At 47.9% G+C, this 115,343-nt stretch carries 107 protein-coding genes (2 of these 107 running past the window's edge); 68 read left to right on the forward strand and 39 right to left on the reverse strand.

Annotated features, from left to right (window positions below; genetic code table 11):
• From QL234_RS09015 to QL234_RS09030, 4 genes are all read left to right on the forward strand, one after another.
• A protein-coding gene (locus QL234_RS09015) for an outer membrane protein OmpK (RefSeq protein ID WP_281557482.1) crosses the window boundary here: on the forward strand, window positions 1-152 show its 3' end. 664 nt of this gene lie to the left of the window's left edge; only the last 152 of its 816 coding nucleotides appear in the window; its start codon lies off the left edge, out of view; its stop codon occupies window positions 150-152.
• A gap of 302 nt (window positions 153-454) precedes the next feature.
• Window positions 455-3,529: an ABC transporter substrate-binding protein gene (locus QL234_RS09020; RefSeq protein ID WP_281557483.1), complete on the forward strand. Its 3,075-nt coding sequence runs from the start codon at window positions 455-457 to the stop codon at window positions 3,527-3,529.
• Between the two features lie 280 nt (window positions 3,530-3,809).
• A complete protein-coding gene (locus tag QL234_RS09025; protein WP_281557484.1) occupies window positions 3,810-5,000 on the forward strand; it encodes a hypothetical protein in 1,191 nt (396 codons plus the stop codon).
• 71 nt (window positions 5,001-5,071) lie between these two features.
• Window positions 5,072-5,683, forward strand: coding sequence for a glutathione binding-like protein (locus QL234_RS09030; protein WP_281557485.1), 612 nt, complete (start codon window positions 5,072-5,074; stop codon window positions 5,681-5,683).
• A gap of 99 nt (window positions 5,684-5,782) precedes the next feature.
• Here QL234_RS09030 and QL234_RS09035 read toward each other — a convergent pair whose 3' ends face one another.
• Window positions 5,783-7,174: a DUF1501 domain-containing protein gene (locus tag QL234_RS09035; protein WP_281557486.1), complete on the reverse strand. Its 1,392-nt coding sequence runs from the start codon at window positions 7,172-7,174 to the stop codon at window positions 5,783-5,785.
• 29 nt (window positions 7,175-7,203) lie between these two features.
• The gene (locus QL234_RS09040; protein WP_281557487.1) at window positions 7,204-9,039 is read right to left on the reverse strand and encodes a DUF1800 domain-containing protein; all 1,836 of its coding nucleotides are present in this window, start codon (window positions 9,037-9,039) and stop codon (window positions 7,204-7,206) included.
• 316 nt (window positions 9,040-9,355) lie between these two features.
• On the opposite strand from QL234_RS09040, the gene QL234_RS09045 reads away from it, so the two are divergent.
• From QL234_RS09045 to QL234_RS09055, 3 genes are all read left to right on the forward strand, one after another.
• The gene (locus tag QL234_RS09045; protein ID WP_281557488.1) at window positions 9,356-9,916 is read left to right on the forward strand and encodes a hypothetical protein; all 561 of its coding nucleotides are present in this window, start codon (window positions 9,356-9,358) and stop codon (window positions 9,914-9,916) included.
• A 147-nt stretch (window positions 9,917-10,063) separates the two neighbouring features.
• On the forward strand, window positions 10,064-11,392 hold the full coding sequence (locus QL234_RS09050) for a hypothetical protein (protein ID WP_281557489.1): 1,329 nt from the start codon (window positions 10,064-10,066) through the stop codon (window positions 11,390-11,392).
• Window positions 11,393-11,508: 116 nt separating this feature from the next.
• Complete coding sequence (locus tag QL234_RS09055) at window positions 11,509-12,501, forward strand: 2-hydroxyacid dehydrogenase (protein WP_281557490.1); 993 nt, start codon at window positions 11,509-11,511, stop codon at window positions 12,499-12,501.
• A gap of 27 nt (window positions 12,502-12,528) precedes the next feature.
• Here QL234_RS09055 and QL234_RS09060 read toward each other — a convergent pair whose 3' ends face one another.
• Window positions 12,529-13,371, reverse strand: coding sequence for a LamG-like jellyroll fold domain-containing protein (locus QL234_RS09060; protein WP_281557491.1), 843 nt, complete (start codon window positions 13,369-13,371; stop codon window positions 12,529-12,531).
• Window positions 13,372-14,150: 779 nt separating this feature from the next.
• Here QL234_RS09060 and QL234_RS09065 point away from each other — a divergent pair.
• The 30 genes from QL234_RS09065 (at window position 14,151) to QL234_RS09210 (ending at window position 44,938) form a co-directional block, all read left to right on the forward strand.
• Entirely contained in the window at window positions 14,151-15,251 is a 1,101-nt protein-coding gene (locus QL234_RS09065; protein ID WP_281557492.1) for a sigma-54 dependent transcriptional regulator, read from the forward strand.
• Window positions 15,252-15,566: 315 nt separating this feature from the next.
• Window positions 15,567-15,806 (forward strand): hypothetical protein, encoded by a 240-nt coding sequence (locus tag QL234_RS09070; protein WP_274049318.1) that lies wholly within the window; start codon window positions 15,567-15,569, stop codon window positions 15,804-15,806.
• Between the two features lie 46 nt (window positions 15,807-15,852).
• Window positions 15,853-17,793: a type VI secretion system contractile sheath large subunit gene (gene tssC / locus QL234_RS09075; RefSeq protein ID WP_281557493.1), complete on the forward strand. Its 1,941-nt coding sequence runs from the start codon at window positions 15,853-15,855 to the stop codon at window positions 17,791-17,793.
• Window positions 17,794-17,824: 31 nt separating this feature from the next.
• Window positions 17,825-18,433 (forward strand): type VI secretion system tube protein Hcp, encoded by a 609-nt coding sequence (locus QL234_RS09080; protein ID WP_281557494.1) that lies wholly within the window; start codon window positions 17,825-17,827, stop codon window positions 18,431-18,433.
• 96 nt (window positions 18,434-18,529) lie between these two features.
• On the forward strand, window positions 18,530-18,919 hold the full coding sequence (locus tag QL234_RS09085; protein ID WP_281557495.1) for a hypothetical protein: 390 nt from the start codon (window positions 18,530-18,532) through the stop codon (window positions 18,917-18,919).
• A gap of 28 nt (window positions 18,920-18,947) precedes the next feature.
• Window positions 18,948-20,777, forward strand: a complete 1,830-nt coding sequence (tssF, locus tag QL234_RS09090; protein ID WP_281557496.1) for a type VI secretion system baseplate subunit TssF — start codon at window positions 18,948-18,950, stop codon at window positions 20,775-20,777.
• Window positions 20,741-21,790, forward strand: a complete 1,050-nt coding sequence (tssG, locus tag QL234_RS09095) for a type VI secretion system baseplate subunit TssG (RefSeq protein ID WP_281557497.1) — start codon at window positions 20,741-20,743, stop codon at window positions 21,788-21,790. The genes tssF and tssG overlap by 37 nt, the downstream gene beginning before the upstream one ends.
• A gap of 119 nt (window positions 21,791-21,909) precedes the next feature.
• Entirely contained in the window at window positions 21,910-22,461 is a 552-nt protein-coding gene (locus tag QL234_RS09100; protein WP_281557498.1) for a hypothetical protein, read from the forward strand.
• Window positions 22,458-23,840 (forward strand): type VI secretion system baseplate subunit TssK, encoded by a 1,383-nt coding sequence (gene tssK / locus QL234_RS09105; protein WP_281557499.1) that lies wholly within the window; start codon window positions 22,458-22,460, stop codon window positions 23,838-23,840. Before QL234_RS09100 ends, tssK begins: the two co-directional genes overlap by 4 nt.
• A 24-nt stretch (window positions 23,841-23,864) precedes the next feature.
• Window positions 23,865-24,608 (forward strand): DotU family type IV/VI secretion system protein, encoded by a 744-nt coding sequence (locus tag QL234_RS09110; RefSeq protein ID WP_281557500.1) that lies wholly within the window; start codon window positions 23,865-23,867, stop codon window positions 24,606-24,608.
• The gene (locus QL234_RS09115; RefSeq protein WP_281557501.1) at window positions 24,608-29,023 is read left to right on the forward strand and encodes a type VI secretion system protein; all 4,416 of its coding nucleotides are present in this window, start codon (window positions 24,608-24,610) and stop codon (window positions 29,021-29,023) included. Before QL234_RS09110 ends, QL234_RS09115 begins: the two co-directional genes overlap by 1 nt.
• A gap of 33 nt (window positions 29,024-29,056) precedes the next feature.
• Window positions 29,057-30,202: a type VI secretion system protein TssA gene (gene tssA / locus QL234_RS09120; protein WP_281557502.1), complete on the forward strand. Its 1,146-nt coding sequence runs from the start codon at window positions 29,057-29,059 to the stop codon at window positions 30,200-30,202.
• An 88-nt stretch (window positions 30,203-30,290) separates the two neighbouring features.
• Window positions 30,291-30,926, forward strand: a complete 636-nt coding sequence (locus tag QL234_RS09125) for a FimV/HubP family polar landmark protein (RefSeq protein ID WP_281557503.1) — start codon at window positions 30,291-30,293, stop codon at window positions 30,924-30,926.
• Window positions 30,927-31,147: 221 nt separating this feature from the next.
• Window positions 31,148-31,453 (forward strand): hypothetical protein, encoded by a 306-nt coding sequence (locus QL234_RS09130; protein ID WP_281557504.1) that lies wholly within the window; start codon window positions 31,148-31,150, stop codon window positions 31,451-31,453.
• A gap of 222 nt (window positions 31,454-31,675) precedes the next feature.
• Window positions 31,676-32,110 carry a hypothetical protein gene (locus QL234_RS09135; protein ID WP_281557505.1) on the forward strand — a complete coding sequence of 145 codons (435 nt, stop codon included), beginning with the start codon at window positions 31,676-31,678 and terminating at the stop codon, window positions 32,108-32,110.
• Window positions 32,111-32,263: 153 nt separating this feature from the next.
• On the forward strand, window positions 32,264-32,434 hold the full coding sequence (locus QL234_RS09140) for a hypothetical protein (protein WP_281557506.1): 171 nt from the start codon (window positions 32,264-32,266) through the stop codon (window positions 32,432-32,434).
• A 193-nt stretch (window positions 32,435-32,627) separates the two neighbouring features.
• Complete coding sequence (locus QL234_RS09145) at window positions 32,628-33,071, forward strand: NUDIX domain-containing protein (protein WP_281557507.1); 444 nt, start codon at window positions 32,628-32,630, stop codon at window positions 33,069-33,071.
• A gap of 97 nt (window positions 33,072-33,168) precedes the next feature.
• Window positions 33,169-33,525, forward strand: coding sequence for a nuclear transport factor 2 family protein (locus tag QL234_RS09150; protein WP_281557508.1), 357 nt, complete (start codon window positions 33,169-33,171; stop codon window positions 33,523-33,525).
• A 293-nt stretch (window positions 33,526-33,818) separates the two neighbouring features.
• On the forward strand, window positions 33,819-34,793 hold the full coding sequence (locus QL234_RS09155) for a hypothetical protein (protein ID WP_281557509.1): 975 nt from the start codon (window positions 33,819-33,821) through the stop codon (window positions 34,791-34,793).
• Between the two features lie 307 nt (window positions 34,794-35,100).
• Window positions 35,101-37,296 (forward strand): OsmC domain/YcaO domain-containing protein, encoded by a 2,196-nt coding sequence (locus QL234_RS09160; protein WP_281557510.1) that lies wholly within the window; start codon window positions 35,101-35,103, stop codon window positions 37,294-37,296.
• A 110-nt stretch (window positions 37,297-37,406) separates the two neighbouring features.
• Window positions 37,407-37,715 (forward strand): hypothetical protein, encoded by a 309-nt coding sequence (locus tag QL234_RS09165; protein ID WP_281557511.1) that lies wholly within the window; start codon window positions 37,407-37,409, stop codon window positions 37,713-37,715.
• Window positions 37,716-38,046: 331 nt separating this feature from the next.
• Window positions 38,047-38,310: a SymE family type I addiction module toxin gene (locus tag QL234_RS09170; RefSeq protein ID WP_281557512.1), complete on the forward strand. Its 264-nt coding sequence runs from the start codon at window positions 38,047-38,049 to the stop codon at window positions 38,308-38,310.
• Window positions 38,311-38,807: 497 nt separating this feature from the next.
• Window positions 38,808-39,938 (forward strand): phosphatidylserine decarboxylase family protein, encoded by a 1,131-nt coding sequence (locus tag QL234_RS09175; RefSeq protein ID WP_281557513.1) that lies wholly within the window; start codon window positions 38,808-38,810, stop codon window positions 39,936-39,938.
• Between the two features lie 330 nt (window positions 39,939-40,268).
• Entirely contained in the window at window positions 40,269-41,804 is a 1,536-nt protein-coding gene (locus QL234_RS09180; protein WP_281557514.1) for an AbgT family transporter, read from the forward strand.
• Between the two features lie 167 nt (window positions 41,805-41,971).
• Window positions 41,972-42,475, forward strand: a complete 504-nt coding sequence (locus QL234_RS09185) for a hypothetical protein (RefSeq protein ID WP_281557515.1) — start codon at window positions 41,972-41,974, stop codon at window positions 42,473-42,475.
• Window positions 42,476-42,535: 60 nt separating this feature from the next.
• Window positions 42,536-42,973, forward strand: a complete 438-nt coding sequence (locus QL234_RS09190) for a hypothetical protein (protein WP_281557516.1) — start codon at window positions 42,536-42,538, stop codon at window positions 42,971-42,973.
• Between the two features lie 76 nt (window positions 42,974-43,049).
• Complete coding sequence (locus QL234_RS09195; RefSeq protein WP_281557517.1) at window positions 43,050-43,625, forward strand: YdeI/OmpD-associated family protein; 576 nt, start codon at window positions 43,050-43,052, stop codon at window positions 43,623-43,625.
• 107 nt (window positions 43,626-43,732) lie between these two features.
• A complete protein-coding gene (locus QL234_RS09200; protein ID WP_281557518.1) occupies window positions 43,733-44,143 on the forward strand; it encodes an aldehyde-activating protein in 411 nt (136 codons plus the stop codon).
• Window positions 44,144-44,151: 8 nt separating this feature from the next.
• The gene (locus QL234_RS09205; protein WP_281557519.1) at window positions 44,152-44,457 is read left to right on the forward strand and encodes a hypothetical protein; all 306 of its coding nucleotides are present in this window, start codon (window positions 44,152-44,154) and stop codon (window positions 44,455-44,457) included.
• 73 nt (window positions 44,458-44,530) lie between these two features.
• Entirely contained in the window at window positions 44,531-44,938 is a 408-nt protein-coding gene (locus QL234_RS09210) for a GFA family protein (protein ID WP_281557520.1), read from the forward strand.
• Between the two features lie 193 nt (window positions 44,939-45,131).
• Here the strand turns inward: QL234_RS09210 and QL234_RS09215 are convergent, their stop codons facing one another.
• Window positions 45,132-46,832, reverse strand: coding sequence for an alkaline phosphatase D family protein (locus QL234_RS09215; protein ID WP_281557521.1), 1,701 nt, complete (start codon window positions 46,830-46,832; stop codon window positions 45,132-45,134).
• A gap of 273 nt (window positions 46,833-47,105) precedes the next feature.
• Here QL234_RS09215 and QL234_RS09220 point away from each other — a divergent pair, with 273 nt between their 5' ends.
• The 6 genes from QL234_RS09220 to QL234_RS09245 all read left to right on the forward strand — a co-directional run bounded on the left by QL234_RS09220 (window position 47,106) and on the right by QL234_RS09245 (window position 50,898).
• On the forward strand, window positions 47,106-47,816 hold the full coding sequence (locus QL234_RS09220) for a hypothetical protein (RefSeq protein WP_281557522.1): 711 nt from the start codon (window positions 47,106-47,108) through the stop codon (window positions 47,814-47,816).
• Between the two features lie 139 nt (window positions 47,817-47,955).
• A complete protein-coding gene (locus QL234_RS09225) occupies window positions 47,956-48,330 on the forward strand; it encodes a cupin domain-containing protein (protein WP_281557523.1) in 375 nt (124 codons plus the stop codon).
• A gap of 10 nt (window positions 48,331-48,340) precedes the next feature.
• Entirely contained in the window at window positions 48,341-48,718 is a 378-nt protein-coding gene (locus QL234_RS09230) for a hypothetical protein (protein WP_281557524.1), read from the forward strand.
• A gap of 248 nt (window positions 48,719-48,966) precedes the next feature.
• Window positions 48,967-50,094, forward strand: coding sequence for a GNAT family N-acetyltransferase (locus QL234_RS09235; protein ID WP_281557525.1), 1,128 nt, complete (start codon window positions 48,967-48,969; stop codon window positions 50,092-50,094).
• Window positions 50,095-50,230: 136 nt separating this feature from the next.
• Window positions 50,231-50,452, forward strand: a complete 222-nt coding sequence (locus tag QL234_RS09240) for a hypothetical protein (protein ID WP_281557526.1) — start codon at window positions 50,231-50,233, stop codon at window positions 50,450-50,452.
• 140 nt (window positions 50,453-50,592) lie between these two features.
• Window positions 50,593-50,898, forward strand: coding sequence for a hypothetical protein (locus tag QL234_RS09245; protein WP_281557527.1), 306 nt, complete (start codon window positions 50,593-50,595; stop codon window positions 50,896-50,898).
• 95 nt (window positions 50,899-50,993) lie between these two features.
• On the opposite strand, the gene QL234_RS09250 is transcribed toward QL234_RS09245, so the two are convergent.
• Window positions 50,994-51,527, reverse strand: coding sequence for an NAD(P)H-dependent oxidoreductase (locus QL234_RS09250; RefSeq protein ID WP_281557528.1), 534 nt, complete (start codon window positions 51,525-51,527; stop codon window positions 50,994-50,996).
• A 435-nt stretch (window positions 51,528-51,962) separates the two neighbouring features.
• Here QL234_RS09250 and QL234_RS09255 point away from each other — a divergent pair, with 435 nt between their 5' ends.
• The 5 genes from QL234_RS09255 to QL234_RS09275 all read left to right on the forward strand — a co-directional run bounded on the left by QL234_RS09255 (window position 51,963) and on the right by QL234_RS09275 (window position 59,916).
• The gene (locus QL234_RS09255; protein ID WP_281557529.1) at window positions 51,963-55,181 is read left to right on the forward strand and encodes a contractile injection system protein, VgrG/Pvc8 family; all 3,219 of its coding nucleotides are present in this window, start codon (window positions 51,963-51,965) and stop codon (window positions 55,179-55,181) included.
• A 2-nt stretch (window positions 55,182-55,183) separates the two neighbouring features.
• Window positions 55,184-57,835 (forward strand): DUF2169 domain-containing protein, encoded by a 2,652-nt coding sequence (locus QL234_RS09260; RefSeq protein WP_281557530.1) that lies wholly within the window; start codon window positions 55,184-55,186, stop codon window positions 57,833-57,835.
• A gap of 64 nt (window positions 57,836-57,899) precedes the next feature.
• A complete protein-coding gene (locus QL234_RS09265) occupies window positions 57,900-58,967 on the forward strand; it encodes a pentapeptide repeat-containing protein (protein ID WP_281557531.1) in 1,068 nt (355 codons plus the stop codon).
• Window positions 58,964-59,488, forward strand: coding sequence for a DUF3540 domain-containing protein (locus QL234_RS09270; RefSeq protein WP_281557532.1), 525 nt, complete (start codon window positions 58,964-58,966; stop codon window positions 59,486-59,488). The genes QL234_RS09265 and QL234_RS09270 overlap by 4 nt, the downstream gene beginning before the upstream one ends.
• A 29-nt stretch (window positions 59,489-59,517) precedes the next feature.
• The gene (locus tag QL234_RS09275) at window positions 59,518-59,916 is read left to right on the forward strand and encodes a DUF4150 domain-containing protein (RefSeq protein WP_281557533.1); all 399 of its coding nucleotides are present in this window, start codon (window positions 59,518-59,520) and stop codon (window positions 59,914-59,916) included.
• Window positions 59,917-59,932: 16 nt separating this feature from the next.
• Here the strand turns inward: QL234_RS09275 and QL234_RS09280 are convergent, their stop codons facing one another.
• Together QL234_RS09280 and QL234_RS09285 are read right to left on the reverse strand one after the other, a co-directional pair.
• Window positions 59,933-60,466 carry a hypothetical protein gene (locus QL234_RS09280; RefSeq protein WP_281557534.1) on the reverse strand — a complete coding sequence of 178 codons (534 nt, stop codon included), beginning with the start codon at window positions 60,464-60,466 and terminating at the stop codon, window positions 59,933-59,935.
• Window positions 60,467-60,524: 58 nt separating this feature from the next.
• Window positions 60,525-61,007, reverse strand: a complete 483-nt coding sequence (locus QL234_RS09285) for an SPOR domain-containing protein (RefSeq protein ID WP_281557535.1) — start codon at window positions 61,005-61,007, stop codon at window positions 60,525-60,527.
• A gap of 161 nt (window positions 61,008-61,168) precedes the next feature.
• On the opposite strand from QL234_RS09285, the gene QL234_RS09290 reads away from it, so the two are divergent.
• Window positions 61,169-61,744 (forward strand): hypothetical protein, encoded by a 576-nt coding sequence (locus QL234_RS09290; protein ID WP_281557536.1) that lies wholly within the window; start codon window positions 61,169-61,171, stop codon window positions 61,742-61,744.
• 24 nt (window positions 61,745-61,768) lie between these two features.
• Here the strand turns inward: QL234_RS09290 and QL234_RS09295 are convergent, their stop codons facing one another.
• The 3 genes from QL234_RS09295 to QL234_RS09305 form a co-directional block, all read right to left on the reverse strand.
• Window positions 61,769-62,545 (reverse strand): hypothetical protein, encoded by a 777-nt coding sequence (locus QL234_RS09295; protein WP_281557537.1) that lies wholly within the window; start codon window positions 62,543-62,545, stop codon window positions 61,769-61,771.
• Between the two features lie 165 nt (window positions 62,546-62,710).
• Window positions 62,711-63,883 carry a cytochrome P450 gene (locus tag QL234_RS09300; RefSeq protein ID WP_281557538.1) on the reverse strand — a complete coding sequence of 391 codons (1,173 nt, stop codon included), beginning with the start codon at window positions 63,881-63,883 and terminating at the stop codon, window positions 62,711-62,713.
• A gap of 11 nt (window positions 63,884-63,894) precedes the next feature.
• Complete coding sequence (locus QL234_RS09305; RefSeq protein WP_281557539.1) at window positions 63,895-65,148, reverse strand: cytochrome P450; 1,254 nt, start codon at window positions 65,146-65,148, stop codon at window positions 63,895-63,897.
• A gap of 707 nt (window positions 65,149-65,855) precedes the next feature.
• On the opposite strand from QL234_RS09305, the gene QL234_RS09310 reads away from it, so the two are divergent.
• The gene (locus QL234_RS09310; RefSeq protein WP_281557781.1) at window positions 65,856-67,049 is read left to right on the forward strand and encodes an MFS transporter; all 1,194 of its coding nucleotides are present in this window, start codon (window positions 65,856-65,858) and stop codon (window positions 67,047-67,049) included.
• 242 nt (window positions 67,050-67,291) lie between these two features.
• A complete protein-coding gene (locus tag QL234_RS09315; RefSeq protein ID WP_281557540.1) occupies window positions 67,292-67,537 on the forward strand; it encodes a hypothetical protein in 246 nt (81 codons plus the stop codon).
• 348 nt (window positions 67,538-67,885) lie between these two features.
• Here QL234_RS09315 and QL234_RS09320 read toward each other — a convergent pair whose 3' ends face one another.
• A complete protein-coding gene (locus QL234_RS09320; protein ID WP_281557541.1) occupies window positions 67,886-68,032 on the reverse strand; it encodes a hypothetical protein in 147 nt (48 codons plus the stop codon).
• A 285-nt stretch (window positions 68,033-68,317) separates the two neighbouring features.
• Here QL234_RS09320 and QL234_RS09325 point away from each other — a divergent pair, with 285 nt between their 5' ends.
• Window positions 68,318-69,529, forward strand: coding sequence for a cation:proton antiporter (locus tag QL234_RS09325; RefSeq protein ID WP_281557542.1), 1,212 nt, complete (start codon window positions 68,318-68,320; stop codon window positions 69,527-69,529).
• A gap of 320 nt (window positions 69,530-69,849) precedes the next feature.
• Here QL234_RS09325 and QL234_RS09330 read toward each other — a convergent pair whose 3' ends face one another.
• On the reverse strand, window positions 69,850-71,142 hold the full coding sequence (locus tag QL234_RS09330) for a site-specific integrase (RefSeq protein WP_281557543.1): 1,293 nt from the start codon (window positions 71,140-71,142) through the stop codon (window positions 69,850-69,852).
• 371 nt (window positions 71,143-71,513) lie between these two features.
• Here QL234_RS09330 and QL234_RS09335 point away from each other — a divergent pair, with 371 nt between their 5' ends.
• Window positions 71,514-71,792, forward strand: coding sequence for a type II toxin-antitoxin system ParD family antitoxin (locus tag QL234_RS09335; RefSeq protein ID WP_281557544.1), 279 nt, complete (start codon window positions 71,514-71,516; stop codon window positions 71,790-71,792).
• Window positions 71,785-72,078, forward strand: coding sequence for a type II toxin-antitoxin system RelE/ParE family toxin (locus QL234_RS09340; RefSeq protein WP_281557545.1), 294 nt, complete (start codon window positions 71,785-71,787; stop codon window positions 72,076-72,078). Before QL234_RS09335 ends, QL234_RS09340 begins: the two co-directional genes overlap by 8 nt.
• A 52-nt stretch (window positions 72,079-72,130) precedes the next feature.
• Here QL234_RS09340 and QL234_RS09345 read toward each other — a convergent pair whose 3' ends face one another.
• Window positions 72,131-73,840 (reverse strand): bifunctional metallophosphatase/5'-nucleotidase, encoded by a 1,710-nt coding sequence (locus QL234_RS09345; protein WP_281557546.1) that lies wholly within the window; start codon window positions 73,838-73,840, stop codon window positions 72,131-72,133.
• 275 nt (window positions 73,841-74,115) lie between these two features.
• Between QL234_RS09345 and QL234_RS09350 the strand changes: the two genes are divergently transcribed.
• Window positions 74,116-75,048, forward strand: a complete 933-nt coding sequence (locus QL234_RS09350) for a universal stress protein (protein ID WP_281557547.1) — start codon at window positions 74,116-74,118, stop codon at window positions 75,046-75,048.
• A gap of 10 nt (window positions 75,049-75,058) precedes the next feature.
• Here QL234_RS09350 and QL234_RS09355 read toward each other — a convergent pair whose 3' ends face one another.
• Window positions 75,059-75,652 (reverse strand): hypothetical protein, encoded by a 594-nt coding sequence (locus tag QL234_RS09355; RefSeq protein WP_281557548.1) that lies wholly within the window; start codon window positions 75,650-75,652, stop codon window positions 75,059-75,061.
• A gap of 57 nt (window positions 75,653-75,709) precedes the next feature.
• A complete protein-coding gene (locus QL234_RS09360; RefSeq protein WP_281557549.1) occupies window positions 75,710-77,185 on the reverse strand; it encodes a DegQ family serine endoprotease in 1,476 nt (491 codons plus the stop codon).
• Between the two features lie 330 nt (window positions 77,186-77,515).
• On the opposite strand from QL234_RS09360, the gene QL234_RS09365 reads away from it, so the two are divergent.
• A complete protein-coding gene (locus tag QL234_RS09365; protein ID WP_281557550.1) occupies window positions 77,516-78,397 on the forward strand; it encodes an ABC transporter six-transmembrane domain-containing protein in 882 nt (293 codons plus the stop codon).
• A gap of 41 nt (window positions 78,398-78,438) precedes the next feature.
• On the opposite strand, the gene QL234_RS09370 is transcribed toward QL234_RS09365, so the two are convergent.
• From QL234_RS09370 to QL234_RS09380, 3 genes are all read right to left on the reverse strand, one after another.
• Window positions 78,439-78,618 (reverse strand): hypothetical protein, encoded by a 180-nt coding sequence (locus QL234_RS09370; protein WP_281557551.1) that lies wholly within the window; start codon window positions 78,616-78,618, stop codon window positions 78,439-78,441.
• 142 nt (window positions 78,619-78,760) lie between these two features.
• Complete coding sequence (locus QL234_RS09375; protein WP_281557552.1) at window positions 78,761-79,480, reverse strand: hypothetical protein; 720 nt, start codon at window positions 79,478-79,480, stop codon at window positions 78,761-78,763.
• 72 nt (window positions 79,481-79,552) lie between these two features.
• A complete protein-coding gene (locus QL234_RS09380; RefSeq protein WP_281557553.1) occupies window positions 79,553-80,455 on the reverse strand; it encodes a TauD/TfdA family dioxygenase in 903 nt (300 codons plus the stop codon).
• A 261-nt stretch (window positions 80,456-80,716) separates the two neighbouring features.
• Between QL234_RS09380 and QL234_RS09385 the strand changes: the two genes are divergently transcribed.
• The 7 genes from QL234_RS09385 (at window position 80,717) to QL234_RS09415 (ending at window position 87,096) form a co-directional block, all read left to right on the forward strand.
• The gene (locus QL234_RS09385; RefSeq protein ID WP_281557554.1) at window positions 80,717-81,526 is read left to right on the forward strand and encodes an SCO family protein; all 810 of its coding nucleotides are present in this window, start codon (window positions 80,717-80,719) and stop codon (window positions 81,524-81,526) included.
• A gap of 13 nt (window positions 81,527-81,539) precedes the next feature.
• Entirely contained in the window at window positions 81,540-82,193 is a 654-nt protein-coding gene (locus QL234_RS09390; protein WP_281557555.1) for an SCO family protein, read from the forward strand.
• 37 nt (window positions 82,194-82,230) lie between these two features.
• A complete protein-coding gene (locus QL234_RS09395; protein ID WP_281557556.1) occupies window positions 82,231-83,892 on the forward strand; it encodes an ABC transporter substrate-binding protein in 1,662 nt (553 codons plus the stop codon).
• A gap of 39 nt (window positions 83,893-83,931) precedes the next feature.
• Window positions 83,932-84,771, forward strand: a complete 840-nt coding sequence (locus QL234_RS09400) for a polysaccharide deacetylase family protein (RefSeq protein ID WP_281557557.1) — start codon at window positions 83,932-83,934, stop codon at window positions 84,769-84,771.
• Between the two features lie 209 nt (window positions 84,772-84,980).
• Window positions 84,981-85,832 carry a phytanoyl-CoA dioxygenase family protein gene (locus QL234_RS09405; protein WP_281557558.1) on the forward strand — a complete coding sequence of 284 codons (852 nt, stop codon included), beginning with the start codon at window positions 84,981-84,983 and terminating at the stop codon, window positions 85,830-85,832.
• A gap of 26 nt (window positions 85,833-85,858) precedes the next feature.
• Window positions 85,859-86,647: a hypothetical protein gene (locus QL234_RS09410; protein WP_281557559.1), complete on the forward strand. Its 789-nt coding sequence runs from the start codon at window positions 85,859-85,861 to the stop codon at window positions 86,645-86,647.
• 50 nt (window positions 86,648-86,697) lie between these two features.
• Window positions 86,698-87,096 carry a RidA family protein gene (locus QL234_RS09415; RefSeq protein WP_281557560.1) on the forward strand — a complete coding sequence of 133 codons (399 nt, stop codon included), beginning with the start codon at window positions 86,698-86,700 and terminating at the stop codon, window positions 87,094-87,096.
• A 96-nt stretch (window positions 87,097-87,192) separates the two neighbouring features.
• Here QL234_RS09415 and QL234_RS09420 read toward each other — a convergent pair whose 3' ends face one another.
• Both QL234_RS09420 and QL234_RS09425 read right to left on the reverse strand, forming a co-directional pair.
• Window positions 87,193-87,720, reverse strand: coding sequence for a hypothetical protein (locus QL234_RS09420; RefSeq protein WP_281557561.1), 528 nt, complete (start codon window positions 87,718-87,720; stop codon window positions 87,193-87,195).
• 20 nt (window positions 87,721-87,740) lie between these two features.
• Window positions 87,741-88,202 carry a hypothetical protein gene (locus QL234_RS09425; protein WP_281557562.1) on the reverse strand — a complete coding sequence of 154 codons (462 nt, stop codon included), beginning with the start codon at window positions 88,200-88,202 and terminating at the stop codon, window positions 87,741-87,743.
• A gap of 227 nt (window positions 88,203-88,429) precedes the next feature.
• On the opposite strand from QL234_RS09425, the gene QL234_RS09430 reads away from it, so the two are divergent.
• On the forward strand, window positions 88,430-89,296 hold the full coding sequence (locus QL234_RS09430) for a phytanoyl-CoA dioxygenase family protein (RefSeq protein WP_281557563.1): 867 nt from the start codon (window positions 88,430-88,432) through the stop codon (window positions 89,294-89,296).
• A 16-nt stretch (window positions 89,297-89,312) separates the two neighbouring features.
• Window positions 89,313-90,212 carry a glycosyltransferase family A protein gene (locus QL234_RS09435; protein ID WP_281557564.1) on the forward strand — a complete coding sequence of 300 codons (900 nt, stop codon included), beginning with the start codon at window positions 89,313-89,315 and terminating at the stop codon, window positions 90,210-90,212.
• Here QL234_RS09435 and QL234_RS09440 read toward each other — a convergent pair.
• Window positions 90,209-91,603 carry a glycosyltransferase family 25 protein gene (locus QL234_RS09440; protein ID WP_281557565.1) on the reverse strand — a complete coding sequence of 465 codons (1,395 nt, stop codon included), beginning with the start codon at window positions 91,601-91,603 and terminating at the stop codon, window positions 90,209-90,211. The two genes, QL234_RS09435 and QL234_RS09440, sit on opposite strands and share 4 nt — an antisense overlap.
• A gap of 239 nt (window positions 91,604-91,842) precedes the next feature.
• Between QL234_RS09440 and QL234_RS09445 the strand changes: the two genes are divergently transcribed.
• The 3 genes from QL234_RS09445 (at window position 91,843) to QL234_RS09455 (ending at window position 93,963) form a co-directional block, all read left to right on the forward strand.
• Entirely contained in the window at window positions 91,843-92,649 is an 807-nt protein-coding gene (locus tag QL234_RS09445) for a glycosyltransferase family 2 protein (RefSeq protein WP_281557566.1), read from the forward strand.
• Window positions 92,650-93,065: 416 nt separating this feature from the next.
• Complete coding sequence (locus tag QL234_RS09450) at window positions 93,066-93,464, forward strand: hypothetical protein (RefSeq protein WP_281557567.1); 399 nt, start codon at window positions 93,066-93,068, stop codon at window positions 93,462-93,464.
• Window positions 93,457-93,963 carry a GNAT family N-acetyltransferase gene (locus QL234_RS09455; RefSeq protein ID WP_281557568.1) on the forward strand — a complete coding sequence of 169 codons (507 nt, stop codon included), beginning with the start codon at window positions 93,457-93,459 and terminating at the stop codon, window positions 93,961-93,963. The genes QL234_RS09450 and QL234_RS09455 overlap by 8 nt, the downstream gene beginning before the upstream one ends.
• Before the next feature lie 36 nt (window positions 93,964-93,999).
• On the opposite strand, the gene QL234_RS09460 is transcribed toward QL234_RS09455, so the two are convergent.
• The 18 genes from QL234_RS09460 to QL234_RS09545 all read right to left on the reverse strand — a co-directional run.
• Complete coding sequence (locus QL234_RS09460; protein ID WP_281557569.1) at window positions 94,000-94,317, reverse strand: cupin domain-containing protein; 318 nt, start codon at window positions 94,315-94,317, stop codon at window positions 94,000-94,002.
• Between the two features lie 23 nt (window positions 94,318-94,340).
• Window positions 94,341-94,847, reverse strand: a complete 507-nt coding sequence (locus tag QL234_RS09465; protein ID WP_281557570.1) for a nuclear transport factor 2 family protein — start codon at window positions 94,845-94,847, stop codon at window positions 94,341-94,343.
• Between the two features lie 116 nt (window positions 94,848-94,963).
• Window positions 94,964-95,455, reverse strand: coding sequence for a gamma-glutamylcyclotransferase family protein (locus QL234_RS09470; RefSeq protein WP_281557571.1), 492 nt, complete (start codon window positions 95,453-95,455; stop codon window positions 94,964-94,966).
• Window positions 95,456-95,510: 55 nt separating this feature from the next.
• Window positions 95,511-95,909, reverse strand: a complete 399-nt coding sequence (gene fos, locus QL234_RS09475; RefSeq protein WP_281557572.1) for a fosfomycin resistance glutathione transferase — start codon at window positions 95,907-95,909, stop codon at window positions 95,511-95,513.
• Between the two features lie 31 nt (window positions 95,910-95,940).
• Window positions 95,941-96,390 carry a GNAT family N-acetyltransferase gene (locus tag QL234_RS09480; protein ID WP_281557573.1) on the reverse strand — a complete coding sequence of 150 codons (450 nt, stop codon included), beginning with the start codon at window positions 96,388-96,390 and terminating at the stop codon, window positions 95,941-95,943.
• Window positions 96,391-96,515: 125 nt separating this feature from the next.
• Complete coding sequence (locus QL234_RS09485; protein ID WP_281557574.1) at window positions 96,516-97,286, reverse strand: sulfotransferase family 2 domain-containing protein; 771 nt, start codon at window positions 97,284-97,286, stop codon at window positions 96,516-96,518.
• Window positions 97,287-97,303: 17 nt separating this feature from the next.
• Window positions 97,304-98,200, reverse strand: a complete 897-nt coding sequence (locus QL234_RS09490) for a hypothetical protein (RefSeq protein WP_281557575.1) — start codon at window positions 98,198-98,200, stop codon at window positions 97,304-97,306.
• On the reverse strand, window positions 98,181-99,035 hold the full coding sequence (locus QL234_RS09495) for a hypothetical protein (RefSeq protein ID WP_281557576.1): 855 nt from the start codon (window positions 99,033-99,035) through the stop codon (window positions 98,181-98,183). The genes QL234_RS09490 and QL234_RS09495 overlap by 20 nt, the downstream gene beginning before the upstream one ends.
• On the reverse strand, window positions 99,035-100,000 hold the full coding sequence (locus QL234_RS09500) for a hypothetical protein (RefSeq protein WP_281557577.1): 966 nt from the start codon (window positions 99,998-100,000) through the stop codon (window positions 99,035-99,037). Before QL234_RS09500 ends, QL234_RS09495 begins: the two co-directional genes overlap by 1 nt.
• Window positions 100,001-100,170: 170 nt before the next feature.
• Entirely contained in the window at window positions 100,171-101,178 is a 1,008-nt protein-coding gene (locus tag QL234_RS09505; RefSeq protein WP_281557578.1) for a glycosyltransferase, read from the reverse strand.
• Complete coding sequence (locus tag QL234_RS09510) at window positions 101,150-102,046, reverse strand: galactosyltransferase-related protein (protein ID WP_281557579.1); 897 nt, start codon at window positions 102,044-102,046, stop codon at window positions 101,150-101,152. The genes QL234_RS09505 and QL234_RS09510 overlap by 29 nt, the downstream gene beginning before the upstream one ends.
• 5 nt (window positions 102,047-102,051) lie before the next feature.
• Entirely contained in the window at window positions 102,052-104,028 is a 1,977-nt protein-coding gene (locus QL234_RS09515; RefSeq protein WP_281557580.1) for a hypothetical protein, read from the reverse strand.
• A 102-nt stretch (window positions 104,029-104,130) separates the two neighbouring features.
• The gene (locus QL234_RS09520) at window positions 104,131-110,052 is read right to left on the reverse strand and encodes a hypothetical protein (RefSeq protein ID WP_281557581.1); all 5,922 of its coding nucleotides are present in this window, start codon (window positions 110,050-110,052) and stop codon (window positions 104,131-104,133) included.
• Between the two features lie 137 nt (window positions 110,053-110,189).
• Window positions 110,190-111,332: an LLM class flavin-dependent oxidoreductase gene (locus QL234_RS09525; protein ID WP_281557582.1), complete on the reverse strand. Its 1,143-nt coding sequence runs from the start codon at window positions 111,330-111,332 to the stop codon at window positions 110,190-110,192.
• The gene (locus QL234_RS09530; protein ID WP_281557583.1) at window positions 111,325-112,890 is read right to left on the reverse strand and encodes a hypothetical protein; all 1,566 of its coding nucleotides are present in this window, start codon (window positions 112,888-112,890) and stop codon (window positions 111,325-111,327) included. The genes QL234_RS09525 and QL234_RS09530 overlap by 8 nt, the downstream gene beginning before the upstream one ends.
• Before the next feature lie 77 nt (window positions 112,891-112,967).
• The gene (locus QL234_RS09535; RefSeq protein WP_281557584.1) at window positions 112,968-114,182 is read right to left on the reverse strand and encodes an acyl-CoA dehydrogenase family protein; all 1,215 of its coding nucleotides are present in this window, start codon (window positions 114,180-114,182) and stop codon (window positions 112,968-112,970) included.
• A 69-nt stretch (window positions 114,183-114,251) separates the two neighbouring features.
• Entirely contained in the window at window positions 114,252-115,127 is an 876-nt protein-coding gene (locus QL234_RS09540) for a hypothetical protein (protein WP_281557585.1), read from the reverse strand.
• A 32-nt stretch (window positions 115,128-115,159) separates the two neighbouring features.
• Window positions 115,160-115,343: the end of a hypothetical protein gene (locus tag QL234_RS09545; RefSeq protein ID WP_281557586.1), read on the reverse strand. The gene runs 1,433 nt beyond the window's last position; 184 of the gene's 1,617 nt are visible here — the last part of the coding sequence; its start codon lies beyond the right edge, outside the window — the gene reads right to left on this strand; the stop codon is at window positions 115,160-115,162.

Raw genomic sequence — 115,343 nt, forward strand, 5'->3', positions numbered from 1 at the left:
GCGACAAAACCGGGTTAAATGGCGCCGCCTCTGTGTGGTATCACTATAGCGACCAGTTATCTTTTGGCATCCAGTACCGCTATGCCAAGGATAAACTTGGTGCCAATACCTACCAAAATGGTTTTATTTATACCACTAAATATAATTTTTAGTCCGGGTTGTAAGGGGGCCTTCGGCGATGGTACTTAGCAACGATCATCCAGTTGCCCCCGATATTCCCGGTGGCGGTAAAAATGTCAGCCGGGGAAAATGTTTGTTTATGTGCGCAAGGCGGGGATATGCCTTTCCCGTCAGCGCTATTACAGAGCCAAGAAAATATTGCCGTTGACCTGTTCGCCAGACAAGCGCCTGACTTGGTCATTAAGCCCAGATCCGACATTCTTCTATACTGTATAACAACACCTGCTAGCAAACGTTTACGCTTGATGTCTCCAAGCCTGCCCCCAGAGAAAATATGTTTAGCCAGTTAGCCACATTTTTTCGTGCCTTATTTCTTGGTGCGCTGTGTGTATCGCCTATGCTTTTACAGGCCCAGCAGATCCAAAGCAGGGAAGTCGTCCTGAGGCTAAAGTGGTTTCACCAGTTTCAGTTTGCCGGATATTATGCCGCGCAAAAGATGGGCTATTATCGCGAAGCAGGAATGCGGGTCACCATCTTACCCCGGGATATTAATTCAAGTCCCGTGGCAGAGGTGCTGGCCGGCAGTGCGCATTTTGGCATCTCGGACTCGAGTTTAGCCCTGCATAAACTCAATGGCGAACCTGTGGTGGTACTGGCCTGTATTTTTCAAAACTCCCCTATGGTGCTGATCAGCCTGGCCGAGCAGCAAATGGTGTCGCCGCTGGATTTTGTCGGCAAACGCATCATGTATCAAAAAGGGGTCAATGATGCCATGATCGCCGCCTTATTCTATGAAGTCGGGCTAAAGCCCGGCGATTACCAGTATTTGCCCCATAGTTTTGATGATATGGCGCTGATCAAAGGAGATACCGATGTTATCTCCGCCTATATCACGGATCAGCCTTTCCTCTATAAACAAAAAGGCATAGAGGTGAACATCGCCAATCCCATCAATTACGGTATCGACTTTTACGGCGATCTGCTGTTTACCTCGCAAAGCTTGCTTAAACGGGATCCCGAGCTGGTACTAGCCTTCAGAAAAGCCAGCATCCGCGGCTGGCAATATGCCCTGGAAAACCCACAGCAGGTGATCGACTGGTTGATAACGGATTATCACAGCCAAAAAAGCCGGGCTGCGCTGACATACGAAGCCCAGGCCACCCGGCGGGTGATCAGGCCGTTATTAACTGAGCTTGGCAATATCAATATGGGGCGCTTTACCCAGATCTCGAAAATCTACCAGGAAAAAGGCCTGGCGCCAGAATCGGGGGATTTAAGTGGATTTCATTATCTGGATTATTTTAAGCAGGCCCCCCGGGAGACATTTTATCTGCGGACCGCGATTTTCTTTGTCGTGCTTACCCTTTTGGTGGTGGCGACTGTGCTTAATCTTAACCGGGGCTTGAAAAAGTCGGTGGCACAAAGCAGCGAAGAGTTGTACCGGGCTAATCAGCAATTGCAGGAGACTATCTATAATGCCGAGGCGGCCAACCGCTCAAAAAGTGCTTTTTTGGCCAATATGAGCCATGAAATCCGAACCCCCCTTAATGCCATTATCAACATGTCGAAGCTTTGCCTGCAAACGCAAGTAAACGCCAAACAACACAATTACCTGACTAAGGTCCATAGCTCGGCTAATTTTTTATTGCAAATTATCAATGACATTCTGGATTTTTCCAAAATAGAAGCGGGCAAACTCGATCTTGAGAGCAAGTCTTTTGCCATCGACGGTCTGTTATCGCAACTGGCGATGTTAGCGGGTCCTAAGGCCAGGGATAAGCAAATACAGTTACTGTTTGACTTACAGCCGCCGCTGCCGCTTTATTATACCGGCGATATGCTGCGCCTGGGACAGATCCTGTTAAACCTGGTCAGCAACGGCATTAAATTTACCAGCCAGGGTTATGTGAGTGTGACTTTTAAAGCGGTATCGGGCAAACAGGATATGGTGACGCTGGCAATTACCGTGCAAGATACCGGTATCGGCATCAGCAAAGCGGCACAAAAAAACTTGTTTCATTCCTTTAGCCAGGCAGATGTCTCTATTACCCGCCGTTTTGGCGGCTCGGGTCTTGGCCTGGTGATCTGTAAAGAGCTGGCGTCTTTGATGGGAGGTGAGTTGCTGCTCAGTAGTGAGGAAAATGTCGGTACAAGCGTGACCGTCAATATCCCCATGGCGCTTGCCCCCGCGCCGGCACTGCCGCAGCAGTGCTGGGTGCCGCAGGTGCTGCTGATCGGTACGGATAAGAAAACCATCACCAGTATGGCAAATACCTTAGCGGTGTTCGACATACCTGTAAGCTGTGCAAATTCCGTCCACGGTTTAGCGGATAAGCTCCAGGATATCGAGCTGATCCTGATTGACAATTCCTTCGACCCTGTGCTGACCCCGGCGGCTGTGATCGACTTTATCGAGCGACTCGGTCAACGGTGTGACTACCTGGCCACGGGGGATAAAAAAATACCGGTTTATTTATTGACCTCAGGCCAGGCTATGCCGGAGCAATTGGCAAGTTATACCGGATATTACCTGAAAAAGCCGATTTATTATTCCCGGTTATACCGGGCGGTGTGCGGCGAGCATGATCCTGTTGATAAGCCGCAGGCAACACCGCAACCTGTATCACCAGCCTGGCAGGGTAAACAGGTACTGCTGGCAGAAGATAATGACATCAACCGGGAAATCGTTATGGAATTATTGGCGGACAGCGGTATAAAACTAACCGCGGTCGCAGACGGTAAAGCGGCAATTGCTGCCTTAGAGCAGCATGCCTATGATCTGGTGCTGATGGATATCCAGATGCCGGTAATGGACGGTGTCACAGCCACCAAAATTATCCGTAAAAACCCCGATTGGCAGCAGCTGCCTATTATTGCCTTGACCGCAAGTGCCATGGTGGGTGACAGGGAAGTCGGTTTGAGCATAGGCATGAGTGATTATCTGACCAAACCCCTGGATGCACAAGACTTTTATGCGGTACTGGCCAAGTGGTTGGGGCCGAACCATGACAAGCAAAAGCACCAGCAGCAAAATACCCGGGAGAGCGAAACCGTGTTAACCATCAATCAGCGCCAGGTCCAGGGCATAGATTTACAGGCAGGATTAAGAAGTTGTCTTGGCAAACGTCCTTTGCTGGAAAAACTGGTGGTGCAATTTGCCAAAAAGTTTTGCCATATCAGTCCGGAGCTCAAAGGCGCCATCAAAAACCATGACTATGACAAAGCAAAAGCCATCAGTCATAACCTCAAAGGGGTTGCCGGTAATATCGGCGCACTGACGATATCCCGCCTGGCCGCCGATATCGATAAAGGCCTGGCACAACAGCCGGTAGAAATAGCAGAAGATGCCCTGGTACAACTTGAGCAGGAGCTGCAGCGTTTATTGGCCAGTCTCGGCAGTCTTGGTTAGCCCATTGCCTTAAGTCTTACTGTGTTCTTTCTGCTAAACGCCTGCTAACTGGTTGACCATTTATTGACCTCGATCAAGTGTTGTGCTCGTTTATTGCCCTCTCGCTGTTTATATGTTGCGCGCAAAGACGCAAAGGCATACAAAAGCCGGGTAAGAAAAGAACACGGAGTGTGTGCTCTTAAACTGATGTTGCCCGAAAGGGCGAAAAGCTTTCTATTGTTGAAATGAGCTTTCATTTCATTAGCTGTCGGTAGAGTTATATGGAACAAAGGAGAAAGGAATGTCGTTCTATACAGATGTCTTGAACTATGAAAAAGTGAAAACCCTTGCCGCAGATATTGATCAAATCGATCTGTCCACCACGGAAATCATCAAAGACCCGGATATTGCGGCGGCAACCGCACTGTCAATTTACAATAATGCCGATATCAGCACCGAAGCATTAATCGAGGCGGGGAAGCGCAGGAAAAAAGCTTACCGTAAAAACAATATCATAGGTTTTGTGCCTATTTATCTGACCAATCACTGTGACGGCGAATGTAAGATGTGCGGCATGCGCAAGAATAATGACAGCCTGGTGCGCCAGTTTTCCACCCCTTCGATGATAGATGAGCAGCTGAAATTCCTGTACGAGCAGCAACATATGCGCGGGGTGGCTTTTTTAACCGGTGAATATAACGACGGTTTTGCCCGCAGCGCCAATGCTTTTATTGTCGGCTATGCACTGCGCCGCGCCCTGGATTTCGGTTTTAAAACCGTTTATATGAATATCGGCAGCCTGCAGCCGGAGTATATGGAAATCATTGCCGACTTTATCAAACCCGAAGACAGGCACAGGGTGGCGATGTGCGTCAATCAGGAAACTTATAACGAAACCATGTATACCCGGTTTATGGCCCAGGAAGGAGATGCCTTTAAGGCAAATTTTAAAAACCGCATCGACTCTCATGACTCCTGGTCGAAAATGGGCTTTGTTTCCCACCAGATAGGTTCCTTGCTTGGGGTTAACAAGGATGTCGGCGAGGAAGTTGCCGGGCTGATCGCCCATGCCAAGTATCTGATGAGCACCACGGCAAAAACCGTGTTTTTCTCGCTGCCGAGATTAAACCCGGCCCTTGGCACCTCGAATAAGAAACTGGTTCAGGATGATGCTTTAGTGCGTGTGATCGCCACTTTGGCCTTTGTTGCGCCGGAAAGTGCGGTGATGATGACCACGCGCGAAACGAGAGAGTTGCAGGATCAGGTGATGCCCTTGCTTGGTTGTCTGGCCCCGGGAACACCGGAAGTAGGCGGTTATCTCAATGATCCGCAAATGATGCCCAACAATGAAAAGGTGGCCCAGTTCAGAATTTCCGATACCCGGATGCCAAGGGATACTTTTGAGCGGGTAGAAGCCAATACCGAGTTTAATATTCTCGATTTTGTCTCTGAAAATAACCGCGCTGAAACCGAGCTGGTTGCCAATCACTAGCAGATTAACTTTCCACCGCAGCAAGCATCAACAAGGCTTGCTGCCTTTAACGACATTTTAAGGGATATATTATGTATAAATTATATTATGCGCCGGATGCCTGTTCGCTGGCTGTTCATATTTCATTAGAAGAGCTTAATGCCGACTTTGCTCCTTTGAGGGTAAATATCGGCGAAGAAGTCAGTCCTGAATTACTGGAGGTCAATCCTCTGGCGACCGTGCCTGTGTTGATTGACGATGATTTGATCCTTACCGAAGGGGTGGCGATTCTTAACTATTTAGCCGATCATTTTCCAAAATCCAGTCTCAGGCCGGAAACCGGCAAGGCCCGCGGTGAATTTTACCAGTGGATGAACATACTCTCTGCCGGGTTGCACCGCAGTTATTGCCGGGCATTTGCCCCCGGCGCTTATGTCAAGTCTGAACTGGCGGCCGATGAAGTCTATGAAGTGGCGGATGAGGAAATTCAGGAAATGTTTATTTTTATTGATAAACATCTTGCCAGCAGAAGTTACCTCTTGGGGGAGCAGGTCAGTTTTATCGATTTTTATCTCTTTGCCATGCTTGGCTGGACCGACGCCCTGAGTTGTCCGCTGTCAAGTTACGAGAACCTGAGCGCCTTTTATGAAAGGATCCGGGTGCGTCCTGCGGTACAAAGGGCTTATGCCACGGAAAATGAATAATTGCTGTTAGTGACTTTGCTTTAGCAAGGCAAGAAGGCGGATGCCTGCCCGGAAAAGGGTAATGCATCCGCCTTAAAAAGCTGCCGAGTAAAAGGCGGGTTAAATAAAATTCAGCCGGGAAGAGAAATTATTCAGGTTCGGCAATGCCTGTGCCAGTTGCTGTTCGGTGAGGCCAAACCAGCGACCCAGGGGCTCTGCCATTTGTTCTACCGAGGTTGTGGGAATCAAACGGCCGCTGCCGGCATCCTGAGCATGGCCAAAGGACATCGGTGGCATATTGCCGTAAATATTGCGGCCATTGACCGCATCGCCGATGACAAAGTGATGTCCGCCCCAACCGTGGTCGGTACCGTCATCGTTAACCGCCAGGGTTCGGCCGAAATCAGAGGCGGTAAACAAGGTAACCTTATCCCCGAGGCCAAGCTCCTGCATGCCGGTATAAAATGCCGTAATGGCGCCATCTAACGCCGCATGCAGTTCGGGTAAGCTTTTTGCCTGCTCTGAGTGGGTATCAAAACCGCCCATGCCGACGATAAAGACCTGGCGTTTTACCCCTAAGGCCTCTTTGGCACCAATGGTACGGGCAACCCCTTGTAACTGCCTGGCAAGGTGACTTTGCGGGAAGGAGGTGGTTAAAGGAGCGATCCCGGCAAGTGCCCGGTTATAGCTGTTATTGGTGGCGCTGGATTTTGCCAGGGCGGCGGCAATATCCTGCTGGGCTAAATTGCTGCTGCTAAAGTCTGTTGCTGCAAAATGCGAGGCCAATAGCTGTGCCAGCGCTTCGTTATCGTCAACATCCCCTAAAGCGTTGATTTCCTGTGCTTCACCGGCATTTATCTGGTAGGGAATGGCATGCTCTCCGGTAAGGAACAGGTCATTGCCGCCGCTGGTGATGACACTAAATTCCCGGCTGCTGTTTTGACCGGCGCTGATGGCGGCATCGGCAAAAGCGCCGCCCCAGCCATAAACCGCCCCTTCGGGGGAGCTGGACAGCCAGGTGGCTTGCTGGTCGTTATGGGAAAATAACCGGCTGGGTAAGGCTACCGACTCCTGTTCAAATTCAGCTTGTGTCGCCGGGGTGATCAATGGCCCGACATTGCCTATGATGGCGGCATTGCCCTGAGCAAATAAATTGCTGATCCCCGGCATTTGCGGCGGCAAAGCAAAAGCGCGGCCGCCGAAACTGGCAGCATTATCAGGATTCAGGGGCAAGAGATTATTTCTGTCCCTTTGCCCCTGGTATTGACTGACCAGCGACCGGCGAATTTGCGCATAACGGTTATAAGAGCTTTGATCATAAGGTAAAACGGTATCATGATTGTCCATACCGCCGTGGAGAAAGACGCATACCAGCGCTTTATAGTCATCTCCCGTGGCGGCCAGGGCACTGAAACTGCTCAGGGCAGAGCTGACCGCTGTTAAGCTGCCAAGGCCGGTGGCGGTAGCCAGAGCGGTGGAATTTTTCAAAAATTGTCTGCGATTCATTTTCATGGTGATTGTTCCTTTACGGCATACGCCCGTTAGCCTTGTACCAGAAATTCAGGGCTGGTCATGATCATTAATATGGCGGTTTCTACCCGCTGGGCTTTATCTTCGGCGTCGATGGCGTTAATGGCTGTGATAATGCGCTCGCTTGAGCTTGTTGATAAGCTGCCTGCGGCCAGTAGCGTATTAAGATGGGCCACTAAGGTTGCGGCATTATCAGCCAAAGCGATTTCATCGCTATAGTCGGCAGCAAAACTGCTGGTAGCTGGTCCGGGATCTAAATTGATATTATCGACTTCGACAAATTCCGCATATTCCTGGCTGTATTCTTCACTGTCCATATCCCCCTGAATGAAGAAGCTGATAAAGTTGATATAACCGGGTAAAGTCGTGGCGTTGATAATTTGCAGCTCGGGCATGGTCATACCCGCGGCGCCGGTTAAACTTGCCGGTTTAATATAACCCGGGCGATAAAAGTTAAACACCGAAGGAGAGCGGTAGGCATGCTGGCCTAAACTGCTGGCTGCGCTGGTATCCCATAACTCAAACATATATTCAGGGCTGATGCTATCACCGGCAAAGGCCCGCGCCCATTGGCTAAACCTTAACACCGGCTCTTTGACTTTGCCAAAGCCCTGTTCGGCAGAGGTTTCTCTGGCGGCATCATCGGCCAGTACCGCCGCCAGGGTTGCTTTTAGATCTCCCCTGATTTCTGTACCGACACTGGTGCCGTCTTTAAAGCGGTATACGCCATTTTCAAAAGCATTGGCCACCCGTTCAATATACGCCGGGCCGGGGTTGCTGGTGACGAAACGCTGGATCAGCTGACGGCTGATGAAAGGCGCAAGGTTAGGGTGGGCAAAAATAATATCCAATGCCTGGCTGATGCTTTCCTCAGCCGGGGTATTGGCGGCAATGGTTTGGCCGAGGAAGGTTTTTTCTAAACTCGAATGGGAGTCTTCAAAGGCTTGCATCGGCATGGCAACCCTTAGCGACTCCGTTAATTCTTCGCCGTTATCATCGAGACCTTCATATAAATTTAAGCCGGTAAAGACTCTTGCCAGCCCGGTAATATCGGCATTGTTATAGGTTTCGATCGCCTGGCCCCGGTCGTCCACTTTAACAGTGCCGTCCATATTTAATTCAACCAGGCCTATGGTAAATAACTGGAGTATCTCCCGGGCATAGTTTTCATCAGGCATTCGTCCGGTGTCGGGATCGCCTTTTTCACTGCCCATATAAGTCAGATAAAACCCCATGGCGGGGGAATAGGTGACCGCTTCGAGTAACTCCCGGTAATTACCGAAAGCATGGCGGGTCAGCAAATCCTGGTAATAACCTATGGACTGGGGGACATCAAACAGCAGGTTTTCGCCAAAATCTGACACCACCAGAATCTGTGACAGGGCAAAAGCCATGCGCTGGCGCAACTGATCGTCCGCCACCAGGGCATTTTTCCAAAATGCCATACCGGCAACATGTTCGAGCAAGCCGACTTCCCGGTATTGTTCAATCAGAGGAGAATGCAGGCTTGGCGGCTTTTCAAATTCATTTTTTAGCCAACTTGAGACACTGACCCCCTGCATGGCTGAAATACTCTCGTCGGTCGGTCCGAAGCTGGCCTGGGTCAGGAAGCGGCTTATCTGGCCGGAATCTGTCAGTACCGGATCTGTGCCCGTTGCTCCTCCATTGCCGTTATTACCTGTTTCACCCCCTGAATTCGAGCCACCATTACCTGAGTTACCCGTATCCGGATTTACCACCGGGGTGCTGTTGCCGTTATTCGTGTCCGTGCTATCGCCACCACCGCCACAGGCGCTAAGCTGCACGATAAGGGTAAGTGCGAGGGCTAGGCTAAAATGCCGTTTCATTTGAATCTGCTCCCAAAATACATAAACCTGTGTTGATTTTATAAGAGCACAGGCCGAGTTTTGTTTGAGTAATGTTATGCTTTTGTAGAGGGCTAAGAAAGAAGGAATTTTTCGCCTATCTTGGTGTAAGCCGCGAATTTGGCTGGTGCCGCTTAATAATCAGGCCGGGATCCGTTAAAAAAACAACTTTTCCTTCAATTGCTTGTGCTACATTCGGATACAAAGCGATGCATTTCTCAGCTGTTTAGCACTTTTCACTTTTGTTAAATTTTCTCCCACAAACCACGAAGTAGGGGATGTCCCCGGGTGAAGCCATATGATGAATACATTGAGAAAAATAACACCGATATCCAAACCAGCTCAGCGAATCGTCCAGCAAAGCGATTTAAAGCGTAAAAACTATCTGACACTTGCAGGTATTACAGATGAAGCCCTGGCTTTGGTGAATGCTATTTTGGATCAGGCTGATGCGCTTTTTGCCCGGACAAGCTTAACACTCAGTGCCGCTGATAAAGAGAAACTGATAGAAATTAATTACTATATCAAAGGGTTATACAGACAAAAGCAGACAGGAGATGCCATTTGTATTAACCAAGAACTTAAATGCTGGTATGAACAAAGACAGTTTCTGCTGCAAGCGGTGATGACAGACGGGCAAAAGCAGCTGTTAAAGACTTTTAACAGGCAATTGCGCTTTATCCTGGATGCCGTACAACATAACCGTGGTAATCAAAAGCTGAATAAACTGTTTAACCACCTGGAACATGAACTTAACAATAAGCAGGCATTCACTGGTAACAATACCGGCAAGCGCTTGACGGCACCTGCCTACTTACCGCAACAGTCGGCAATGCTGACCATCAACCTGGCATCTTAACCGGCCTAAACAGCTTTGCTGCTTGCTTTCACTGCGACTTGCTCTTAAGATAATTTAACTGGTCGTATCAGTTGATTGGCTGATACAACCGGTCAATAAACCCGGATGTTTGGAAATAGAGCAAGATGCTCAGACAAAGGATTGTATATGAAATTTTTACCCTTAATCGGCCTGGCAACTATGCTGTTGGCCCCGCCAAGTTATGCCAATGACCAGGTACTTGAGCAGGCACTGCGACAGGAACTGGATACTCACTTCTTGCAGGATAAGATTGATAGTATCGATGAAAACGATCTCAGCATACGTGAAGATCTCGGGGAAAGCTGGATAAATAATAGCAAACAGCATGAACTTGAGGTCATTCGCGATGGTATCGACCAGCTCGGACATTTAATGCTGGGTACTTATGTGGTTGAAAACAGCCCGGTACTGGCGACAAACCTGGCGGATGAAGTTACCGGCGGTCACCAGGACTACCGTATTTTACGCGATGCCCACCCCAAGGGGCATATGTGCGTCAACGCAGCTTTTGAAGTTCTGGAGAATGATTTTTTTCCGAAAGAAAGCTTTTTAGGCAGCACTGGCCGTCATCAGGCAATCGTCAGGTATTCCAATGCCTCGGCAAGCCCACAGAGCGATGCCGACAAAGATATCCGTGGCGGCGCATTGAAAGTGTTACTGCCAGAGCAGGGGCAAGAGCATGATTTTTTAATGATCACTGCCCCCACAATTCCCACAGATAATGCCGAGCAGTTTGTGAACCTGGTGAAGGTAGCCCGGGTAGCTAATTGCATCGGCATTATTCCAGAAGGGGAAAGTGATGGTTCATTATTAGGCGCCATTGCCGACTTTGAACAGCAAGTTGTAGCCCTCGGGCAATGTATCCGTGATGGCGGCTTATCCATCTTGGATGTGCCCCAGGTGCTGCTGGCCCTGAAACGGGTTAACGATTTGAACAAGGACAGTGAGATAGAATCTCTCTTAGATAAAGACTTTTTTTCTGTAGCTCCTTATGCGTATAACGACAATGTTTTTAAATTTGAAATGTCTCCAGTCAGCTGCGATGAATTTAACCCCGAGCCTTCGCTGTTAACGGCAGAAGAAGCAAACGCCGATAACGGCCTTGAGCGAAATATAAGCCGGGTCATTTCCGCCGGCAATGCTTGTTATGATTTTAATGTTATCTCCCGGCCTTTATTTTTAACCGATAAGCAAGCGATAGAAACCCATAACAAAACCTGGGATGAGATGGCATTTTATGAACTTGAAAGAGTAAAAGTCGCCACGGTAAGTATTTCCCAATTCGAACCGGGGACAGCTGTTTCCCCGCTGGCCTGCGATAACATGACCTTTACTCCCCGCCACAGTGCGCCGGGTTTCAGGCCATTAGGCTCCCTTAACCGGGCAAGAACTTTGGTCTATGATGCGCTGGCAGATTTTAGACTTGAGGCTAATACCTATTTGCGTCAGCGTTAAAGCAGGTAAAGACTCCGGCAGTGAAAGAACTGATTTGTTCGCCGCCGGAGCAAGAATTTTATGTTAAATTTATAGCAAAGCAGAGGCATTTAACGAACGGTAATTAAGGGGAGCATATGAAAATAGCCGTGTTTTCCAGCAAAGCTTATGATCAGCAATATTTGGGGAACTACTGCGATAGCGGTTTTACCATGACTTTTTTTGAGACCCGGTTGACTGCACATACTGCCGTGACGGCACAAGGCTTTGAAGTGGTGTGCTGTTTTGTTAATGATGATCTCAGCGAGGCCACCATCAAGGTCTTAAAAGAGGTCGGCGTCAAGCTCATCGCCTTGCGCTGTGCCGGCTTTAATAACCTGGATCTACAGGCGGCACAACAAGCAGGCATTACCGTGTGCCGGGTACCGGCCTATTCTCCCCATAGCGTAGCCGAGCATGCGCTGGCGTTGTTATTATCCCTGAACCGAAATATTCACCGCGCTTTTAACCGGGTGCGGGAAAACGACTATAGCTTAAACGGCCTGTTAGGTTTTGATTTATACAAAAAGAAAGTCGCGGTGATAGGCACAGGAAAAATCGGCGGCACTTTTGCCAGAATCATGACAGGGTTGGGCTGTGAAGTGATCGCCTGTGATCCCGTGCAAGATAGCGAACTGATCAAGCTGGGGATCTCTTATGTCGCCATGGAGCAACTCTGGCAACAAGCGGATATTATTTCCCTGCATTGCCCCCTGCAGCAGGATACCTTTCATCTGGTGAACGAACAGGCGATTAGCCAAATGAAACCTGGCGTAGCCCTGATCAATACCGGCCGCGGCGCACTGATTGACACTAAAGCTGCGATCTCCGGATTAAAGTCCGGGCATATCGGTTATCTCGGTCTGGATGTCTATGAAGAAGAAGCGGATTTATTTTTTGAGGACAAATCCAACACCTTATTGCAGGATGATGTTTTTGCCCGCTTGCTCACCTTTCCCAATGTACTGATCACCGGGCATCAGGGATTTTTTACCAAAGAAGCGTTAACCGTTATAGCCCAAACCACTATGGCCAATATCCGTGCTTTTGCCGCTAATAACTTTGCGGCAATGCAGCTGGTGAATAAATAGCGTGCTTATGAAGAGGCGGTGAAAAAATTAAGACCTTATTAAATTCAGTTTTGATGAGGCCTGTAGCGACAATTTAATAGCCAGAGTAAAAATAGCCAGCATCATCAACACAAGCATATTGGGCTCAGATACCAGGGCAAAGTTATGGTCATTAACTTGCGCTACCTGCGCTTGATCCAGCGCCATATCGTAGATGAGCACTTCATCTACCGTGGTTAACCTGGCGGAAAAGGTTGGCAGGGAGGTGATCCGACCGACACTGATATTATCAAAAGAGACCGAGCCCAGATCCGTAAATAATTTTGAAACTATCAAGTGTTCGTCGACGTAATAATTAAACGTCTTTTCAACCCGGTCAACGGTGATAAAAGCCCAGTGATATTCACCGTCTGTGGTTAAGGCGTTTGGCTGAGATTCTGACTCAGGATCTGCATGCCTTGCTTCATTGGTGCCAATAACAAAAGCATAGGAGTTATCCCTAAGGTGATCATCGTAAACCCCGCCAAATCCGCCGGTGGCCGAGGAATTGGTATTGCCAAATATACGGCCATTGGTATGGGGGGCATCATCTGTTTTGTATTTTATCGCCCAAGTAAAGGAAGACATTTCAAGGGACTGCAAAGTGGCATGATTGGGTAAGGAAATATACTCTGTGGCATTTACTTGTCCTGCCGGGTTATTGATATAAATGGCCTGGTCAAATTCTCCGGCAACAAAGCTAGGGCTTCCAGTGATACTAGCGTTTAGGGCATTACCCGACTTATCTGTAATATCACCGTTAAAGTCATAATGAAGGATTAAGGCGGCATTGACTTGTTGGGGCAGGCTATAAATAGAAAAACATAAAATAGTGAGTAGGTATAAACGCATTTTAATAAACCTTGGGTAAGTTAATTTCGAATAAGTCCATTTGGCTTAAATAAACGCTTATTTCAGGTTCCGTTTTATGCAGCTCCTTTTAATGAATAAAAATAAGCAGGTTTTTACTGTATCGATTTGTATATTAATACGGCTACGGTAACAGTGATTAAAACTATAGAACACTTATGCCATAAGCTATCACCTATTGCAGGATGATATTTTTGCCCGCTTTTCACTCTTTCCTAATGTGCTGATCACCGGACACCAGGGATTTTTACTAAAGAAGCGTGAACAATCATAGCCTAAAGCACTATGGCCAATATCCGTGCTTTGCCGCCGGTGACTTTGCTGCGATGCAGTAGTAGGGAAATAACCTGGGGTAGTTTATTACCCGTTAAGGGTGTTTTTTTACCCGGGAAAAGCCGTAAAGGTGATCAGCTTACCCGTTATTTTACCGGGGAGATATTTAACCCGGGTCATTCTTTGCCGTTTAGTTTCTGGCTGTCATTTTACAGCTTTTGTCTGCGGCAACAGCTATATCGATCTTCTGTCCTGCCTGCGGTGAATCAGTTTGTTCAAGTTAAAACAGACAAGGTCCTAACATGAAATCTTTAAATAATCTACAACAAACAGGCGGAAAATTTATTTTTTGTTATATTTATAATGGTTAGTGGCCTGAAATTAATGACCGTTGGCGCTATTTTTGCTTTACCCTTTATCTAATATCTTGTGTTATCTGAACCCATTAGCCTGATGCTCAGGTTAACCAAAAGAGTGGCATTGCACGCATGGATGAATTAAACAGCAGGGAGGAAAAGCCTTTGTTTAGTATCATAGATAACAATATTATCGGACAATCCGCCTCGATAACCCAGGTTAAAAATCTCATCAAGATCAATGCCCAATACTCTGCTCCGGTGCTGATCACCGGGGAAACAGGGACGGGTAAAGAGCTGGCTGCCAGGGGGCTGCACTATAGCGGCATTTTTGCCGACAAACCTTTTATCGCCCTTAATTGCTCGACTTTTTCCGATGAACTATTTGTCAGTGAACTCTTTGGTTATAAAAAAGGCGCCTTTACCGATGCCAAAACCGATAAAGAAGGTTTGCTGGTGGCGGCCAATGGCGGTTCTATTTTTTTCGATGAAATTGACAGCTTATCGCTTAAATCCCAAACCGCGTTATTAAGGTTGTTGCAGGAGTCGGAATTTCGCCCGGTGGGCTCAAGCCAGGTGATTAAAGCCAATGTCAGGATTATTGCTGCCGCCAACTGCGATTTGTGTGAAAAGATTGCCGCCGGTGAATTCAGGCAGGATTTATATTTCAGGCTGTTTATTCTCAGTGTGCGCATGCCGCCGCTCAGGGAGCGTCTTGATGATTTGGACGTCCTGATTGCCTATTTTATCAATAAATTTAATGATGAATACGGCCTGAGTCGCAGCGGCATCTGCGAGCGCCTGTCCAGCAAACTTAAAGAATATCATTGGCCGGGTAATATCCGCGAACTGGAAAATACCATTCACCGCTATTACCTGCTAGCCGGCGGGCCTGTAATTGATGAAGCGGTAACTATAGACTTAGATCATAACAGCTTGCCGCCAACAGCCAGCGGTCAGCAAATTCAGGCGCATCCTTTTGCTGACAGCGGTAAAAGTGAGTCCGGCCAGCTCGAAGCAAAAGCCGAAGTAGAGTCAGAAACCGGCCTGGATTTTTGTGAAGCAAAACGCAAAGCCATAGAAGACTTTGAAGCAAGCTTTGTCACTAAATTACTGCACCAAACTAAAGGTAATGTCACCAAAGCCGCCAGCATGTGCGGTAAAGAGCGGCGGGCCTTTGGCAAACTGGTGAAAAAGTATCAGATCAACCGCCAGGGTTTGCAGCTGGATTAGCAGCTGATCAATCGTTACTCAGTTTTCACTTTATTCTCCTGTAATCTGTTCCCGGCGTTACTTGATGGACAGGGTTTTTGCCCGTGTGACTTTCTCTGTTTTAACCCGTCAGTGGCTGTACCCGCTTAAAGGGTAGTAATCAACCCAAGAGGGTCTTTTCTCCCCCATAAAAACCGCACCTTCTGGATGTAGCTAAGCAAAACAAGATAAATTTTATCTTTTATATCAATAAAATAGTTTGATTTTGTTTAAAAAGGGATTGCTGGCACCCCTTATGCACTACTAGGGCCTCAGGGAAGTTATTAAGAGAGCTACATGAGTATTAATTACCATTATCAAACAGATGTTGTTGTGCTCATCAAGCATTACCTGGAGGAGCATCCTCAAAGCGAGGATACCATCAAGGGGATTACGCAATGGTGGGTCAAACAGCAGAAGTTTGCAGATTCGCTGGTCGCTGTTGATAACGCACTGAAAATTTTAGCAATGCAGGGTGATGTCTGCTCAGTAGAACGCAACAACAAAACGTATTACAGGTTAACAAAAAGCAAGTAAGTGTTTTTGTTATTGGCAATAAATAAATTGTGATTTGGAGCTAATTTTGGAAAGTATTCAGAAAAAATTATCCAGGGTCAGATCGCCAAGGGTACACATCACCTATGATGTTGAAATCGGTGATGCCATAGTGCAACGTGAGTTGCCTTTGATCGTCGGTATTCTTGCAGATCTGTCAGGTAAGCCTAAAGAGGCGTTACCCCCGATCAAAGAACGGGCTTTTGTGTTTATCGACCGTGACAACTTTGACGATGTGATGGCCGGCTCACAAGTCCGTTTAGCCTATTCCGTCGCCAATGCCATTTCAGGAGAAGAGGGCGCAACCACCAATCTGGAATTATTGTTTCACAGTATCGAAGATTTCAGTCCGCTGAGCCTGGTCAAACAAATTCCCATCACCAGCACCGTTTACGCCTCACGCTGTCGTATCCGGGATTTTATGGCAAAACTCGACGGTAATGATCCCTTAGATGGCATACTCGACGAAATCCTCGCCGATGAAGCCAAACAAACGGAACTTATCGGTGTTTATGAAGGCGCAGAAGACATGTCTGCGGTGGAGCCGAACGAGCTTATCACCCGTATGCTCACCGAAGGGCGTATGGCGCTTGATGATAGCCAGAAACCTTATGCCCTGGAGCTGATCGGTGAGTTTGCCTTATCGATATTAAAAGATGCCGGGGAAAATGCTGCGCCTATCGCCTCAGATCGCATGAGCGATCGCATCTCACTGATCGACAACCAGTTGACCCGGCAAATCAACCTGGTGATGCATGATCCGGCCTTTCAGAGCCTGGAAGCAACCTGGCGCGGATTACATTTCTTGGTAATGAACACCGAAACCGGCAGTCACCTTAAACTCAGATTGTTTAATGTCTCCAAAGAGGACTTATTAAAAGATCTGCAAAAGGCGGTGGAATTCGATCAAAGCTCCTTGTTTAAGAAAGTGTACGAAGAAGAGTTTGGCACTTACGGCGGCGATCCCTTCAGCTTTTTGGTGGGCGATTATGAATTTGGCCGTCACCCGGCTGATGTGGAATTGCTGGAGAAAATCTCCGGTGTCGCCGCCTCGGCGCATGCTCCCTTTATTTCTTCCGCCTATTCAAAACTGTTTGATATGGAAGACTTCTTCAGCCTGGCCCAGCCCAGGGATCTGACCAAGATTTTCGACAGTGCCGAATTGATCAAATGGCGCAGTTTCCGTGAAAGCGAAGACTCCCGCTATGTTACCTTAACCTTGCCGAAAGTGCTGCTGCGCCTGCCTTACGGCCCGGAAACCGTGGCAGCGGAAGGCTTTGATTATGTCGAAGATGTTGACGGCACAGATGCGAAAAAATACCTGTGGGGCAATCCCGCCTATATTCTCGGACAACGTATCACCAATGCCTTTTCCCTGCACGGCTGGCTGGCGGCGATCCGCGGCGTAGAAGGCGGCGGTTTGGTGGAAGGTTTACCTACCCATACCTTTAAAACCGCGGCAGGCGATGTCAAGCTCACCTGTCCGACCCAGGTGTCCATTACCGACCGGCGGGAAAAAGAGCTTAATGATTTAGGGTTTATGGCGATTTTACATTGCAAGGGCAGTGACAAGGCGGCGTTTTTCGGCGGCCAGACCACAGGTTTGCCGCAAAAATACAATACCGATGCCGCCAATGCCAACGCCAGGATCTCGACTATGTTGCCTTATGTGCTCAACGCCTCGCGTTTTGCCCATTATATCAAGGTGATCATGCGCGATAAGATTGGCAGCTTCCAGACCAAGGAAAACGCCTCCGACTACCTCAATAACTGGATAGGCAATTATGTGCTGGTGGACGACTCCGCGCCCCAGGAAATGAAAGCCAGTTATCCGCTTCGGGACTCGCGTATAGACGTTACCGACGTGCCGGGCAAACCGGGCAGTTACCGGGCGGTGGTCTTCCTCAGGCCGCACTTCCAGCTGGAAGAATTAACCACTTCCATCCGCTTGGTAGCTGAATTGCCTTAGGCCCGGATAAGCTTTTTAAGAGAGAACGATTATGGATTTAATTTTATTGCAATTTGGTGTCAGCGGTTTTACTAAACCCGATGACACATTGGCGGGTACCACAGGGGCATCACTGATTGACGGCGCGGAAGGTCCCGACTGGAACGCCATTAATAACGGTGAGAATCCAAACGGCACCTTTGATCATAAAAACTGTATCGAGCTGGTGTCTATCAACCAGGGCATACAACAGCAGGTAACCACGGATGTCAGTAACAGCTCCCGTACTTCCGGGCGGCCGATCATCTCGGACTTTACCTGTGTCAAATATGTCGATGTCACCTCGCCGCGCATGTATGACTATTGCCTGCGGGCCAAGCCCCTGGACACGGATACCGGCAATCCCACCACGATTTACGTGTTACGTAATTCCGGGGATCAGCTCAATATCATTATGCGTTTTGAAATGAGGCTGGCGATGATCAGCGAAATCCAGTTCCAGTCGCACCCCAATGATATGCCGACCGAGCAGTTTAAGCTTAACTTTACCGAAATAGCCTGGCACCACCAGGTGCAGGGGGCCAATGTCGCCAACAAGGGCTTCTCGGCGGCGGCCTGGAGTATTGCCAAAAACCGTCCTATTGGTGCTTTGTCGCAGTAATGTTATGCCTTAAGAAAATGCCGGTAAGTATTTGCCTGTTTACTGAGTTATCAGGGATCCGGCATCAGGCACCAGGCAAGAGGGAGCGAGCGGCGGATGGCTAAGTCACTGTTTGAAAAGCTGACCCTACCGGGTCAGCCGATGAGTTTAAAGCAGTCGGTGACCAACAATATCGCGCGGCTTCTGGACAGTGGCGGTTATATTGATGCCGCTTTGGATTTACGCAGCGACTCCGGTCATATGATCACCGACAGTATTTATCCCCATGCCATGGCGGCAATCGTGGATCAGTCGGCGGGTAATAAGGAGCAGCAGGAGCTGTACCAGGCCAGGCTGGAGCAAACCCTGTTAAGACATGAACCCAGGTTAAAAGCGGTGACTGTCTATAGCGTGCTCAGTCAGGGCATGCGTACGGTGTGCCGGTTGAAGATAGAGCTTGTAAACGAAGTATTCGAGCAAGAGTTTGTTTTTGCCAACCTTGAGTAAGGTTTAAGATGAATAAACGGACGTGCAAGTGACCAGTTTATATGAGTATTTTCAAGAGGAAATGCGCTTTTTGCGCACTTCGGTAGCAGACTTTAGTCATACCTACCCGGAAGTGGCTGCCGAGCTCAAATTAAGCGCAGGCCGCTCTGCCGATGCCGATGTCGAGCAGCTGTTGCAATCCTTTGCTTATATGACCGGACAATTGCGCGGCGATCTGCAAAAACAAAGAGATCAAATCCCCAACCAGTTGTTGCACAGCCTCTATCCCAACCTGATCCGCTCTTTGCCCTGTATGACAGTATTAAAGGCCAATGTCGAAAACGACGGCGCCAACTTTATCAACGGTTATACCCTGGAAAAAGGCCGGCAGTTTATCGGCAAGGCCAGCCGTGTGGTCAAAGGCGGCCAGAGCGAGAGCACCGACTGCCAGTTTATCAATTGCTACCATACGCCGATGTGGCCCTTTGATGTCGATGAAATCAAGGTGTTGCCGAAAAACTACTTTGCCTTTCTCGACCAGCGCACCGATGTCCAGTCGGTGATCTCGGTACAAATTGCCAATACCGGCACCGAAGCCTTGCATCAATATCCGCTGGACAAGCTGCGTTTTTATATCGGCGATATCAGCCAGCGCATTCAGCTCTACCGGCTGCTGGCCGACCGCCTGGTAGGTTGTGCGGTGCGGGTCAACGACAAGGTGGTGCTGCTCGATGATGCCGGCAATAAAGCCGACAGCGCCATCGAGTGGCTGGGATTTGGCCGGGAAGAAAATGTTTTACCTGATGATGCCGGCAGTCACAGGGCTTATCGCCTATTACAGGAATATTTTACTTTTCCCGAGAAGTTTTACTTTTTTGAAGTGACCCGGCTGCTTGAGAAGCAGGCACTAAACGGTGCGGTGGAAAGCTTTGAAATCCTGTTTTTATTGGATGAAACCAGCAATGCCATCTCATTAAATAAAAGTAGTTTTGAAGTCAATTGCTTTCCCGCCATTAACCTGTTTGCCCGCTCCTTCAAACCGGTGCAGCTCAAACAAAACCAGCATGAATACCGGCTGTTGGCGGATGAGCGTTTTTACCTGCAATCGGAAGTGCACAGCATCTCTGAGGTGCGCAGCATCGCTTTTGACGGCAAAAGCAATACCGTCAGTGCCTGGCTCGGCACCAATACCAAACCCACCGCCAACCAGTATTATATTACCCGGTTAACCCAGCTGTTGACCCCGGGTGAACGCGGCTGCGATACCTTTTTATCGATTTATGATGCCGACTTTTCCCCAAGCCAGCCGATAGACCAGACCTTAGTGGTCAAAGGCTGGTGCAATAACCGCCGCTTGCCGGAAGCACTCAGGGTCGGGCAAAAACTGCAGCTGGTGGGAGCCGGTCCTATGCTCAATGCCGATGTCGTAGAAATGCCGAGTAAATTTAAAGGGGCCAGCCTGGACGGGGAAAATAATATCAAGTTGTTATCCCAGCTGTCGCTGAACCTCAATGCCTTGGGGGAGGGGGAGAACCGGCTTGAGCTGCTGCGCCAGTTGCTGCGTTTATATTGCGATCCCAACGCCGTTTCCCATGCCCGCCAGCTTGACGGCTTAACCGGCATGGAGTCTAGTGCCGTGGTAAAACGCATCGGCAGGCAAATGTGGCGCGGGCACTGCCGCGGTACCCGGGTATCGCTAGCCATCAATGAGGATTATTTTGACGGCGCAAACCCCTTGTTGCTTGGTGCGGTATTAAGTTATTTCTTTGGTTTGTACACCAGCTTAAATCATTTTGTCCAGCTGCAACTTATCAGCGATAAACGTGAAGGAGTGTGGAAGCAATGGCCAGCGCGCATTGGCGAACAGGTTATACTGTAGCCGATCTATACACCAAAATAGACGCCGACTGGTCCTTTTACCAGCTGGTTCGGCTGCTGTTGCCTGCGCGCGAGGCGGATGAACATCTGCTTAACCTGATCCATCAATATATCGACTTCAATGCTTCCAGTGCACAGGACTTCCCGCCGGGAGAGATCCGCGAAGTCAGACAGGCAAAAGATGGCAATGGCGAACAGGCAAAAACACAAATCATTTGTAGCCGTTATAACATCGCCGGTTGCGGCGGGCCTTTGCCGGAAGCCTTTGTCGAAATGCTGCACGATGATATCACCGACGGCAAAGGGGCGATGCAGGACTTTATCGATCTGTTTAATAACCGTATCCAGGCGCTGAGGTATTTGATCCGCGCCCGCAGCGATCACACCCTGGCCAGGGCCCCGGCGCAAAAAACGGAAAGCGGACGGTTTTTATTATCGCTAAGCGGCCACTTAAGCGAGCAGCAAAGGAAACTGCATCACCAGGGCAGCGATACCTTAATCGGCCTGGCGGGAGATCTGGCCAATACCCGCATGACCTTGCCGACCATGACCAAGTTATTTGCGATCAACTTTAATCTGCCGCTGATGGACATGAAATGTTTCCAGGGGCGCTGGTTAAGGGTGGAAAGCAGCGATCATACCTTGCTGGGTCAGGCCAATCATCGTCTCGGGGAAGAAGCCACCCTGGGACGGGATATCTGGGATCAACAGGCGGTGTTTGAGCTGGTGCTGGGTCCTATGCCTGCTAACAGGTTAAATCAGCTGGTGCCCGGCGGCGAAGAGCATGACAAATTGCGCTGTCTGGTCCAGTGGATCAGCGATATCCGCTGTGACTGCAAGATCACTCTGGTGTGCGATCACAGTATTGGCTGCGCGGCGGTATTAAGCCAGGAAAAACAAGTAAGCAATGTCTTAGGGTTCGGCTCCTGGCTCTCGAGTGAAAAAGCCGATGACGATAGCACCAAGGCATTAGGCGACAGACGGGTGAGCTTTATGCTCAACCTGGTGCACTAAAGCTCAAATAAAGAGCTCAGATAAAGTTCAGGTTGAGAGAAAGCTTAGCCGGACAGATAAAGGTTCTTTTTGCATTGACCTTAAACCCATATAAAAAATAAAAGCAGACGGAAAAAACAATGAATTTTGAGGACAGGTTCACCATTAGCCAAAACGGCTTGCCGCCGTTTTCTTTGCGCCGCACATGGCTATATCCGGCATTGCTGTGCGCTTGCCTGGTTTTGCTTGGCGGCTGTAACAGCATCAATCAGGCACTGAGCAAGGTGGTGCCGTTTTACAGCTATGATAAAACCACCATATCCGATATCAGTATCACAGCAGACGCCGACAGCAACAATACCGTGCCGGTGGCGATAGACTTTGTTTTTATTTTTGACGACACGGTTACCCCTGTCGTGCAAAACCTGAAAGGACCCCAGTGGTTTGCCAATAAAGCCGGTTTATTGCTGCAGTACGATAAAAAAATGACCCTGGCCCATGTTGAAATCGTCCCGCTGACGGCAAAGCACAGTATCGACTTGCCCGATGGCTATGATGATGCGGTTAAGGTGCTGATGTTTGCCAATTACATTGATGTCGGCGGCCAGGTCATTGCAGATCTCACCTTGTTTGATGAAGTGCTCATTACCCTGGGCAAATCGGCCTACCAGCTAAAAGAGTTGAACCCATGAACAATAAAGCGCGCACCCCACAATCGATCTGCTGGCATGAAGGCATGCTGTTATCGCCGCAGCACTTTCAGCAAAACCATCTTTACTGGGAAGCCCAGCTGCAGCTGCAAATGCTGTCCATCGCCCAGTACCGCTGGGGAATAATGGCTTTATCGCTGGATGAAGGCCAGCTGCTTGAAGGCAAGGTAGACATACGGCAGTTAAAAGCCGTGATGCCGGACGGTTTATATATAGATTACCACGCGCAGCATGACATGGCGCTGCAGCTTGATTTGGCCGACAACGAAGCGCTGGCAAAAAATAAAGCGGTAAAAGTCCACCTGACCGTGCCGATTCGTGTGCCCGGTAGTGCCAGCGAAAGTACCGACATCCAGCGTTTTAATGTCAGCGATGGTCAGCCGGTCAAAGATGACAATACCGGTGAAGGTGAAATGGTGCTGCAATACCTGCAGCCGATTTTGTCCCTGCAGGCAGTCAATAAGGTGAAGGAGCAGTATATCTCGCTGCCTTTGCTGGAAATAAGCCAGGTGGACGACGGGCAATTTTCCGTTACCGACTATTGTCCGCCGGTTTTTGGCATCGGCGGCGATAATTTTTTAACCTTCAACGATTTTATCCAGACCCGTAAACCGCTGCAGCACAAGTGCCAGGCGCTGGCCCTGTCCCTGAGGAAAAAGGCGCGGCAACTGGCGGGGTTTTCAGAAGACGGCGAGCAGCAGCTGGGCAGCCGTATTACCGAACAGCACAGCGTCTGGATCCGCGCTATGGTGCAAAACCTGGCGGAACTTGAGCTGGTCAGTGACAACGACAACAGCTCTCCGTGGGAAGTCTACCAGGTACTGGCACGCATGGCAGGGGGGATCAGCATACTTGATCCCGGCCGAATGCCGCCAAAACTGCCCCGTTACGATCATAAAGATATTTTACCCAGCCTTGCCTTTGTCCTGGATTATATCGGCGAGCAGGTCAACCGGGTTAACCTCAAGTACACCAGCATCGCCTTTGACGAAACCCGTGACGGCTTCTTCACCCTGACGTATGACAAGGCTTGGGCGGGCCGTGATTTATTGATAGAGCTTATCCCCAGGGAAAATACCAGTCTGGCGGAGCAGGAGCAGTGGCTTAAAGCCTGCCGTATTGCCTCGTCGACCTTACATAACGATTTAAAAACCAAACGGGTATTGGGAGCAGAAACCGCATCCCCCGACCCCGAAGACAGCTCGGGCGTTACTGCCGCCAGCGGCCATGGGCTTTTCTACATCAAGAAGAATAAGGATTATATCAAGGTGGGCCAGACCCTGGTATTAACCTGTACCAGCGGTAAATTAAAAGATTTTCAACCTAAACGTATCGTATTGCATTTGCCCCATGAAGCATAGCAACCAACAAGGAAAGGCTGAGTCATGAAAGCTGAAGCAATTAATCTGGTGGCCCTGATGAGCCAGTTTTACCAGCAAATAGCGACGATAAAAATCTGGATCCGTGAAGGCCAGCTCAATAACGAGGTGATGGCAATTTTAAAGCTGGATAACCTGCCCAGCGACAGTGAAACTGCCTCAGCCATCAGTTTGCTGCTGGGACAGTGGCTCGACAGAAAACAGCTGGAATATCGCTATAGTTTAACGGACCGGGAATTGTATATGTTGGACAAGGCCTGTTTTGCCATGGTGTCACTGGCGGACGAGCTATTGATCATGGATCTGGACTGGCCGGGTAAGGCGCATTGGCACCAGGTGCTGCTGGAGCACCAGTATTATCAAAGCTGCTCTGCCGGTGCGGTGTTATATCAGCATATGGACGAATTGCTCAGTGACGGTAACTATGACGACCTTGAGCGGCAACTGGCCGCCTTATACCTGTTAGTACTGCGCCTGGGGTTTTTCGGACTTTATCGCGACGACGAAGAGCAGCAGGCCTATTACCGCAAAAAATTATTTAATATCGTCAACCGCGGGCAAAGTGATGAAAGTGTCGCTATCAGTAAAGAAGCCTACCAGCAGCAACTCGTGTCGGAGCAGGAGCAAAGATTGGCACCGCTGGCTAACTGGTACCGGGCGATCACTTATGGCGTGGTGTTTTATCTGATTTTCGGGGCAGGCCTGTGGTACTCCCTGACCTGGAGCCTTAACCAATGGATGGGCGGCTAATGTCATGGCTCAGTGAAGTCTTTACCGTTATTTTGGCAAAGCTTGGCGCTTTTTCGGGGGCAGCAATGAATTTGTCGGCGAATGCCGATATTGGTTCGTTAATCGAGCAGCTCAAGCAGAGGTTTAATGAACTGCTGGCGCAGCTCAGCCTGTTGGCGCTGGAGCTCAAACAGGCGCTGATGGACCGATTGCTGCCCATGGTGGAGCAGCTCAGGCCCATCTGGCAAGATCCGCTGTGGCAGGCGCTGGCATTGATATTATTGGCAGTATTGGCGCTTTTACTGGTGTTATGGCTGCTCAAAAGCGGCAACCAGCTGCTGCAATATCTGTTTGGCTTGTTGGTTGCCGGCCTTAAAAAGGGCTTTGCCTGGCTATTGGCACCGTTTCGTTTGCTGTCCGAGTGGCTGGGCAAGTTCAGCAAGGCCAAGCGGAAAAAATCGCGCTGGCAATGGCTGCACCTGGGGCAGGTGCGCCGCGCCGTCAATGCCATGAAATACCTCACCACCAAGCGCGACTGGCGCTATAACATGCCCTGGTTTTTGCTCATCGGCGAGCAGGGCAGCGGTAAAAGCGCGCTGATCAAAGCCGTAACCAAGGGGCGCCGGGCGCAGCTGCAGCCGAGGGAGAAAAAATTAAAAGATCCCGGCAGCGGCTGGCACTTTTTTGATCATGCTGTGGTCATTGACCAGGACAATAAACCTCCGGGCTGCAACGCCGAACTCAGCGATCCCCTGGAGCAGGAAGCCTCAAGCTTTAATGAACCCGAGCTGAGCCCGCAGCAAAGAAACAAACGTTTTAGTTACCTGATCGAGCTGTTGCACTGGTATCGACCGGAAAGACCGGTGGACGGCATTATTTTAACGGTATCTGCCAAGACCTTGCTTAAATGCCGTGAACCGGCAACCTTACTGGCACTGGGGGAAGACTTATTCCAGCAACTATGGCAGGTACAAAAACAAACCGGCTTTGTGCTGCCGGTATACCTGATCGTTACCCAGTGCGACGGCATTGAAGGTTTTGAGGCCTTTTGGCAGGCACAGCCTTTAGCAAGGCGGGATGAAATGATCGGCTGGTCTAATCCCTACCGGCTCGACAGCGCCTTTAGCAAAGACTGGATCAACGAAGCGCTTCATCAGGTCATGGAAAATCTGCAGGCGGCCCAGTTGCAAGTGGCGGCCAGCGGCCAGGAAATAGGTGATATCGACCGTTTTATGTTGTTCCGCCATAATTTCTGCGCTTTATTTAAGCCGTTAAAGGCTGTGATCAGCAGTGCTTTTGCCCGCAGCAGTTTTCAGGAAGCCTTGCCGCTTAGAGGCATCTACTTTAGCGGCGCGCTGGAAAATAAGGTCAGCTTTGTCAATGATGTGGTCAACCGCAAAATCTTCGGGGAAAAACACCTGGCCTTTCCGCTGGAGCAAAGGTATTTTTCCACCCAGAAAACCCTGCGCCGTTTTCAACTGGGATCGATGGCGGCAGCGGTATTCCTGACCCTGTTGCTGGTTTTTGACGGTATCCGCTTTAACCTTTATACCGATGTGGTGCAGGCCAAGTTGCGTACCCTGGTAAGCGCCGAGCAGGATTGTACCCGCGAAGGACTGGACAGTTACCGCTTGCTAAGCGATCTCACCGAGATCAGCGAACGGCCGCTGCTGATGTCGATGCCTTTGTCCTTGTTTGATATTCAGGCACACAAAGAACAGCAACTTGTTGCCAACGATTTATTTAATAAAATCCTCTTTGCCGGTCTGGAATGTCGGCTGAAACTTAAGGCGCAAACCTTAAGGCTGGAAACGGAAGAGAAAGATGTCGGACATAATTACCGTAATGTCATCACCGACATTACCACCTTCAGCCATCTTTTGCGGGAATACCAGGTAAATCGTGAGCGCTTTTTAAGCCTGGCGGAGCCGGTCAGCAATCCCCATGGCCTGGGCAAAAAATTTAAAGCACTGTTAAATTATCTTTATGATCGCCCGGTGCCTGAGGCGGTGGATACCAGTGCCAGTTTGATCACCGGGGGCCTGGTGCTGCTAAATTACAATGTCGACTGGGACGAAAAAGACCGCAGCCTGATCAGCCGGGATAAGTTGCTCGGTCATCTTGACTACCTGACCCAGACATTGCGCAGCGAATTATCCGAATACACCCAGCAAGTGCCCTTGGTAAAACTGCAGGAGATCAGTGAAAAAGTTCAGGTATTGCCTGCCGATAAAGTGCTGCCGCCGTCAAAACTGGTGGATAACATCAATGAATTTCAACTCTGGCTGGACAGAACCAAGAAAGACTGGCTTTCAGCCACCGCCTTTACCAGTCCCTGCGGCAATGTCTACCAGCTGATGGGTCGGCTGCGCCAGGAGTTGGTGGCAGTAGGGTTTGATAAAGACCGCTTGGCGGTGATGGTGGAGCGCTTTTCCGAAAAAAGCTGCGATCAAGAGGTCAGGCACAAACTGGCAGATCTCAATGTGCCGCCATTTGGCCCCTTATTTATCAAAAATAACCAGGGGCGGTTAAGCTTCTCCCCGGCAATAGAAGGTTTAGCCGAGCAAATAGAAGCGGCTAAAGCATTAACTTACATGAAAAGCCAATATGCCGCGGTGTCAGACGCGGCCGAGCCAGTCGTTGCCTGGGAAGAAAGCACCTTGCAGGAACTGCTTAATAATCTGCTGAGTTATCAGGAGTTTCTTTCCCGCTTTAGCCAGGAACAAAAGCCGTTTTTCAGCAATGCCCTGAACCGGCGTTTGCAGCGGGTGACAGAGCGGCTTTTGAGCGAAGCCATGGTGCGTCCCTATGAACAAGCCCCGTCGAGTTATCTTATTGCCGATCCGGCAACGGCGACCGAAACCTCATTAGGCAAGTCGGTGGCAAGCTTTAAGGGGGTTAGCAGCTTGCTGCTGCAAATTAACAGTTTACTCAAACAACTGGGGGATAGCGGCAATGCCATACGTTTGCAGCAGGTCAGCCATACTTTTGCCCTGGAGCAACTAGAGCAGCTGGAAAAACTGGTGGCCCAAAACCAGTTATACACCCCTGTGCTGACGCCCCGTTGGGACAGTCGAGATTTCGCCCGTATTTTATTTAACCTGGACACAGACAAGCAAATTACCAGTTACCTCACCAATCAGCGGCAAAGGCTGAGTTATTTGGCTTATAACTATGCCGAGCCGTTGATTGGTTTTTTACAAAACAGCTCAGGGTTAAGCGATAAACTGGCGCAGCGCTGGTTTTATACCTTAAGCGATCTTGGCCGCTATCAGCGTAATGAACCTGATAATCAGGCACTGGCGCTGGAAAATTTTGTCAGCGAAACCCTGGCGGGTTTAACCACCAGCAACTGCTATGATAAAGCGGCATTTGATAACCAGGCCCCCAATACCGGCTGGTTTGTCACCCGCAGAATTCAATTGCAGCGCCAGGTGAGCGTGCAATGCCTGGACGCCGGTGACAAGGAAGTGATAGACCGTTACCTGGCGATACGGGACAGATTTAACCAGCAGCTTGCCGGCCGTTTTCCCTTTAGCTCGGTTGATAAAGCAGGCATAAGGGATGTCAGCAGCAAGCAGCTGCAGCGCTTCTTCAGCTATTACCGCCAGGCCTCAAAAAACCTGCTGGCAGATATGAACACCCTGGATAAACTGCAACAAGATAAAGGTGCAGCTAAACCAGCAACTGAGTCTGCCGGTGCCGCAACCACGGCAAAAGGTGCTAAAACTTCAGATGCACAAGCTAAGTCAGATCAGCAGGCTAAAAAACGTACTTCAACAGAGCCGCTACCGGCTTCCTGGCGGGAATTTATCAGCCAGATGAATACCATCAGCGACTTTTTCAGTCAAAGCTGGAACAGTAAACAAAAACAATGGCAAGTACCGCTGACCATAGAATTTTCCGCCTTGCCGCAATATGCAAAAGGCAGCGATCAAATCATCAACTGGCTGCTGAAAAGCGGCAAGCAGCAAGCAAGTTTTCCCAACGGTGACAACTTGCTGTTATGGCAGGTAGGTGAGCCGTTAAGCCTGGATTTGCGCTGGGCGACGGGCTCGGCGTTTAAACCGCTGATGCCCGAGCAAAGCGGTGATTTGGATACCCGGGTAAATCCTCCCTTGATGGTGGATCAGCAGCAACTGAGCGCCACCTTTAACAGCCAGGGTAACTGGGGCTTATTTGAATGGCTGGCCCGCTATGCCAACAAAGGCATGAGCGGTTTAAAAGCCAGCCGCCAGGATGAAACCTTACTGGCATTTCAGGTGCCGGTGCAGTTAAAAACTGCGCCCGAGCCGGGCAAGCAAACGAAAAAGCAGGCTTATTTAAGCCGCTCGAATTTATTGGTTTGGGTAGAGGTTACCGACAAGCAGGGGGATGCGAAAAAGCTGCCTTTGCCGGGGGTTTTACCTGCCCATGCCCCGGGCTTTAATGATTAACCGCCCAGTGAACGAAGGACAAATGGTGCCAAGATGAGATTAGCAACAGCAGAGCAATCACCAGATGAATATATCCAGCATTATTATGGCTATACCTTAACAGAATTACTGGCACCTATAGGTAAGGAGCAGGTAGGCGAGTCGGTACGTCATAACGGGGTGTATTTTAACATCAAGCAAGCCCGTGAGTCTGATGATCCGACATTGCCGATGGGGGTATGGACCCATGAATTAAAAACCGCCGACTGGCAAAAGGTAAAAGAACTCGCCCTGGAAGCCCTGGCAGAAAAAAGTAAAGATCTGCAGCTCGGTGTCTGGCTATTTGAAGCCAGTATTCATCTTAACGGCTTTGCCGGCATAGCACCGGCGGCGTTACTGATAGAAGCATTATGTGAAAAATACTGGCCCAATATGCACCCGGAAATGGTGGATGGCGATATAGAATATCGCACTAATGCTTTAAACTGGCTTAATAAAAAACTGCTGCCGGTTTTGGGATTAATTCCTATCACCAAAGCCCAGCTTGACGGCGAAGAATATTGCTGGAACGACTGGGAAAGCGCCTGCCATTACGACAAATTAAAAAATCAGCAACAGGTAGACACCGAATGGGACGGGGCGACCCCGCAAAGCATTAAACAGCGCCTGGCGGCGACATCGCCGGATGAATTGCTCAAGCTGGTTTATCAGCTTGAAGACGGTTTGCAGGCATTAAATCATTTGCAGGAGTGGCTGGACAAGTGTTGCGGCAATGACAGCCCTAATTTGAGTGATATCAGCGATTTGCTGCGTCAGATTGATGACATGCTCAGTAAAGAGCTTACCCGCCGCGGCATATCCCTGGCCAGGGAGACTGAAAAAGAGCTCCTTGCTGCCGGTAAAGGGGAGGGGGATGCTGGCGATGCAGGTGCGGGGCAGGACGACATGGGCAAACCCGGTGGCAGCGGCTCGGGAGATGGTCCGATTCGAGATCGCAGCGATGCTTTTATTTGCCTGCGCAAGGCGGCAGAATTTTTAATGCAGGATGATCCTCATAGTCCCGTACCTTATCTGGTGTATACTGCCTGTGAGTGGGGGGAAAAGTCTGCGCCGGATCTTTATCAGGAATTGTTTTTGGCCAAGGGCGGGCAATTGAATATTTTTGAAATTATGGGATTGAATGTTGAGCGGGAGCATTGATGTTAGAAGTATTTTTTAGTTAGTTAAGCCTGCTGTTTAGGTCATTATATTTTAATCGCTGTAAGCAGTATCTTACATAAGGTGAAACATGATAAAGAATAAAGTAAATGCTGCTAGTATCAGCATTGCTACCGCACTTATATCAATTGATACTCCTAATTGTCTTGGGCATCAACGTATTTGGCCTCACAGAGATGAGTTTATAGAAGAGCTACTTAATAAATTGCGCGAGTCACTAATCAATGACCACGGAATTGAATTTGACGTTGTAAGTATTGAGCCGGGAAGCATCAATATTCGCCTTCAAATTACGGCATCAATTTTTGCAATTGTTGCGGCAACTGCAACGTTCATGGATACAGAAGCAGCTGAAGTCGTTCGTGAGAAACTTGAATATGTAATTAGTGAATACATAATTCAAAGCGATTACAGTGAACCATGCAATGTACACATGCTAGGATTTGCGAAAAGAGGTTTATGTTACGGCCCAGTACAACAGGGGGATACTCTCACTTCAATTGCAGAAGCATTAAACCCAAATGGTGTTACCACCAACCAAACTTTAATGGCACTATATAAATATAACCCACATGCGTTTTACGATGAGAATATTAATAACTTGCATGACGGAGTATTTTTATCACTCCCCAAATCGCCAAAATATCTTAGTAAGAATCATGCAGATGAGCAGGTAGAATTGCATAATGAGAAATGGCGTAAATAGATATAGCAATCAAAATTCACGCGATAGCAACCCTGGCTAGACCCCAATAAATGTCTTGGCGAACAACGACAGCAAGCTAACATATTTCACTAACAGCTTATTCATAATTACTAATACTTACCACTTATTCGTGGTGGCTAGTCTTGGCCTAATTTCATTGGTTGTTTTGCAATATTAGGCTTTTTATCATAGATGGTATAATCAGATAGTTTGGAGGGGTTATGTTAATTTCAATTGTTCTCATTTCTATTTGGGCATTACTTATGTTTCGTTCAGGTGTTGCTGAATATAAGTATTATCAATCGGTAAAAACTCTTGAGCCGGAGATATGGGAAAAATTAGGCTCTCCAAAGTTTTTAAAGATCCCTTTAGTATTTATATCCCCCAAAGGTTCAAAGCTTTTACGAGGCATTTCAAATAACGCTATATGTGAGCTTGCACATAGACACCGTCAAGCTGGCATTCAATTTTTGTCGTATGTTGTGTTGGTTTTAGTGGTCAGCATTGTATATTTCAAAGTTGCCTAACAGTACATGCAGGATATCCAAAACCAGGCTGTGACTGGCCACGTCACATCATAGCGAAAGCTTGCTCATTCATTTAAGGGCGATAATCATTATGTTTGGATTCGCACGTTAACGAACTAGTGCCGCAAAAAGAAATCCAAGTTTGGTGAGAGTACTTATAACAAGACAAATTGTCCGCAACAGCGTACATTACCTTTTCCCATGAATTAGCATCATAGCCAGATGAAGAAAATTTTAGTTTTAGCCATAGCTGCCCTTATTTCCCTTTCAAGTAAAGCCGATACATTAAAGCCATTCGTAAGTGATGGCTGCAGCGCCTTTCCTGATGGCACGCTTGAACAAAACGAACTATGGCTGTCTTGCTGTCATCAACATGATTATGACTACTGGAAAGGTGGCACCTATCAAGATCGCCTGGAATCGGATAAAGCTTTAGAGTCTTGTGTGGCTAAGGTTGGAGAGCCCGAAATAGCATTGTTAATGCTGGCTGGTGTAAGGATTGGCGGCACCCCGTTTTTACCGACCAAGTTCAGGTGGGGTTATGGCTGGCCATATCCGCGCCTTTACGGGAAACTCACTGAATCTGAGCTTGAGCAAGTTAAAAATTTAACAGGTCAATCAAGTTCGGCTACAGAAAAGCAGGGACAGAAGATGTAACAAGAGCGCCCCTTTTTTCTGTCGTTGATATCACTCCCAAAGGTAAATAAAAAGCCTTTTTGCTGTTTGACTTTTAACCACTTTGTTCGTAGTTTTATTGATGTCTGTGTTAATAACAGGCATCAACAATTAACAACAAAAAAGGACTTAGAGATGAAACTCAAACTAACAAAAGAAAAATTAAAAAACCTCTCTAAAGATGCGAAATCGCTTCCCGTAGGTATGACACCACAAGTCGGTGGCGGTAACCCCACCACATATCAGTTGACGGATGCGCCGGCATGTAGCTGGACCGACGGCAGGCATGCCTGCAAGGAAATCTAAATTTATTCAGCTGCGTTGAATTGAGCCTCATTTCTATGGGGCTTTTTATTGATTGTTTCTTAATTAAACATCCACCCGACAGCTTGACCAAGAGATATTCAAAAGACAAATATCCATAGGTTTTTTACCTGGTAAAGTGTAATCTGGCGTTTTTATGCCGCTTGATATGGCGCTATGTTTCAAGGGAAGTTAAGTGAAAAAATATGTAGCGGGATTTCTGTTCTCAAAAGACTCCTCCCATGTCGTTTTAATACAAAAACTAAATCCGCAATGGCAAAGAGGTTTATTTAATGGTGTGGGTGGAAAAATAGAAGAAAATGAATCGTCTTGCGATGCCATGGTTAGAGAGTTTGCAGAAGAAACGGGGGTTACCATAGCCAAAGAAAACTGGACTTGTTATACGCAAATACATCGCCCCGGTTATTATGATTTAGATGTTTACTTTGCACATTCAGATTTTGCTTTTGAAGCGCGTACCATTGAAAAAGAACAAGTTCATATATTTAAAGTGAATGAGTTACCCGCTAACCTTATTCCAAACCTTAAATGGTTAATACCGCTGGCTTTGGATCAGCAGGCAGACTTTTCAAATCCATTCTCACTGAGAGAAATTGCTACCGAGCGGACCGAAGCGTAACAATATAATAAATAAGAAAAATAATCACTGGCCGTTGCGCATTTAAACAACTATCATTTTTCTACTCTAAAAACTTTAAACTCAATAGGGTTGGATCATGAGACCACGAAAAATTGTAGCAGCATGGGTCGAGGCATTTAATAAAGCTGATGCCGATCTTATTTCAAATTTTTACAGTGATGATGCAACCAATCATCAAATTGCTGACGGTGAGGTTGTCGGCAAAGAAGCGATTCGGGCCAAGTTTGAGCAAGAATTTTCGACAGCCGACATGGTTTGTATTATCGAGAATATCTTTGAAGATGGCGAGTGGGCGATATTGGAATGGAAAGACCCGCTTGGCTTACGCGGTTGTGGTTTCTTCCATATAATAAATGGCAAAATTCATTTTCAAAGGGGCTATTGGGATAAGCTGTCATTTTTAAAGCAGCATGGTCTGCCAATTCCTCAGTAATATTAAGTAGCTAAGGCCTGATAAGCTTGGCAAGCGGGGAGGTGCTGAAAGTATGGTTTCACTACAACGCTGTTGCTTCCAAAAACCAACTATCAACCCATTCTGAACTGTATGAATCACATACAGTCTAGCCTTGCTATATACTTTTATCTGGTATATAAATTTTTTGTACCGATTTGATATCACTATTAATTCTATCAATGCGCTTTACACAAGGATGTCATCAGTAAATATGTGTACTAAGCATGGCAGCTGTTTGGGCTGTTCAATTACTTTTCCTTATAGGAATAAAAATGGACTTATTAACAAGATTATTACCGCTTGCGGCAATTTTAACCCTTTCTTTTAACACCTCGGCTGCGATTGGAGATATTATTTCCGTCAGTTACAAAGATGCAATAAGAACGACGACAGAGAAATGTAGCTGGGTGGAAACCTCAGGATACTTTTATGCAAGACTTATTGGTACAGAGGAATTTATATGTACTTCTGACTATACCGTAAGCACATCACCTGGTGAAGTTTATAGCGTTGCCTTTAATTATGGCAATAAAGGAGGTTGGGCTGATCACTTTGCAACAAATGTTGTGATCCGTATGATCTATTTGGATGCTTCTGGTGTTGAACAATATGAAGATATTACTGTCGACCCCACTCAGTGGACGTATGGCTTAGGGCCCGTTATCGGCAATTATGCTAATTTAATCCGGGTTTCTGTTCGTGCAGTTCAATATAATGCAAAAACATCCTCAGAAAACCTTTACTTAACTGTTGTGGATTTACCGGCAGATAATCCAGATGCCCTTGAACCACCAGCACCTGTCACACCGACAATTTCGCCTAATGTAGGGGAGGTCTCTTGGTTTTATAATAGCTTTGCGGCCGAGCTCTCTGGCTATATTCCGGTGATGGGACAGTGGATTACAAAAGATGATTATCCTGAGCTTGTATATGTGGTTGCTGAAGGTGATGAATCTGTTGAACAGATTCAATTACGAGATTGTCGAGGTGAGTTTATTCGTGCCAAAGACTTAGGTCGAGGTGTTGATGCTGGCCGCGATGGAGAACACCAGGGAGACGAACTGAAAAGCCATAATCACAATATTGTACATGCGGGCTATGGTGGCTCTGGAGCATTTGGGTTTGAATCGGGAACCGGTTCTTATGTTCACCCAACAGAATATACCGGTGGTTCGGAGACACGTCCGCGCAATATAGATTATGTGTGTGCTATTTACCCTGGCCAACCTGCGGTAACACCCCAGTAAATCTAAAATCTATCTAACACTCTAGTTTGCGAACAAAGAGATATTAAAAAGGCCGATAATTTCGGCTTTTTTATAATTTCAATATCAGACTTTATAACTTTCGATAATATTTAGGGCTTAACTGCTACAGCCATGCCTCTAAAAAGCACCTATTTCATCAATTAATGCAATTTACCCAAGACTATTGCCGCAAAAACAAGGATAATCCCCCAATTAAGATCAATCCGCTAATTGGCAGCCGGCAAAAACCTTAAACACCAGGTTTGAAATGCTTCCGATTGCAGCGTACAACTTCGGAAACCGTTCGATGGAAATCAAAGTTAATTATCTCGACAACCTTAGAATTGAAGCTAAGTTTGACGAATTTTCTGTTATCGCTGATCAGCCGATCCGCTACAAAGGTGATGGCTCGGCCCCCAGCCCGTTTGACTATTTCCTGGCTTCGTCCGCCCTTTGTGCGGCTTATTTTGTCAAGGTCTATTGTGCGGCCCGCGATATTTCTACCGACAATATCAGGCTTTCGCAAAACAATATTGTTGACCCTGAAAATCGCTATAACCAGATTTTCCAAATTCAGGTAGAGCTACCGGAAAGCATTTCTGAAAAAGATCGCCAGGGCATTTTAAGATCCATCGATCGCTGCACCGTGAAAAAAGTAGTGCAAACCGGCCCCGAATTTAAGGTTGAAGCGGTTGAAAGCCTGGAAGATGACGCACAGGCGATGCTGATGGGGCACCCGGGAGAGGATGCCAGCACTTATATTCTGGGTAAAGATCTGCCGCTTGAGAAAACCATCGCCAACATGACCGGCATTTTGGCCGATCTTGGTATGAAAATCGAAATTTCTTCCTGGCGCAATATAGTGCCAAACGTATGGTCGCTGCATATTCGCGATGCCGCTTCACCGATGTGTTTTACCAATGGTAAAGGCGCAACCAAAGAGAGTGCGTTGTGCTCGGCATTAGGCGAATTTATCGAGCGCCTTAACTGCAACTTCTTCTACAACGACCAGTTCTTTGGCGAAGAAATTGCCAACAGTGATTTTGTTCATTACCCGAATGAAAAATGGTTTAAGCCGGGTGAAAATGACGAATTGCCGCAGGACATTTTAGATGACTACTGCCTGGGCATCTACAACCCGGAAGGTGAACTGCGCGGCTCACACCTAATCGATACCAACTCAGGCATGGTAGAGCGCGGCATCTGTTCGATTCCCTACGTACGTCACTCCGACGGAAAAACCGTATATTTCCCCTCTAATCTGATTGAGAATTTATTCTTAAGCAACGGCATGAGTGCCGGTAATAACCAGCATGAAGCGCAGGTACAGTGCTTGTCGGAAATTTTCGAGCGGGCAGTGAAAAAGCAGATCATCGAACAAGAAATTGTGCTGCCGGATGTGCCGATGCAGGTGCTGGAAAAGTACCCGGGCATTTTAGCGGGCATTAAGGGCTTGGAAGAGCAGGGCTTCCCTGTGGTGATTAAAGATGCTTCATTGGGCGGACAGTTCCCGGTGATGTGTGTCACCTTGATGAATCCGAAAACCGGCGGAGTATTTGCCTCTTTCGGTGCTCACCCCAGCTTTGAAGTGGCGCTGGAGCGCAGTTTAACCGAGCTGTTGCAAGGCCGCAGCTTTGAAGGCTTAAATGACGTACCTAAGCCAACCTTTAACAGCATGGCAGTGACTGAGCCGGAAAACTTTGTTGATCACTTTATCGATTCAACCGGCGTGATCTCCTGGCGTTTCTTTAGCGCCAAGCATGATTATGAGTTCTGCGAGTGGGACTTCTCCGGCACCAATGCCGAAGAAAACGAAAGCCTACTGGCTATTTTAAAGCAGCTGGACAAAGAAGTGTATATTGCCGAGTTTAATGAGCTTGGCGCCAGTGCCTGCCGTATTCTGGTGCCGGGATATTCTGAAGTATATCCGGTTGAAGACCTTATTTGGGACAATACCAACAAAGCACTGCATTACCGTGAAGATATCCTCAATATCCATTCATTAAGCGACGATGCCCTGGCAAGTTTGGTGGAGCGTTTGGAAGAGAGCCAGCTGGATGTTTACATTGATATCCGCACCTTAATTGGTATTGAGTTCGATGAAAATACCGTATGGGGCCAGCTAACCATTCTTGAGCTGAAAATTCTTATCTACTTGGCATTAGGTGAGCTTGACCAGGCCATTGAACTGGTAGAAGAGTTCCTGCAGTATAACGACAACACGGTAGAGCGCGGTTTGTTCTATCAAGCCGTTCATACCGTACTTGAGATAGTGCTGGACGAAGAACTGGAGCTGGAGCACTTTATCGACAACCTTGGCAGAATGTTCGGTAAAGAGAACATGGAGAATGTCGTTGGCTCGGTAAGTGGTGAAATGAAGTTCTTTGGCCTGACCAAAACCAGCATGAAGCTTGAAGGGTTGGACAAACACCTGAGACTGATTGAAAGCTATAAAAAGCTTCATCAGGCCCGTAAGATCATCGCTCAAAACTCAGAAGGTTAATGGTGTTAAAAGCCGATCTCCAATTGGGGTGATCGGCTTTTTATCGTGGCAAACTTACTTAAGTAAATATCTGTACCTACCTTGTATTGTCCGTTGTTAATGACATATAAATGCCTGAACCTGAAAATAAAATTCTGAAATTTACCCTTGCGCTGTCGCTATTAAGCTTTGTGATATTTTTAATCGCTGCTGTTATTGTTGATAGCCAGAGCTTCGGGCTCTATTCGGTTGCTTTTATGTTTATAACGTTTGGAGGCCATAATTGTTTATCCTGGTATTTTAAAGAAGACATAGGGGTTACTGCCTGGTTAACAATTAAGGCGGATTCACATTGGTTTGTCAGATTGTTCGGGCTATTTTCTTCATTATTTTTTCTCTTGTTGGGTTTGCTCCTGTTCATAGGCATTTATAGACAATAGCCGATCAGCAATATGTTTTTGCTCATGATATGAAAGTACTCTCAGGTGCCTTGTAAAGGCGATAACGTAATGTTTTCCATAGTGTTTAACTCTGTGTACAGCAATCCATACAGTATGTGTAAGTAAGCACAAAACTAAATACAAGCACAGCCTGATTTATCCGCCCAAAAGGTCTTTATTTAATAGTGCGATCCACCTTTGTAAGGAGAGCACCACTTCCAGTACCTTCAATAGTCAACCGCTGCTATTTATGCAGCAAGCAAAGGCGCAACCCCTGAGTGCTACGACACCCAGAGGTCGCTAACCACAACGAACTTCCGAGGAGTACGTCATGGCTGAATGTCATCATACGTCAGAGCTTGGCTCGGCAAAAGTAAAATATCCCATTTATCGGCAACTTACCGTGCAAGAAACCGTTTGTTGTACGGCTTCGAAAACCCGCGGCATAGGTATTAACTATGTGCCGGTAAAGCTTGAACCTTGCATAGTGCTCAGGGGAAAGTGGCTTAAGCTGGCCGGTTTTCCCATTGGGCAAAAAGTTAGTATTGCGGTAAATCAGGGTGAACTTCTCATCAGCCCTAAGCAGGATAGGTAAATAACGGAGAAATAAATCGGCCAATAACGGTCAAATAAAAGCCAAGCTGTGTGCAGGCGCAGCAGCTTGGCCACAAGCGGTTCGCTGTTCAGGCAGATGTCAGCAGTTGGGCACATCGTATTAACTGTCTGGTGTCATGGAGTTTTTTCTTCCTCATACTATAATTCCTTTGCAATACATCAATGGAAAATGAATGGCTTAAGATTTCTATTTATATCTTTAAGCATTATAAGGGAGAAGGTTTATATGAGCAGTTTATACAATTCAGCCAAAGCGCTACCATACCCAAGCAGTTATAGACACGGGTGGCTTCCTGAGCCCGGAAGCGAAAGTTGGTTAAAGTTTCATGCGGAAGTGAGTGAAGCAGCCGGAACAGTCGAAACAATTCAGGGAGATGAATGTTGGATCGATCCTACCGTGATAGCGTTATTCGAATATCTTACCAATGATCCTACAGTGTCTATTTAATGACTACGGCCTGCCGCCAGAATACAACTATGCGGGATACCCCAGATTTAGATACGGATGGTGTACCGATCCCTTTGATTCCTAATGCTGCTTTCTTCGCACTTGTGTGCAATTATCTGCTGACCTGGTGGCCCCGTTACATTAACGATGACCTTGTTGGTCTGCCTTTTTCCGGGTTCACCGTAGGAATTGATCCAACCTTACCCGGCTCTCAGCTTTTGGGACTGCCTGAGTTTAATCAAAAGATGGGAGCGGTGTTGAACAAATGGCATGAATTTCTCGGCACAGCAGCCTCCGCACAGGGATTCTCTGTAGAGGGAGAGCAATGGTTGTCAAGAAAAGCTAAAGCTTCTTACCAATTTGACCTGTGGAAGAAGGACAGCCCAACGCTTCCTTACTGGTCATCCTGGAATTCGTTTTTTACGCGCCAATTCAAAGATCCTGCCAGCGCTCGTCCTATCGCCGCACCTGACAATAACCAAATCGTAAATTGTCCCAATGACGGCTCCTTGTTCCGCTGGGATTGGCAGGTGAATAAGGATGACACTTTCTGGTTCAAAGACATGAACTACTCGTTGCGCGATATCCTCAGCTCTCCGCTGCCGGAGCAACAGAGTGTCATTGATGAATATGATTTGCCTTCACTCTTTGAGGGGGGATACGTGTTCCAGACATATCTCAATCCTTATAATTTCCACCGTTGGTGGGTGCCGGCAAACGGTAAGGTTTTGTTTGATCCGATCAGTATTCCTGGAGCCTATTTTAATAAGCTCGTTCTGCCGGATTTTGGCGGTGCGACAACGGCCTCATTACCATATCTTGCTGAAGTCAATGCTCGTGGTTTGATGGTGATTGAAACCCCTGATTACGGTTATATTTGCTGCATTCCCTTGGGCATGAGCGAAGTGTCAACGATTACGTTCAATGATCAGATGACAGCAGGGGCTACCGTTACCAAGGGCCAGGAAATGGGGATGTTTAACTATGGCGGCTCTTCTTTTGTTATTATTTTCCAAAACCTTCCAGACAAGCAGCTTGTCTTCATGGACGATCAAGGTAATCACTACCCGCAACGTCCCGAAGGGGCAACGAACAGTTCAGGAGCAGGGGAGAATGTAACCAATATTGGCTCACAAATCGGTGTTTGGTTTTCACGTTAAGAGCCTGTGGCAAGTGGTATTGCTCAGCTATGGTTAAGTAACCATCATATGGGTCGTTGCAATCAATTTTAATCGGGTAAGGGCTGGTATCTAGCCAGCTCTTACCACAACACCCTGTATGCAGGTCCGTACAGGGCGTTTCATTTAGGATAGTAAGTTAATTCCCATGCTGGCTAATGGGCGATTCCATTGTTCTCTCATATTTAGTCATGCTAATCAACCCGACTCCATGAATTGATAATCTTTACATAAACCTATAATTCCTCTTTTATTTTTCGATATGTTCGTTAATATCGATAGAGTGAAATTCAATCAAATTCGGGGCTCAACATGGACGCAAAACCGTCAAGGGTGCAGCGCATTCTTAATCGCGTAGAAATAATTGGTAATCGATTGCCAGATCCTGCTGCATTATTTGTTTTTTTATTGTTCTTAGTATGGGGCTTATCCTGGGCACTGTCCGGCGTCAGTTTTGAAGCCGTCGATCCAAGGTCTGGCCAAGGAATACAGGTAATCAACCAATTGAGTGGCCCGGCCCTTACCCAGTTCTTCTCCGTCATGGTAAACAACTTTTCACACTTTCATCCCGTTGGTGTGGTTTTAGTTGCCATGCTTGGTATTGGTGTTGCCGAATATAGTGGCTTTATCAACGCCGGACTGCGGGCAATCATGGCCAAAACCGCCACTTGGCTTTTGACTCCTATGGTGATTTTAGTCGGTATTGTCAGTCATTCGGCGGTAGATGCGGGCTATGTATTGGTAATTCCTCTTGGTGGCGTAATATTTTATGCTGCAGGTCGTCACCCCTTAGCGGGGATCGCCGCGGCCTTTGCCGGTGTATCGGGCGGATTTTCGGCAAACTTTGTTCCTTCAGCGCTCGACCCCATGTTGCAAGGCATATCGCAAGCGGGTGCTCAATTACTAGACCCCAATATTTTATTAAACCCATTGAATAACTACTATTTCACAGCGGTCTCTTCAATTGTCATCACATTGCTTGGCTGGGCGATTACCGACAAAATTATCGAACCTAAGTTGACAGAAAATAAACTCGATGGCGATCTCAGTGAATTGCCAACCATGGAGCCATTACAGCAAGAAGAGCGTATGGCGTTGCGCTGGGCTTTACTTGCCATAGTAGTTGGCACTGTGGTTATGGTGTTTAGTGCAAGTGTTGAGACTTCTCCCTGGCGAGATGCAAATGGCTCACTCACGTCTTTTTCGTCGCCGTTAATGAAATCCATTGTGCCATTAATTTTCTTGCTGTTTTTCATCCCTGGCCTGGTGTATGGCATTGCCATAGGGAAGATACGCAATTCAAAACAAGCCATTGAAGGCATGAGTAAAGCCATGTCGAGTATGGGATATTACTTAGTCATCATGTTTTTTATTGCTCAGTTTATTTACGCGTTTGGGCAATCTAACTTAGGGGTGTTATTGGCGGTTGAAGGTGCAGAGTTATTAAAGGCTATGGCGCTTCCTGCGCAGTTCACCATCGTCGGTATTATATTTCTTACGGGGTTCATTAACTTATTCGTCGGTTCGGCTTCCGCCAAATGGGCATTGTTAGCCCCGATATTCATCCCTATGTTGATGCAGCTAGGCATCTCACCTGATTTAGCACAGGCTGCCTACCGTATTGGCGACTCCAGTACGAATATCATAACCCCGTTGATGCCATACTTTCCCTTAGTTGTGGTCTATTGTCAGCGCTATGTTACCAGCTCGGGGATTGGTACTTTAACGGCGTTGATGCTGCCTTACTCTGTCGTGTTTATCGTTGTCTGGAGCTTATTTTTATTACTCTACTGGCAACTTGGCCTACCGCTTGGTTTGCAAAGTAGTTACGAATATTTTGCTAATTGATTTGGCCAAGTCAAACCTAACTTGTTCAATATTATGCGAGTTATATAGTTTCAATAATTGAATGAGTAGAAATGCAAGATGGGGCGCTGCTCCTTGTGAGTAAGAGGCATTTATCACTGCCCCTAAATTGGCGCTATGCGCTCTGCTTGAGTCGCGAGGTATATTCAGTGAGAATCACATTAGCTTTAGCGATCAATGTATTAATGCTTGTGCTCACCTTTTTGTTTATGAGCTATATGTATATTGCAATTTTGATCGCCATTTCATTACTTGTATGGTTTTTTTACTTTTTATGGCGTCGCCAGCAACTTGTACAGGAGCGGGTTGAAAGAAAAATAGTAGGACAGAAAGTCATCATGCCGACAGAGCATATTATGTTCAGAGCTATAGAGTCATCCGGCTATTCTCAAGCAAGTGGTATGGGTTATATCGCACTCACTGAAGATTTACTGTATTTTGAGCTTATTCTTCTTGATCTGGCCATTACAGTGCCAACAGCAAGGCTTCAAGGTGTAGAGTTTGTTCGTCGTTTAAAAGGTGTTTCACCTGTTAGGAAAATGCTGCGTATCATGTTTATCAATGAAAATGGCGAGGACGATTCCATAGCGGTTAATGTTAAAGATATGGAGCATTGGAAAAATGCAATCTCAGATATTTGCAAAAAGCCTTAATAAGTGTAGCCAACGGGTTATTTTCTCCGCAGCTGTATGGGTTAGGGGGCTTGGATAAGTATGCGATATTTTATCTTAATGACATTAATTGTTACTTTTTGGGTAAGCGCTCATGATCAGCAAGTGCTTAGTGAGCAAAATGTCATTGAGGTTCACGAGGCTGATAATAAGTACCTATACGAATCATGGAAATTTGAATTAGAAAATATTGATTATTCCAATGGCATTGATTATCAAGAAGCGAATATTATTATCAAGAACTTTGCTTTCACACCTAAGGCTGCCAGTTGTGGTGCTACCGGTATCATTGTCGATTATGGCGTGTATTGGAAAGTAGCGACATATGAAGGCTTTTCCGCGATTCCAGGAAAATCAATATTTATTCATAAAAAGAGCGGTAAAATGTCTCAAGACGGTAACGTTTTGTTTTCCCATCCAAATAAAATGAAAATGTCGTATTCAGAAGGTACTCATCTGGATATTTCCGTAGTAAAGTAGCCTGATGAATTAAACCGGCGGGTTCGTTACACGCTCTCCGCTGTTCAAAGCATTATGCCAAAGAGAATCTATTTTCATGCCTGACCCCGATTTAGCGAAAATTATGACCTTTGTATTGCCGGAAGATCTTGGCCGGTGGCTCGAGGTAAATCACGCTACCGAAAATGAACTGTGGGTGAAGATCTTCAAAAAAGGGACCGGGATCCCAAGCGTGACTTGGGACGATGTTGTGGTTGAGTCACTGTGTTGGGGTTGGATTGATGGCATCAAGAAGTCACTTGATACCCAAGCCTATATCCAGCGGATCACTCCCAGGAAAACACGAAGCAATTGGTCGAAGAGGAACAGAGAACATGCAGAGCGTCTGATAAGTGAGGGCCGGATGCAAGAGTCCGGGCTCGTACATGTGCGTTCTGCCAAAGAGGATGGTCGCTGGGAGAACGCCTATGCGGTAAGTGAAATGACAGTGCCTGCAGATTTTTTAGCAGCACTTGAAAGCAAGCCGAAGGCGCAACAGTTTTTTGAAACGCTTACTAAATCGAGTCGTTATGTTATCGCCTACGGGTTAACCAGTGCGAAGAAACCCGAAACCAGGCAGAGGCGATTTGAAAAGTTCATGGCCATGCTTGCCAGCGAAGAAAAGCCGACCTAGTCTGCAAAAAACGAAAAGGCATAACAAAACCAGTCAATCCAAGCTCCGCGTATAGATATGCTACGGGGCAAACGTTATATGATCTAAGCCATCGGAGATAGAAATATATGGATTATTCAAGTACCTGTAGTTGTGGTAAGGTAGCGATTAACATTTCACTGCCCAAAAATATTGAGGAGTACGAACCAAGAGCATGTGATTGCGATTTTTGCACCGCAAGAAATCTGTCATATTTATCAGATGCGAATGGTCAGTTGAAGGTTTATCACTCAAATGAACTTGAAGCATTTAAGCAAGGCTCAGAGCAAGCTTCATTTTGGCAATGTTCATCCTGCCATGACTTGGTTGCTGTCACTTGTGAAATTGATCACCAAACAAAAGGGGCAATAAATGCACGCATGTTTGAGCAGCAATATAATTTGAGACCTGCGGTTTGTGTATCACCAAAAACTTTGGCTCCGGAAGAAAAACTTAAGCGTTGGAATACGGTTTGGTTAAAGGTTGAGTTTTGTGATTAGTACAAAACATGACAACAGCATTCATTAGCAAGTGGCAGCAATTCGCATTTTCGCAGCGTTTCATGCTGCAAATTATAGCAAGGTTGTTACAGGTATTTTTATCAATGGGTATACTTTTAATTTTAGGGAGCCTGCTCGGTGGAGTTGCTGTAGGATTGTTATTTTCTACCGTTTATACCGTGAAGAAATATCGGAAAGGTAATACAAAGAACTGGTTATTTCGTTTTCTATTTTCATTCTTAATTTCCGGGGTGATTGCATTTGTCATTTGCGCCATTCTACTCGGGTATATTATCGCAAAAAACGGACCTTAAATCGTTCACACATCATCAATCAAAGCGGCTTCCGCGCTGCTTACTTGTTTAAATCTATGTTTAGGGAAATAACATGAATTCAAAAAAAACCGGCTCTTGCCTTTGCGGTAAGATAAATTTTGAGATAGCAGGGGAGTTTGACAATTTCTTTCTTTGTCATTGCCAATACTGCCAAAAAGATACCGGCTCGGCCCACGCCGCCAGCCTGTTTTCAACCAGTGCCAAGCTAAACTGGTTATCCGGGCAAGATAACATCCAAACTTTTAATCTGCCCCAAACCCGGCATGTAAAAAGCTTTTGCTTAACTTGCGGTTCGGCAATGCCTAATATTCAGATGGATGGCCAATTACTGGTGGTTCCTGCCGGCAGCCTGGATGATGACGTGTCGATTCAACCCAATGCTCATATTTTCGTTTCCAGCAAGGCTAACTGGGACAATAACTTAGAACAGCTCACTAAAATCGAGAAATTTCCTTCGTAACAACCTAAGCCCGGTAAACTTACCGGGCTTGTCCTACAAGATTACTTCCTCCCGAGAGGCGGGCAGGCATCGGAGCCGAGAACAACAGCAGAAGGTGTTTCGGCTCCATTTGGACCCCGGTTAACTGTGCCCAAGGGAATTTCACCTGTACGCTTCCTGCACAGTCCGGGGCTTAATGCTGATAAACTAATACCTAGAAATTAATCACGGTAGAAACGGCTTCTTCGCTTGCTGTTTCTATCGCCATTTTTATTGCTCGTTTTTGCCAGTCAATATCAATCTTGCCGTAGTTACTGCCTGACTTATTTACCAGGTGGCGGTCACCTGTGGTTAACGCAGCAATATCGGCTGAAACCACACCGACTTTGCCCGTGGGAATCGTGGCGCCAGTGGGAGCACAGTTACCCCATTTTCCTTCAATCCCTTTACCGCTGCTATCCAGCTCGGTATAACACCAGGGCTTAGTATTATCCAGGGTGATACAGCCCTTGTATTCAATACCGCCATATTTAAATGGCAGTTTACATTGGTTATTAAAATTGCCGTTGCCTGCGGTATCGGCATAAACCGGCAGCCGCAGCGGGTTGGGAATATGATAGGGCCAGTTTTGACCAAAACCGGAAGCGGTAACTTCATACAAGGCTACCTCGCCGCCATGTTCTGTTGATGCCGGCATGTTCTTTTGCAGCAATTCACCCCAGTGTTGGTCACCAGAAACAAAGATGATGGCTTTGGCATTACCGTCATTCATGGATTTTTGTGCCATACGCAGCAGTTTTTCACGCTGCTGGGGCATTTCCGCCCAGGACTCATAGTTAGTGCCCGACATGTCCTGCTCTTGCAGATTACTGATCGCCTGGTCAAATTGCTTGCCGTCGCCGTAGGCACAATAGCTAGATTTATTGCGTTCCCGGTTTAACGGCGGCAGTACCTGAATGCCGCTGGCAATAATTTTTATTTCGGACTTTTTGTTAAGCTCTGCCTGTAACCAGGACCATTGCTGCTGGCCGAGTATGGTGGAGTTTTCGCCTTCACATTGGCCGTAGCTTGAAAAAGTTGGCGAACGGAAATAGCGGGCATCGAGCATGATCACATGGGTCGTTTCATTGACGGGACCGGCTATTTTGGCACTGTAAATTCCTTGCTGGCCATTAAAGCGCGGGTCATCGGCGGGCACATCGTAATGGCGTAAAAAAGCCTGCTGGCTTTGTGCGCGTTTGGGATAATGCTTGCCGTCATTATTGGCGCCAAAGTCATGATCGTCCCAGGTGGCCATTACAGGAATATCGGCCTCAAGGAAGCGCTTGTAATCGGCATTTTGTTTTTTATCATCGTATTTTTGCGCCATCAGGGCCATATCTGTGGTATCGGCATAGATATTATCCCCGAGCCATAAAAACAGATCCGGCTGTTGAGCTATGACCCTGCTCATGGCCGCTGGCATATCGCCTTTAACCTTAAAACAGGAGCCTGCGCTGATGGTATCCAGTCTTTTGCTCGTGTTTAACTGGCTGTGGGCCAGCAGGGGCTCCCCGGCGGGAAGTTTACACTCGTCCCAGCCGCCGGAGGGTTTATAACACCAGGGAGATGTGTGGTTTTTTGAGGTGCAGCCGTGAATTTTCTCTCCCTGATATTCGGTTACCGCATTACAGTTTTCGCCTCCCCGGGTCTGTTGCAGCGGTATGGTTTCTTCACGCACAATGCCCCAGCTGGAGCCGTCAACCGGGGATTTCAGGTAGCACCACTGCTGACCTGAGTTATCGGCGTCGGTTGTGCCCAAATAGGTGTTTAGCTTGTAGTTAAAACTGCTCTTGCATTGGTCGTAGTGAACTTCCGGCGCCGCATGGCTGATGCCGCTTATTGCCAGTAAGGTCAAGGTGGTAAGGTATCGCATGGTTATTCCCTGAAAAGTATAAAGTGGCTTGCTGATAAAGCGAGGTGCAGTTTGCAGAGAAATAATTTCAAAAACATTTCAGTAACATAAAAGTTTTATGACTTTGTCGCTAAGGCAGAGCCTCTGCTTGTAAGATACTTAAAAATCAAGGAATTTCGGCTTACAGAGGTGGTAACTGTACCCGCTTGATATTATTTTTGCCTGCTGCTCCCTAAGGGGGTATATTGGCGTGATGGATTTAATTTAGCAGTATATCTCCCGGAGCACTCAAAGATGGAACTAGTCTTTTACATTATCGTCATTTGCCTTTTAGTCACGGCGGCAAGCCTGTTTTATTTTAAAACCAGGGCTAAAAAGCGAATGAGTTATATCAACAGTTATCAATTTCCTGATGCCGTGACTAAAAAGGTGGCACAAACTTATCCTCATCTTAATGACGGCGAGTTGAGGCAGGTTATCAAAGGGCTGCGCGAATATTTTCATCTGAACAATTTAGCCGGCGGCAAGATGATCTCTATGCCGTCTCAGGTAATAGATGTTGCCTGGCATGAGTTTATTCTTTTTACCCGTAACTACCAGACCTTTTGTAAACACGCCTTCGGCCGTTTTTTACATCATACTCCGGCAGAGGCGATGCAATCTCAAGTAATTGCCCAGGCCGGGATCAAACATGTCTGGCGTTTAGCCTGTTTAAGAGAAACGATCAATCCGCATTCCCCGAAAAAGCTCCCTCTGGTTTTTGCGCTCGACGCTCGCTTGAAGATTGAAGACGGCTTTAGTTATGAACTTAATTGTATGAGGTCCGGTGTGGTATCGTCAGGCTCATATAAGGGGTCACATACAGGCCAATCCACCAGTGCAGCATTCTGCGTTACCCATATTGGCTGTTCATCTGATACCGGCTTTGGTGGTGGCGGATGTTCGGGTGATTCCGGCGGTTCAGGCTGCGGTGGCGGTAGTGGCTGCGGAGGTGGTGGCGATTAACAGCCATTATTCTGATGTGCAGTAAACTGGCGATGTAATTGACATGCAGGGGAAGGGGATAACTCCCCTTATTCCATAGCAATTTGCTTCATTACCGATATGGCGTGAGCAGGTTTTTAGCTAAATACGGAGAATAACGATGACAACTAAAGGAACTGATAAGGTTAATATCGCAGACAAATTTTCATTATTTGATGAATTGTGGACGCCGAAAGTTATCGCGCAAATGAACCAGGTGCAATTTAAGCTGGTAAAGATTCAGGGAGAATTTACCTGGCATAGCCATGAAGACACAGATGAAGTGTTTATGGTGATGTCAGGCTGTATGTCCATTGAACTCAGGGACAAGACCATAAGGTTATCCGCCGGAGAGATGTTTGTTATTCCCAAGGGGGTTGAGCACAAACCTTACGCACAGGAGCTGTGCCAGGTAATGATCATCGAACCCAAAGGCGTGATCAATACAGGGGATGCCGGCGGGGCGCTTACCGCAGAAAATGATGTTTGGATTTAAGGAGAAAAAGATGACTGAGAGTCAGCTCAAACAAGAATTGCTTGAAACTTATATGCAGTATTATGTCGAAGGTTTTAAAACCAACAATGTTGCCTTAATAGATCGCATGGTGAAATACCCGCTCACCTACCTTAAAGACGGGAAAATGACCTTATGCGAGCAATACCCGATAGACCCGCAAAAGCTCAAACAAGAAAAAGCATGGGATCATTCGACCGATTGGCAATTTGAGATCCAGGGCATTAATAACAAAGAAGCACATGCCGTGGCTTTAGCCGTACGGCGGCGTGCAGACGGCTCAAAAATAGAGTCTGTGCACGGTTTTTATGCCTTTAACCGCACCAGCGAAGGCTGGAAAATGTATGCCCTGGCGGATATTACCTTTTAATACAGTATCCGTGAGATGAAAGTCGAGTTTATCGGCTTAAATTTGGGTAGATTTTAACCCGAAAAATAATAACTCAGGGTCAAAAAGTATGCAGCCGATTAAATCTTGCCGGGGAAATGGGCTGCATACTATCACTAATTCATTATAAAACAATAAATTAGATAACTTTGCTAAGATGTTCGTTGCTGGCACTGAATTTGCCATTTACAGCTTATGTAGGGTAATAAAATGAATTAACAGGAAATGTCATGGCAACGGCGTCCCTGGTCCCAGCGAGTGAACGTAATCAAGTAAGCAGTGCTTCTGCCTATCAACAAACGGCTGAATTAAATGCGGTGTCGGCTATGTCAACCGGTGGCCGGGCCGTTAACTGGCTGCAAACGGCTGATATGCTTGCTCAAAACCAGATAGGGGCAGGACAAAGGCTGGAGCTGATGTTGCAAATGCGCCAGGCCCTGGCACCAGAGAGTCCAGTTTTATCCCAAGCACAATTATTACTGGCCAGTGATTTGGCCGGTTATTTAAGTGACTGGCCTTTACTGGCCTCGATTTGCGGCAAACTGCTTGAAATAAACCGGGGCGATAGCAAAACAGCTGAAACCTATTCCGGCGCTGAAGGGTTAAATACCAATGAACTTTGCATTAAGCAAAGTTACTGCCTGGAGCAAATGGGTTTGTATAGCGAGGCACTGGCGGTACTGGAAAATCAGCTGCTGGCCCGGCCATTTGATCCCGAACTGATCACTAACTATGAATACTGTAAATCGCAATGGCAACAGCTGCCGTTTGCCCTGACTGATTTGCAGGACGATCCGTTGATGTTACTGCCGCTTACCGAGCAGCACCTGGAAAATTTCAGCTGGCAATATGCCGACTCCCGCATCCGAAAACTATGCAACTTACCGAAATTCACCTCAAACGAGCAGTGGCTACAATGGCTTGACAGTTGCCGGCAAGAGCGGGGGTTATACCTTTTTGCGGTGATGCATATCGAATGGGGGTTTATCGGCTCGGTTTCACTGGAAGTCTATCAGGGAGTTGGCTTTTTTTATTACTGGCTCGGCGCTGATTTTCAGGGGCAGGGTTATGGTCCTAAGGCGGTAGCAAGACTGTTGACCCTTGCACAACGCTATTTTGCCCAGGACTGCTGTTATGCCAAGGTTTATCACCATAATGTTCCGTCGCAAAAAGCCATGGCCAAACTGGGCTTTACCCCGCTGGATTTCAAAATAAAACCGCCTTTTGCTAATGAGATCTTTTATTACCTGGGGCCGGAGAAAAGCCAATGGGACTTATACCGGGAGCTGAACTGGTTACTGCAGGCACAGGACTCAGAGCTTGAGCTGGAAGAAAAATACTTTGCCCCGTGCAAATGAAGACGGGTCAATTTTCACCCTGATCACAAGTCGATGTCTTGATGGAGAATTTACATCCGTAATTATAAAAAATACGTTTAAATAACAGCATGTTGAAGCATCAAATTTAATAACTTAACTGGAACAGTTTCTGCCTTTGAGGTTAGTACCTTCACGTAAGGTATTAACCTCTATTTTTATCAGCAAAAAAGGTGAAAATTTATGTCAAATGCACACAGGCGAAGCCCAGGAACAGGCTTCAGGGATGACCAGCAGCAATCAAAACTCGCAGCTCATCCGGGTACGCAGTAACAGTGGCTCAACCTATGATGTACATATCCATCAACAGGGCAGCTATCATAGCCGAACCACTAATTAATATTATCCGGAAAATACGGTTATTGAAGCCGGGTTTTAATGAACTGTTATCCGCATTATCCGGAGGGATAATACCCCGAAGATATGCCATTGTTTTCATCAGAATCCGGTTAATTCATCCTATTTTAGTTGGCATGATAAATGCCGAATAAAAGTGGTATTAGTCAGGCGGGGAAGCAATCGGGCATACCCCGGGTCAACAAAGGAGAGCAAATGAATAAATTAAGGCAATTTACCTCAGATTTTGCCGGCGGGTTTGCACAATCTGGTTTTGAACATGCCACCGGACAGAAGGTCAATACCCGGCCTTCGGCAGGTAGTACGGCGGGCGGTCTGGTTGGCAATTATGTCTTTGGAAAAATGCAGCAGTCACAGCCAAGGATACATTATCCACAGCCAAATCAATACCCTGCGTTTAACTCCGGCAATAGTCAAAGTAACAAATAACCATTTTATAAAATGGCTCAGCTATTTGTTAATGACACTTCCTGGACATCAATAGTGAAAACCATTGATGTCCTCTTCTTCAGCAGAATGCTTACTTACTTGAGGTGATTGAGGTGGCTGACGGCATCTTTTAACTGCTCATCCAGCTCTTGGTGTTTGAGCTGTTGTTTCTCACTGTCAAAATTATCGTAAAAGCTCGGAATAGATAAACTAGCTTTAACAATGCCGTTAAAATACGGGGCCGACTGTATTGCTGTGGCCAGTACGCTGGAAGCCCCCATAGATCCCGGAGAGGTTGACAGCAGCACCATAGGTTTGTTTTGAAACACCTTAGGTTCGATGCGGGAGCACCAGTCAAACAGGTTTTTATAGGCGACGGTATAAGAGCCGTTATGCTCGGCAAAAGAGATGAGTATGCCGTCACTTTCGGTTATTTTCGCCAAAAAAGCCTTTGCCAGTTGAGGGTGCCCCAGCTCTTCTTCCTTGTCCTGGCTGTACAGGGGCAATTCATAATCATTTAAATCCAGGAGCTCAACTTCACTTTTTGTCAGTAGCTGTGCGGCGTATGCCACTAATTGTTTATTGATGGATTTTTTATGGTTGCTCGCGGCAAAGGCAATAATTTTCATCTGGGCTCCTAAAGGTATTTGATAATGGCAAAGGCGTTAACTAGCACTAATTGTAGTTGCTTATTTATCCTAATGAAAAAGGCTGCTTAATATCAAGTAGTTATATCGGGAGCTTTGTTTTTGACCCTGTCGGTAATGTTAACTCCCTGCTCATTTTAACTGTAAAACGGGGAGACACTGCCCGGGTTAAGTAGCAATGGCAACATAGGTTGCGACTATGACAGCTGAAAGTGGTTTTCCGGGTCAATCTGGGGACTTGTGGGTCAAATATTGCCCGGTTGATGGCCATTAAAAGCTGCTGACAGACAAGCCGAGTATGGCAAGTCATATACAGGGCAAGGCTTACAGGACTCAAAGCATTTTTATTACCTTGGCATCAATCATGCCTGATAACGACTAACAGCACTCCCGGGTAAATAAAGTGGGTTTAACAGTATGACAGAGAGCCGGCAACCTTTAGACTTGATGGCAATAGTGCCCGAGCGGCGGCAAACACGGCCTTTGGCAATTAAAATCGAACTGGGTAACAGCGACAGCGACCTTAATGATGACTATCTGCGGGTATCTTCCTTTCAGGGGCAGGAGAGTGTCTCCGGCCTGTACCAGTTTAATCTTGAACTTAAAGCCAATGAAGACAATCCCGCCAGTGTTGCCAAGATAGATACTTCACAGCAGTTTGCCGGCAGCGCTAAGGAGCAGCTGGCACAAGGCATGGGGGCGGATTTATTGGCAAAGTGGGCCCAGCTGCGCATGGGGCTGCCTTATGATCTGGATCGTTTTACCCATAAGCCGCTCGATGCCGCCCCCAGCTGGGAAGATGATACCCCGTCGCGATTTTTCAACGGCATAGTGACCTCAATCAGCCATAGCGCTCCCGGGGCCTATCAGTTAACGATACAATCACCGCTTTATCCGCTGACCTTACGTAACCGGTACTTTATTTACAAGGATATGTCGATAGAGGAAGTGGTAAATGCCTTATTGGTACCGGAAACCCTGAATTATCACAGCCATCTGTCGCTGAAATTTAAACTCAGCGGCCAAACCATCACCCGGCGCCAGGACTGGCTGCAGGCAGGGGAGTCAGACTTTGCTTTTCTGCAGCGGGTGCTGGCCAAGGCCACCATACATTTTTATTTCATTCATGATCATAATCAGCTGACCCTAGTGTTTTCCAACCAAACCACCAGCTTGCAGGAAGTCGCCATTCCCGGGGCCGCAAACGGACAAGTCGGGCTGCGTTATAGTTACACCGACATTAAAACCCTGGGACTGCAGCAAGATGATCTTTTCACGGAACTTAAATATGAAGTAAAAATGGTGCAGCAAACGGTGCGTACCGTGCTGACGCGGCAGCAATCGGTATGGGAAACCAACCAGGTGGCCAAGTACACCAGTTATGATGATACTAACGATCCCGGTAGCACCAGTGTCGATTATCTCAGGCACCGCTGTTATGCCTACGGGGTAGACGATGATGAAGTGCAGGGACAGGAGCAGAGGGTTTGCCAGCAACTGGCCACGGAAGAAGGCACCTTAAGCGGCACCGCCACCTCGGCTTTGCTCAGCCCCGGGTATACCTTTACCCTGATACAAGCGGCGGTGAGCGATACCGTATCGGCCAGCCGTATGCCGGCCCAATTTAACGGCCGCACGTTTGTTGTCACCAAAATCAGCCATAAAGCCAGCGACAGTGAAAGTTATACCGGCACGGTGGAAGCCACCGAAGTCAATATCAGCGAAGATGCCAACAAGGATACCCTGATCACGCCTTTTGATATGCAGGGCACCCAGCAGGGCAGTGTGCTGGCCAAAGTGTTAAAAACCGCGGTGCCCAAAGACTGGCGCTACCGCAATAAAAACAATTTCCAGACAGAAATGTCGTCCGCCACCTTTGATCAGGATGTTGACCGCAGGATCGGCTGTATCGTCCAGTTCGCCACTGCCACAGGCGCCGACGATACCCATTGGGTGGCACTTTCTTCGGCTTCGCAAACCGCCCCCGAGGTTAATGCCATGGTAATGATAGGGCGCGCGGGCAATGAAAGCGAACTGCCGGAAATTCAGCAGGTGATCTCTTCCCACGGCCAGAAAACCATACAACCGCCGGAGCGGCGCGCCAACCACTGGACCGCCAATACCTCCTGGGGCAGCAACTATTCCACCAGTTACGGCGACGGTATCAGCATACGTTACGGTAACGAATCTGTAGTGGATTTGCCCCAGTCGATTAACATTGTCGAAAGCGCCTATGATAATCCCGGGGTGCTGGCCACCAACTATGGTAACAGCAGTTTTAACAAAGGCAGCTCTTTTGGCTTTTCCGTCAGCGATAATGATGAAAGCGGTTTGTCCAATGCCAGTGTTTCCGCGGGCTGCAATTTCAGTGAAAGTCACAGCAAGCAAAATTACAATGTCAGCTTCACCGGGGCCAGCCAGGGCTTTTCCAAAACCAATAAAAGCGTGAATGTTTCTTACCAGGGCACTTTCAGCGATACCATCAATTATGACGAACCCAGCTTTATCAACGGCAAGATTCCACAGCAGTCGATCATCGATATCTGCGACGCACTGGCGGACGGCTCCACCTATAGCCAGAGCCACCTTACCGGCAAAACCATCAGTTTAAGCGGAACCGGTACAGCGCCGCCGACCAGCTATGATGATTCTGCCACCGTTTATTCCCACTCCATTACCGTAGGCAAAGTAATGAATACAAATGAACTCACCGGTGATACTATCAGTGAGTCCACCACCACGGGAGATACTACCAGCACGTCAAAGCAAACCGGCAATACAAACAGCAGCAATACCCAGATAGGCAACAGCGAAAGCTCCAACACCCATATCGGCAACAGCGACTCCACCAGCAAACAAATCGGTAGTACCACAAGCAACAGTTTGTTTATCGGCACCAAGGATGAGGTGCAAACCAATATCAGCGCCACCAACTCATTAGTGACCAATATTTCTGCCGCCAATACCATAGCCACCAATATATCCGCCACCAACAATATCAGCACTACCTTAGGGGTAAGTAATAATATCGAGACCTATATAGGTGCAAAAAACAATATCAGCACCAGTATTGCCGCCAGTAATACCATCAGTACCAATATTGCTGCCAGCAATACCCTGAGTACTAATATATCCGCCAGTAACCAGGTCGCCACCAATATCGGGGCCAGCAACTCGACCGTGACCAATATCAGTGCCAGCAACAGTACTTCTACCACCATAGGGGCCACCAATAATACCGAGACCTTTATCGGCGCTAAAAATGTCACCTCCACCAGCCTGGCTGCCACCAACAGCACCAATGTCTTTATCGGCGCCACCAATGAAACCTCGTTGAGGCTGGCAGCCAGTAACAGCAGCAGTGTCAATATCGGCGCCTCGATGAGCGATGCAATGAACCTTTCTGCCAGTATTTCCAGCGCTACCACCATGGGGGCCAATATTTCCACGACCACCAGCATGGGGGTTAACGTGAATAATGCCACCAACATGGGAGTGTCGGTTAATTGTGAAAACAACTTAGGGGTCAAGGCACAAATTAGCGAAGGGCCGGTGGCGGTTGAAACCAAAGAAGAATTAATCGCCAAGTTATCGGGCACCACGGCGGAGATCGTAACCATGAGCATGATACTTTGATCATGCAGATTATTAAGCCCGCCAAGCTGAGCCTGATCAGTAAAACCTACGGTTTTCATGGCAACCGCTTTGCCATCGGCGCCATATGCTTCTTTCGCCTGGGCGGCCAAAAAGCAAAAGCGGAGCTGTTAACGGAAAACAGCCAATGGCCGCTGATCAGCGCATACCTGAACAACAGCATATTGGACATGGGGTTTGCCAAGCCTCATGGCGAGTTTTTGATCGCCGGCAGCGCCTGTGCGCCAAACCGGCAACCGGTGACAAAAATGAAGGTATCCGCCGGTATCGGCAAGGTGAAAAAGCGCCTTAAAGTCATAGGCAACAGACACTGGGACGGGGGACTGTTAAGTCCGGCAAGTTATCCGGCCCCTTTTAAGCAAATGCCGTTAAGCTATCAAAATGCCTATGGCGGTGAAGCCTTTGCTGAAAATCCGCTCGGTAAAGGGGTGATCGACAAAAAAAGCAAAGATGCCAAAAGCGGTTATTATCAGCTGGCCAACCTTTATCATCACAAAGAAAGTACCGGTGCCGACAGGCAAAAGCGCAGGGTTGCCGGTTTTGGCCCTTTGGATATTTGCTGGCCGCAAAGGGCCAAATACCAGGGCACTTATGATCAGCAATGGTTGAAAGCGGTTCATCCCGGTTTTCCAAACGATACCCGGGCGCAATTATTTAATGCCGCGCCCGAGGACCAGCAAATAAAAGGCTTTTTTAATCCCGGCGAGAGTTATCGTCTTGAAGGCATGCATGCCGATTTTCCCGTGATTGAAGGTTTGTTGCCTGACATTAACGTACGGGCTTTTATCAGCCAGTTGCAAGGGAGCGATGAACACTTTAAAGAGCTTAACACCGTCATTGATACTGTATGGTTCTTTCCCGAGCTGTTACTCGGGGTAGCCATTTACCGTGGCATCGCTCAAGTTAATGACTCAGACGGCCTGGATGTGAAAAAGCTGTTGCTTGGCTGTGATGGCGCACAGGATCCTCCCAGGGAGGTCGATTATTTTCAGCAGGTGATGGCATTAAAAGCCGATAGCAAAAGTGCACTTGCCCATATCTTTAACGAATCGCAGCTGATGCCGGCAAAAACCAAAGCACAACAGGCACAAGAGGCCGAGCTTTATGCCAAGGCGAAAATAGAGCAGCAACAAAGAATCGAACAGATGCAGGCATTACAGCTGAAAAAACTGCAATCATCACATCCGGATACGGCTATCCCTGAAACTAAAGCCGAGCCGCAGCCCGTTGAAGATGAACCGGATCCCATTCCGCAAGAACTCTTGGCCAAAGGAGATATCGACTTATCTTCTTATCTCAAATTTACCGATAGCTTGCAGGCAAAAGCCAGAGCCGATATGGAGAAAAAACTGGCTGAGGCACAGCAGCTAAAGCAGCAACATACCAAGGCAGCGCCAAAAGCCAGCGAATCGGTAGAAAGTATGCAGGCCAGGGTGAACAATGTGGTTTATGTGCTCGCCACCGACTTAGCCGAAAAAGCAGCCAAAGATAAAAGTCAGCAGAAAAAGCCCCAATGGGCGGGATTGTTGCCTTGCGATTTGCCGCAATCAGATCATATCAAGCAAGCCGCCAATATAGCCTCGGGCAGCGACAGGCAAACCCGGCAAAATTCACCACAAGTGACGGTTTTCCCCAACCCTTTGCCTTCGCAGGGGCCAATAAAAATGCGCCGCTGGGTAATGGAACTGTTGCAGTCAGGGACTTCGCTGGCAGGCAGGGATCTCGCCGGAGCCGATTTATCGGGTCTCGATTTCAGCGGTCAGGATATGCGGGATGTCATGCTGGAGCAGGCGGATTTAACCGGCTGTAATTTTACCGCCTGCCGATTGGACGGCGCGGTTTTCACCCAAGCCATTTTAGACAAGGCAATATTTACCGGCTGCTCCTTATTTAAGGCCAACCTGGCATCGGCAAAAGGAAAGCAAGTAGGTTTTAACAAGGCCGATTTAACCCAGGCGAACCTTATGCAAACCTCCCTAAAACATTGTGACTTTAGTGATGCCAGTTTAAACCAGGTGCTGGCAACCGAAGTAGACCTAAGTTATAGCCTGTTGCATAGGGTGGGTTGTGAAAAAGGGCATTTTGTCCAGGCTAAACTGGCGGGTAGCGACTGGTTGCAGGCGGACATTAAAAACTGCATTTTTTTACAGCCGGTGATGGACAACAGCAACTGGCAACAGGCGACATTAACCAAAACCCTGATGGTTGAAGGCAGCGCACAAGGCATCAATTGCTGCGGGGTGCATGCCGAAAAAGTCCAGTTCAGCAGCGTGGCACAGTTCTCTCGGGCAGATATTTCCGGGGGCAAATGGCTAAGCTGTGGTTTTCGCGGCCTGAATTTAAGTTTGTCGGACTTTCGCGGCTCGGTATTTAAAAACTGTGACTTTGGCGAAGCAGATCTCAGCGGCAGCCTGTTTAATGAGGTCTTGCTGGACAACTGCATCATGAGCCAGGCCAGGTTTGATAAAAGCGATTGCCGGGGCATATTGATCAATGAAACGGCATTGCGCAAGTGCCTGTTTAACCAGGTGGATTTACGCCAGGGGGAAATCGTCAATGCCGACCTCACCGAAGCTGAGTTTAGCCATTGTCAGACCCGGGACTTTAAACAAAGGCCCATGCCTTCAATAAAATAAGCTTGGATAAAATAGCCTGCTATAAGGCAGATTTTATATGTAGGCAGACCCTTAAGGAGAGTAAATGAGCACATTAGACACTATCCGGGAAAAGTTGGCCAGCTGTCAGCCGGTGATGGGACTGGATTTATCCGGTGAGGTTTTACAGCAACAGGACTTAACCGGGGCGATCTTTATTAACTGTAACTTTACCGGCGTTAGCCTGGAATCGTGCCAGCTAAGCAGGGCTGTTTTTACCCAGTGCAACTTTAGCCAGGCCAAGGTGGCAGACTGTTGCCTCAACCAGGCCAACTTTATCCAGTGCGATTTTAAAGAGGCCCTCTGGCAAAGCCACTGTGAGATGGCGATGTTGAGCGAGTGCGACTTTAGCGGCGGCAGCTGGCAGGAAATCAAGGTACAGTCCAGCACCTTAAATCAATGCAATTTTGCCGGGGTTAAATTCAACCAGTGCCAGTTCCATACTGCAACCCTGACGGATATCGAAGTGACCAAGGCCAGCTACAGCGGCTGCATTTTTACCAATATTGTCTGGAACAATACCGATTTTAAAACCATCTCGTTGAAACAATGCGCCTTTACCCAGGCCTTACTATTAGGCTGCGATCTCAGCGGTCAGGATCTGACGGCGACGGTTTTTAAACAATGCACCTGCAACGACAGCTTGCTGGTGGGCACTAAACTGGCCAAAGCGGACTTGCAATCGTCCAACTTCTCAAAGTGCGTATTAACCGGCACCGACTTTAGCGGCGCCTTGCTGAGCCAGGCACTGTTTATCGAAAGTAAAATTACCGCCTGTATCTTTGAGCAGGCGGATTTATCCAGCGCCAATTTCCAGCAGGCGGAGATAAAGGACAGCAACTTTGCCGCTTGCCCGCTGGCCATGGCCTGGTTCAAGGGCATCAAAGGCACCGGACTGGATTTTAGCCAGTGCGATTTAAGCTATGCCAATTTCAGTTATGCCCAGTTAAGCAGGTGTAATTTCAACAAGAGTAGCTTTTTACGCACCAACTTCCATGCGGTTAAACAAACCGATTGCAGCTATAAAGGCGCAGACAAAAGCCAGTTGCTGACCACAGATGAAGAGCAACAAGCCATGGACGAAAAACTGATTGAATCCGGAGTGACCCCATGAATGCAAAACTAAGTTTTAGTGCCAATATCCAGCCTCAGTTAAGCACGGTTTTTACCGGGGAAGTTACCGGTTATGATGCCAAACGGCAATGCTGGCAGCTGGACCGGCAATTTGATGCAAGCTGCGCCGTGAGTTTACTGGTAAAGCCCGAGGTCGGCGATAAGGTGTGTTTTATTGAAGTTGACGGCCATTATTACCTGGTGCAGTTACTGGTTCGAAGCCGTGAACACCAGGAGTTAGTGCTGGAGTCGGACAAAAAAGTGCATTGGGTCGCACCGGCATTGCGTTTTACCGCCTTTGAAAAGCTTGAACTGATCTCACTGAACAAACTGGCACTGACCGGGAAAGATTATCTGATGTCGGCGGCAAGTTCCATGGTGTTACATGCCGAGCATATGATCCAGCAGCTGGGACATTTATCCCTGACAGCCAGGGGCTTGTTGAAACAAAGCGCCAAGCACCAGGTGATCACCGCAGAAAAAGATGTCCGCATCGATGGCGAACGTATCAATATGGGCTGAGCCGTGTTCATCAATAAAAGGAGCTAGTTATGTTTGCCAATACCCAAATGACCGCCATTAACCTGGGTTTTCCCGATGTCTGTAAAACCATCGTCGGTCCGGCGGTAGTGCCGATCCCGTATCCCAATATCGCCACCACCTCAACCGCCATTCCCAATATTTTCAATCTGTTTACCATGGCGATGCCGGATCATAACCTGATGACAACTGTGCCTTTGTCCAACGGCGATGAAGCGGGTGTCGCCATGGGGGTGGTATCGAGTATGATCATCGGTCCGGTGCGCCATATGTTCGGCAGTGTAAAGGTATTTAAGTCGGTGATGCCGGCCACCAAGATGTTGTCTCCGACAGGACAAAACGGCATGGCACTTAATGTGCCGGGCATGACGTTAAGCCCGTGCCAGGTAAAAGTGATGATTTTGTCCTGATTGTTAAGTGAAAGTTTTATTTAAAGGCGCTGAATTGCCCGGACTTATCCAGATGTTTACTTTCTCTGTGTCCGCTGCGCTGATCGTTTGTTTGTGCCAGGTGATTGGCGGAGACTTGAAACGGCACCTGGGTAAAAACCTTCTTATTGATTGCTCCTTGGCCCAGTTCGGTTCTTAATTTGGTGCCCGGTTTGGCATCGCCGCGACCCACCGCCTGAATATAATCCAGGCCCGAGCCTAAACCGTTAAAGTAGTCCTGGCTGGCGCTGTTTAACTTATGATAGAGGCCTGAACCGGCCCTGGTGGGTAAAAAACCGTCTACCGCGGGCTTTTCCGGGCGGCGCAGTGAGGTACTGGGCAGGTTCATTTCATTAAGGGTGCGGATTTGCAATTCGGTGGGGGTGACGCCGTTACGGGCAAAAATATCGTTTTTAGCCGCCAGGTTATCGCCGTAGGCATTACCCAGTTTAAAACTGGTAGCAGAATTGCCTTTATCCCGGACAATGCGCACCATCTGGTGATAATCACGTAATATCGGCTGGTAGTTCATAAGCCCGGCTCCCTGTACTTGGCTATAACACGTTGGCAAGTAAACTTTTGGACCCGGTTTATGGCGCCGCGGGCGTTTTTGCCTCGGCTGCTTTGCCATCACCTTTTTTATTGTCAGAAAAGGGCCACCTGATCAGTGTAGTTGAAATTCCATGTTTTTCTTCCAGCTGCCGGCTTTGAAGGTTTGCCTGCATCTGGTTGGAGTAGGGGCCAAGGATAAGCAAATACCAGTAACGCTGCTGATCGCTCACCTTGATGATATCCGGGGTTTGCGCTAAAGCGTATTTTTGTCCCTGACCAACGGCTTGCGCTAACTGGCTAAAAAGCCCCAGACGCAAGCCAAAGTCTGCTGTATCCTGCTCCGGGGGATTGAGCAAAGTAGCGGACATCTGCAAAGGTTTTTTTAATGAATCCTGGTTAATCAGGTAGCCAATATGTTTATCGACGCCTGTGCTGCCAGGTTGAAACTGGGGCAGGTAAAGGGTAAGTCCGGTTCCGGTGGCGAGTAAAATCACAAACAAGGCGGTGATATTTTTTATCATTATGGTGTTAGCACTAAAGTCCGTTTAGCCCTAATTTTATACCATATCAGGAGATTACTCGAAAATGGTCATATAATTCACTGCTGTTGCCGCTTTCCCGGTGATAAACTCAAAGACAAAGTTCAACTAAAATATAAATAAGCACAGGAGCTGAGGTGGGTATGCACAGCAGAAACCGTTATTTTCCCATGGTCGCTTATAGCGATGCCGGACCTGAACTGCGCGCTTTGTACGATGATGTGATGGCACATTTTAATGTTGATTTTGTCCTCAATTATTTTAAGGCCCAAGGCAACAATATTGCCTTGTTAGCGGGAAACTGGGCAAAGATTAAGAGTGTGCTTTTTCATGGCACAGTACCCAGGCTGCTAAAAGAAGAAATCATCTACCGTATTTCCAAACAGCAAAACTGTCAGTATTGCATGTATGTTCACAGCAAGATCATTGAAGATTTACAGGCCAAAATCCAACACTTAAAAGGTGAAGGTAACAATACCGGGCAAGCGGGTTATTTAACCCGGGAGCAAGAAGGCGCCGTTGAGCTGCTGGCCACCATGGCAGCGGAAAAAACACCGGATACGCAAGTGTATTGCGATCAGCTCCTTGCGTTAGGCTTTAGCCAGGAGCAGATACCCGAATTGTTGGCGGTGGTGGATTTGACTTTCATGATAAATATGCAGGCTAAGGTTTCCGGCATAGCCATTGATGAAGAGTTACTGCATAAGTTAGAACTTTAACAAAAAACGATAACCTTATGCGGCTTAAAACCCCTTCATTTTATTTTGCAGGGCAACCATGGCTTGCTGGCCGACGGTGATCAGGCCCTTTTGCGGCCGGTTCAGATCCACCACCAGCACCAATAAAGCGGCAAATGCCATCGACAAGGGCAAGATAGCCAGCACCCGCTGCTTTCCGGCAAGCCCGGCCTGGGTTCCCATAGTGACCATGGTCAGGATACAAATCATAATGATCGCCGTCCAGACACTGGCAGGGATACGGTTGCGCAGCCCCGCAGTTAAACGGTTTTTATGCATTTCAATCACACGGTTGACGGCTTCAGCCACTAAGCTGGTATTAAAGTCCGGCGCTGTTAATGCTGCGGCAGCGACCTGCTGCCAGAGCTGTTGATGAATTTCGACTGAGCGTTTTATCAGGGCATTAAGATCCTGGCCTTTTACCGCCTGTAAGCGAATATCGACATATTCCCGCAGCAGAGGTTTTACTAACTGGCGATACTCGGATGCCAGTAAATCAGCCCGCAAATACGCGCTGCCTATGGCATTGGCTTCATCGAGGACATTTTTCCTGCGACTGCCGTGGTGATCTGCGGCAATGGAAAAGGTAAAGGCGAGTACAAAAGCCAGCATGCCGAGCAAACCGGCCACCATAGGGGCAAAGGATGCCGCGGCTTCTTTATCCTCGCTACGTTTAACATATTTACCTAAAAAATAGCCCGTAAAGTAGGATACCAGCATGATCACTGTGATCGAGAGGTACACCGTTTGAATAGATAATGTATCGAAATTAAAAAAGTTCATAGCTGATCTTTTGCGCCGGTCACTTACAAAATAGCTAAAATTTTTTCACCCGCAAATTTTCTTGGCGAAAACTCATCCAGGGGCAATGTCATGAAATAGCTCAGGTCAACCCGGTTACCACAGATCAGGGGGAGTGTTTTAACCGGGGTGTGCAGCTTTTTAAGGTTAGCTCGTTGATTTTTCTTTGATTTGTAAGACAAACGCCGGTGGCGCCAGGGCTGCGGCCGGCAAAGGAGATGTCTCAAGGTTTTCTGCTTTTAAGCGATAGGGAGCCAAAAGGGATAAAATATTTTCGACAACTTGTATCGATAAGTTAGCCGCAGGGCAAATATGCTCTCCCCAGCCAAAGGGGATAAATGGTTTATCCTTGTCCAGTTCGGCGATATCAGACATATCCCGGTTTCGCTGCCAGCGTAACGGGTTAAACCGCTCAGCCTGGTGCCAGTTGTCGGGGTTACGGTGAACGGCATAAGGACATACGACAACGGTATCTTCGGGTGTGATCTCTTTGCCGGCCAGCAACTGTTTTTTTGCCGGGTATCGACCTAAGTTCCAGGCAACTGGCCACAGCCGTAATGCTTCAAGTACAACCCAGCCGGGTTTGGCATCGGCATAAATTTCGCCATTATTGTCCCGGCCCAGCATATACACGGACCAGCCCAGGACAAAACCGATTGAGCCTGCGGTAGAAAAAATAAAAGAAAAGAAGACTTCGATTAACTGCTTTACCGGCAGCTGCTCAGGCGTCTCTTTAATGATCACATCCAGTAGATCTCTGGGCTTATCTATGCTTTGTTGACGCCGTTGTTTGATTTCCCGGGTGATAGCCCTGGTGATGCGAAAACGAAATAACAGGCGCTGCAGGGCATTGTAGTTGTCGCGGGCTCCGGATAATACCGCGCGCTTCACCACAGCCGAAACCCATTTTCGCAGCTGCTGTGGGGTTTCTTTATGTAATAAGGCATGTTCAAAATGGTGGTATATCAACCAGTTTCCGGTATCAGGCCAGTGACTTACTGGTGTAAATGCCTGCTTTACTTTTTCTTTTAGGTTAGGTTTGTTTTCTTTTAGGTAAAGGGTTAAAAACTGCTTTGCCTGACTACTGATGGCCTGTTGCAGCTTACGCGGGCCCAAGACCCCGTGCGCGGAAGTAAAAAAATCTGAGTGTTCGGCAAATAAGCCATCTTTATTGGCCAAAACCGCTTTTGCCGCTTTACCGTCCGCTAATAACAGCTCGCGGTTAACATTCCATACCGCCTGACCGCCATTGGCAAAGGCCTGATCCAAAACCTCAAACGGATTCGTGTCCCAGCGTTCGATTGCTTCTTCATTATCCATAATTCTCTTCCTTACAAACGGCGGATTTCACCTTTGAAATTAAGCGGCAGCGGCATGGCCGCCAGGGCCATGCTGACTTTCTCGGGATCTTTTAAATGCACCTGATACCGGGTTGCCATTAAATAGGCAAAAATAATTAACTGGTATGTCCCCAGGGTCTGCCCGACACAAGCCTTAGGCGCCCAGCCGAAGGGAACATAACTTCCCCGGTTTTTCGGGCCGTTAGCGGCGCCGGGCAAGAAGCGATCCGGGTCAAACTTATCAGGCTCAGGCCAATGCTCGGGATCATGATGGATAAAATATGAGCTAAAGACATATTCCTGCCCGGGCTTGAGGGTCTTGGCCTGCTGCCAGTGCTTTGGGTTGATATTGATGTCGGTGCGCACCTCGCGTGTGGTAATCACCGGTGGGCTCCAATGGCGTAAGATTTCCTTAACGAAGCGGTGGGTTACCGGCGCGACTTTGGTGGGGGCAGCAAACAAGGCTTGCGGGCTGATCTCCTTGAGTTCATCGCAAACTTTCTGTTGCCATTCTTCGTTGGTGCATAGTTCATATAATAAACATGAAGCCGAAGCCCCCGGCGGTCCGGCAATAGCCGTTAATATCATAGTGACGGCGTCAACGGCGCGATCTATGCCCAGGCGGGGCAGCATATCCACGATGGGATCGAGTAAATCTTCTTGTCTGGGGCGTGTGCCTTTGGCCCGGGCGCGCAACTCACGGCGTACCGCCGATCCGGCCCTGATTTGCGTCATGGCCCCACGAACCGACTGCCAGAAATTTTCCGGTTCCGGCTGCTCTTTAGTGAAGGGGCAAATTTTAAGGTTTTGATCTGCCAAAATAAGCGCATGTGCTTTGTCCGGCAGCTCAGCAATAATAACGGGTAATAATGAGCGGGCTATGACTTCCTGAGCAAATACCACCAGATCCAGTTCTTGATCGATACGCTTTTCAATCAGGCGACACATCTCATCGAATAACTGCTGGAGATTATCGAGTTGAACATGGCCATGCAGGGACTTAAACCAGGAGTCACGGATCTCGGCCCAGGAAAAAGGACAGCCAGACTTGCCTTTAAGGGTGTCCGATAATTTATCCGGCAAGGTCAGGTCGGCATAGTTTTCGGCATTAACTTGCCTGGCAAAGCCAGGTTCGAGGATTGCCAGTGCCTCTTGCTCGTTATCGAGGAAAAAAACTCCCCCCTCATGCTTACAGCGCTGCTCCAATTCCTGATAAAACGGGCTTTGTTTAGGTAACTTACTCATAAAGTTTGATTTTATTTTTATATGAAGGCTGGATAAGATGCGGGGGACCAGGCCCCCGCATTAGGTTTTAGGCAATAAACCTATACGTTGTGGTATAGGAGCCAGAAGTATCTACCTGCCGCTTTTTTCTGACGAAGACCAATAGCACGTAAAAATGCTGATTTGATTTTTTTCATGGTAAGTTCCTTTTTTGCTTGATTGGAAGTTGCCTGGCCAAAGCCGATGACGCTAAGCATTAAGCCAGACAAAGTAACGAGTATCCTTTACCCGTTATTTATACGTTGTGATACATCAACCAAAGGTATCTGCCGGCAGCTTTCTTTTGACGAAGACCGATGGCGCGTAAAAATGCTGATTTGATTTTGTTCATGGAAGTTCCTTTTTTCTATTATGTTATTTGAGTAAAAAACAAACTAACCTGACCATGACTGCTCAAAACTTGACCAAGTGGTAAATGAATATAGCCCGAGTTGATAAAATGAGTCAAGCTCGATTCGATAATAATTTTTTCAATTACCGAACAAGTAATTAACAATTAATTGACGGTTGCCAATAGTTTCCTTATCCCTTATGTTATTGACTGCTTTTAAATTTTTACATGTTATCTCGGACAGGACGTTGAAATTTTAAATACTCATACGGATACTCAGGAACAGCTGTCGCTGCGGCATCACAAGGGCTTTCACCGCTTATGCCTGGCATCGGTTATCTCAGGCTGGGGAGAACAGCTCAGCATCATTGCCATGCCCTGGCTGGTGTTATTTTTAACCTCAGAGGCCTGGGCGCTGGGGTTGGTCATGAGTTTATTTACCATACCTATGTCGGTATTTATGCTGCTGGGCGGCGTGATTGTTGACCGGTTTTCTTCCAAGCAGGTATTGCTGGTAGCAAAATATGCCAACGCCTTCTTCTTGTTTATTTTGTCACTGTTATTGTATTTTGATGCCTTAACCCTGAGCCTGTTATGTTTGCTGGCAATATTAATGGGAACCTCCAGTGCCTTTACCATACCTGCCGCCTCTTCATTTTTACCCGGGTTAGTGAGCAGGGAGCAACTGCAGGCCGCCAACAGTATCGGCATCAGCCTGCGCACCATAGTCAGCTGGGTAGGGCCGCTGTCAGCCGCGCTGCTCATAGGCACGGGCAAAAGCAGCGCAGAGAACCTGGCATTGGTCTTTTTACTGGACGGGCTCAGCGTGTTGTTTTCAGCACTGATACTGCATAAGGTGATTGTCCGCCAACGCGAAACTAGCCCCGAGCTGAATTTTAAGCAGGGGATTGTCCAGGCCTGTGGTTATTTCTGGCAACACAAAGCCTTGCGCGAGATTGTTATTTATGTTGCTGTGATAGGGTTATTTATTGCAGGTCCCATCGGCATTGGCTTACCTTTGTTTATTAAAGAAGAGCTGGGAGGCGGCGCTGGCTTTTTTGGCTATTTAATGTCGGCAGAAGCCCTGGGCATATTTACCGGGGTAACGGTGGCAGGTAAGTTTTCAACCATTGGAAAATTGACCCTGGGACAAAGCCTGTTGCTGGCCGACGGCATCGTAGGTGTCGCACTGGCGGCATTATCGCTGATAACCTCCCTGTATCCCGGGCTGTTCTTACTGTTTATTATCGGCATGGTAACCGGCTATGCCCAGGTAAGTCTTATTACCTGGGTGCAGCAACAAGCCAGTCCGCATATGTTGGGGCGGTTAATGAGCATAGTCATGTTTATTGTCATTGGCCTGGCGCCGTTAAGCACGGGCCTTTGTGGTCTTGTCATGACTTATATTGCTCCCGGTACCTTGTTTATTGTCTCCGGTGCGGGTTTGATTGCCGTTGCCTTATCGGCTTTATTCTTAACCCAGGTATCCAGAGTGCAAAGCAATAACGCACATGCTCGGGATAATCTGTAACAGGTTTTTATGTGCAGGGCATAGCTGGAATAAAAATTCCTCTATACCTGCCTGTCCATTACCCTGGTAGGTTTGCCGCCACCTCTGCCACGACATCAGCAAGTGATATGCTGATCATGTTTTCAAAAGACTCAAGGTAAAATTTACGTTAATGCAGTGTAACAAAATATTGCGATTGTAAATTTTTCTTGCTAGATTGAATACACTGCAAATTTTTGCAGTTACATTACAAGGAGTTAAATATGAAAATAATAAAAGCAGGTGTTTCACTCGTATTGGCATCAAGTCTATTACTTAGTACCAGTGCCATTTCAGCCGGCACCTATGTTACTACTTGCGGATTTAATCCTTTGCAGATTTTTGATCCGATCGAAAGAACTTACACCAGCAGCCAAGGCTATCAGCAGTGCCCTACCTATATTTATATTAACGGAGAGCGCTATAACCATATTTATACTTTGCATGACGGTAAGTGGGTAAGTCCTTAACCTCGAAGTGTTAAATCCACAGGCGCAAGCTTGGCAAAAGTTTAGCGCCTGTGGATCACAAGTTTTACTTCAAGCGATCAGGAACCCTTATGGTCAAAGCGATCTAGTTCAAAGGAATTTATAAAGCCTTACCATTTTTGTCGATCGCATCGAGCTGGTTGCCGTCGGGACCACTATCTCTTGGCGGCATTAAAGCCTTGGCATGGCAGGGCGCTTTTATCCGTTAACAATCTCAAAAAGACAGCAAGATAGGCAATTTCAGCCTCAGTATAGTCGCGGATACAACCGGTGCCATCGTCATCACTGTCAGCGCCTTCAAGGGGGCAGGTTCTCGCTCAGGTACTTAAATTACTTCTGACATGCTTCATGTTCATCGTAGAACTTTTGGCTGGAAGAGCGGACATTGGAATAATGCTCAATAACACGCTCCAGCGTAGGAAAAATGCCTTTGTCGCCATATGGTGCCGTGATGCAGACAGTAAGCAGACTGGTCATTCTGAACTATTTAGGTTATTTGCAGCATTTTAGCACTCAGGTTTAGTGGCAGGTGAAAAAATTTCAATGAAGCTGCAATCCCAGCAATCAGTATAGTCGGGCTATTCTTGGCTTATAGCGAGACATTAAAATATGCAATTATTACTTATTAAAATCACTATTTTAAAAGATAATATTTGTTGATTTACCTCAAAGAAACTTATTGATGCCCGGACTTCCTTATTGCTTAAGGATTATACTGGAAAGGCGGAAAATTTGAACTTTATCGCTTGAGACAGGAGTTAGATGGACACCACCACCGCCTTATTGCAAATCGCCGTGGTCCTTATCCTGGCACGGGTATTTGGTGAAATTGCCGGCTATTTTCAAATACCGACAGTGATAGGTGAAATCCTTGCAGGCGTCATCCTGGGACCTTCGCTTTTGGGCTTGATTGAGCCCGACGAACTGATCCGGGTTTTTGCTGAGGTCGGGATTATTCTTTTATTATTCCAGATAGGGTTAGAAACCAATATCGGCAATCTGATCAAAACCGGCGTCAAGTCCGTCGTAGTAGCCATAGGCGGATTTTTTTTGCCTTTTATGCTTTGTTTTTCCTTAAGTTTTCACGGCTTTGACATTAATGTCCTGACTTCCCTGATGATTGCCGGCACTATGACCGCCACCAGTATCGGCATCACCATGCGCTCCATGAAAGATATCGGCCAGCATAACAGTAAAGAAGGCCAGATCATTTTAGGCGCAGCCGTGCTCGATGACATCATGGGAGTGATTTTACTGGCGATCCTGTTCGACTTTTCCCAGACCGCCACTATCGATTTGACCAGCGCCTCGCGCATCATACTCTTTATGGTGGTATTTTTCCTGGTAGCACCGACACTGGCTAAGGCCATCAGTTACCTGATCCGAAAGTTCGAGCCACAAAGTACGCTGCCGGGTTTAGTACCAACCACCATTGTTTCCCTGGTATTGTTTCTGGCCTGGTTGTCCCATGCCATTGGCATCCCCGAATTGCTCGGCGGCTTTGCTACCGGACTGGCATTATCCCGCCGTTTCGTCATTCCATTTGGCATGGCGCTGCGGGTTGATGAAGGCTTTTCCAACCATGTGCACCAGCAAATGAAACCTATTATCCAACTGTTTACACCGATATTTTTCGTCTCGGTAGGTCTTTCACTCAACCTTAGCCAGATCGACTGGACCTCCTCGTTTTTCTGGTTTTTTTCCTTATCCATGACCGCGCTGGCGATCGTTTCCAAGCTCGGCGGTTCATTGCTGATCAAGGAAAAACTGGCAAGAAAAGTCGTCATCGGTTTGGCCATGGTGCCCAGGGGCGAAGTCGGTTTGGTGTTTGCCGAACTCGGACGCACCGCCGGACTGTTTAATCATGAAATTTACGCCACCATAGTGATAGTTATCGCTTATACCACTTTATTTACTCCTTTTTGGCTACGGCAGTTTTATAAGCAGTTCGGGCATCAGCTTAAAGAGGAATAAGGTGAAAACGTATGGAGTTTAAGTGAAATCAACAAAAAACGCCTATTTGTATAAATTTAATACAAAAAGTCGTCAGAGATCAGAAAGCTATGCTTTTTAACTTGGGGTTTATTTTCTCTAAAAAACAGCTGTAGGCCTTGTTTTATATAAGGTTAAGCGCATTTTCCATCAATTTTTGCGCGTCGCTACGTGAAATCTGATAAATTTTACGTGGTATTACCCGTTAGATTTTACGTAGCGCACTGTTTTTTATCAAAGATATTGCCTGATTATTGTTCCCTAATATTTTCAGAAAAACAAAGTTCAATACTGAGCAGTGGTTAATCCAATTCTTTTAATTTTTTCTTTCGTCCGGATAAATGTCTTTCCCTGGCATCACTTTCAATATACCTGTCGGTGGTTTGCATCGAAGAGTGACCGGCATCGTCGCGTACATGCTCCCGCGGCCGGGTTTTCACATCTTCTGAAATACCGGTATGACGCAGCCAGTGTACCGTGGCCAGTTTCAAATCTTCAGCATCTTCAGCCAGACCGTCGTTTTTCATGCGTTGATAGCTGTTATCAAAACATAATTGCACTATCGAACGTATCTGCCGCGTGCTGGTGACCGGACCTTTGCCTTTTTGTTTGGCAACCAGCGGCGTATGCTCGCCCAGGGTCGGCATGGCAGGTAAATTCAGAAAACGGCGGTAACGTTTAAGGGCGGCGATCATTTCATCACTGACGGTAATTTTACGGGATTTATTGCCTTTACCTATAACATGCAACCACCAGTGGCCGTCGCTGTCCCGCTGAAAATCCCCCATAGACGGCGACGATCTTTCATCTGCCACCAGCTCGGAAATCCGTAAATACATGCCCAGCAAGCAGTTTAAAATAAACAATGAACGCTCATGTACTTCCGGCTCTTCAGCCGCCATATATTCAACGGTTTCAATCACATATTCCCATTGTAAATTACTGATCCGCCGCACCGGTGCGCTGTTTTGATTTTTCACCATAAACTTGCTTTTTTGCCGGATCAACAGCACAGGGTTCGCTTCAATCAATTGCTCCTGAATAAGGAAGTTATAAAAAGAAGACAAGACAGCAAAGATAGATTGTACCGAGGCCTTGGATAACTCAAAGTCTTTAATGTCCGGGCTCAGGCCTTTTTTATTGTCGATTTTCGAAACCGACGTCACAAACGGGCGCCAGTCGGGGTTGGCCACTCGTAGGCCATTTTTTGATTTAAAGCGGCCGACATTTTTATTGCCGATCCAATGCTTGGGCGGTTGCTGGCAAAAGGTCACATAGCTTTCAATATCTTCACGTTTAAGTGCCAGCACATTCTTTTGATGTACCAGCCAGGCCCATTGCAGCAAACGTTCGGTTTCGCGGCGGTATACATTGAAGGTGGCAGAGCTGCCGTTGTAACTGTAAATAAATTTCCAGGCGTATTCGAATTCGTCATCGGCCAGATCGGGGTCAAGTTCATCATCAGCGGATGAATGGCTTGCGATAAACGGGCCGGCATCAAAGCGCTTTAGCTGAAACGGATTGTCCAGATAGCTGAGGTTATCGAATATCGGCTGTGGTTTTACTTTTGCGGAAAGTGTCGGATTAGTTGCCATAAGTCACTGATGTTTTGTGATTATTATTAATAAGCTTAGATATGGCTCTAGTGTACCCGGATAAGCGCCTTATGGCAATACTTCCGATAATAACAATTATCGGAAGTATCAGGGGGTGTAAAATGAAGGGCTAATCCCTGCTTTATCAGCTTGATATAATTTGCTCTGAGAAACTTGCACTTGTGATAATCAGCGTTTTGTTGTTAGTGCTGATGACTGTCCGATAGATTTCCTCATCGGATTTGGTATAGGTTTTTGAGTGATGAAATTTACTTGCCAGGCAGCTCCCCCTTTGCTGCCTGACCGGGCAGCCAATTGACAATACCAGTATCCCTTGTCATATTTATCTGAAGGATTGACTGGGAATCAACATGCAGATCTCACTCCCTGCAGAGCTTGAAGCCAAAATCAAAGCCAAGGTAGACAGCGGCATGTATGATGACGCTGCCGAGGTGATCCGTGAAGCGCTGCGCTTTATGGACAGCCATGAAAAATGGCTCAGCGAAATCAAGCTTTCCCGGTTACGGGAGCAGCTTTTACCGGCGCTCAACCAGCTCAACAGCGGCGCTGGTATTGTGCTCGACTCGGATGCCGCCTTGCAGGCACTTGTTCACAAGCTTCAACATTCGGCTTCAACTACCAATGGCTAACTACTCCCTGATCATTTCGCCATTAGCCCACCAGGATCTGGAAAAAATCATTCAATACGGCACCCTTAACTGGGGCCGGGATCAGGCGTTAAAATATCTTACCCGCTTTCAAGCCGGTTTGTTACGTTTGCATTCCTCGCCGAAAATAGGCATTTTACGCGATGATATACTGGAGGGTTTATATGTATTGCCGGTTGAGAAGCACTACATCTTATATCAAGTCTTGGAAAGTAAAGTAGAAATCATACGCATCCTGCACGCCAGGTTAGATCCGCAAAGGGCTTAGACGGGGGCGCTATTGGTTCGAAAAAGCAGCCCCCGGCACTGCGTTTAGTTAACTAATCCAGTACGCAAGACAAACTTGCCCGGTCACTGCTGCAAATCCGGCCCGGCAAAACCGGGCTGATCGCTTCACCCTTGGCCCACTTGGCTTTGATATTATCGGTCACTGTGGTTTTAAGGTCGATCAGCTCGTTAGCATAAACAATTTCCTTATCCAGGTTGAGCATAGTATAACCATCCTGATCCCCCTTACTGGGATCGGCAATATAATCACTCACGGCGGCAATAATCACATCATCGTTCTTGACCGGGGTGATATTGCCCGACTTATCTATCAGGCTTAAATCGCTGAAGCTGTGATTTTTTACGTCGTGGCGAAAAGCGAGTCCCGAGCTTTGCAACCACCAGCCGTTTCCGGTCCAGTCTTCTATGCTGTGGGCTATGATTTGCTTAAGCTGCTTACCGCTGATTTCTATCAGGCGGACATTGACCGGATATTGGAAAATACCGTTGATATACCAGTTATTCAGCTCGGAGCCTGCGGGGATATTCTGGTTTAACCTTAAACTGCCGGAATTGATCAGGGCTATCTGTACCTTGCGCTCTAGCTTGATATCATCGAAGGCACTGACCATAGTGTCGGCAATGGCGGCGCCGAGATTGGTTTCGTAGCGGCGGATCTCCAGCTCCTCGGCAATAAGGTCAACATCGGTTTTGCCTATCACCTTAAGCAAACAACTCTCTTCTTGCTGATGCTTGTCGCAATACTCTTGCTCATAACGTTTGATCCATTGCTCGGTGCGTTTGGCTACCGCTTCATCTGAGGCTATGGTGGAGTCTTTGACAATGCTGTATCTGTGGCTGATCTCAACAGCTCCCCCTGAGGAAACCGTCACTTTGGCAATTGTGGCGCTGCGAAGGTCGGCATCGGCTTTAATGACACAAGGCCTTGCCTTGCCAACAGGCACGCAGATATGCTGGCGGTTATGTTCGTGGCCGCCAAAAATAACATCCGGACCGTTTTCTCCCAGCTGTTTCAACAACTCGGCATCTTCTGAGATCCGCAAATGTGTCAGGGCGACAATCACCTCAGCCCCCTGCTCTTTTAAAGCCTTGATCTGCTTCCTGGCCACTGCCAGGTAGTTATTATCTATAGCAGCGTACTCGGGGATCGCCATATCCGTAGTGATACTAAATAAACCCACCTTAACCCCGTTGATGGTGGTCACGGCATTGCTGATCAACGACTTTTTAAAACCGGCGCTGTTGCTGCCGGCACTTTTATCTAAGCTAACATTAGAGCCAAGCCAGTAAAAATCGGACTCTTCAATGCGTTTTGCCAGCATAGTGGCATGTTTTTTTGCCGACTTATCAAACTCATGATTACCAAAGGTTACGTAAAAGCGTTCATCAAAACCTGAATTTTCACCGTCTAGCTGGTTCATCAGATCTATCATTTGTTCGCCTTTGTACTGGGTACTCATGGATGAGGGAAATAAAAAGTCGCCGGCATGCAGCAACAGGACATTTTCATCATTTGTGCTAAGTTGTTCCCGCAAGGTGCGCAAGCGTGCCATACCACCGGATTTTCCGGCATCAGTGCCTTCGATGTTATAAATATCGTTCACCGCAAGTATGGTAAATTCGCGCTTTTCCCGGGCTTGCCTGTTTTGGCTGTGAGTGCTTATTTCGGTTAAGGTGGTGCAGGCCCCTAATGTCAGCACAGATGCCAATAGCGATACTGTTAACCATGTTTTTTTCGCCATAATAAACTTTTCTCCGTTGCGGTTGCAGCTCCGTTGGCCGGGAGCGATATCATTCACGATGATCTTTATTTTTACTGAGTTAAGAACAACTTAGATTTACCCAACAGTTTATTCGTTATTGGCGGCGATCACCAATTTTTCCTGCCGGAAATATTAGTGTGATTTCTGCGAGAATAGCGCTCCAGAGCGGCTTTATACTGCTAAAATTAACATGTGCCGGCTGCGCATTGGCGGCACAGGAAAACAATTCGCGTGGCTGAACGAGGGCTGTGACGATGAAAATCAATCATATTCTGGTCATAATCGATCCTACCATAGAGCAGCAACCGGCCTTGCTAAAGGCTATTCCCCTGGCAAAAAAATGCAATGCCGCCATAGAGCTGTTTTTGGTGGTCCACCACAGTGCCCTGGCCCCCAACTGGTTGAACCGAGAGCATCCCCAGGAGCATGTGATTGCCGAATACCTGAAAACCAAACAGCGCTGGCTTGACCGTTATTTGGCCCTGGGCCTAGAGGAAAATATCGCCATCACCTCGGAGGTACGCTGGCATAAACCCCTGCACGGGGAAATTTTGAAAAAAATTACCGAATCACATACGGATCTGGTGGTCGTTTCCACTCATCAGCACTCAGCCATAGAGCAGCTGAATTTCAGCGCCAATGACTGGCAATTCCTGAAAGCCTGCCCGGTGCCTTTATTGCTTGCAAAAGTTAATAACCAGGCAGATTACCAAAACATCATGGCGGCGGTTGATCTTAAAAAAAGTCCCGGCGGCTGCCGGGAACTGGATAGGCATATTCTTGATACTTGCGTGATGCTCAGTGAATATCTTGATGCCAGTGCCCATATCCATCATGTGTATGATCCTAAAGGGCACGAATTATGGCAAGGTAATAACCTTTCGTTATTGGGGCTTAATATCCCCTCTTATGTCAGTCCTGTACCGCCAAGTCAGCTAGAAAGTTACCACAGAACCGAGTTTTTCCGTTTAATTGAGCACTATGCCTTTGAGGATGAAAATCTTCATCTCGATACCGGTATTGCCGCTAACCGGCTGACCCGGAGCGTGATCAAACATCACATTGATTTATTGATCATGGGGGTGCGCGACCATGCTGGCTTTATCGGCAATACCACGGGAAAAATTGTTGACCATGTCAATTGCGACATCCTGGCCCTAAAATCGGCAAGCCAGGAAATCCATTAGCCATTCCCCGCTAATCGCGGGGGTTGTCTTTGAGTTGTTCACGCAGGTGTTTGGCTTTACGTCGGTAATTTTCTCCGTCGCCGTAATCGATAAAATGGCCATATCTTTGATGCGGTTGGTGCCGTTTTCGCCTGTGCTTTATCGGGCACCAGTACTGCTCTGTTCTACTGGCGATTTCCCGGGCAAAAGCGATCACGCCGTTGGCATAGCCGCAATAGAGGCAGTTGAACTTTTCAATGACATTGAGGTAATCCAGGCGATGGCGGTCGAAAATAAAATATTTTTGACGTTTCACTTTAGGGATACCGTATAAGGGAAAGCAGATCAGCTGATACAGGCACAGGCAAATATCTAAAAAGAACAGTGGCACGGCAACAGCATAGATAAAAGGCGCGCTGGCCAGGTTACGTATTTTGCAGTTTAACAACCAGGGCAGTACATGGACTTTCAGCTCTTGCTGGACGTCTTCGACTTTATGCTGGATGATCACCTTGCTGTCTTCGATCTGCTCCCGCATCCTTTGCTCTTGCTTGTGTAGCTCTTCCAGCAATTCTTCTTCAAGCTCTGCCATGCGCATTAAAATACGCCGGTATTTTTCATTCATACCTTTTACCTGCGCACAATATCAGGGGCGGAAATGAGCAAGCTCAATTAACCGCCATTATCTCCAGCTTAATACCAGGTAACGCTGTTGATGATCTTTCTCCACCAGCAGCAATACCGATTTATTGCTCCGGCTTTTATCTATCGCCCGTTTAAATTCACCGGCGGTATCGACATCTTTGCGGTTCACCTGCAATATCACCGAGCCGGACTCTATTCCGGCCATGGCTGCCACCGAACCAGGAATGATCCGGGTAACCACCACCCCCCGGCCGGGGTTGACATCGTATTTCCTGGCAAGATACGGCGTAATAGACTCCACATGTAATCCCAGTTCTTCGCTGCTTTGTATTTCCGCCGCTGTTTTTTGTGTTTTGCTTTGCTTGCCAATTTCCACTTTGATAACTTGTGATTTCCCGTCCCGGATAATGGTTAACGCTTCTTTGTTGCCGGGAGCCGTCATGGCCACCAGGTTACGGAAGGTGCCGACATCTAAAACCTTTTTATCCTGGTACGCTATGATAATATCCCCCTGCTTTAAGCCCGCTTTATCTGCCGGCGAGCCCTGCGTTACCTGGGATACCAAAATTCCGTCCTGATTTTCAAGTTCAAAGGATTCTGCCAGCGCTAGCGATAAGTCCTGGATCACTATGCCCAGATAACCCCGGATAACCTTACCCGAAGAGATCAGCTGCCGGGCAATGCTTTTTGCCAAATCGATGGGAACCGCAAAGCCTATACCCATATAACCGCCGCTTCTCGAGAAAATGGCGGTATTAATGCCGACCACCTCACTGTTGAGGTTCACTAAAGGCCCGCCAGAATTTCCGGGATTAATGGCGGCATCGGTTTGAATAAAATCTTCATAGTCATTAAGCCCCAGGCTGTTTCGCCCAATAGCACTGACCACTCCCACAGTCAGGCTGTGGCTTAGACCAAAGGGGTTACCTATGGCAACCACCCATTCCCCGACCTCTAATGTCGATGAATGACCAAGTATCAGGGGGGGTAAATCGCCGGCCTTGATTTCCAATACCGCCAGATCCGATTGCGGATCGCTGCCGGTGATAATGGCAGAAAATTTACGGCCGTCTTTAAGGGTAACCTGGATATTATCGGCATTTTTGACCACATGATAGTTGGTCAGAATATAACTTTTATCGGCAAACATACTTTGTTTATCGGCAAAAATAAAACCGGACCCCTGCCCCATAATTTTCCGGTGATCTTTAGGTAGCTTGGGATGCTGAAAGCCACGAAATCGCTCACCGAAAAACTCATTTAAAAAATCTTCGCCAAAAGGCCAGCCTTCACCAAAAGGAGAATAATACCTGGGATCTGAGCGTGAAATGGCTTTACCTTCCACCTGGATGAAAACCACAGAAGGCGATACCGCACGTGCTATCGAGGCAAAGGCTTTGCCGGTTTGTTGCAAGGATTTAATTTCATCCTTATCCGCATCTACTGAAGGAATAAAAAACAGTAATAGAAACAATAAGGAAGTGGCGGGAATATTGAGGTTGACTCTTTTCATACCTGCTCCGTATCGATCAAAGGATGAAGGCAGTGACCTACGCATACCAGGCAAAGTGAACGAGCCTGGCAAGGTGTCTATCTGAGTATAGTGTCTCTTGGCAGGGAATGTTCAGTTTCACGTCTTTCATCGATAAATATCTGATGCAAATCATGTAAAAGCACTTAGCCATCTTACCGGTTTGGATCTGCGGCCACCAAAATTATGAGACATTGTTGTATCAGTTCTGTCTACCATGTATGATACAAGTATGTATCACAAACGACTTTCCTAAGGACTGCCAATGAAAATCAGATTTACCCGCTATAAGCAATACCCGGAGGCAACATTATGATGTCGGCGGCACAGCTTGGGGTATTGCCCATTATTAAACATTTCCCGGTTAAGTTAATCTCCACCTGGTTACTGGTGGTACTGGAAAATGTCCTATTGGCCCTGATACCTTTGTACATAGGTTTTGCCATCGATGACCTGCTTACGGGCGGCACCGGAGATTTGTTGCTGGTTGGCGGATTGCTGGCATTGCTTACCTTACTTTCTGTCCTGAGGCGAATTTACGATACCCGGGTATATGGTGATATCAAAGTCTCTTTAGGTATGGCCGTAGACAGCAGGAATAATAACCGGCCGGTTTCACTAAGAAACGCCCGGCTCGACATGGCCCGTGAGTTGGTGGATTTTTTGGAGCATGAACTGCCGCAACTGATGACGGCTGTCATCCAGATACTGATCACTTTAGTGGTGCTGAGCAGTTTTCACTGGCAGCTGTCCGCAACGGCCCTGACGCTAACCCTAGCAATGTTGTTCATTTATGCCCTGCTCGACAAACGCTTTTACCTGTTGAACGGTAAGCTTAACGGCCAGGTGGAAAAACAGGTGGCAACCCTTAAAGCAGGCGCGAGACCTTTGCTGGCTCACCTCATGCGGCTGAAAAAATATGAGGTCAAACTTTCCGACACCGAAGCCCTGCTCTACGGGGCGATCTTTTTGCTGGCCTGTATTTTTATCATCACCAATCTATGGCTGGCCGCCGGATTATTAGAACTTTCCAGCGGTAAAATATTCTCCATTGTCAGCTACTCCTGGGATTATGTTGAAGCAGCAATTTTATTACCGGTAACCATGCAAACCTGGTCCAGATTAAAAAATATCACACTGAGGCTAAATGAATCCCGGGACACTCAGGTGACGCTACAGACAAAGCGCAACTGACGGTCTCGGTGCAGGCACGATACCGGCAGGCTTTGCCTGCTTTATTTAAGGCGTATGATCAGGGTGCATTTATTGTTGCTGCCGGCATCGTCAACCCCGTAAGCCGAAACCTCAGCCGCTGGAGCACTACTTAAGTTATTGCGTAGCTGTAACTTAAGCTGGAAGATTTCATTTTCTTTGAATATACGCTGAATATAATTATACAGCCGGGGATTAGCCATAACCAGAGCCTGAAATCAACGCAGGGTTTTATATAAAACCGATAAACATAGGCAGAAAACAAAGTCGCCGATACGGCTAACAACAGGACAATGAAGCTAGAGCTCGGGCAATAAAAGGTAATGGTCGTATGCCTTATGGCAATCAACCCGCCTGGGGAATAAAAGTTTCAATATAACTCTGCCCGCCTTCACCGTTTCGTTTGGCATAAACCGACAGGCTGCGCTGGACAGCTTTCCTTGGAGTTAATTCCAGCGCGTAAACCATATCGGTGAGACGGCTGACTTTAAGGGGTAAATTTGCGACGACAGCCGTTAGTTTATCAAAATCCAGAATAAACCCGGGGCCTGCCAGCGCCCAGTCCATACCCCTCTGGTCGGTGAGAATTTTACCGCCGGTTTTCAGGCAGCCGAGATAGTTTTCCAGCATCTGATAAAAGTGATACTGACAGCAACTGAAAGAGGCGAGATTGTTATCGACGATAAAATCAAACTGGCTTTGCTCAAAGTAACCGGCAAAATCCCTGTGGTATTTGTTGGTAACATACACCTGGTAGTTTTTAAGCTTTAATGACTCGGCAAACTGTTTTTCTGGCTTGGAAACGGTAATACCGTCAACGATCAAGCCTTGTGGGATAAACCTGGCGGCAAGCCCTGAATTGCCCACTCCGACATGTAATATCCGGCTGCCCTCAGGAACTTCCTCAGCCGAAAGCAAATCATCAAGCACTGCTTCAATACGCTGTTGATCTTCTGTCGTGTCCCGGACGGAGTAATCCACATAAAGATCAAAATCAACCGCAAGCCCCGGCGCTGCTAATGCACCACAAAAGACCGGGCCGTTGGTAAAGTTAATATCTGACATGATTTGCTCCGGTTAAACAGTTAATGACATGACTATAGCTGCGGGTGCACGCTGCCTGCTTCACTTTTTCTCTCATTCCACCCAGGCACGGTACATCAGCCGTTTAGTGTCCGCATCGGTAATCACCGAGCGGGCATGCAGGCACCTGAGGTTATCGACAATTAAAAAATCCCCCGGCGCCATTAAAAATTCAATTTTATAGCGGCAATCCTGCTCGATAAGCAGGTCCACTTGTGCCAGGGTTTCCATCATTTTTTCCGACAGGCTGATGTTTTCACTTGCCAGTGCAGCCTCTATGCTATATCGCCGCCAATGAATGGCCTGTTCAGCCAGCACTGGTCGCCAGCAGATGCCGCCGCACAGGTAATCGGCAATTTGCCAGGGCACAGGTTCGTTTTCCAGCAAGTCGATTTGCTCCTGCTCCATGCCTTGCTTGAGCAGATTGTATATGCCGTGAATATCCAATAACCGGGATCGCCCTTCTCCCCGGCTGTCAGCACGCACGCATTGCATGGTCACATAACGCACCGGCGCCAGGCGGTCGGCACCGTCGATATGCATTTTCTCACTGAGTTTGGCAACGGCGTCTTTGGCTTTATTTTGGTTGTAAATATCGGTTTGCGGCGCTACGTGGTGAATAAGCTGCGCCCTGGGGGTCTTTTTATCAAAGGGCCGGGCCACCAGTTTGCCCAAACTGCAATTAAGCGCCACCAATAAGCGGTAATGCTCATCAAACTGCAACCCTTTAACCAGCACGGCATAAGGCGGCTGGCGCAAAGCGGCTTTAAACAATTGCTCCAGGGTATCAAATTCATCCGGGCAGCTGACCCGCATACAGTTATAGGCGTCAAGTTGGATTTGCGCCTGGTAATAGTCCCTGTTGGCATAGGCGGCCATTTGCTTGCTCGCTAATAACAGCCTGGCCGCTTTGTCATCTGCCACCTGGACAATGGCGCTTTGAGGTAAAGATCTCATGATATTGATAACTTTGATTAAAAAACATCCGTGAATATCTACATTACAGACCATAAATACGCAGATAACAATATTATAGCCCCAGTGATAGTTATAAAAATATCAAAGAAACAAGATGTTATTGTTTTCCGATAAATGGCGAGGAAGTTGGAATAGCCTGGTGCATGTACTAGGCTTAACATGAGCCGGATAAATACACTTGCAGGTTTTATTGGCTCAAGGCAAATAAAACATCACCAGCCAGGCGCAGGAAGCGATATCATGCAAGACTTACTCAGCTCTGAAAAATATCTATCCCCTGCAATCCCTTATTCAATGCTCTTTACTGCCCTGTTGACTACGGTTTTTCTTGCCTGGCCTCCTTCGCTTCGGGCAGCTACTGTGCCAGCAGAGATCAAGGCAAATCACTTAATGGCGCCGCAGGAAGGAAAAGTCACCAAAGAGTTGCAACAACAGCTGGATCACAGCCAGCATCTGGCACACTTAAACCGGGCTGCGGAAGAAGCGCACATTATGGGGAATTCGCCGGTCTCAATCCCCAATCTGCCCCTGCTTAACGAATTGGGACAAGAAGTAGCCCTGATGGAGGGTTTGATCCGGGACAAAATCGTGGTGATAAATACCATATATACCCGGTGCACCACGGTTTGCCCTGTGATGGGAGTACAATATACCCGGCTGCAGCAGATGTTAAAGCGCCGTTTTGGTCAGGAAAAAATACTCAAGGATGTGCTGTTACTGTCGGTCAGCATAGATCCCGTCAACGACAGGCCGAGACAGCTGCGGGCCTTTAAAAGTAAGTTTAAGGGCGGACCGGGCTGGACCCTGTTAACCGGTTCAAGCGCCAACATCGAGAAATTATTAAAGGCCACCGGGCTTTTTACCGCGGATCTGCAGGAGCATACGCCAATTACCCTGGTAGGGCGTGTCAGTCAAAATACCTGGACCCGGTTATCCGGGATCGGCTCTCCCCGTCCGATAGCAAAACTCGTGGATAAACTGATCAACAGTCCGCCCCCGTTAGCGGCAACCCATATGCATGCCGCCAAAGAAGATAAGCCGCAACAATAAAGGAGCTCCCAAAATGCCGGTAACAAGACTAAAGCTGCCGGGAACAACATTGTTTCCTACCGCTATCCGGGTATTATTCGCTTTAATGTTCCTCTTCATCTTTGGGGTGCAGGCCAAAACAGCTGGTGATACCGGAGCCAATCAGGCGGAAAAGCCGGCCCGGCAGTATTTTACCGATGTCCTCCTGGTGAACCAGATGGGAGAGCAGCAGGCACTTTATAGCGATCTGCTGCAAGATAAGGTTGTGATCATCCATTCTTTTTTTAGCTCCTGTAAAAGCGTCTGTCCCGTCTCCATGAAACTCATGGCCGGTATTCAACAGCGCTTTGCAGCAGATATGGGCAAAAACTTGTTTATTCTTTCCTTTTCACTGGACCCAGAAACCGATACGCCGTTAAAACTGCAGGCATATGCCCGCGAGCTGAAGGCGGGTCCCGGTTGGCAGCTTATTTCCGGTGACAAGGAAAATGTCGACTTTGCCCTGAAAAAACTGGGGCATTATGTAGATGATATAGAAGATCACAAAAATACCCTGATCCTGGGAAACGAAGCGACAGGCTTGTGGAAAAAAGCCCTGCTGCTGGCTAAACCCGATGCCCTGGACCAACTTATCAGGGAAGTGCTGACAGACAGGTTACCGGTGACGGCCTCGCTGGATTCGCCTTAACCTGCTATCGGGGCACCGCCTTAAAAGGGGACAACAAATGACTAAATTCGCGGCTTTGGTATTAATAATGCTGGCAAGTGCACTTTGTGTTGATGTCTATGCCCTGGTCGTGACCACAGCAAAAGAAAAAACGGCTGAAATGAGTAAGCAGCAGCGCCGGGGGCAACTGATCTATATGACCGGCAGAAGCCCCTCCGGGCAGGATATCCAGGCCAGGCTAAACGATAAAGCCGGCAGCCTGCCCGGGAGCTTAATGCCCTGTGTCAACTGCCACCAGGATGACGGCAAAGGCACCACCGAAGGCGGTATTTCGCCGCCGGATATTCGCTGGTCAAGCTTAACCCGACCTTATGGCATTAACCGTAAAGACGGCTCAACATCCCCTGCCTACGATAAGCGCACAATCAAAAAGGCCATCAGCCTGGGGCTGGGCTCAGGAGGACAAGTGCTTAATCCTGTCATGCCCAGGTACCAGTTAAGCCACCAGGACATGGATGATCTGCTCGCCTTTTTAACCGATCTGGGTAACTACCGGGTCAGCGGCATCCGGGAGGATAGCATACGCATAGGCATTATTTTAGGCGGAGTAAGTTTAAGGGGAAAAAGTTCAGATCGCCAAGACACTGCCGGCCAAGTTTCACCAAGGTCGCAGGCCGTCAAACAGCTGCTCGAGAGTTACTTTCGTGAAATCAACCTGCAAGGCGGTATTTACCAGCGTGAAATTGAAACCGTTTTTATCCCGGGACCTGAAGACTTCTCTCCACAAAGCCTGGCAAAGTTCAGGCAAACCTTAGCCGACAGTCAGGTCTTTGCCTTCGTTGCCAGCGCACTGGGGGGAATAGAAAAACTGATGGCCGATTTCAGCCTGGCCTCGGGCATCCCGGTGATAGGAGCATTTTCTCCGAGACCTGCCACCGACTTTCCCCTTAACCCCAATATCTTTTATTTATTATCGGGACAAACCCGCCAGTTATCTGCCCTGCAACATTTTACCCAAGGACCGTATTTCAAACAAAATCCCACTCAGGTCAGCCAACAACAAAAACTAAAAGCTGTGGTATTCATCGAAGACAGTCCTGAGTATATTCCTTTAAAACAACAGTTCAGCACCCAGGCACATCATATTATATTACGGGCCGCCCCTGCGACTGCAGACAAGACACTCAAAGAAACCTTAACCACTTTGAAACAACAGAAATATAACCAGGTTTATCTGCTGACCTCATCTGCTAACCAACAAGCCTTCATCAGGCAGGCAAATGCCGTTAATTGGTGGCCTTATGTTATGTTGCCGGGCAGTCAATTCGGCAACGCGTTACTAGCCAGCCCATTGAAATTTAATGAAAAGATATTTATTGCCCTGCCAAACCTGCCGTTTGATTATAAAAAAGGCGGCATTGCTTTATTTCAACAATTGTCACAAAAATATCAGTTAAGCCCGGACTACCAAAATAATCAGTTATTGGCGCTCGCCGCTGCTATTTTATTGCGACAGGGATTGATGACCACGGGGCGAGAGCTGACCCCGACCAAGCTCATCGCCAATATGGAAGGCTTATACCAATTTGAAACCTCATTGACCCGGCCGATAAGTTATGGTCCCAACCGCCGCCTGGGCACCTCGGGCGCTTATGTGGTTTCCCTGGATTTAGTGAATAAAACCATTATTCCGGTATCAAACTGGCTGGAAGTTGAATAAAAGGCCGTAAAATCAGACTTGATAAAATAAGGAAAAACAGTGATCACTCTGGCAAATAACACTATGGATTTAAATGAAGTCAATGTCATTTTACATGTCGATGATATCGGCATGGTCCAGCCCGGCATCAGTGCTTTTGCCAAGCTGTTTCGCAGCGGAAAAATCATATCCGGTTCACTAATGGCTCCTTGCCCCTGGTTTGCATTGGCGGTTCAGCTGCAACAAAAACTCCCCGAAGCGGATTTGGGTCTGCACTTAACCTTAACCAGCGAGTGGGCAGGCTACCGCTGGGGACCTGTTTCAACGGTGGCAAAAAACTCAGGCCTGACGGATACCAGTGGCCGGTATTTCCACCCATGCAATCTTGATGTCTGTGAGCAGGCCAGTATTGAAACCGTTACCACTGAGCTCAATGCACAAATTGAACTGGCTCAAAACCTGGGCTTTGTCCCCAGCCATCTCGACGGTCATATGTTTACCTGCCAGCAGGCCAAGTTTTTACCTGTACTGCTGGATTTGGCGCTGGAGCATCACATTCCGGCGGTATTTAGCCGGCAACAATTAAATACCTTGCCAGCAAAAGCCTGTCATCATTGGGACAAACGCTTAAAGCAATTGGGGTTGCCTGTGTTTGACAGCATTTCCCGGCTGCCGCTAAATAAAGGCGAACAGGTACTCAAAACCTTTTTCAGTCACCTGCCCCCGGGACTGCATTATCTATATGCCCACCCGATAAAACCAGGCACAGAACTGGCGGCTATTACCTATCAGGCGGAAGATAGAGTGGCAGAGTATCATGCCTTAATGAACTTTGACCTGGGCAAGCTGGCGGACTCAATGAACATTAAGCTCAGATCCTTTAAAACCCTGGACGGCTGAAGGTTATACACTTGTTATTAAGACAAGACATTGCCCATAAACAGTTGCACTTGTATTTTATTCATATATGCCATTGACTTATCCGGGATCCCTACCTAAGTTCAACTAGTAATGTTTAAAAATGAGCACAAAAGTAACCTTATTTTAACTATGCTCTGCTGCTGCAATGCCCTCTTTTTTGAGCCCCCGTATCCAAAGGAACTGTGAATATGGACTTTAGCCTACTGACAACACAGCAACGCAAAGCTTTTGATTGTGATGGATTTTTGGTGGTTGCCAATGCCCTGTCAAAGCAGCAGGTCAGCGCGCTGACCGAAATTACCGATCATAAAGCCCGGGCTTTTCTCGACAAACACGATGTGCCGTTAAGGGCGGAATATAATCAGCTCGATCTCAGACCGGGTTTGCTGAAATATCCCGAGACAATAGCCCTGCTCACCAATGCCAGCACAGTGCCTTTAGTGGCCCAACTGCTCAGCCCGAATATTCATTTGCATTCCACCGCGCTTATTTACAAACGCCCGAGCGACCCCAACTTGCCGCCAATGCGCCGCGGCTGGCACCGGGACATCCGTATTCCCCGGGATTTAGGCCACGAAAACCTGCCCCGCGTAGGGATAAAGGTCTGTTATTGCCTGACCGATTTCCATGAAAAAAATAGCGGTTTGACCCTGCTTGCCCGCGGCAGCCAAGAGCTCAATGGCCCCTTAGTCATACCCAAAGGAGAAGTAGATCCCCAAGGCCTGGAAATTTGCGACCTCAAACTTAACGCCGGTGACGCCTTTTTATTTGATAACCGCATTTACCATACTGCTTCCCCGAACCGCAGTAACCGCGTCTCTAAGGTGCTGATGTTCGGATATGCCTACCGCTGGATGAAACCGGAAGTTTACCTGGACAACCCGGATCAAAAACGCTTGCACGCCTTTGACCCCGTGACCCGGCAATTGCTGGGGGGTTATACCGACATTGACACCCCTGCCTGGGCATTGCAGGCCTGGGCAAAGAAAAACAAGGTTAACCCTGAGCCAGTCCCCTGGCATGTAGAAATACAAACATAACCCCAATAATTAACGGATTAAACACCATGAAAAAGCAAAAACTTGCCCCCAGGGCCTTTAACCGTGAAATCTATCATGATGTACCTGAAAACGTTTTTTATGGCACAGATGACGGCGATCAAGACGGTAGTTTCGGAGAATTCAAAGAATTTGAACATCACTATTATCAGGTCGAGCCGAAACGGCGTGATAATATCCATATGATCAGCGTGGTCGGCGGTTTATATGGCCTGAACCTGTTGCCCCTATGGCGGCCCAAAAAACTCACTTTTTTTGATATTAACCCGGCGGCAGTCAGTTATTTTCACCTTATCCGCAACAACTGGCTCAGCAGCAATAGTCAGCAAGAGTTTCTGCAACGGTTAACCGATGCCGACTACCCGGTAGAAAATGAACAACAGGCCTTTATCCGCGAGAATATCCGCTTGAAACAAGAGGGAAGATTGCCCCGGACCCGGGGCTCAAGCAAACGCTCTTATCAGCAAAGCTGGAAAATAGCCCTGGATAATTTCCAGCTCACCAAGGAGATCTTAAAAAACACACCGACCGAAATTCGCACTGAGCCTATGGAAAGCAACTCTTTCAGCCGTTATATCCGTGAACAGGACAACCTGTGGATTTACGCTTCCAATATCAGCCAGTTTCACTTTTTTGAATTGGAATTTAACGACCCTGCCAATGTGGTGATTTTGCAGATCATTCACCCGGAGCTGCCGCAATTGCTTGATCTGAGCGATATGGCCGGCAAGCCGGTTAAATTAAATGTCGAGATCCCTTTAAGCGCAGAATACCTGGTACCGGCCGAGCAGGTTTAACTTTCGTAAGGGAAAAGGACAACAGCACAGACTAATAAAGGACAAAACCCATGCATAAAACTCGTATTCAGACCAATGCCGCCGCACCTGTGCTTGGCACCTATTCCCAAGGCATCCGCGCCAGTGGCGATATTATTTTTTTATCCGGGCAAACCGGGCGCAATGAAGACGGTGACATGGAAACCGGCATTGAAGCGCAAACCCACAGGACACTGGCCAATATCGATGCCGTGCTCAATAGTGCCGGTTGTACCCGGGGAGATATCGCCAAAGTCACCTTGTTGATGGCAAACATCAAAGATTATAAGGTGATCGACCAGATATATGCCGCCTGGCTGCCGGGGGATACGGTGACTCCGGCAAAACCAACCCGTACCGCTTTTCAGGTCCCCGCCTTGCCGGCAGGTGCACTGTTAATGATAGAGGTAACCGCGATCAGTCCGACATAAACGAAGGTTAATAAAGTCATGTATTGATCTGAGTTTCAGTGCCAATACATGACTTACTTGCGTACAAGGCAAATCCTGGGCAGGCTTTCAGCCGGGTTAGGCTGCATAGAAGAATTCCCGGCAAAAATAGTTACGGCCGTTATCGCTATTTTTATAGACATTAAAAACAGATATCACCAATACCCCTTGTTTCACCCAGCCGTGCAGGCTGGCTTTAATCGCGGGGAAATCAAAGTTGGCAGAAAATTTATTACCGACAGCTGTGTCATTGTCTGAAAAGATATCGACGCCAACTTCGGCTAATTCTACCTTATTGCCCTTTTCATCCAAACCAAAGGCGCGCATTGTAACCTGTTGTTTGGCATCTAAAAACTCAATCTCACAAAAACCTTTGCTGCCTTGTTCGGTATTAAGCCATCTCCCCAAAAGTACAACCGGTTCCCCGGCGCCTGGTTCACCTTCGCTGGCCGATATTTTATCCAGAGTGGGTTCGCGGGTATTGGTGGATGTTCGCTTGGTATTGCTCTTATCTTCTTCGGTGATATCTTTTACTTCCGGCGGTTTTATTTTACGGCTTAAAATTTGTTGCCCCGAAATCACATTGGTTATGGTTAGTTTTGACATTGTATTCTCACTTCCCTGATTTAAATTGTGCTTTGTCGTCTGAAATATTCTCTGGAAAAATAATTTTTGTGATCACCATCGCCTTTATAGGTATGCAAAGCGGTCATGATGATCAAGCCCAAGTTCATATTGGCCTGCAAGCGCACCTGCTCATGTTCAAAACGATATTCGGCAACAAAAGCATCAAAACCGGCCTTATTGATGTCATCTTCAAATAAGGTGGTGATCTCGGTTTCGCCCCAGTTCTTCTCTCCCTCATCTGCAGCCGAATACACCCTAAGCAATAAAACATTATCCTTGTCACCGGGGACCTTTTCCTGGATCTCAAACCTTCGAATTTCCTGGCTGTTTTTATTGGTATTAGCCCAGGAACCTATCAAGGCAAGGCCTTGTTGGGGCTTGGTTAACTCTTCACTAGCAACAGGAGCGCTTTCAGTAGAAGCTGCTTGGTCTTCGGATGATAGATATAATGAATGATTCATGATCCCTCCTGGTTTATCCCTAAATATTCCGTTTCAGACAGCCGTTTTAACTTCCACTTAATGCGTTATCGCTGTCATTAATGTCGCATTCATGATTATAAACTATAATCAGATCAACGGCCCCGGCCAGCAAAAAAAATACACAGATAAATAAGAGTGAGTTTTTTAAACAAGGTTTATCTTCCTGCTTATTGAGCTACAAACCAATAATAATTGAAGAAAATATTATGGATAATACTAACCAGCAAACCGATAATGCCAAGTTCGCTCCCCAGCCCCGCTCAGCTAAAACACTCAGCCAGAGCCAGTTGCAACATTACCACCAATTCGGTTATATCAGCGGCATTGAGATTTTATCTAAAGCCGAGCTGAGCTACTTCCGCCATCATCTTATGCTCACCTGTAACCAGCTGGGGGGAAATATCGGCCGTTTTGACGGCGCCCATGAGATCTTTCCCTGGGCCTGGCAGCTCAGCACCCATCCGGCGATCATTCATATTATCCGTCAGCTGATCGGGGAAGACATCCTGCTCAAATCAACGCGTTTTTTTTATAAACATCCCAACAGTGATCACTTCGTCGGCTGGCACCAGGACGGCTTTACCGAACAGGAGGAAGGCCCCGATGTTCCCACCATCTGGCTTGGCCTGACTCCCAGCTGTGCACAAAACGGTTGTCTGCAATTCATACCCGGCTCACACACTAAGGGCCTGTTGCCTCATCCGAAAATCCCCCATGCCAATAACCTCACCTATGGCGGTACTACCGCACAAACAGCAATTGAAAATGCCATCGACATTGAAATGCCTGCCGGATCTATGAGTGTGCATCACCCGTTAATGGTTCACGGCTCACAAGCCAACTTAAGCTCATCGCCCCGCATCGGTTTTTCCGCCAGTTATGCCACGCCTGCACTGCAAAAAAGCATAAGCCCGGTGGCCCGTATCGCAGGCAATGCCAGGTTAAGCCCGGCCCTTAATTTTATCCGCGAACCCAAAGCCTGTTCGACCCGAAAAGCCATAGCCAATTATCAACTTGCCCTTGGCCACAGCATTCGACGCTTAAAAGAAGCCGAAGATACTTCCCCGGTTTAACCGCAGGGACATAGTGATGTCAGCTCCTTTGCTTAGCGTGATCATACCCAGCTGGAACCGCGCCAACTGGGTATGTGACGCCATTGACAGCGCACTGCTTCAAGGTCCGGACGGCAGCATAGAAGTGATCGTCATAGATGATGCCTCCAGCGACCATACCCGGGCATTATTACAACAGCTTTATGCCAGGCAAATAAAGGCCGGTACCCTTGTCTATCGCAGGCTCAGACAAAGAAAAGGCAGCGGTTATGCCCGCAACCAGGGGGTTGCCCTGGCAAGCGGCACCTTTCTGGCATTTCTGGACTCAGACGATCTCTGGCTGGAAGGGAAATTAGCAGCTGAGCTTGACACTTTTGAGCGCTTTCCAGAAACACAAGTGGTGATCTCCGACAGTTTAAGCTTTGCCGAAGGAGAAGCAAACAAGCAAAGCCGTTTTGAATTTAACGGCCTGCAGGCAAGTTGCAACAAACGCGAATGCTGGCTTAAAGAATGCGACTGGTTATGGACCAATTGTGAAAATTCGGTGGCGACCTGCTCTATCACTTTACGCCGGGACTTATTGCCAACCCTGGGGCTGCCGCTTTTTGCCGATGATTTAATTTCCTGCGAAGACTGGGAGTTAGAGCTTAAACTATACCAAGTTTGTCGGGTCAGGGTTATCCCGGCACTCTTTGCCCATGTACGCAGTTTCGACGATGCCAGCCGGGTAGAACGCGCCGCCGCCAACAAACCCAGAAGCTTAAAACAAACCTTAAGCCTGCTGCAGAATCGCCGCACGGTCATGGAGCGCACCCGGCTTTTACCCGAGTTGCCACAATACTTGCATAACGAATTTAATCGCATGCGCGAACTCACCGAGCAACAACTGGCCCAATTACTCACTCACGATGGTCAATCGCTAAGCCTTGATAACTAGGTGGATAACAACAAGGCGTTATTGACCGCCTGATAATAAGAACGTTCCTGTTGCAAGTGGCAAAGATCAACCCCCGACTGTTTATCTTTAACGAGCGAATGTTCACAAAGGCTCAGGTACAGCTTAGTTTCAATAAAGAAATAACAGTCATCTGCCTTAAACTGCTTGTTATCAACCCCTTGCCGCCAATAAAATTCACTGCTCGTTTGAGCGCCACTTTGATAGTGAGTTAAGTCCAGCCCTTTGCCATCGGCATTCTGCTTCAGCATCTGACTGTCTGTAGCCGTTAACTTTATCTGACGGGAAAAGCCGGATGTGAACTGATAACGCCGGCACATTTGCAAATTGCCGCGAAAATCCATCGGCTGCAAATATAAACCATTGGTTGAAAGCACCAGATAATCAAACGCTTTTGCCAGCTTGTCTGCTGCCCGGGCAAAATTTTGCTCCTTGGTATTATTGCCGCTAAAGAGCATGTGGCGGGTATTTTGTGGCACACGAGTATGATCCAGTATCGAGTATTTGCCCTGTTCAAGAATGCAAACCGACAAATAGCCCTGGAAATATTCAAAGTAATAATCGAGTAGAAAATATAAATTTTCCAGTGCTGAGAGCTTGGCATTGCTGGCTAAATGGATAAAAACACAGGTTTTTTCCAGCAGGCGGTTGGCACTTTGTCCGAATAAAATCAGGGATTCACGCAGATACCAATGGTTTTCAGTTTTTTCCTGGGCATCGGAGTAACCACTGTCCACCCAGGCCAGGTAAGGATGGGCACAATAACAGGGGTGATTTTGCTGAAGCATAAAATTGTTGATATCAAGCAGCTGCTGCGAGCCTTTGTTTAACTGAATAAAGGGCTCAAACAAGCTTTGGTGTATGGCATAGGCAAAAGTGGAATATGCCTTGGTGATACGTGTGATCCCCGGGGAAACCGGTACGGGGTCTTCAAGCTCTATCGCACCGAGAAAAAACATCTGCCAGTTGGCGGGTAAACGCTCCAGCACGGCGAAGAACCTATTTTGAAAGTTTTCGGCAAACTCAACATCGTCTTCGAAAATAAGTACGCTGCTGACCCCCAAATGACGGGCGTGTTCAACAATGGCGACATGACTTTGCAGGCAAGCGTATGCTCCCGGAGTTGACGGCCAGCTATCAGGGACAGATGTCCGGATGCCGTCGATGGCATCAAAATACACAACATTGGTTATCTGATTGGCGGCAAAGCGTGCTTGCATCCGTTGCCGGCGATCGCTGCGCCTTTTCAGGTTCAGGCAAACGATCAACGGGAAAGTATCATTGATCTTGCGCCCTTCCCCCTCCGGGTTTTGACGGTTAAGCTCATACTCCGAAACCGTCCCCCCGGGGTCAAGCTGATCATGCGAAAGCATATAAACTCCCCTTCCCTGATGGATTATTGAAAAGTTTGCTGACAGTGCTGCCGGGAACAATAATATATTTTAACTTATTCTTAGCTTGTTCTTAACTGGTGGATCACCCACGGCCCCGGCTTAAGCTATTTTTTCAGTATAGATAACATATAGATAACAATAACTGAAAAAGTCATCTATTTTTATAGATGAGGTATTTCTCTTCTCCTTTACTTAAGCTTAATGATATGGATATTAATATGACTAAAAGGCAAAGCTTGTGTGTTTCTGTGATCATTCCTTGTTTCAATACCCAGGCAAGCATCTCAGATGCCGTTGCCTCTGCCACACGGCAACAAAATGTTGACCTGCAAATTATCTGTGTCAATGACCATTCAACCGACACTACGCCGCAAATATTATCCTCCCTGGCATCACAGGGAGAGATAGAATACCTTGACGTCGAACAAGGCCAAGGCGCCGCCAATGCCAGAAACCTGGGGCTGGAAAATGCCCGGGGGGAATATATCCAGTTTCTTGATGCCGATGATCTTTTACTTGAAAATAAACTCTGCCGCCAAGCCGGTATTCTGGCCCAAAACAATGCCGATTTTATCGCGGGTGCCTACCAATACCAAAACCTGGCCGGGGATTGTTCAATGCATTACCCGGATAATGATCACTGGCATGGCTTAATTGCTTCAAAGCTTGGCAGAACCAGCGCCAACCTTTTTCGCAAAAGCGCGCTGGTCGCCCTGGGGGGCTGGTCAGTCAGGCAAAAAAGCAGCCAGGAATATGAACTTATGTACCGGTTGTTAAAGAACAATCATAAACTGGCCTTTGATAACCAGACCGGCGCTTTAATAACAGCCAATCCCGGCAGTATTTCCCAAACGAATTTACTGGATAACAGCTGGCGGTTTATTGAGCTGAGAACCCGGATCATCAATTACCTCAAAGCCACGGGAGAGCTGACTCCGGCTCATCTGGCGTTATATTCCAAGGTATGCCAGCGCTCCCGGGAAGAAGTTGCACACCTGAGCGAAAAACCTGAAATGGTGTGTTAACCGTTTAGGGCAAACCAGGATATTTGCGGCTAAAGTCACGATTAAGACAAGGCTTTTTCAGTGCCAGTGTTAGCCACTGGCGCTTAATATGATCGTAAGGAACTTCAAAGTTTATCGGTTATTTTTCCGAGTGCCTTTTCGCAATGCGCTGCACAACAAAATCACTAAAGATTTTTCCTCACTATCAGGCTGTGAGGCATACCGGACTAAGATCAGCATATTTTTCCTAAGGTTATTTCCCCCAGTAATACATTTTCTCTTGCCTGGATAAAGGCACAATCAAACAATAAGCCGATTATTGCACAATAACCGCCATATAAAAGGCATGATGAAGGGAGGATAATCCCAAAATCAAACATTCAGCTGATAATGGCTTTTACTAGCAACAGTTTACGACCAAAAAGAGGAACTTTTTTATGACCTTTACCCTGGCCCTGATGGGCATCGCCCTGCATACTTTATTCTGGGAAAAACTGCCGGACTGGGGCACCTGGTTTAACAGCATCATTAAGCATCTGCCAGCGCCGCTTGCCTATCTTTATGAGGCCTGGCGTTGTCCTTTTTGCTTTGGCTTTTGGTGTGCCCTGGCGCTACACGCGATAACTGATATCTTTACCATTAACGCGCTTAGCGTTATGCCTGAATTTTTGGGCAGCCTGGGGATGCCCCTGGCCTGGCTTCTAGATGCCCTGGCCACCGCAACCCTGATCATGTTTGGCCATTTGATCTTGTGCGCCCTTGCAGCGCCGGCTATTAAGGGATATCAAATGAAAGAAACATTTCGTCAAAACATGTCGGCTAAAGGACATGACTGATTTATTTGCCAGCGAACGTCTGGTTATCTGCCGGGGCCGAGAGCTGTTTGCACAGGATAAACTTGCCCTGGCCGATGCGATGACGACACTGCTGACCCCAAAGGTGGTAGAGCCCTTGCCGATGAGTTTTCACGGGATAAATAGCCGCTCTAAAGCACTGCACTGGCTGCAGCAAACCATGGCAGAAAGTGAGTTACTTGTCGTGCAGTTAAAACCTGCGCGGCAGGTTATCGCTGCTATCCTGCTTCATGGCGTAGCGGAAAGCAAAGCAGCAATCAATATCGGCTATTTATTGGCAGAGCAGTATTGGGGCAAAGGATATGCCGCAGAAATGCTGACGGCCCTGATCCGCTATTACAAACACATGAAAAACATCTCCACCTTAAATGCCGGTGTTGCCGCAAACAACATCGCATCAATCTCGCTGCTGGAAAAGTGTGGTTTCTGCCACATACCGGGCCACGGCAATGAAACCTTGTTTTACCGGCTTAAACTTTAGCTGTGCAATCAGAGTGCAATCCTTTAAAAATACGGCTTAATCCTGATAGTGTACCGCCAGCCAGATGGTCTCAACGTCGGGATCGGTCCAGCTGACCTTATGTTTTTGGTGCGCCTTGATATCAAGATGATCACCCGGGCCCAGGGTGATCTCCCTTAAATCTTCGAAGCAGAGTTTTGCCCGGCCTTTTAATACCATAACCCATTCGTTATGCGCCTGATCATACCATCCTGATTCAGGCGAGCTTTGTCCCTTAGAGACAATACGCTCTATCTGTACCTTGTCATTACCCGCCAGCTGCTCAAAGACTTCTTCGCTTAAATCTGCGGGTATATGCTCAAATATATTATCCATTACTTTTATCTCCGGGCAGTTAATTATTGTGCTTGTTTTAACAATTGCTGATTCATATTTGGCCCGCCCAAAAAGTCTTTTCTGGGGGTATAGTTGATCCAGTCGCTCTGTTTGATGATTTTATTATCACCATCAAACTGTAAAACAATCACGAATAACCAGGGGCCCATGGCTTTGCCGTTATAGTTAAACGGATGAAAATAGCCCCGGGTGAACACAGTATTATTTTCGGTTACTTGCTCGGTCACCGTCAGGATTTTATTGCCCCGGTTCAATGAGAACTCGCCATTGTCCCAGTTAAGAAAATTCGCTATTTCCGCTTTATTTTTTGCGTGGTGGCCATAAATAATGTCATTAAACTGGGCATCTTCACCGTAAAAAGACATAAAAGCATCAAAATCACTGCGCTGTGCATAAACATGAAAATAATCTTTGGCAATATCAGCGACTGACGGATGTGATCTGCCGGCACAGGCATCAAGCAAAACAACAGAGAAAACAGCAAAGCAAAGTTTTGAAAACAAAGACATAAAAAGCAGAAATTCCGATAACCTCAGTATGGCGGCATAATAACAGATAGACGAAGACAACAAAATCAAAGACAGGATCGGATTATTTTTTAACAACTCACGTCAATAATAAGCCATTATTTATATATCGCCCTTTGCTGAGCACAACGATATTTATCCGGATCCTCAATAGTCTCTATCCGGATGATCTTTTGAATATAGTCGGGGGCAAGTTTACATTCCCGAGCCCCGATAAGCACATGCTCTTTATACCAGGAAAAAGGCTTCAGCCAGGTATCTATATCGGTGGCGTAATAAATCGCTGCATTTACGGCAAAGCCGGCGTCATTAACGACACTCACCAGCTTTGCTTCATAACCCGCCCCCAGGCCTTCTGCGTGATCTAAAATGTATTTTTCCTGCTCAGCTATCTCGAATAATCTCCCGTAAACACGATCACTAACTGAACCGGTATAAAAAGCATCACATTTGGCGGAGCCGTCTTGGCCGACTTTGTGAAATCTTAAATCATGACCGGCTAAGAAAAAAAGCCCTATCGGAACAGCACTGGGAGTTCTTTGCTGCAAACGCCGTAAAGACATGTTTGAGCCATAGGCAAAATATTTCATTAAAACTCCCGGCTAAAAACAAGACTAACATAAGTATAACCCGGGATAAGTTACCTTAATAAAACTCTAAACCGGAATAAGGGGTTAACTTTAATGATGCCGGCCTCTGCGCCAGGTTGCCAACATGAACTTCCAGCTTATGTCCGTCCGGATCGAGAATATAAAGGGACTCCCCTTCACTTTTGTTCTCTTTCCAGGTGGTAACCCCGGCGATAAGTAATTTATCCCGGATAAGGGGGAAGTCGGCAGCAGAAATATCAAAAGCCAGGTGACTATAGTCACCGGCGGGGCAACTGACATCACAGGATAAACAAAACCAAAGCTCCCCCAAAGACAAATAGGCACCGCTGTGCCATTTAGCATGGGGCTTCATGCCCAAAAGATTGACATAAAAGTTAAAAGAAACCGGTAAGTTATTGACAGCAATGGTAATATGATTCAAGCCTGTCAGCATTTCCCCCCCCCCAGTTTTAATGTTTAAGTTATTAAGCCAGTTGCCAGCGGCAAACCCCTTTAATATCGACATTTGCCCCCAAGCGCCGGTAAAACTTGATGGCTCCGTGATTATCTTGTTCAACTTCCCAGCGAATACGGCTTGCCCCACGGGATAAACCGACTTCTTTGGCCTTCAACATCAAAGCTTCACCAACCTTTTGACCACGAAAATCTTCCCAGACAAAAACATCATCAATATTCATATAACGGGCCCCTAGCCAGATGGAGTAATTCCAGGTATACGAGCAGTAACCGGCAACTTCCCCGTTTATTTCCGCCAGCAGCACACCAAATTCAGGTTTATCGCCAAAGCCGGCACGTAGCAATTCTGCTTTATCGGTAATAACGTATTGCTGCTGATCATGGTGTTTTGCGATGGCGATAATTAACGCATAAACCGTGTCGATATCAGACTGGCTGGCTTCTCTAACACTAAGCATTCTTTCTCCCAAGATTATTTTAATCGTGACATGCCTGGCTATTAGCAGAGCACTTTTTGCATAAATATATCTTAAAAACATCCAAATCATCAATAAACTACGCTCCTTGTATCATGTTAATGATGTCATACCGGGACGTAAGGGAGGTGTTGAAAACAACCGATGTCATCCTTGTCTAAGGGCTGTGCATAACCCAACAAGTTAAAATCTGTATGGTAGAGTTGATAAATCTTTTGCCATAAACCTATATCAACAGATTTGCTGATATCGGCTTCATCTAAAGACAAGGTTTGTGTGGCATTAACCTTACGGCCAAGATTGATACCGCTGCGCCTGGCAAGTGCTGTGGTTTCACTTCTTGATTCAAGGTGCACCAGCTGATAAGGCGTAACTTTGGACAAATTCAAGGTCATTGATGGTTCCTGCCCGCCGGGATTTGAAAGCTTTGCCGTTATCCTCTGTGATTTCAATGCTGAAGCTATTTCATTAAGCAAATAACACTGGGGCTGTAAATGAACATCGCGCTGATAAACCCCGGGTAAAAAGTCGATAAATTCCCGGTAAGATGTCTGCAAAAATCTCTGCAGCTTGCTGTTATCATCCGTCTGTTGGTCGAGGTCTAATACCTGAAAAAATAACCGCTGGCAGTCTTGCCAACTAAGTTTTCCCGGTTTTTTCTTGCGGATATTACGGCGAAATTTATCGTTAAAGAAAGAGAGCAGCCGGCTACAGGGGCTGCGAACGATGACATAATAGTCTGCGCCATTATTCAGGGCCAAAGGCAAAAATGAAGCGGTAACCGGATCTAAAGATTTCTCATCAACCAAACGGCTGTACATGACCTTATAACTGGTGGAGATCAACAGGTTTTGTTTGGCATGATAAAAATGAGGCATACGCTATCCTGCTGCCATTAAAGTCCCTGACGTAAAAAAGCAATCACCTCATCCTGCTTTTCCGCCCCCCAGCCCGGGGTAGGATTGACATCAATAATATACGCCTTGTGATCATTATCCATTACCATATCAACAGCGCCAAAACCCATGCCCATGGTTTCCAGCATTAAGCTGGCATTGTCGATCAGAGTTTGATAGGCGTGATTTTTACTGTGCTGAAATTTCAAAAACCAGTTTTTACGCGGCAATCCCGGCAACATCTTCTTAATGATGTTACCGTTGATGATCATGGATAATACGCTGTGGTTACCACAGCGGTAAAAGCGAAAGAACTTGCGCTCCTTATTTTCAATATACCTTTCTATCATCACCCCCTCATCCTGCCACAGGGTTTGTTCCACATCGGCTAACCGGGTTTTAAAATAGCTGTCAAACCCCTTTATCTGACAATCATGTATGTCTTCAACCCCCAATGCCACCATGAGATCTGAAGGCAGACTGGCCTCAAATTCACCGCCATAATTGTAATTACTTTTCACCATCACCGGCATTTTGCCCTGCTCCGGTTCAAGATGATCAATTTCAACATCCACCAGGCCTAATTGCCGGTTCAGGCTCTGTATGGTGCGTTTGCGGATATCGGTGACTTCACTGTTGATCACCGTAAACCCCAACTCGGTTAAGGTCTCAACGGTTTCTTTGTGATGAGTCAGCCACAGCCGCCAGTAGGATAAATTGATCTGAAAAAACCAATACAAGTTTTGCTGCGGATGAACATTGGCTATCTCCCTGGCTTTGGCGATGATACGACAATCATCTACCCTGGGCTCTGCCTCGATGATCTCCGCCTCAGGAAATAACCGGGGTAACAAGAAATCTTCCCGGGTACGCCATTTATAAATAACGATATGCATCTTGCTCTCCTTGCCCAAACAGGCATAAACGTCCTGGATATTTGGCATACCAGGCTTGGGGCCCCAGTTGCTGACGGATCAGGCTATTCTCAATAGCAAATAAACGGTTGGCGGCCACCGCCTGACCCGCGCACGAAACTATCGAAGGCGGGTTATGCCAACAACAACTGCTGCTGAGCTCATCGATATAATTAAAAGGTGCCGGAGTCAGTCCGGCATTAAAAATACGATAACTGTGCTCGGTATGCCCGCCCCTTCTAAGCAGAGCGAACTGGCGGTGCCAGCCGCCTACCGTGGCGAGTGCCCGCTGGCTGAAAAAGTTCACCTGGGCGCTGCCGAAACGGGCATGGCGGATTTTTTGTGGGCCAGCTGCCGGTTTTTCCCTCGGCAAGAAACTTGGCTGTCCCTCTTCGAGTAGCCTGGATGGCTCATGCAGGGAAAAGTGATGGATGCCGGTTTTTTCATAGGCGTCTATGTGAGCGGTAAAGAGCGCAGACTTAAGCACTTCTACATCATCTTCAATGAAAAAATAAAAATCATAATCCCCGAATAAGCTCATTACCCGGTTTTTCGCCACGCCAACCCCTTCCGGAAAATCGGCGATAACACAGTTAACCCCTAGCTGCTGTGCCAGCGTCAAAGTTTCCTTGTTGGGCAAAAGCGATAAACCGTCAATCACAAGCACCAGATCAAACCCGGGTAAGCCCTGCAACAGCGTTTGCAAACCCGGTAAATTTTTCGCAATCAAGGCGGGACGGGCACAGGTAGTCAGGGCCACAAGAGCACTGATATCAGAGCTTTTACCACGTCTGGCATATTTGTGACCGCCTTCCATCAACGGATCCCGTCGAGTAATTTTTCGGTTTTCGTCACCCGGGTTGTCCCCAGATCGGCAGCCATAGCGCCATCTGGCTGCGACAGCGGCAAAGCACCGCCGCTGATTTCGCTTAATTGCGCGGCATCTTCCGGGATGCCATGGCAAAATTTCGCCGGGCAACCGGCTTTAATCCAACTTGTCAGCCCTGCCAGGTAACCTTTTAAATAGACATCTCCCCAGCGGCTCCAGGTGGCTTCGCGGCCGAGGGAAGAAGTATTGAGTTCTATCACCCAGGGCTGCCCCTGGGCATCATACATAAAGTCAACACCGCTAAACCCCTGGCCATATTGGGTCAGGGCCTTGCCCAGTTTTGCCAGGGCAGATTCAAGGGGAGGAATAAAACCCAGCTCGCTTCTTTGATAAAAGCCCTTGTAGAATTTGCGATCAAAAACAGAGCGGGTATGCATATGGCGGCAGGCGAAAGCCTGATCATAAAAAAGATCTACCTTATGGGTATCCGGACTACCGTTGAGGATGCGCATAAAAACATCGGCATCCGGGTTAAAGCGCCGGGGATTAAAAGGCTGCCAATCTCGTCGGGTCAGGCATTTTATGCCGCCCCGGGAATAAGACCAATCTGCTTTAAATAGAAAAGCATCCGTCCCCCAACGGTCAAACAGCTTGGGGATGTCATTGATATCAGCCACCGAAGTCCAGCTGACCACAGGTAAGCCGCAGCGCTCGGCCAGTACCAGACGCTGTCGCCGGTTAAGGCAACGTTGTCCCAGCACCCGGCAACCGGGAGGTATTTTATCTTCATCTACCGGGTCATGCAGCAATAATATTGCCCCCGCATCCGCCTCTTCCACTCTTGGGTACCATCTGGCCCGGATACCCAGGGTTTCAAGTTGTTCACATAAAAAGGTTAACCCTTGCTGGACACTAGTTTCACTTGAGCGATCAATAAAATTTATTGTTTCCATTATATACGCCTCTTATTTTTTTCTGATCCAATCCCCTTACATCATGACTACAAGGTTAATTACGTCTTTAACTTTAGTTATAACCACAGCTTTTACCGCTTTTTTATTTTTGTTATTCAACTCCTTATTAGTTTTAACGCTTCCGTTTTTATTTTTTTGCATAAAGCAGGTCAGGTAATACACACCTGTGCTGCCCGATGCTTGTTGATTTCCAACCGGTATTGCTGCACATATGCCCGGGCCATATGCTGATAGTGATATAAATCCAGGGCATGTTGCCGGCAAGCGTGCGCCGACAGGTTATCAACGGCTTTGATAGCCTCCAGGTATTGACTGAAATGGTGACAGACAAAGCCGACTTTGCTGTTAACAATATCCATGCAGGCTCCCTTGTCACTGGTGATCACCGGGGTGCCGGAGATCATGGCTTCTGCCAGTACCAGGCCAAAAGCTTCATTGATTTGTGTGGGAAACAATAACGCCCTGGCACCGGCAAATAAACCGGCTTTATGTTTGCCAAAGATTTCACCGACATATTCAACCCCGGGCACATCACACAGCTTGGTTATTTCCCTGACCAGGTCTTGATCGCGGCCAGAGCCTGCCACCACAAGTTTTACCCCCGCTTCACGGGCACAATCAATGGCAATATCCAGTCCTTTGCGGCGCGCCAGGGGCAAGGCAGAAACAAACAGCAGATAATCGCTTTTTTGTTCACGGAAAGTAAATTCGCTGGGATCTATACCGTTATAGATAAAACGTTTGCTGTCATAAGTACGTGCCAACGAGGGAGAGACATAAATCCAGTTCTCCCGGCAACGGCTTCGCGCTAATCCATGCACAGCCAAATCGGTATGACAGGTGGCCACCCAAGGCAATCCCCGGCGTTCAAGCTCAGCCCCTAAGCTGGAATCACTTCTGAGATGATAAATATCAGCATCAAAAACAGGTTCAGAGACGATAGAGACATTAGCCGGTAATTTGGTTACAGGGATTGCCTGTTCCGGGTTTATCTGCTGACTATTTTCCAGACTCTCTTCCAGAGTATTTTCAAGATAATAAACCACCTGGTGGCCAAGCTGTGCCAGGCCTTTTACCAAAGCGTCAAAAACCCTGCCTCCCCCGGGCCCGCCAACAGCAGCCGGATATTTATGCCTGGCTTGAACAAATATACGCATCTTCGTCTCTATGCTTATTTTTGGCTTGAGCGTTTTGCTCAGGCTTACTTACCCGGTATTTATCTATGGCTCCTGGGATGCACTGTTTTTTCTCCTTAAGATATTCCAGCAACGCCTGACCATGAATAGCGCAGATGGCGCGACACCTTTGGCTGTTGCTTTGATAGCCGGGTTGCGCGCGGGTATCAAGCCAGCTACGGCTGTGATCGATATGAAAGACTTCCAGCTGCAGCCGACATTGTCGTAAAAACAAACGAATAACATGCTCCATGGCATTGTCTTCACCGCCCCAGCCTTCAAAGTTTTCATCCCAAAAACCCAAAGCCTGCAAGCTTTGCCTGCGGATAAAAAAAATGCCGCCGGCAAAGGTATTGCCATAACGCCTGTTTTTAATGGTATAAGTTGCCGAAACCTGGCTCATGTCTGCTTGAACGATTTTTTTATCCTCTGCCAGATCTGTAGTGGGCATAGCTAAGTCGACATTGGTGATATAAGACTTTTTCGGATCCACGGCATCAAATACCTGCAGCGCGTCAAAACAGCTTTGATAACTTTGCTTTGTCAAAAAAATATCGCAGTCGGCAAAAGCAACAAAAGGACGCATGCTGGCATTAACGCCAACATTGTTTGACCAGCCGCGATTAAACAGACCGGCATTAAAGACAAAAATCAACTGGCAATAAGGCAGATCATCAGCTGTTAACTTAGGCGAGTCGTCTTGCTCAACGATAATAATATTAAGCTTGTCGAAGGTTTGATGAAGGCGGGAGACCACATAAAATAACGCCTTTCTCCTGTCGACAGATGACTCCCGGTAACTGATGATGTAATCAATTTGCTCCGGGTTACAAATACAGTTGTCCTTCATAACACTCACATCACCTCAAGCATCATTTGCCTGGGTGCCTGCATTTTCATTGCCTGCCAGTTGGCAAGCAGCTGGATATAATAAGCACCGCTTTGCGGCGCCTGCCAGTTGATGCGGTACAAACCTTGCCCCAGCTCGGTGACCTTGCTGCGGCTTTTCCATACCCCGGGCACCAGGACAGTTAAACTGCTAAGCTGTTTCAAACCTTCAATCGGAGCTTTGCTGTTCGCATCCACCAATTTAAAGGTCAGTGCCGTGTTTTGCTGCGCTTTTAATGGCTGAGCCTGCCTCTCCTGCACTAAGCTTGCCGCCACCTGCAACAAGCGACTTTCTTCCTGTTCAGCTTCAGGTTTCACCCTGACTTCAAAACAATGCACCACGCGGGGGGACTCCAGGAAAAAAGCAACATCATAGGTACCAGCCTCGGCCAGTCGCCCTACCGTCTGATACTGGCCGGCGCTAACTTCCTGTAAACTGCGGTCAACAGCAATCACGGCACGGGCACTGCGGCTGAAATTTTTAAAACTGCCCATAGGGGCCGCCATGCCTTCTTTGTAATAATAAATTTGTTTATCTTTGGGATGGGCAATAAGCACAGCATTTTCCCCCGGCGCCTGAATAATGCCCGCAGCAGGTGTGGTGGCAAGACCGAAACCTTGCTCCCCGCCGGGAAAGTCCACCACCTGCAACGAAACCTCTTCATCGACAATGGCATCCATAGGTATCATTAAAACCGTTTCGCTGCCGCGGTGACGAATGTAGGCCAGGGTATCGCTGAAATTAACCTGATCCGGCCCCTGCTCCACCTTACCTTGTTTGGTGATTTTGTCATTTAAACTATCCAGGATATAGACATGATCATTTACCGGATTGACGACTATGCCATGGCGGCCATTCGGCGCAAAAGCAAGATCGCGAATGCCCGGATCCAGGGAGATCACTTTATTTATCGTCAAACTGCTGGCATTAACACTAGTAACTGTGCCGTCGCTGCTATTACTGATATAGACGGCATCGGCTGCCCGGGAATAGGCCAGGCTGACCGGGCTTTTGCCGCTAGGCAAGGTTTTTACAGGGCTCAGACCGGCAACATCAATAACTGTCAGCTGAGCTGCCCCCTCAGCGGCAATAAAGGCATATTGATCATCGCCAGAAAAGGCAAACTGATGCGGCCCGGCTCCCAGGGGGAAATCAGCGACCGGCTCCAGGCTGCGGGTATCTATCACCAGCACTCCCTGACCCGTTGCTTGCCCGGCTTGTGTTTCCTTCCTGCCCTCATAGGCAAGCCAAAGGTAGTGCTGATCCTGCTGCAAGGCCATTGCTTTGGGTATGCCCGATATTTTCATCTCGGTTATGACCTGAAAGCTTTGGCTGTCGACCACCGCCAGGCGCCGGCTTTTCGGCAGTGAGACAAATAACCTTTGCCGCACCTCAGCCAACTGCCAGTCAAAGCCCGGACTGGATAACGCCACCATAGTCAGCAGATTGCTGCCGCCAAAATGAAACAGGGGATCGACCACGGAGATAGTGGCATCCTGGTTCATTACCAGCACATAATAGGTGTTAAGGTTAACCGTGGGTTGAGCCAGGATCGAGCCGCCGATAAAGCTTTTCACCATGTTTTTACAGCTAGCCGGGGTATTGGGAATGCTTTCGGCGCGGCGTTGCATCCAGCCCGCCGGATAAACACCGGAAACCGGCGCGCCGCTGCCGTCGGTAATGGTAAAATTAAACACCGCATCACTGTCGGCAAAGACTACTTCGGGCATTTTCTCTTTATCCTGACTCTCCTCCTGTTGCAGCGCAGATAAGCTAAAATCCACCTTGATACCGTTTTGGACAATACCTTTTTGGGAAATAGCTGAAGCGTTAGCAACATCCGCCAGCACCAGCGCAAAAAACATGGCAAGCATCATCAGCAGCGCTTTTTTCAGCACTTTATTTAAGGGTTTAACTAAACTCAGCATTAACAGCTTATGCATAGATTTTTTCTCTCCACTCTTTACTGTTAACCATCACCTGTTCGGCACTAACAGCAGCCAAAAGCCCGGACAATTTTTTCAAAAATAACCGGGTCACTTACACTAACTACAAGTCACGGTTTGCGGTACAGTCGCCGGGGTAACTAAGGTACAACCACTGGGTAATTGGTAGTTATCAAACAGTTTGTCCGCATAAATATATTGAAGATCGTCAGGATCATTGGCATTTCTTTGCGGCACGCACACTAACGGCCGGATATTAGCCGTCATATAATCCTTACCCGGTTCACCGACCCTGAAGATGCCCCACATGCCATAGTTTTGATCTCCCCCCGGATATGAACGATACAAATAGTCTCCCGGGCTGGCAAAAGTGCCGCCGGCACTTGGCAGCACGATATCAAAGCGATCGGCGGCGCTGACTCCCATGCGGGAGCCCTGCCACTGTGAATCCGGATTATTGGTGATCACGGTTGAATCCATGCCATAAGGCTCTTCCTGCCAGACATGGCCAAACAATTCAAAAACATGTTGATCGGCGCCATGGGGCTCCATTACCCGAAAACGAACCGGATCCCCGGGGTTAGCATGGAATATCGAGGTTTCCGGCTCACCTAAAGGCGTACCGTCGGGATCATTGGGGTAAGGTTTACCAAGATCATTGGCAAAGGCACAGGCCATATCCAGCTGGTATTTATCCGGCTGACCGACATTAGTGCCGCTGGCCACGGTATCCCGGTAGCGGCCCCGCCCCTGCACCACACCGTCAATCACAGTCTCCCCGGCATTTTGACCCGAGTCTTTACCCGCCATGCGCTCAACACCGTAATTGATGGTGTTGGTGAACTTGGAAAATGCCAACTGCTCCTGCAACATGATCACATATTCCCTAAAATAATTTTTCCCGCCCTGCTCACTGCCCGGCGGCAAGTGCACAGTAGCGTTAACACCGGTTAGAGAATCGCTGGCAGATGCAACCTGAGCGACCCCCAATCCCATAGAGGAAGGACAAGTGGTTTTACTGCCGTCTTGCGAGCTCCAGCAGGAACCGGCGGGCTCTATCACCATACCCGCCAGCATGCCGTAACGGGTCTGCTTGATGGGATCTGCGGTAAGCAGGTTGGCGCTGCCAAATTCTGCCGGGATAAAACTGCGGCTGCCGTCGCTATTATCCCTGGTTATCCCCGCATACCAGGTATAGGTGCGCATATCTCCCAAAGGCACACTCTGGTTCTCGTTAAACCCCAGGTTAACGCCATTATCCTTGTTGATATCGTAGGAAACCAATTGCGGCGCCAAGGCCGCCTGTTTCGAGGCCTGCAACTTCATGTCACATTGCCATTTATCGTAATAAAGCTTTTTGCAGTTATCCCCGGTGGCCTGATCTGAGGTATAACGGAACTGCAACAAGGCATTTTGCCCGTTGGGGGCATTAATGGTTTCGGCAACCGGAAAAGCATCCCCTGATGTTTTAAACTTATTGGCCAGGTTAACCGTGATACATTCCCCGGCTGCGGCCCTGAGCACAAAAGGTTCAATATGCCGGGCGGCGCTCTGGCCCGGCAGGTTCGCCAACAGTTTATCATGGGTACATTCACTGCCTTCGACGCTGACATCGCAGCCAAAGTACAGCAAGGCATTGGGATCGCTCAACCGCTCCCTGTCGCTGTAAATCAGTTTGCCGTCGGGGAGTTGGGCGGCGGTTACTGTTACCACATTATAAGTACGTTGCTTGGCATCAACAGGACATGCCGGTGGTGTTTTTCTGTTTACGGCTTTTGCCCGTTTACCCGGCAAAGGCTCGAGACAGAGATCCTGGCGCCCTTGCTGGTAAGCGCGCATCAGTCCCCAATTGCCGTTAAGCAGGCCATTTTCTTCCGAGCTCGGGTTATAAAGGTAATCGGCAAACTGCACCCGCTCCCTTGCCCGGTAATTACACCCTGCTATCTGGGTGGGATCCCCGGCATCTGCCAAGCTTTGCCCTGAATTCACACTGGAGACGGGCACATCAAAGAGCATTTCAAAATGCTCGGATATGCCCATGGGCTGGTTACTGCGGTAACCAGAATTCTTATTCGCCGGTTCAAACAGCCAGCGAAAGCCCTGCATACTGAAATTATGCATATTGATATGTGCCCCCACCAGGGTGCGTACTTGTACCTTGTCCCCCTGGTACATCCTCATCAACGGCGTATAGGGATCGTCCGGATATACACCGGCACTGAGCGCTGTGGTGCTTGCCCCAACTGGCGTCTGAGTGCTGAGCTCGGGATCGGCGCGTTTAATGGAGTTATAGACATAAGCAAGATCCCCTTTAGGTCCCGAAGTTTGTGCCTGTTTGCCGTTGCTGTCTATCGGGGTCGGATCCCAGACCCTAAAGGGCAAAGGTTCATTGCGGTAGTTCACCGAATAAGTGCCTAAGGCAAACGGCGGCGTGGTGCTGATCAGGGTCGGGGTTTGCACTTCACCCGCCTGTTTTTGCGGCGGGCTAATGGCAAAATCCGGTGCCAGGTAACCAGAATAGCCGCGGGTAAAGCTCTGGATGGCAGCAACATAATCGGCATCATTGCCGTTCACATCCTTGTTTTGGCACAGGTCATTGGTGGTTGTTACCAGGCAGATGCTGTCCAGCGCCTGGTTAAAGCTGTCGCTGGAGCCGTAGGAAAGCGTACTGTTTATTTTAGGGTAACAGCTGGCGGGCAAGCTGCCGTCAGCCCCGGTGATACAAGGCGCAGGCCTTAAGCCGTCCTTGGTATATGCGAGCTGGAAATCTTGAAACTCAAGCATAAACTCCCGGTAACTGTCCGACGGCTCTTTCGTTTCGATAATGGCCTGCCAGCTGGTGGGCCCGCCGTCCAGCCGGGTATTAAGCGGTACGCCGGTTTCCGAATGCTTCCACACCGAACCTTCCGGTTCTATTAGCAGCCCCATATACAAACCCGCCTGCTGATGGGTGGAAGGACTGAAATGATCATGGGTAAAAACGGTGCGCATGGTACGGTCTTCTCCCAGATCGTTAAGCTGGGGATCCGCATACCAGCGCTGTACCGTGGTTTGCGCGCCACGCCATTCATTAGCGGCCCGGTCAAGACAATCGCTTTTATTGCTGCCGGTCAGCTCATTACACAGCCAGGTGGGCGCTTTTGCCGTGAGGGCGCCGTTATGGTTGTCCAGCTTGCCGTTATTAAAGGCGGCTATGCGTTCCACCACGGTTTGCGGGCTGAAAGTACCGTCTTCATAGTTCCAGCCGTTGGCGCCGCCGTCGGATGAAGTAACGTCAAATTTCACCAGGTGAATATGCTGGCCGAGGATATCGGTGGGGGTGCGCACCTGAAAATCATCCAGCTCGTAATATTCAGGTACGACATTGGCAAACCAATAGTTGACGCAATCCCCGGAATTGGCCCTGAAAAATAACGGCTCCGGCGGTCTTTGCCTGTTCAGGGTCGGCAGCAGATCCTGCCATAACACGCCAAAGCGCTGCTGGGAGTAATGCCAGCCTTTTTTATTGAGTACCACATCCATTTGCATATCCACGCCGCGATAGTGGCGTAATTTATCCGGGGGCGTCGGCGTCGGTGTCGCTAAAAACTGGCTGCTGGAGTTAGTCGCACAGGGATCGGCATAAGGCGCCCCCTTTTGCTGTAATAAGCCGTTTAAGACAAATTTATCCGCGACACCCTGAGGCGTGCTGGAATTATGGGTGCGGGTGGCATGCGCCCCCATGGCCACTTTCTCTATGTTGGTGCCATCTTCCGGTAAAGTAGTGCCCTGTAAAACATGGGTAAATTTACTGAAATCAAATTTATTATGATATTCAACAATTTCAGGATCGTAGTTATCAAAGGCTATGGTGCCGGGATCTTTGGGATCGGCAAAAAATGTGCCTGGTTTATAAACCACATGGCGGGGCAAGCCACCGTTAAGCTCGCCGTCGCTGGCTGTTTGGGCAAAGTCCAGCGGCGGATGCGGCGCCCTTTCCCCGGCAATACCGGGAATAAAAAACGGATAACCGGGATTTTGATAAACCGTACCGTCGGCAAGCTTACCGACATAGCGGCCGTCGCTATTGGTGGAAACACTGATATCCGGCAGTACTATCTGGCCGTTTTCAATATGCACTTCGCCCGGCAACGGTGCCATGGCGATGGTAGGCAAAGGCACTATGCCCGGGATCGGGGTACCGGCGGCAATCTCGCCGTCGGGTAAAGCTCGGCTGCCTGTTGCCGGTCTGCCGTTATCACTCAGCACTGTGCCTTGCTCAAAGACATCATGCACCCGCCACAAGCCCCACATGCCTTCGGCAAAATGCGGATAAAAATGGCAATGGAAAATAGAATCCCCCACCGTCTGGTTGCGGTTGCCGCTGCTGTTATACACCATATCCAAAGTAAAAGAAGATCCCGGACCAATCAGCTGGCTGTCCAAATAATGGCTGTCATCGCTGTTGGGGGAATGCAGCCACTGGTGGGCATGCAAGTGGTGCAGATGATGCAAAGTGCCGGCACCGTGGTGAATGCGCATTTTCACATGATCGTTCATATAGCTGTGGTAGACATTGGCGGGATCGTCGGGATAAAAAGCCTTGGTCGCTTTTTTCCCCAGCCTCGGCTGACAATTGGGCGGATTGGGGTCGCGCACATCCGTAGGCTGGCCAATCGGGTGATTTTCCGAGCAGAAGTTGGCGGGGATATCCACCACCATGGCAGGATCTCCCACGGTCCAGGAGCTTAAAAAGAATTCTTCATAGGCACAAGTGGCGCAGTCGTACATGGGACCGACATTGATACGGTTAGAATAAATTTCCGGCCCTATGCCCGCCATGCCGTAGTTGATGGCAAAAAAATCTCCCCCGGCGGCAAAGGTATTGCCATTGGTATTGGAAGCGCCGCCGGCAAAGGCGGCAAAGGCCTGCTCCGCCCTGACCGGCTCATGATACATAATATTAAACTCCCGGTAAGGCTCCAACGGCTGCGGATATTGCGGGCCGTCGCCAAAAGGCCGGCTACCCGGCTGAAAACGTCCGGCATCGGGTCCGGTAATAATGGCGGTGGGATCGGAATAAACCAGCTCAAAAGTATTTGCCTGGCCATCAAGTGGGCTTAACATATTAAGTACCGGCTTATTGCTGCCGGTATAATGCGCCTGATAATCGATTTGCGGCTGTCCGCTGGCAGTTTTAACCGGATTGCCTGAAGCGTCTTTTTTTGTTGCTGCCAGCATAACCTGCTCGCTTACCTGGCTGCGGTAATATTCGGCCCCCTTGGGCTGGACATTTAATGAACCGAACAAGCCAAAGGTTAACTGTCCCTGAAAAAAATTACTGAAATTATCGGCGGCGCTGTAGAGCACAAAGGTGCCTTCGGCGGGGATAAACAGCGAGTAGTCCTTGCTAAATCCGGGTGATGCCAGGTTATTGGCGTTTTTCCCGATATAGGCGCCGTCATTTTTGATCGCCTCAGGGTTATTAAGCCTTGTCGAAAAAACCTCGGTGCCTTCAATATGCACCCCGGCGAAACTGGTGAGCTCTTGCGGCGCCGGTGCCAGCAAATTGGTAAAATGTATATCCAGGCAATCATGAACATTGGCGCGCAGTACTATGGGTCTGGGCCTTTTGTCATGGCGCAGGCTGACATTGTCGATCAAATCCCAGTAATTTCCGGCTTTTCCTGCCTGCAAATCCGCCAATAAGGCATTGCCATTATCGCTGTCGCTGCCGGTATAGATCAAATCGGAGGAAAGCGCGAAGATCATGCCGTTAAGCTGCGAAGCGCCCAGGCGGTTGTACCAAAAAGGCTGGTTTAACGCCACCATATTGACTTTGACTATCCGCTCAACCTTGCCGCCGATTTGACAGCGGTTATCTGCTGCTGACGGATATCCGGCCTGGGGTAAATTAGGGGCCTGGGCGCAACTGCCCACCAATACAGATAACAGGCCAAGCGTCATTGCCTGCTTTATCACGCGCATGGGGCGCATTAACAAGGCTTTTATCAAGCCAAAAAGATCATCACCACTGCCCATTGTCTTTCTCCTGGTTATGACACCAAAAAATCATCTTATCCGTGATGTTATCCGACCAAGACAGCTAAGGCCGTTTGATACTCGCCTGGTTAACATACCCGGCTGCATCGCGTTTTCTCTTTTATTCACACCGCTTATTACGGCATCAGTAAAGGCAATACCCGCTTAGCAAAAATCCGCATTTCATCTAACTGGGGCCAGCCTGAAAAAATAAACTGGCTCACCCCTATTGCCTGATAGGCTTTAATGGCCTGTGCGATCTCTTGCGGTGCTCCCACCAGGGCAATGGCGGTAGCTCCATGGGTCTTGACCGCACCATTCCATAATATTTCACTGAGCCAGGGTGATCTGTCAGAATTCGCTTCCTGGTGGCATTGCTTGATGCCATAAGAATCGCTTTGCTGGACAAAGTTTTTCTCCGCCGCTTTAACCGCCCCGACAGCAGCTTCACTTTCCTCCCCCGAAGCCACTAAATGTTCGGCAGCGGCCCAGGCCTGTGCCCGGGTTGGCCTGCAGATCACCGATAAACGGATTGCCACCTCTTTACCGGCACTGAGCATTTGATCCGCCAATGGCGCCATATCCTCAGGTAATCTTGCCAGACTGATCCAGGTATCCCCCTGGCCAGTGGCAAGTGATAATGCCTGCGGCGAACTGCCGGCGATAAAGCATTCAGGCCCGTTTAAACCGGCAGATAAAAAAGACGTACCGACCCTGGCATTAAAAAGCTGATAATATTCGCCGGAAAAATCAACCTCACCGGTATTAGCCCACAGTTGCCGGCAAATGGCCAGAAACTCTTCGGTGCGCTTAAAGCGCTGATCATGTTCAAGAAAATCCCCGTAGGCATGTTGCTCTTTCGGGGAGTGGCCCGCCACCATGTTCAGGGAAAAGCGGCGGGGGAGCAATTGGGACAAGGTATTAAGTGTTTGAACAAAATAACTTGGCGGCATCAGCCCGGAGCGGCAAGCGATAATAAACTTTATCTTTTGCGTTTGCAGACCCAGTGCCAGGGCTAACAGCACGGGATCCGGTTTTTGCAAATTAAAGTCAATCAGCAGGGAATCAAATCCCAGCTCCTCGGCTTCCCGGGTAAAGGCCAGTTGCTGCGCTAAATCCACCTGACCGCTTTCGGGGGATTGCCCCATAGTGTGGCGGGTTCGCTGCAAGCCACAACCGGAAGATTTATAAGACTGGCCCTGTTGCTCCCCTCCCTGGCAAAGACGCCAGTGGATTTTTAAGGGGGCCCTGACGGCTCTTTTGGTTACTTGCTCAGACATTTTTACGCTCCAGTCCGTTTTCGAGTACCGGCTCATCCATAGTCACAGACGTTAACAGCCCCTGAATATGCTGATGGAGAATATTGCCCAGGGCAATAAAGTGCTGCTTGTGCAAACCTTCGGGTTTGGCTATCTCGGCTTCACCGCCCAGGTTGATCACTTTCGCCGCTATCCAGGGATAAAGGGCAATCAGTTCCCGGCACTGGCTCTCATTCATGCAATAAATTTTCTCTGCCCGGTGAATATGCTCCTCCGTCACCTGTTGTGCCCGGTGCTCATCCAGCTCAATATCAAAGTCCGCCAAAGCCGCTCTGGCCGCCTCCGGCATCGTTCGCTGTTGCCCCAATTGCAAGGCGGCACTTTCGGCATATATATCCCGGGTCTTTTCCTCCGGGCATGTCTGCTGAAAATGTCTTTCCAGCACCTTATTGCAAATGGCCGCCGCCATAGGCGAACGCATACGGTTGCCGTCGCAAATAAACAGCCAGATGCGTTGCAGCGGGTTTTCCAGCGAATGAGGATGTCCGGATATCTGCTTGCTGTCGAAAAATGACATTAAGGTCAAAGCAAGACAGATGGCAAAGGCACTGCTGAGCTGAATAACACTGAGCTCCTGCCCGGCAAAGAAGAAGTATAAAATGAACGAGGCGCAGACCCCGGATAATAAGCTGGCACAGCGGTTCACCGGAATGGCAAAGGTATTCTCCCGCCGGTTCAAATAAATCAAACTGCCAAAAACGGCTAAAATGCCATAGAAAGCTCCGATCATCATCGCCGGATAAATCACCTTGGAACTCACCATGACCGAGAGATAATCAGCAAAGGATATTTGTCCGCTGTTGAGGTGGAAAATCACAGTGAACACAGCAATGACAAGCAAAGCCGACATCGCCACAGTATTTTCCTGGACAAAAAACTGCCGGTTCACCGACTCCTGCGCATCTTTGGCATAATGGGACATTAACCTGAGCCTGAATATATAGCCACTAAGGTAGGCCGCCAGATTAAGGAGTACCAAGGGGGCAAGCTGATATTCTGCCGCCTGTGCCAGGGCCAGGGCGACGGCAAATAAACTTAACACGAGCCCGCCCCAGGAATACCAATGCACTTGCCGCCCGGAAAAATGATCCACCAAAGGCGACATCATCAATACCCCGCCTCGCATCAGCAATAAGGCAAAAACTATCGAGACCCCGACAAAGCTGTAGGCCAGTGTCGTGGTGACAATAATGACAGAGAACGCCAGCCCGGAGCAGGCGGCCCAGCGGTTGATGCCCGTAAAGGTTTCACTAAAGCTGCTCTTTTCACTTTTAAGAAAGCGGTACCAGCCCAGGGCATAAATGATCAACGGCATAGTCAATACCGTGCCGAGCAGTACCCAAGGTAAAAATGCCGACGGGTTGAGGGCCTGCACATTGCTGCTCACCCCAAGGTTTGCCAATAAACCGGAAGAAAGGGCTTTAATCAAGGCACTGTAGGGAATATAAAAAGCAAAATAACCCAGAGCCAGCAGCCAGATGCTGACAGCAACGGGATAATACTGCGCTTGATGTTTCATTGGCAAACTCCTGATCTGCTTTTATTCTTCCTGCTTTCACCCTGAACTGTTGTTAACAAGACTCCTGGTTTTGCCTGTCAGGCTTTTAATTTAAAAAAGGCATTATCAACCTTTACTCCCAGCGCCCGCCTGCCTATGGTGGCCAGGATGTGATCGGCATTGTCATGCTGGACATAAATACTCAGATCCCGGTAGATGCGCTCCAGCACACTGGGTTTATTCAGTGCCCGGGCGCCGCAAATCTTAATGCATAAGGCAACCCCCTCCTGTGCCAGTTGCTCTGCCAGGAAACGAAATTGAGCCCCCTGCTCGCGGGCACGGTCAAATTGCTGTTGATCTAAGCTCTGTGCCACCTGCTCCATCCATAAACTTAAGGTATCGATATTGAGTTTCACCCGGGCAATATGTTGTTGTACATAAGGGTCCTGCTGCCTTTGCTGGGAGTTGACCAGGTTAAGGGCATATTCATAGGCGGCATCCAATGCCCCGAGAAAACTGACGCCGTAATGGGGAGTAAAGCGGCTTTGCATATCCCGGGTCAGGAACTCGCCGACTTCCCCGATACAATCTTTTGCCGGAATAAAAGTATTATCAAAATTAACCTTGTAGGACACGGTAGAGCGCATACCGATAGGATCCCACCAGTCGCCGTCAAAGCTGATGCTGGGATCGGATAGATCACAGGCCAGCATCAGCAGATTGTTTTCCCCGTCGCTTACCTCCCTGGCCCCTCCCGGCCCGGCCAGGCTCACCAGTAAAATCGCCCGGTTGGCCCCCACGGCACTGGTGGCAAAAACCTTGTTGCCGTTGATCACATAACCCGAGTCCCGTTTTTCTATCCGGGTGCCTATGCTGTATTGCTGGTGGGGCAACTTAGTTTGCGGCTCTCCGCTCCAGGCGGCCCAGCGATGGCCTTTTTGCATCACCTCGCTAAACCAACGCTGCTTTTGCTCTGTTTTGGCCAATTTATCTATCAGCATCAGGGCATTATTATGACCTTCCCAGCAACGGGCAAAGGATAAATCGGCTTTGGCGATGGCCCGGGTCATTTGCCACAGGGCATTGACATTGCCGTATTCAGGCGCAAATCCGAGGCCGCCAAAACCGGGGGCAACCGGGGCCGCTAAGGCATTGATATGAAAAAGATCGGTAAAATTCTCCGCCGGAAACCTGGCCTGAAGATCGTAGTCCCGGGCCCTTTGGCTAAACACTTCCTGTGACAAGGACTCAAGTGCGGTGATCATCACACCGGGGTCCGCCGCGTTAACTGTTGTTCTTATCTGGCTTTTCATAACCATCCCTGTAAAAGTCCCGCATTGAATGTGGCTGTTGCTGTGTGTAATGCCTGAAATAAAGACATGTTAGCTGTCTGCTGCACCAGGACGGGCCTGATGAACATAAAATTCACGGCAAAAGGTTTTATCTGTCAATTGTTCAGGCCCGGTGTTATTGACAGCGAAAAATACCGTAACAACCATTAAGCCCTTATTCGAATATGCACAAAATAAACCGCTGATACTGTCTAATTCGCAATAGGCAATAAAGCCCATTTCCTGTTGATCAAAGCTATAGGGGGTTAATGACATCCTGGGCCAGGTCACTCCGTTACAGTCGCCAAAAACTTCCAGGACCCAACCTGAAGAGGTCTTTTCAATAGAAAAGGCCTGCATCCAGCTGCTGTGGCGATGCGTATTATGCCAACAGCCAGGCAAAGCCTGAAAATCTTCCTGTGCCTGGATATTTGCCCCTGTTGTGCTCTCCCCGGCATTATCTTCATTTGCCGGGGAAAACCCGGTTAAGGAGACTTGCTCATCGGCTGGTAAACTTGTTTGCCGGTAATAAAATTCCCGGCTTAATAGCTTCTCTGTTTGGCGGCTATGACCGGTCCCCTTCTGCTGATAAGGGTTTAAAGGGTTATCCATTTCTCGGTAACTTTGCAGCACCAGAACACCATTTTTTTCATTGGCGGCAACAGTTAATCCCGACGGCTGTTGATAGTGATAAAAACCCGTGGCCAGCTCACTGCCGGGATTGGCCACGGGATGAACATCCAGGAGAAGCTGTGTTTGCTCATATTCCCCGGATGTCGATAAAATGGTTAACTTCAAGACTTCGCCGTCTAAGTTAAGGGTAAAGCGAGTGATAAAATCCCCCCGGGCATTGACATTCACCCAGGTGCCGAGCAGATTACCGAGCTTAAGCCTGCTTTGACATTGAACGCTTTCACTGTGCTCCATAACCCGCTCTCCCTGACTTTTTATCCTTTAGTTCAACAGATTTCCCGGTAGGTTTTCGGTGAACCGGTTAGCTGGTGGTTATCCCTTGACTTGTTAAACGAAACAGCCCGCTCCTTTGCCGTTATCCCCCGGGACTTTTTATCCGCAATCACACAATCCAGTACCTGGCAGGCCTCAGGGGGTAATAACTGGCCGGTTAAGCGATAAAATTGTGAC

It is taken from the genome of Thalassomonas sp. RHCl1 (genome assembly GCF_947387555.1).
GTDB lineage: Bacteria > Pseudomonadota > Gammaproteobacteria > Enterobacterales > Alteromonadaceae > Thalassomonas.

Bases quoted from the DNA above. Each gene is read 5' to 3' on its own strand.
- QL234_RS09020 (WP_281557483.1), top strand. From the start codon at position 455: ATGTTTAGCCAGTTAGCCACATTTTTTCGTGCCTTATTTCTTGGTGCG.
- QL234_RS09025 (WP_281557484.1), top strand. From the start codon at position 3,810: ATGTCGTTCTATACAGATGTCTTGAACTATGAAAAAGTGAAAACCCTT.
- QL234_RS09030 (WP_281557485.1), top strand. From the start codon at position 5,072: ATGTATAAATTATATTATGCGCCGGATGCCTGTTCGCTGGCTGTTCAT.
- QL234_RS09035 (WP_281557486.1), bottom strand. From the start codon at position 7,174: ATGAAAATGAATCGCAGACAATTTTTGAAAAATTCCACCGCTCTGGCT.
- QL234_RS09040 (WP_281557487.1), bottom strand. From the start codon at position 9,039: ATGAAACGGCATTTTAGCCTAGCCCTCGCACTTACCCTTATCGTGCAG.
- QL234_RS09045 (WP_281557488.1), top strand. From the start codon at position 9,356: ATGATGAATACATTGAGAAAAATAACACCGATATCCAAACCAGCTCAG.
- QL234_RS09050 (WP_281557489.1), top strand. From the start codon at position 10,064: ATGAAATTTTTACCCTTAATCGGCCTGGCAACTATGCTGTTGGCCCCG.
- QL234_RS09055 (WP_281557490.1), top strand. From the start codon at position 11,509: ATGAAAATAGCCGTGTTTTCCAGCAAAGCTTATGATCAGCAATATTTG.
- QL234_RS09060 (WP_281557491.1), bottom strand. From the start codon at position 13,371: ATGCGTTTATACCTACTCACTATTTTATGTTTTTCTATTTATAGCCTG.
- QL234_RS09065 (WP_281557492.1), top strand. From the start codon at position 14,151: ATGGATGAATTAAACAGCAGGGAGGAAAAGCCTTTGTTTAGTATCATA.
- QL234_RS09070 (WP_274049318.1), top strand. From the start codon at position 15,567: ATGAGTATTAATTACCATTATCAAACAGATGTTGTTGTGCTCATCAAG.
- QL234_RS09080 (WP_281557494.1), top strand. From the start codon at position 17,825: ATGGATTTAATTTTATTGCAATTTGGTGTCAGCGGTTTTACTAAACCC.
- QL234_RS09085 (WP_281557495.1), top strand. From the start codon at position 18,530: ATGGCTAAGTCACTGTTTGAAAAGCTGACCCTACCGGGTCAGCCGATG.
- tssG (WP_281557497.1), top strand. From the start codon at position 20,741: ATGGCCAGCGCGCATTGGCGAACAGGTTATACTGTAGCCGATCTATAC.
- QL234_RS09100 (WP_281557498.1), top strand. From the start codon at position 21,910: ATGAATTTTGAGGACAGGTTCACCATTAGCCAAAACGGCTTGCCGCCG.
- tssK (WP_281557499.1), top strand. From the start codon at position 22,458: ATGAACAATAAAGCGCGCACCCCACAATCGATCTGCTGGCATGAAGGC.
- QL234_RS09110 (WP_281557500.1), top strand. From the start codon at position 23,865: ATGAAAGCTGAAGCAATTAATCTGGTGGCCCTGATGAGCCAGTTTTAC.
- QL234_RS09115 (WP_281557501.1), top strand. From the start codon at position 24,608: ATGTCATGGCTCAGTGAAGTCTTTACCGTTATTTTGGCAAAGCTTGGC.
- tssA (WP_281557502.1), top strand. From the start codon at position 29,057: ATGAGATTAGCAACAGCAGAGCAATCACCAGATGAATATATCCAGCAT.
- QL234_RS09125 (WP_281557503.1), top strand. From the start codon at position 30,291: ATGATAAAGAATAAAGTAAATGCTGCTAGTATCAGCATTGCTACCGCA.
- QL234_RS09130 (WP_281557504.1), top strand. From the start codon at position 31,148: ATGTTAATTTCAATTGTTCTCATTTCTATTTGGGCATTACTTATGTTT.
- QL234_RS09135 (WP_281557505.1), top strand. From the start codon at position 31,676: ATGAAGAAAATTTTAGTTTTAGCCATAGCTGCCCTTATTTCCCTTTCA.
- QL234_RS09140 (WP_281557506.1), top strand. From the start codon at position 32,264: ATGAAACTCAAACTAACAAAAGAAAAATTAAAAAACCTCTCTAAAGAT.
- QL234_RS09150 (WP_281557508.1), top strand. From the start codon at position 33,169: ATGAGACCACGAAAAATTGTAGCAGCATGGGTCGAGGCATTTAATAAA.
- QL234_RS09155 (WP_281557509.1), top strand. From the start codon at position 33,819: ATGGACTTATTAACAAGATTATTACCGCTTGCGGCAATTTTAACCCTT.
- QL234_RS09160 (WP_281557510.1), top strand. From the start codon at position 35,101: ATGGAAATCAAAGTTAATTATCTCGACAACCTTAGAATTGAAGCTAAG.
- QL234_RS09165 (WP_281557511.1), top strand. From the start codon at position 37,407: ATGCCTGAACCTGAAAATAAAATTCTGAAATTTACCCTTGCGCTGTCG.
- QL234_RS09170 (WP_281557512.1), top strand. From the start codon at position 38,047: ATGGCTGAATGTCATCATACGTCAGAGCTTGGCTCGGCAAAAGTAAAA.
- QL234_RS09175 (WP_281557513.1), top strand. From the start codon at position 38,808: ATGCGGGATACCCCAGATTTAGATACGGATGGTGTACCGATCCCTTTG.
- QL234_RS09180 (WP_281557514.1), top strand. From the start codon at position 40,269: ATGGACGCAAAACCGTCAAGGGTGCAGCGCATTCTTAATCGCGTAGAA.
- QL234_RS09190 (WP_281557516.1), top strand. From the start codon at position 42,536: ATGCGATATTTTATCTTAATGACATTAATTGTTACTTTTTGGGTAAGC.
- QL234_RS09195 (WP_281557517.1), top strand. From the start codon at position 43,050: ATGCCTGACCCCGATTTAGCGAAAATTATGACCTTTGTATTGCCGGAA.
- QL234_RS09200 (WP_281557518.1), top strand. From the start codon at position 43,733: ATGGATTATTCAAGTACCTGTAGTTGTGGTAAGGTAGCGATTAACATT.
- QL234_RS09205 (WP_281557519.1), top strand. From the start codon at position 44,152: ATGACAACAGCATTCATTAGCAAGTGGCAGCAATTCGCATTTTCGCAG.
- QL234_RS09210 (WP_281557520.1), top strand. From the start codon at position 44,531: ATGAATTCAAAAAAAACCGGCTCTTGCCTTTGCGGTAAGATAAATTTT.
- QL234_RS09215 (WP_281557521.1), bottom strand. From the start codon at position 46,832: ATGCGATACCTTACCACCTTGACCTTACTGGCAATAAGCGGCATCAGC.
- QL234_RS09220 (WP_281557522.1), top strand. From the start codon at position 47,106: ATGGAACTAGTCTTTTACATTATCGTCATTTGCCTTTTAGTCACGGCG.
- QL234_RS09225 (WP_281557523.1), top strand. From the start codon at position 47,956: ATGACAACTAAAGGAACTGATAAGGTTAATATCGCAGACAAATTTTCA.
- QL234_RS09230 (WP_281557524.1), top strand. From the start codon at position 48,341: ATGACTGAGAGTCAGCTCAAACAAGAATTGCTTGAAACTTATATGCAG.
- QL234_RS09235 (WP_281557525.1), top strand. From the start codon at position 48,967: ATGGCAACGGCGTCCCTGGTCCCAGCGAGTGAACGTAATCAAGTAAGC.
- QL234_RS09245 (WP_281557527.1), top strand. From the start codon at position 50,593: ATGCCGAATAAAAGTGGTATTAGTCAGGCGGGGAAGCAATCGGGCATA.
- QL234_RS09250 (WP_281557528.1), bottom strand. From the start codon at position 51,527: ATGAAAATTATTGCCTTTGCCGCGAGCAACCATAAAAAATCCATCAAT.
- QL234_RS09255 (WP_281557529.1), top strand. From the start codon at position 51,963: ATGACAGAGAGCCGGCAACCTTTAGACTTGATGGCAATAGTGCCCGAG.
- QL234_RS09260 (WP_281557530.1), top strand. From the start codon at position 55,184: ATGCAGATTATTAAGCCCGCCAAGCTGAGCCTGATCAGTAAAACCTAC.
- QL234_RS09265 (WP_281557531.1), top strand. From the start codon at position 57,900: ATGAGCACATTAGACACTATCCGGGAAAAGTTGGCCAGCTGTCAGCCG.
- QL234_RS09270 (WP_281557532.1), top strand. From the start codon at position 58,964: ATGAATGCAAAACTAAGTTTTAGTGCCAATATCCAGCCTCAGTTAAGC.
- QL234_RS09275 (WP_281557533.1), top strand. From the start codon at position 59,518: ATGTTTGCCAATACCCAAATGACCGCCATTAACCTGGGTTTTCCCGAT.
- QL234_RS09280 (WP_281557534.1), bottom strand. From the start codon at position 60,466: ATGAACTACCAGCCGATATTACGTGATTATCACCAGATGGTGCGCATT.
- QL234_RS09285 (WP_281557535.1), bottom strand. From the start codon at position 61,007: ATGATAAAAAATATCACCGCCTTGTTTGTGATTTTACTCGCCACCGGA.
- QL234_RS09290 (WP_281557536.1), top strand. From the start codon at position 61,169: ATGCACAGCAGAAACCGTTATTTTCCCATGGTCGCTTATAGCGATGCC.
- QL234_RS09295 (WP_281557537.1), bottom strand. From the start codon at position 62,545: ATGAACTTTTTTAATTTCGATACATTATCTATTCAAACGGTGTACCTC.
- QL234_RS09300 (WP_281557538.1), bottom strand. From the start codon at position 63,883: ATGGATAATGAAGAAGCAATCGAACGCTGGGACACGAATCCGTTTGAG.
- QL234_RS09305 (WP_281557539.1), bottom strand. From the start codon at position 65,148: ATGAGTAAGTTACCTAAACAAAGCCCGTTTTATCAGGAATTGGAGCAG.
- QL234_RS09315 (WP_281557540.1), top strand. From the start codon at position 67,292: ATGAAAATAATAAAAGCAGGTGTTTCACTCGTATTGGCATCAAGTCTA.
- QL234_RS09320 (WP_281557541.1), bottom strand. From the start codon at position 68,032: ATGACCAGTCTGCTTACTGTCTGCATCACGGCACCATATGGCGACAAA.
- QL234_RS09325 (WP_281557542.1), top strand. From the start codon at position 68,318: ATGGACACCACCACCGCCTTATTGCAAATCGCCGTGGTCCTTATCCTG.
- QL234_RS09330 (WP_281557543.1), bottom strand. From the start codon at position 71,142: ATGGCAACTAATCCGACACTTTCCGCAAAAGTAAAACCACAGCCGATA.
- QL234_RS09335 (WP_281557544.1), top strand. From the start codon at position 71,514: ATGCAGATCTCACTCCCTGCAGAGCTTGAAGCCAAAATCAAAGCCAAG.
- QL234_RS09340 (WP_281557545.1), top strand. From the start codon at position 71,785: ATGGCTAACTACTCCCTGATCATTTCGCCATTAGCCCACCAGGATCTG.
- QL234_RS09345 (WP_281557546.1), bottom strand. From the start codon at position 73,840: ATGGCGAAAAAAACATGGTTAACAGTATCGCTATTGGCATCTGTGCTG.
- QL234_RS09350 (WP_281557547.1), top strand. From the start codon at position 74,116: ATGAAAATCAATCATATTCTGGTCATAATCGATCCTACCATAGAGCAG.
- QL234_RS09355 (WP_281557548.1), bottom strand. From the start codon at position 75,652: ATGAATGAAAAATACCGGCGTATTTTAATGCGCATGGCAGAGCTTGAA.
- QL234_RS09360 (WP_281557549.1), bottom strand. From the start codon at position 77,185: ATGAAAAGAGTCAACCTCAATATTCCCGCCACTTCCTTATTGTTTCTA.
- QL234_RS09365 (WP_281557550.1), top strand. From the start codon at position 77,516: ATGATGTCGGCGGCACAGCTTGGGGTATTGCCCATTATTAAACATTTC.
- QL234_RS09370 (WP_281557551.1), bottom strand. From the start codon at position 78,618: ATGGCTAATCCCCGGCTGTATAATTATATTCAGCGTATATTCAAAGAA.
- QL234_RS09375 (WP_281557552.1), bottom strand. From the start codon at position 79,480: ATGTCAGATATTAACTTTACCAACGGCCCGGTCTTTTGTGGTGCATTA.
- QL234_RS09380 (WP_281557553.1), bottom strand. From the start codon at position 80,455: ATGAGATCTTTACCTCAAAGCGCCATTGTCCAGGTGGCAGATGACAAA.
- QL234_RS09385 (WP_281557554.1), top strand. From the start codon at position 80,717: ATGCAAGACTTACTCAGCTCTGAAAAATATCTATCCCCTGCAATCCCT.
- QL234_RS09390 (WP_281557555.1), top strand. From the start codon at position 81,540: ATGCCGGTAACAAGACTAAAGCTGCCGGGAACAACATTGTTTCCTACC.
- QL234_RS09395 (WP_281557556.1), top strand. From the start codon at position 82,231: ATGACTAAATTCGCGGCTTTGGTATTAATAATGCTGGCAAGTGCACTT.
- QL234_RS09405 (WP_281557558.1), top strand. From the start codon at position 84,981: ATGGACTTTAGCCTACTGACAACACAGCAACGCAAAGCTTTTGATTGT.
- QL234_RS09410 (WP_281557559.1), top strand. From the start codon at position 85,859: ATGAAAAAGCAAAAACTTGCCCCCAGGGCCTTTAACCGTGAAATCTAT.
- QL234_RS09415 (WP_281557560.1), top strand. From the start codon at position 86,698: ATGCATAAAACTCGTATTCAGACCAATGCCGCCGCACCTGTGCTTGGC.
- QL234_RS09420 (WP_281557561.1), bottom strand. From the start codon at position 87,720: ATGTCAAAACTAACCATAACCAATGTGATTTCGGGGCAACAAATTTTA.
- QL234_RS09425 (WP_281557562.1), bottom strand. From the start codon at position 88,202: ATGAATCATTCATTATATCTATCATCCGAAGACCAAGCAGCTTCTACT.
- QL234_RS09430 (WP_281557563.1), top strand. From the start codon at position 88,430: ATGGATAATACTAACCAGCAAACCGATAATGCCAAGTTCGCTCCCCAG.
- QL234_RS09435 (WP_281557564.1), top strand. From the start codon at position 89,313: ATGTCAGCTCCTTTGCTTAGCGTGATCATACCCAGCTGGAACCGCGCC.
- QL234_RS09440 (WP_281557565.1), bottom strand. From the start codon at position 91,603: ATGCTTTCGCATGATCAGCTTGACCCCGGGGGGACGGTTTCGGAGTAT.
- QL234_RS09445 (WP_281557566.1), top strand. From the start codon at position 91,843: ATGACTAAAAGGCAAAGCTTGTGTGTTTCTGTGATCATTCCTTGTTTC.
- QL234_RS09450 (WP_281557567.1), top strand. From the start codon at position 93,066: ATGACCTTTACCCTGGCCCTGATGGGCATCGCCCTGCATACTTTATTC.
- QL234_RS09455 (WP_281557568.1), top strand. From the start codon at position 93,457: ATGACTGATTTATTTGCCAGCGAACGTCTGGTTATCTGCCGGGGCCGA.
- QL234_RS09460 (WP_281557569.1), bottom strand. From the start codon at position 94,317: ATGGATAATATATTTGAGCATATACCCGCAGATTTAAGCGAAGAAGTC.
- QL234_RS09465 (WP_281557570.1), bottom strand. From the start codon at position 94,847: ATGTCTTTGTTTTCAAAACTTTGCTTTGCTGTTTTCTCTGTTGTTTTG.
- QL234_RS09470 (WP_281557571.1), bottom strand. From the start codon at position 95,455: ATGAAATATTTTGCCTATGGCTCAAACATGTCTTTACGGCGTTTGCAG.
- fos (WP_281557572.1), bottom strand. From the start codon at position 95,909: ATGCTGACAGGCTTGAATCATATTACCATTGCTGTCAATAACTTACCG.
- QL234_RS09480 (WP_281557573.1), bottom strand. From the start codon at position 96,390: ATGCTTAGTGTTAGAGAAGCCAGCCAGTCTGATATCGACACGGTTTAT.
- QL234_RS09485 (WP_281557574.1), bottom strand. From the start codon at position 97,286: ATGCCTCATTTTTATCATGCCAAACAAAACCTGTTGATCTCCACCAGT.
- QL234_RS09490 (WP_281557575.1), bottom strand. From the start codon at position 98,200: ATGCATATCGTTATTTATAAATGGCGTACCCGGGAAGATTTCTTGTTA.
- QL234_RS09495 (WP_281557576.1), bottom strand. From the start codon at position 99,035: ATGGAAGGCGGTCACAAATATGCCAGACGTGGTAAAAGCTCTGATATC.
- QL234_RS09500 (WP_281557577.1), bottom strand. From the start codon at position 100,000: ATGGAAACAATAAATTTTATTGATCGCTCAAGTGAAACTAGTGTCCAG.
- QL234_RS09505 (WP_281557578.1), bottom strand. From the start codon at position 101,178: ATGCGTATATTTGTTCAAGCCAGGCATAAATATCCGGCTGCTGTTGGC.
- QL234_RS09510 (WP_281557579.1), bottom strand. From the start codon at position 102,046: ATGAAGGACAACTGTATTTGTAACCCGGAGCAAATTGATTACATCATC.
- QL234_RS09515 (WP_281557580.1), bottom strand. From the start codon at position 104,028: ATGCATAAGCTGTTAATGCTGAGTTTAGTTAAACCCTTAAATAAAGTG.
- QL234_RS09520 (WP_281557581.1), bottom strand. From the start codon at position 110,052: ATGGGCAGTGGTGATGATCTTTTTGGCTTGATAAAAGCCTTGTTAATG.
- QL234_RS09525 (WP_281557582.1), bottom strand. From the start codon at position 111,332: ATGTCTGAGCAAGTAACCAAAAGAGCCGTCAGGGCCCCCTTAAAAATC.
- QL234_RS09530 (WP_281557583.1), bottom strand. From the start codon at position 112,890: ATGAAACATCAAGCGCAGTATTATCCCGTTGCTGTCAGCATCTGGCTG.
- QL234_RS09535 (WP_281557584.1), bottom strand. From the start codon at position 114,182: ATGAAAAGCCAGATAAGAACAACAGTTAACGCGGCGGACCCCGGTGTG.
- QL234_RS09540 (WP_281557585.1), bottom strand. From the start codon at position 115,127: ATGGAGCACAGTGAAAGCGTTCAATGTCAAAGCAGGCTTAAGCTCGGT.